Raw genomic sequence first — 115,343 nt, forward strand, 5'->3', positions numbered from 1 at the left:
ATGTCGTTTTAGGTGTGAAATATCAGTTTTAAGTTTATTGCGAAAAAATTTCTAACTTTGCCTAAAAACCATCTTGATGCCGACTTCAAAATACCAAATTAGTAAACCAAACGCATTTTTAAGCAAATACATAGACTATTTTTGGGCTGCAGAGACCGACGAATATTTTCGATATATTTCGCCTGCCTCCACACTTACCGATTGGGTTTTCTTTTGCGAAGGGACGATGAAAAACACGCAAAATCGGGAAGAATTATCCGAAAGTGGAATGATTTTCGGTCAAAAAACGATATTTAACAATTACGAAGCTGTTCTCCCAAAAGCCAAACTTTTTGGAGTTCGAGTGCGTCCGTCTGTTTTTTTGCTGACTTGTAAAATTCCTGCAATGGCATTAGATGGGCAATGCATCTCTTTGCAGGATTTGTTTGGTTACGAGGGCGAACGACTTACAGAGAAAATACTCAAATCCGACACCTTGCCCGAATTTGTGTATATTTTATCGAATTTTCTGATGCAAAAAGCGACTGATTTGCCCCTGAAATACCAATCTGTCGAAAAATGGTTATCACAAACCAATTTCCTAAGTCGCGATGTTTCTATCAAAGAGATTTGCCTTTCTCAGCGACAGTTTGAGCGAAATTTTAAAGAATTTACGGGTTTTTCTCTGCGAAAATACACCAAAATTAAACGATTCGAACGCGTATTTCAATACTTGCAAAACACCAAAAATCAAGAAAACCTTACCGAAATCGCTTACCGATTTGGCTACTACGACCAAGCTCATTTTAATCGTGATTTTAAGGCGTTTACGGGAAAAAATCCGAAATTTTTGTTAAAAGACTTAAAAATGTAAAGGCTTTTCGTATAGAAAAAGTAAATAATTGTACTTTTACAGCCTAAAATGTGTATCTAACCAATGAAAAATATTGATAAAGAAAGTTTGCACAAGGCTTATCAACTTTTTGAAAGTGGAGCTATTGATAAAATGGAAGTCGGAACTACCAAGGGATTGCAACAAATTCACGAATATTTGTTTGGTGGATTGTATGATTTTGCAGGAAAAATAAGGACGAGTAATATCTCAAAAGGCGGATTTCGATTTGCCACAGCACTTTATCTAAACGAAATTTTGGTAAAAATAGAGCAAATGCCTGAAAATTCGTTTGAAGAAATCATTCAGAAGTATGTGGAAATGAACATCGCTCATCCATTTATGGAAGGCAACGGCAGAAGTATGCGTATTTGGTTGGATATGATGCTGAAAAAGAACCTTAAAAAAGTAGTGAATTGGCAATTTGTGGATAAAACACTTTATCTGCAAGCTATGGAGCGAAGCCCAATAAACGATTTAGAAATCCGATTTTTATTAAAAGAAAACCTGACCAATGAGGTTGAAAATAGAGAAATCATTTTCAAAGGCATCGAACAATCATATTATTACGAGGGGTATGAGGGGAATGGTTGAACCTCCAATTTTCGTCGTTTCGGTACAATTTCAGCACACAAATTCGGGGTAGCTTTGCCTCAATTTTTAATTTGTAGAAAAATGACTGAAAAAGTAAATGTTCCCAAAGGAAGCCACATCGTAAACGCCCTCATCGCCACACAAGATGCCCGTGCTTTAATTTCGTTTTTGGAGAAAGTTTTTGATGCTCAAGAAGATAAAAACGCTTTGGCAATCAGCCAATCCGACGGAAAGATTTTTAATAGCAGTGTAACCATTGGCGATACTACGATGATTATTTTTGACCGAAAACAAGGTTGGAAACACACGCCCTCACTCTTGCAAGTCTATGTAAATCATATAGATAAAAAACTTGCAACCGCCGAATCACTCGGAGCGACTGTTGCTACCCAGCCTACCGATTTTTATGGAGGGAAATTAGCCCGCTTCATCGACCCGCAAGGCAATTTATGGTGGCTTTTTGAACTGTCGGAGTACGATGAATCCGATTGGGTTTCAGAAGAGACCACCGAAGAAACCGATACTGTGTGGACATTAGACCCCAATTCGGATATGACCTACATACACGATTCACTTATAGAAGCAATGAAAAAACTCAATGATTTTCAATAACCTAAAATCACATCCTCACTTTCATCTACACCTTTAAAGAGAGAATTGTAGCAACAAACTACTTTACATTAGTATTAAAACACTTATTGTTTTTCAATAATAGCTTTCATAAGAAAAATAAAACGATTGATTCACATCAATCGTTTTTTAAAATAATAAAAAAGAAAACTTAAAAATAAAAATTATGAAAAAAACTTTGTTATTTACTTATTTTGATAAATATTCTGTAATTCCTAATTTCTCCAATTTTGAGTAAATTTCTTGCAACTGACTTGCAGTTAACGTCACGTGAGGATATCTGGCACTTCCGCAATCTACCCCCAGCAAACGCATAAAACTCTTTCCACCACCGTTAAACCCTCCGTAAGAAGCCACAATGTTCACAAATTCTATAGCTTTTTGTTGTAAATCAGCAGCGAACTCATTATTCCCTTTCTCAAAATTTTCTTTGATTGTCAAATAAAGCTTCGCTAAATGATTGTAAGTACTTCCTACCCAACCTGTTGCTCCTAAAGGTAAACTTGGTAAAAAAGCCTCATCTACACCAAAAAGAATATTAAATCCCTGATTATCGTAAAATCTTGATTGGGTAAAATGAATCATATTGTTTTGTGTGAACTTCAACCCTGCAAAGGTGGGAATTTCTTCCTTAGCTTTTTGCATAAATTGAGTTATATCAAAATTAGCCCCCGTCAAATCAGGAATATGGTAATAGTAAAAAGGTATGTTTGGAGCTGCTTCGGCAATAGTTTTGCAATAATCTATTAATTTTTCAAGATTAGGTTTGAAGTAAAAAGGTGCTAATGTAGAGATTGCATCAACCTTATCTGCAGAATGTTTTGCCAATTCCACAGCGTGATTTAAGTTGATGTCTCCCACGTGATTGGTAATGAAAAAGTCTGGAGATTTTTGCTCTGCCCACGCTTCAATAATTTCCTTTCTTTCTTCAACAGAAAGCGAAGCAAAATCACCCGTAGAACCATTTGCAAAAATGCCTTTAACACCATTTCTTCTCAAAAAATCGGCATATTGAGGAACTACCTTGGTTGAAACCACTCCTTTTGAATCCATCGGAGCGTAAGTTGCAGCGATTAAACTTTTCATCTTACTGTATTATGTATTACATAGTGCAAAGATAATTCTTTTTTCAAAAACACCAAAAAAATATTTCAGTATTTTTAATATAATTTTCACTCCTTGTTAAAAAAATTCACAAACAATTTTTTCTATCGCTTATAATGACTTGCAATTACGTTTCTAACTGATGTAAATCCTATTTCATTTAAATCAATTCGTTCTATGGAAATCCATTTTAAAGCCTGAATTTCATCTTCTGCATTGACCTTTAGTTCAGCTTCTTCGAGAGAACATTCAAAGAAAATATCCATCGTACGATAAGGAACATTTTTGTACAAATAGTTATTCGGAAAAGTTGTAACGTACTTCAAATGTGAAGGTTGTATATCCAACCCCAGTTCCTCCTTAACTTCACGGCAAGCCGCTTGCTCTGCATTTTCATTCGGGTCAATGAATCCTCCGGGCAAGTCTAATTTTCCTTTGTCAGGTTCTACATTTCTGACCGTGAAGAGAATTTTATCCTGATGCCTAAACACAACAACAACCGCAGCTGCTATGTTATGATAGTAAACAAAACCACAATCGTGGCAGAGAAAACGCACATTATTCGGAAATTCAACATCGGTTGAAGTACAATTAGGACAATGTTCAAAAATCATTTTTTCCATTTATTATGTTTTATTTCTACAAACAAAAAGGGAAAATTTCTCTCCCCTTTTATTATTTAAAATTTATCTGTATAATGTAAAATTACCATAGAATTTTCGGTTATCTTTTGCTTTATTAAGCTCTAAAATATACCAATAATCACCCGATGGCATATGTTTGCCTTCGTACATTCCGTCCCAAGAATCAACAGGTGTTAATATTGTCATTATTCTACCATTTCTATCAAAAATGTAAGTCCTTGATTTTGGGTAGTTTTCAATATTTTTCGGTTTCCATCTGTCATTTATTCCATCACCATCCGGAGTAAAGAAATTCGGCATTACAATATTATAGAAAACTTTTCTTATTGTAAAGGTATAAGTACAGCCTAAATCATCCATTACCTCAACTGAAATTTCCCTGCTAACCTCATTTGTTATCGGGTCAATGTATTTCGGATCGCTTTCTTTTACAATATATACCGGATTATCTCCTTGGTCTTCATTATTGAATGAATATCGGTACGGAGCTACTCCTCCTTCAGCTTTTACCTCAATAGTGTTCAAACCATTGTTGATGACTTCTGTCGCTGTTAAAGCCTTGATTTCTTCAACGGTTAATGTAGAGACAGCACTTGTACATTTTCCTAATTGTTGCCCGTCAGAATGTGATTTTACATACTCTATCGTTAAGGTTTGAGTTGCTACCATTCTGTCATAATTATCTATAAATCCGTAATTTCCTTCTACTCTTGAGAATGAGCCTCGAGTGCCATTCAAAATATAAAACGTATTATTTGCATCCACAGGGCTTGCAAACCTTATCGCAATTGGGTCATAAAGTCCGTTTGAATTACAAGTTTTATCTTGATAAACTTCCTTGGGCTGAATATCAGGAAATTCCTCAATTGTGAATTCACTTGTAACTACCGAACAACCAGTAGCATCTGTTACTTTTGCATAGTAAACACCTGATTGCAAAATCGGGTCTGTTGTAATTTCTACTTCTGAGGCTAATGCCGGATTTGGAGGAGTTGGAGTCACGTATGAAACAGGCGTAACCCTGCTATTTGATTCCTTCGTATAGATATCAATCGAATAAGGTTGAGTTCCTCCTTTAGCTTTAATTTTAACATAACCGTCTGAATCTCCATAACAAACAATTCTGTCAGAAGCTGTTACATCTATTTTCGTTTCTATTAAAGTAGGTTCTGTTATCGTGGTGTTTGTTACGGTTTTACACCCCATATTATCCACAACCGTCACCACATAAGCACCTGCCTTCAAGTTTTCAAAAATATTTGATGCTTGCGTTATTTTCGGTTCTGTTCCGCTTTCCAATTCATATGTAAATATATTTGAGCCGGAACCTCCGCTAACATTCGTAACGACTATCCTTCCGTCGTTTTGCCCATTACAGCTTACATTTGTTGTTGTTACGCTGGCAACTACTGCCTCAGGAGCTTTCAATTCAACTGTTTGTGTACCTGTGTAGGTTGAACATCCCCATCCGTCTGTTAGAGCGATTGTGTAAATACCTGCTGATAACCCTTGGAATACGATTGAATTATCTTGAATTGTTTGTGTTACATTTTCCGTAGCAGAAGACAAAGTTACCACGTAAGGAGCTTTTCCTCCACTTACAATCTCAACAGAAATATCTCCTTTATTAGTTTCGCAACTTACTTGCGGAGTTACCGGAGTCGCTTTAACAACAATTTCTGAAGCTGCCTGAGGTATCGTAAATAAAGTACCTACCGAACAACCATTTGCTTTTGAAATTGCATCAATACGATAATCTCCACCAGCCAAGTTCAAAACCTCTAAAACTGATTCTCCAACAGGAACAACTCCTGTTACTACCTGATTTGTAGTCTGATGCGTAATTGTATAAGTAAATCCTTCGGTAGCTTTATTTCCTCCAACATTTGGCTTTTTATCTACAAAAGTAAGTGTTATTCTCCCATCATTTCCCTGATAACAAGAAGGTTGCCTTTCATTTGATTTGCTAATTTCAAACTTATCTGTTAAATCTCCTACTTGATGAGTGCCTTTTACGCTGCAATTCGTAGCCAAATTTTCAACCGTTATTTCATAATCACCTGTCGGCAACAAACTTGTAAAAGTGTAATTTACAGAGTTTGTAGCTGTTGTTGATGAATACGTTTCGCTTACTGTGAAGTTATCACTTAATCTTTTTGCAGTGAACCGAAGTTCTGTTCCTGAAACGTAATTCGGGGTGGCTGTAACATTTACCGAAATTCGTTCATTCACCAAACAAGTTACCGGATTGGCAACAGTTGCTACAACATTCGATAAACTGAAAGAAGGATTAATCGTTACTTCATTTGTATTTGTGGCACATCCCGCAGAATCTCTTACTTCTACATAAAAAGTTCCTCCATTAATATCTGTAACGGAAATAGTTGATTGATTATTTCCTCCTATGGAAGTTCCTGTTGTTTTGTTGAAAAATTCCCAAGTGTATGGAGGTACTCCCCCACTTATTTGATTCACATCGAAGGAAATTACTGCTTCTAAATTAGAATTTGTAGCACACGACAGTTGCGTAGTACTCAAAGCGTTATTTGCCAAAACAGACGGATTCGACTTAACAACTTCTCGTATTTGCTGTTTACATCCGTTATTTCCCGTTAGCTCTATTGTGTACTCAATTCCTGTAATTGTTCCCGATAAATTTGTAAATTTTGCTGTATTCGCTGAAGATGACGCCGGTGTAATCACTGTAGGGGTTACTATTCCTGTTGTCAAATCCTTCATCTGAATTATTTTAAAATCAATCGGCTCCAAAGTTGCTGATATTGCCACCAATTCGATACTTCCTTCGGATTGTTTGTAACAAGATTCAGAAGTTATCTTAGTTTGCTGTGCATCTATTTCCGGCAATTTGGCTGCTTCCACAATAACAGGATTACTGATTTTTGGAGTGGTACAAGAAGCCATTTGCGAATCTCTTACTCGGAATTCATACTCGCCAACCGATGAAACATCTACTGTTACAGAAGTTGATGTATTTGAAGGAATCGTTACTGTTGATGTGGACACAGTTACGTATGAATTATTTGCTCTGTCTATCACCTGAACAAGCTCATAGGTATAGATACCTGTTCCTCCTGAAATATCTGCCAAAGTAATTTGTGCTGCCGTTGGGTTTTTACAAGAAAGCTCCCTCGTAACACTTGCCACTCCCAACGTAACCGGTGCATTTACAGTAATTGTACGTGTATCTCCACAATTATCTGAATCAAGGACAGTTATAGTATGAATACCCGGTGATAATTCCGGAATGGTGAATGGCGTTACGTTTATCTGTACCGGATTTGCTCCGTCCAACACGTAATAATGAGTAAGTGTAGGTTCCCCGAAAGTGATATTAACATTCACATTATTTTTCCCGTTTGAAGGATTGCATACATCAACCTCAATATTATCTATCGATGGCTGAAGTGCCTGACTAATTGTAAATGTTCTTTGTGTGTATTCTTTGATACAGCCTTTGCTATCCAGCACATAAACTTTGTAAGTCCCTACCGGTAAATCCAAAATATTGTCTCCAAAATTTGTTACTACATCTGTTGAACTTGGCGTGGTAAAATCTGCTTCGGTAGGGAATGGTTCTGTACTTAATCGAGCCATATATCGGTAAGGAGCCAAACCTTCTACCGTTGTATCGATTCTCAATTGTCCTTTATCTACACAATTTACCTTATCTCTTATTACTGTTATATCCCTGATTTCCACAGGAGTTTTAAAATCAAAAATTTCAAAACTTGTTACTGTTTTTGTTCCACAAAGAATATATTTTTCTACTGTGTAAGTATCAGACGCGTTGGGCGTGTACGTTCTTTTAGTTTTACCTACAAGTTTTGTATTTCCTCTAAACCACTGATAACCTGTAAATCCTGCTTGTGCCTCAAGAGGAGTTTCCGTACAGAAAATCGCTTCTTTTCTATATTCTGAAGTATTAATTTCAATGGTCGAAGAAACTGTTCTCGTATCATTTCGCAAACAAGCTACTCCTCCTCCTTCGTATTTTATTACAGAAGTAAACTCAAGAAGATTCATACAAGGTTTACCCGCTTCTTCCTGACCTCCTGTAAGTTGCAAAGGAATCCTAACTTTTCCTCCCATTGCCGGATAATTCGGAATTGTGAAAGTATATGACTTATTAGCCGAATCGTATACAAAAGTAGTTCCCGTTCCGGCTACCGAAACATCAACAGAATGTGCTGTCGATGGCTCCACATTTGAATTGTTTGGCAACTGTACGGTTAATTCGGCTTTTGATATGATTTCTTGCCCTATGTTTTGGTAACTCACTTCATAGTAGAACAACTGATCGGCTGTTAATTCTGTCAATTCATTTGCTCCTCCATCGGTATATTTATCTGTCAGAGAAGATTCTAACTCAGGTTCATTAATTGTGATAACCAATGTCCTCGAAGCTGTATTTCCTAAAGCATCTGTAAAAGTATAAACTACGGAATGTACCCCCACAGTAAGCTCCAACGGCTGTGTATGTGTTGAAGCAACTGTTACTGTATTAGGGCAAATATCTGTATAGGTAGGCTCCTGCCAAGTAATGTTACTTACTGCACAAAGTCCTGCCGGTATGATATGAGTCTGATTATCCGGAAATGTAACGATTTGGGGAGCGTCTCTATCATCTATTATTGTAATTGTTGCTGTTTGTGTACTTCCTGAATTTGAGTTACATCCAAAATGATTTTTAAGTTTTACCGTTACCTCATAGGTTGTCTGGGTATGTACAGCCTCTGTAAGTATTTTTTGTCCGATTCCCAAAGGACCTTCTTTCGCTCCCGTATTAGGATTTATTCTAAACCATTCAATATCAAATAACGCTGGAGAAACATTTACTTCCATAGTAGCCATATCTCCCGGACAAATATTTTGAGAAGCATCAACTCCAAGTTGGAATACAGCGTCAGAATCAACCTCCACCAACTGCGATGTATAATCAAAACAGCTATTCTTAATCTCTACAATGTACTTGCCGTTATTTAAGTTTTGGAAAGAATGAGTTTTCACTGTTGGTGAAAGCGTTTCAGATTTGATAGAAGTCTTAGTACCGTTTGTTTCTTCTTTATACAAAGTATAAGTAATATCTTCATCAGCCAAATCACTCAGCGATAAATCTATGAGAACCATTCCCGAACCATCAGTAGTTCCACAAGAAATAGTAGATACATAAGGCTGAAAACTACGTGGTTCTATTTCAATATTAGGAGAATAACCTCTTGCCTCCTGAAGTATATACGGATTATTTGGTGTTTTGAGTCCCGTCAAAGGAAAATTTGCAAAAGGTGGTAATAGTGTCCACATATATTCCAAAGGAGTAACTGGTGTGGTTATTGTTGGATAATAATAATTCCGCGTTTCCAATCTGTATGTTCCAGCTTCCACATTGTTAAAAGTTCCATTAGAGCTGAAATTTTGAATATCAACAGTATCCCAGTTTCCTCGTGCATTTTTGCGTTGTAGATACACGTGTATCCATCTTCTGTTAGGAGCTACATTTCCTAAAGTGTATGTAATTTCATTGGTATCGCATTGTTTTATCACTTTATAAGAAGGACGATTATTTCCTGAACCAAAAGACATTACTTCCGTAAACTCAATTTCTTTTTGATCACTGCCACAAGCATCTTCCAATTTGAAAATGTATTTTCCCAGTGGAAAATCTCCAAGCCCTACGAAATTTACACCATTGGAATTAATTGTTTCCGAAATCAAAGGTATTTCTATCGGAAAATTAATTGTTTTATTTACAGGCTCTTCAAAAAACAACGATGTTGGGAAAGACATAGAAGTCTGCCCATCAACTCGTGTGATTGTTAATTTAGCCTTACTTGCAGTTCCGGGAGGGTCGGAAGGATGTACGTAATAGAAATCACTTGGAATAGGCATTCTGAAAGAAGCAGTTCCTTCATATATCCCTCGATTTTTTTGAATGCTATTAAACGCCTTTTCAAAACGATTGGTAGAAAGGTAATTGACATTACGAATAATTTGCTCCCGAACAGGGCAACCTGCTCCAGAAACAACACGAACTAGGTATGTACCTGTTCCGTGTCGAGTTACATCGATGAGATTATAATCAATTTCCGTATGAGTAACCTTAGAAAAAGTTCCTGCGGATATTTCTTTCTCAACTTCATATTTGAATTTCCCTAAAATCCAATTTGATTTTGTATAAGCATTTGCCCACTGGTATCCTGTTATTGGTACAGTTCCGCCATCAGGTAATAAACTTGGTAATTTTTTTATTTCGGAATTGCTAAATGAGGTTTTTATTCTTAGGTGGGGACTACAAGAATTAGGTTCAGATGAGGAATTGGATAAAGCAAATCCTCCCACCGGAGTAACATCTAATGTAAAATGTCGTTGTAAAACTGTTCCAAAACCATCATCAACAGTAATCTTCAGTTCATCTCCACTCAAATAAACTGGAAGCGTTCGGTATCCCCAACCATTAAATCCTCTGGGAGGATTTATGCTATAATAGTCAAGATTATCAACCTTCCCAACTCTACTTGGGTCAGATGAGTTTATTACTTCAATTTTGGCTCTTCCTGTGGCTCTGAAATGGTTTAATATTTCGTTTGTGTGGCAACCTCCATTATGATGAACTGTTTCTCCATCAGCTCTTCGAATATTTATACCAAAACTGTATTTACAATCTTCTTCCGCACGTAAAGCTAAAGCTCCCCAAACTATGTTGTATGAGCCCGGCATATATACAGCAGGAGGCATCGTTATTTCTACTTTTTTAATGTCTTCTTCACAATTTCTGATATTACTTGGAACTATATTCTTTACTACCAAAAATGCTTTTATGCCTGAAGGTATCCTATCTGTAGGCGATTCCTTTGTTAATGTGTACGTAAAATTAGTCGATGCATTAGGGCGTGCTACATTCCTCACCGGCACCAATATATTGCCATTTTCATCTTCCAAACTTACTTGAAAATCTGTCCCTATGCCTGTTCCTCCCACAATTGTGAAATCAATAGTTCCGTTTTCTTGTGAAAAAACAGGTGAGGTTGTACTTGTTCTGGACATTGTGGCTCCACACAACGATAAGTTGTTGATAACCATCTTTGAGTAAGTCCCTGCCACGTTGATTGATTTGGGATTGGAAGAAACTCCGGACAAATCGTGCAGAATAACAGAGTAATCCCCCGCTGCCAAATCGTCAAAAGTAACGGTTTGTCCCAAGGCAATGTTATGTTTTAATCCGCCTGTATTTCCACTGGGCATTTTCAATTCTACCGTAAGCGAAGCAGTACACCCCGCACTTGCTTTAGGAAGCTCCACTGAAACTTGTCCGTTTGCAAGACAAACAGATTCTGAAGAAGTTAGCTTAAAGCTATTAATATCATAACATTGTCCCGCAGCCCATTGGGATACAACAAAAAAAGCTAGTATTAGAAATATTCTCCTCATCATAAATAAAAAAATAAGGTTAAAAAAACACAAAAAATAATATGTCAATTCACAAATCAATTACATACTTATTTCTCATATATTTTTTAACCTTCAACCAGAATTATTTTCGCAAAAATATTTCTTTTTCCACACATAGAAAAAAAAATAACATTTTTAAGTATCACCTTAATACAGATAACTTTTCTTTAACAAAACCTTCAATTTTTGTTACCATTTGTCAAGTTGTTCAATAACGTTGTAAGCCGTTAAATCAAATTTTATCGGAACTACAGACACATAACCATTAGCCAAAGCCCATTCATCGGTATCTTCTCCAATATCTTCATTAATGAACTTACCTGTCATCCAATAATACGTTCTTCCCTGCGGACTAATTCTTCGGTCAAATTTTTCCTGCCAGCGAGCCTGAGCTTGGCGACAGATTCGGATTCCTTTGATTTCTTCTCTTTTCAATTTTGGAATGTTCACATTTAGCACTACTCCTTTTGGAAGTCCGTTTTTCAATACATTCAATGCGATTCTTTTTACAAAATCGCGGGATTCTTCAAAGTCAGCTTCCCAACTGTAATCCAACAATGAAAAACCAATTGCCGGAACGCCCTCAATTCCGGCTTCAACCGCTGCACTCATCGTTCCGGAGTAAATTACATTGATTGAAGAATTGGAACCGTGGTTGATTCCGCTTACGCACAAATCAGGCGTACGTTTTAACACCTCGTGCCGAGCTATTTTCACACAATCCACCGGCGTTCCGCTACAAGTATATTCTCTTTGTATTCCATTATCAATATGTATGGGTTCACAGTGCAAGGTAGAATCCAAAGTAACAGCGTGTCCCATACCACTTTGAGGCGAATCGGGAGCCACCACAACTACTTCGCCTATTTCGTTCATTATGTTTATCAAACAACGAATGCCCGGAGCTGTAATTCCGTCATCGTTGGTTACTAAAATTAAAGGTCTTTTCTGCATATTTCTTTACATTGAATAGATAAAAATTTATTCGTCCCAAACTTCCTCAACTTCCCAATTCGCCCTGAGTTCTATCAGATTAGGAAAATATATTACTTTTTCGGGTTGACGACGTTTTAAAAAATTGCCCGTATCCCAAATTCGGTTACCATTTCTGTCCTCAATGATACGGACTTTATATTTGCTCGGGTTTACATTTTCAAAAACATACTCTTTTTGAGCAGATTCAAAATACAGTTCCTGCTCCACTTTGCTTCCTTTTTCGTTTGTAAGTTGCAAAATTACAGGAAATTGTATTTCTTTATTAACAGTCAGTTTCAATATGGAATAATCTTCCAGTTTTTTAGTTCTCAAATTCACTCGCAAAGTATCGTTAGTGTTACCGAAAAAATCCGTTATGGCTTCCGGCAGAGCTTCGATTCGGTACGAGCTGTTATGTTTCGTGTCAAACAAAAGGGAATATTTTAACTTATCTTTGTCCAATTTTGTTTTGAAAGGAATTTCCAACGAATCTTTTCCGAAAACTCTAATTTTGCTGCTATCCACTTTTGTTATCGGAATATTTGATTTCCAAGCGAAATTTTTACCCATTGGCAATTCTCCCGAAAAGTTATTAGATATTTGTAAACTGTCAGGTTTCATCGTTTTAAGCCGAACTTTGAATGTATCTATCTTTTGGCTTCGCTGCACCGCAAATAACAAAGAATCAGATTGTTTTGGTGAGAACCAAAAGTTCAAAGTATCTTTTTCAGGCTCTTTCGAGATGATGTATTTAAAGTCTCCTTTCGTTGCCGAGATAGTCTTAATTTGCACGCTGTCAGTACTTCCCTCAAAACCAAATACAATTCTGTTATCAGATGCTTGCGAAGGGCGTGCCGCTTTGTAATTTAAAATTTCCTTGAATAAGGTAAGCTCATAAGAGGGTAATGTATCTTTATCTTCCACGGAAATAGGTTCATTCCAAAACGCTATTTTATCTTCCTTCTGGTCAAAACGATAGTTATTATTTTTGTCTTTCAGAGCCACCATAACATATTTGCCTTTTCGCAGATAATTCAACTGAAAAGTTTCAAGACTATCAAGCGTATTTGTAACATAAGTTGGCTTACTTTTATACACTAACGAATCTTTATAATTTTCGTTGTATTCGTACAGCATTACAGTTACAAAATTATCCGGATTGGGTTTAAGTGCATCTTTTATCTTGCCCTTAACCTTCAATGAATCAACAAAATCCCCTGTGGAAAAAACATATTTGAAATCAGGATAAGGATTCCCCTCATTGTAATCCTGAATGCTGCTACCGAAATTGAAAACATACGTTGTGTTAGGCTTTAATGTGTCCGAAATGTTTATATCCAGTTTTTTAGAAGCCGACATTGGCGAAATGATAGGGAAATTTTCCATCGGTGGCGAGATAATGAGTTGCTTGCGTAAATCTTTGATGACTACAAACTCATCAAAAGTCAGGCGTATTTTGTTCCGATTGAATTGTATAGCCCCCGATTTCGGTTCGGCACTGAGCAAAACAGGAGGTTTTTCGTCCTTAGGTCCTCCCGTTGGCGAACCTCTCCTTGCACATTGCCAAAACACTGACATTGTTACTATTAAAACCAAAAAGTATGTATATTTTCCTGATATCTTTTTCATTTCCCGCACACATTTTTCTGATGTACAAACCACAAAAGTACTATTTTTTGTAAATTATAAAAGAATTGCCCCCGAAAAAAAATATTCATTTTGAAACTTTCAAACACTTCCGTACTTTTGCAAAAGAATTTTTTAAACCCCGAAGCACATTGATTTTTTCTTGGATACTGAATAAAATTCCACGACCTTGGCTCATAAAAGCCAGCTATTGCGTGCGTCCTTTTCTTAGTTTATACTTTTGCGGAAACACCTATGAAGACCCCATCGACGGAAAAAAATTCCGCAAATTTTTGCCTTACGGCTATGCCGTGCAACGCCCCAACGTACTTTCCCCTTCCACTTTGTCATTGGAAAGGCATCGGCTGTTGTGGCTTTATCTTACTCGTGAAACCGACTTTTTCACCCGAAAATTAAACGTACTTCACGTAGCTCCCGAACAGGCTTTCTACAAACGATTTAAAAAACAACCGCTATGGACGTACACCACCACCGATTTGCATTCTCCTTTGGCAGATGTCAAAGCCGATTTATGCAACCTGCCCTTTGATGACAATACATTTGATTTGATTCTCTGCAATCACGTTTTGGAACACATTCCCGATGACAAAAAAGCTATGAGTGAACTCTTTAGAGTAATGAAATCCGGAGGAACGGGCATCTTTCAAATTCCGCAGGACTACAATCGTGAGGTTACCTTTGAAGATGACAGCATTACTGACCCCGATGAACGTACCCGAATCTTTGGGCAGTATGACCACGTACGTATTTACGGAATGGATTACTTCGATAAGCTACGAAAAATTGGCTTTGAAGTGGAAGAAGTCCGTTATGCTCAGCAATTTTCCGATGAAGAAATAGAAAAATACCGCATCGTTCGGGAGGAAATCATTCCGGTTTGCCGAAAGCCTTAACCAGAAATGAACTCTTACCTATCTTTTTTCTTCATTGACCTTCAAGTTTTTGTATAAGCCCGTTTGCCAACCGTTTCGGCTGATGAATTTCAGCAATTTTTCAAAACGGGAAATCATCTTGTCGCCTGAATTTCGCATTACATAACCGGGGAAGTTAAATTCTTTTTGGTGTAAATCGGTAAATTCCCACGGGTGAAAATACAACGTTGCGTATCCTCTGCGTTGCATCGTTCTTTTTAAAAGAAAATGATAAAACCATTGCGGAAAATTATGAAAGGAAAGCCAAAAAAGCGGAATGCGAAACAACGGACTCACCGCAGCAGGAATCTGTAACAATTCCTCTTCAATAAATAACCGCTTGGAAACGTGCAATTTGTTATATCTCCCGGGTAACATTGTAGGGTTAACGGACGAATTATATTCGTAACCAGCCTTTTTCACCTCTTGCGAGCAAACTTCCGCCATTCTCGGCATTCGCAATCCTTTTATGACAGTGTTGAACTCCTTTTCCAGCGTTTCTTTCGATTGCTTAAGGTGTGCGTTCTCAAACTCGGAATGGAAAAACGTATGGGAAGCCAATTCGTGTCCTTCTGCCAAAAGCCGTTCTATCAGGTCGGGAACTTCTCTGGCAAAAACCACCGTTGAAAAGAAAGTGGCTTTGGCATCGTAGCGTTTGAGCAAATCCAGAATTGCTGTCAATCCTTCGCGAGAAATGCGTATTTGTCTTTCAAAATCAATGTTGTAGCCATATTCCTTTGGCATATCAAATTCTTCTATGTCGAATGAAAGGTAAACCATTTTTACGAGAATATTTTTCTGTGAGTAACGTTCTTTTTAAAAGAAAATGCAAATATACACCTAATTTATTTCATCAAAAACTAAAACTAACTTGTTTGTCTTGCTTTTTATGCCAATAATTTTGATACATTTCCAAGGATTCTTTTATACTGATATACAGCGGATTGTTCACTTTTTGTATTTCTGACAGATGAAGAAATTCAATCTCAACCTGACGCTCATCAATCCATTCCAGAGACAGCATACAATCGTCCAGAGAATTGAAACTCAACCAAAAATAAGAAGGAAGTCCAAGCATTTCCTGCATTTTTAGCAAAAAACTTCTTTCCGTCTTTACATTTCGCAAGTCGATAACGATTTTTAAATAATCTTTTCTGTAATCAAAGGAATCCATACCTTTATTTTTTTGTAATTAATCCTACTTTTTTGATTTTTTCTCTTCAAGAAATTATTATTTACCGAAAATATCTGTATCATTACCCGTATTTTATAACTTTCTACTTCATTTTTATCGATTAAAACTTAAAATACACTACTTTTTTCCTCACAGAAATGGATTTTTACCGGTAAAAACTCATTTATCATCAGTCGGAATCCATTTATTATCGGTAAAAATTCATTTCTTATCGGTCATACCCCATTTATTGTCGGTTAGAATTGATTAATATCCAGTCGGAATTTATTTCTTATCGGTAAAAATTTATTTCTTATCGGGCGAGATTGATTTTCTATCAGTAAAAATTCATTTGTTACCAATCATAATTCATTTATTGTCGGTAAAAATTGATTTCCTATCGGTCAGGATTGATTTGTTTCCGGTAAAATGTTTATAATCTGCGGGAATGAAAGTAAACCTTATGGAATTTTAAAATTTCTTTTCGGAAATAATGTAATTAGGTCTGGATTTGGTTTGCTTGAATATCTTTCCGACATAAATCCCGATGATTCCCAATATGATAAGTTGCAATCCGCCGAAAAAAACGATAGTCATTATCAGCGATGCCCAGCCCGAAATCTCTGTCCCGCTAACAAACGACCAAATCACATACGGAATATACAAAAGCGAAAGCAACGAAAAGGTAAACCCCAAATAAACAGCGAAATACAAAGGCTTCACACTGAAAGCCGTAACGCCTACCAACGCCAAATGGAGCATTTTTTTGACCGTGTACTTGGTCTCGCCCGAAAACCGACGCTGAGCCACATACGGAATGTAGGTCTGACGAAAGCCAACCCAAGGAACAATTCCCCTAAGGAAAGGCTCGTTTTCTTCCATTGAGCGAATGACCTCCACTACTGATTTGTCCAACAATCTAAAATCAGCCGAACCTTCCTTTATCTTCACATCGGAGATTAAGTTCAACATTTTGTAGAAATATTTGGAGGTTTTCTTCTTTTTCTTAGGTATATCGTTAGGATATGTACGGATTGTTGCCACAACTTGATTGCCTTCCTCCCACTCTCTGATGAGTTTGGGGATAAGTTCCGGAGGATGTTGCAAATCGGCATCCATAGAAATGACCGCATCTGCAAAAGCGTGGTCAAGTCCTGCTTTTACAGCCAATTGATGCCCGAAATTCCTTGAAAAAGAAAGGTATTTTACATTTTCTTTCTGAGAGCTTAGCTTTTTCAAATGTTCGAGCGTATTATCCAAACTTCCGTCATTTACAAAAATGAGCGTATAATCGTATTTTTCGAGGTGTTCCCGAACAAAAACCGCCTGAATAGCGTCATACAAAACAAATATATTTTCATTTTCGTTGTAACAAGGAACGACAATATCGATTTTCTTTTTTTGCATAGTTTGAAGGGTGTTATGTTGCTGTTATCTTCGTTTATAATATGTTATTTTTCGAGGTGTTGTTCAGTCTGTTTTTCCTGATTATAGTCCAAAAAACACATCTCATAAATCATTGTAAGCCAAATCATAGCCGGCGGAATGGCACGTAAGGCATATTTAATGATATATCCCTCTTTTAACGGCTTGAATAAGTCCGTTGGAGAAAGCGAAGCCAAGATTGCCAAAACCAGTAAGGTTATTTTTAATTTTTTGTGCTTATTGGGGCTGACCATAAACCAAATTCCGATGCCAACATACGCAATTATGTAAGTGCTGTTCTCCGTTCCCGTGCTAAATAAACACAAAAACAAACTCACCGAAGCCAAAAACATCAGCCGGAAGTTCGTATGCCTATACTGTGAAATCCGCAAGTAAGGAAGTGAGAACAAAACCAAGCCTATTAGGATAACAATCAAATTGTTATTGTATATTCCTGTGCGTTGTAGGAAACCCAAAAAGGAAAGATTCTGCAAATTATAGCTTATTGTGTTCAAATTGGAGTTGTTTTTCATCGCCAAACGCTCAAACCACTGCTGATATTGCGAAATGACGTATTGCGGAGAGGAATAAATCATCGGGAGGCAGAAGAGTACAATCATCCACACGATTCCCGTCCACACAAAACGGATTTTGTTCTTCGAAAAGAAGAAAAACGCCAAGCCTACGATGCCATAGAGCTTCGTTAAAATCCCAATGACGATAAAAAGCGTTGCCCAATGGTCTTTCCCCTTGTGAATGAACACATAGGCGGCGACAAGTAAGGCAATAATGCTGATGTTAAACTGTTGCATTGCGGCAGCGGTGTACAAATCGTGAGCAGCGATGAGCAAAATCCCGATAATGGCGGTTTTCCCCAAAGGCAGTTGCTTAATTGCCCAGTACAGAAAGAAAGTATTTGCCATAATCCACAACGAAACGCCTAACCAATTGGGCAGAACGGCAAACGGAGCAATCACCGCACTGAACAAAATCCCATAATGATTCACATCAAAGTACTCGGCAGGATACTCCACGTAAAGCGACAGTTTCTCAATCGTATGCCAAAAAACCCCTTTAAAAATCAGGTAATTATTGTACTTTCCACGTATGAAAACATTCTGAATAACGGTGGCAAACGCCAGCCCAAACCATAAAATGGTGATAAAACGATAATCCTTGAATAATTTTTTAAGCATTCTCAATGTGTGATTTCGGCAAAAGTAAGAAAATAAGAACAATGACAAAACCCGAAGTTCAAAAGCTTTTTAACTTTCGAGTTATTTTTTTACTTTTGCAAAAAATCAGTTAGTCCGAAAAGAAATAATTGTGATTTAAACAGAATGAAATATCTATTTTATATACTTTTTTTTGTAATTGCTTCGTACAATGTTGCTTTTTCTCAGAAGAAACCTGTTTTTAAAGTAGTACTGGATGCTGGTCACGGAGGAAAAGACCCCGGAAAGGTGGCTCCCGGCAGAATATACGAAAAAGATGTGGTTTTGAATATCGTTTTGGAAATGGGAAGAATATTAGAACAACACCCTGACATTAAAGTAATTTATACCCGAAAAACAGATGTCTTTGTTGACCTCTATGAACGTGGAGCTATCGCCAATAAAGCCAAAGCGGATATTTTCGTTTCTGTTCACTGTAATGCTGCTGACAAAAAAACGGCACAAGGAGCTGAAACTTTCGTACTGGGACTTCACGCCAACGAGCAAAACTTTGAGGTTGCCAAAGTAGAAAATGAAGTAATTTACTTGGAAGACAACTACGAAAAGAAATACGCCGGCTACAACATCAACTCTCCGGAATCATTCATCGGATTGTCAATAATGCAGGAAGAATTTTTGGAACAAAGCATACAACTTGCCAAATATGTTCAAAACAATTTCATCAACGAAATGAAACGTTTTAACAGAGGCGTGAAACAAGCGGGATTTATCGTACTGCACCAAACCTATATGCCGAGCATTCTCATCGAAACAGCATTTTTATCAAACGCCGAGGAGCAAAAGTTCTTGGCTTCAAAAAAAGGACAGAACGAGTTTGCAAAAAATATTGCGAATGCCATCTTGTCGTATAAAAATTGGGTTCAGGCACGTAGTTCACACATTTCTCCGGACGATTCCGTTTCTGCAGTCAAAGTTTCCAAAACTCCAATCGCCACAAAAAGTGTAAAGAAAGGCAATGTAAAAGCAAAAAAATCGGATATCGTTTACAAAGTTCAAATTTCATCAAGCCCTAAAAAATTGGAAGCAAAACCCTTTAATTTCAAAGGATTATCTCCCGTATCTTCCGAGAAAATCGGGAAGATATATTGTTATTTCTATGGGAATGTGAAAAAACATCACGAAGCCTTGTCTTTACTTTCCAAAGCCAAAAAAAAAGGTTACAAAGATGCCTACATAGTTGCCTATTCCAACGGGAAGAAAATTACTGTTGAGGAAGCAAAAAAGCGAGAAAAATAAATTTAAAACGTTTCTTAGGTGAAAATTACGTTTTTATACTTATTTTTGCCTCTCAAATTCAAAAATAAATTCAATGAAATTAACCAAAGAAATTAAAACGGCGTTCATTGTCATTGCGGGCATTGCCTGTTTTTTTATAGGATTTAACTTTTTGAAATCCAAATCGATTTTCAAAAGAACAAACACCTACTACGCAATTTTTGACCATTCGGGCGGATTGAAATCCGGAACTCAAGTAACAGTTAATGGTGTGCAAGTTGGGGTGGTAGAATCCGTTGAAATAGAAGAGAAAACAGCCAAAATAAAGATTACCATCTCTTGTTCAAAAGATTTTACTTTTTCAAAAAACAGTAAATTGGAACTCTACAACAGTCTTTTAGGAGGTGCGGGGCTGCAAATTATTCCTGTCTTCGATGATGCTCCGCAAGCACAATCGGGCGATATGTTAACAGCATCAGTCCAAATGGATATGTTGGAAGCTTTAAGTACGAAAATAGAACCTACTCAATTGAAATTAAACAACTTATTATTACGCTCAGACACTTTGTTAAGGTCGGTTAATACCTTGTTAGACGACAATACCGTAGCGAACCTGAAAAAATCCGTAAGTGATTTGAGTGCAACAATGAATAATTTGAGTAAAACATCGGTAGCTTTGAACAATATGCTGGTTACCAATCAGGAAAATTTGAAAATTTCCTTACAAAATGCCAATAAAATAACCACTGACTTAGCTAAACTCTCTGATGAATTGGTTCAGGCTGAATTGGGCAAAGTTACTGCAGATGCACAAAAAATGCTTACAAACTTAAATAAAATTTTGGCTGATATTGAAGCCGGTAACGGAAGCGTAGGTAAATTAATGAAAGATGAAGGATTGTACAAAAACGTAGAAAATGCTTCCAAACAATTGGAATTGCTTTTGGAAGATTTACGTTTGAATCCAAAACGATATATGCACTTCTCTGTTTTTGGTAAAAAACATCAACCATATCAGGAAAACGAAAAATAAATTAAAAGAAAGCAGTCGTTAATTGTTAATAATCACAAATAGACTGCTTTTTATTTTTATCTGCATTTAAAAAATCAAATTAATTGTGATACAAAAACAATTATTGACAAAGCACTGACTATGAATCTACTACCCAATATACTATTTTGTTTATTACTAATCATTGCTGTAGGATTTTTTACAACGAACGTTCGTAAATTAATCCGCAACATTCGTTTGGGAAAAAGCGAAGATACGTCCGATAACCGACCGCAACGATGGAAAAATATGTTCCAAATCGCTTTGGGACAAGGAAAAATGACAATACGACCTGTTGCCGGAATTTTGCATATTCTTGTTTATCTTGGTTTTATAATCATTAATCTTGAAATGCTTGAAATTATTTTAGATGGAATTTTCGGCACACATCGTTTGTTTTCTTTTTTAGGAAGTTTCTACAATGTTTTGATTGGTTCTTTTGAAATTTTAGCTTTTTTAGTAATTATTTCAGTAACCGTTTTCTGGATTAGACGCAATATTTTTAAAATCAATAGATTTCAGAAAGAAGAACTTCGAAATTGGGCAAAAAGAGATGGTAATATCATTCTATACATTGAAGCTATTTTGATGTTTCTTTTTCTAACAATGAATGCAGCTGATTTTCGTTTACAACAATTGGAAGTTGAGCCATATTTACAGGCAGGAATCTTTCCTATAAGCCAGTGGATAAGTCAATTAATGTATCACTTTCCACAATCTGCATTGATTGCCATTGAGCGTACTTGTTGGTGGTTGCATATCATAGGAGTGTTATGTTTTCTGAATTATTTGTATTATTCGAAGCACTTACACATCATCTTGGCTTTTCCAAACACGTTTTTTGCTTCAACGCGTCCGCAAGGAGCATTAAAAGTAAATCAAACTGTTTTGAAAGAAGTCAAACTGATGTTAGACCCTACAATTGACCCTTTTGCAACTACCGAAGAAAATGTGAATCCTCCTGAAAAATTCGGAGCTTCAGACGTTTTCGACCTTACTTGGGTTCAGTTGCTCAATGCGTACACTTGTACCGAATGCGGACGATGTACCGATGAATGTCCTGCCAACTTAACGGGTAAAAAGCTTTCACCCCGAAGCATTATGATGAAAACTCGTGACCGATTGGAGGAAGTAAGCAAAAATATTGACTCTAATAAAGGAATTTTCAAGGAAGACAACAAACAGTTATTAAATGATTATATCACTCCCGAAGAACTTTGGGCGTGTACTTCTTGTAATGCTTGTGTAGAGGCTTGTCCGGTAAGTATTAATCCGCTGTCTATCATTATGGATATGCGTCAATATTTAGTTATGGAGCAATCAGCAGCACCTCAGGAACTTAACAGTATGATGTCCAATATTGAAAACAATGGAGCTCCTTGGGCGTATAGCCGTTCTGATAGGATGAATTGGGCAGAAGAATAACATATAATTTTGATTATTCTTTTTAAAGTTTTGTAAGCTTGGTTTGTTTTCTTAATAATCAACAAAAGTAGGAAGAAAAACCTATTGAAAATCTCTAATTTTACACTAAAGTATGAATCAAACACTTAATATTCCTACAATGGCTGAGATGGCCGCACAAGGCAAATCTCCTGAAATTCTTTTTTGGGTAGGTAGTGCAGGAAGTTATGACGATCGTGCCAAGCGTATCGTTAGAGCTTTTGTGCATTTGCTACATCAAGCTAAAGTTGATTTTGCTGTACTCGGAACAGAAGAAAGTGACACGGGAGATCCCGCAAAACGTGCCGGAAACGAGTTTCTTTTTCAAATGCAAGCTATGATGAATATTCAAGTGTTAGAAGCTTATAATATTAAAGAAATAGTTACCACTTGTCCTCACATTTTCAACACTTTAAAGAATGAATATCCTGCTTTGGGAGGAAATTATAAAGTATGGCATCATACACAATATCTGAAAAAACTAATCTCAGAGGGAAAACTTTCAGTAAATCGTGATAAATTAAACGGAAAACGAATCACTTTTCACGACCCTTGCTACTTAGGTCGCGGAAATAACATATACGATGCTCCACGTGAGGTTTTACAAGCGTTAGGAGCAAATCTGACCGAAATGAAGAAAAGTAAAAAACGTTCATTGTGCTGCGGAGCCGGAGGAGCACAAATGTTCAAAGAACCTGAAAAAGGTAATAAGGATATCAATGTTTTACGTACGGAACACGCTTTGGAAACACAACCCAACATTATCGCTACAGCCTGCCCGTTTTGTAATACAATGCTCACAGACGGAATCAAATTTAAAGAAAAAGAAGATTCTGTAGAAGTTTTAGATATCGCTGAATTACTTTATGAAGCTACAAAATAAGTTGGCAATTAAAAAATAAAAATAGGCTGAAACTATAAAGTTTCAGCCTATTTTTCGTCTTCTACATTTTCTAAAACAATGCTTTAACTTCTTGTAATAACTTAATTTGTTGTTGTACGGATACCGAGCTTTTTAATGTATTCTTAACAGAAAGTGCCTTATCCAAAATGTGAATAATGGCTTTATTGCCTTCCGAGCCTTTCTCCGAATACGGAGCAATTTGCTTTAAAGATTCTGCTACGGCTTTCACCAGTTTTGTATTGTCCAACTGCATTGCCCATAGATATCCTCTCTCGAAAATTTTAGCTTTTTCAGGATTGTCTTCCATCAAAAAAGGATAATACACGAAATTGGGCAGCACTTTTTCCAAAAATCTTTCCATTTTGTTATCCACAACCACCGAAGCTAAACTCACCAGTTGGTCGGTTGTAAGGTCTTCAGGGGCAGATTGTTCCAAAAAGCGTTTGGCTCGTTTTGCATCAATGGTAGCAATGCCGTTGAGTGCTGCATTTTTTACCGAAGCCGAATGCACGGATAAAGCTTTCTCAAAAACAGGTAAATATTTCTTACTTTTTGTAGCGGCAAGTGTCCACATTGCGGCGGACTTTACCAGATTTTTAGGGTCGTTTTTGGCAATTTTTTCAATTTCGGAAAGTACTTTTGAAGATAACTTCTGCCCCGCCAATGCGTTAAGTGCTTCCATTCGGATTTGATAGAACGGATCTTTTATCGCCTTCAAAAGCAATTCGTTATGTTGTTCATATTGTGCAAATTCCACCGCTTGAGACCTGCTTTTATAGTCCTTGGCGTGTGTGTACTGAAACAAATACTCTTGTGCGTTTTTATAACTATCCTCACGCATTAAAATCACACCTCGAGGATTGATATTCACTAAATTAGGTGATTTTTCAGCCGAAAAGAAAAATTCATTTTCCTTACGAGCCTTTACCCAAACCTGATGACGTTCATATTTTCCGTTTTGGTAAATATCTACTTCCAAAGGAAATTCAAAAAAGCCTGCTTCCTCCTGATTTTGAATGATTTTCAATCGAATTTGTTTTGCTGCTGCATCATAGTTATTCTCCACACTCACCACAGGATTTCCATTGCCGAAAAACCACTGATTGAAGAACCAATTGAGGTCTTTTCCACTGATTTTTTCAAATGAAAGTCGCAACTGATGTGCCTCGCCCGTGCCAAATTCATACGTCTTCAAGAAATCGGTAATTCCTTGAAAGAAAGCCTCATCACCCAAATAATCGCGAAGCATATTCAAAATTCCTCCGCCTTTGTTGTACGATACCAAATCGAACATATCCTCTTTGTCGTTATACCCAAAACGCACCAAATCCTTTACAAAATCGTTCGGACGGTGATGATACTGATTCACAGATTTAGTAAGATGGTAATCGGCAACATCTTTTCCGTATTTGTATTCGTACCACAAATATTCGGAATAATTTGCAAATGATTCGTTAATGGTTAAATTCGACCAACTTTCAGTCGTTACCAAATTTCCGAACCAATGATGCCCCATTTCGTGAGCGATAACGGCTTCCCAATAATTATTGTCCGCCAGAACGTCAGCAGTTTGATGTGCCGATTCTCCGTGACTTACGGCTGTGGTATTTTCCATCGCTCCGGCAACAAAATCACGAACCACCATTTGGGCGTACTTCTGCCAAGGGAAATCATACCCGAATCTTTTTGAAAAAAACTCAATCATTTCGGCTGTATGACCAAAAATCTGTTTAGCAACCTTTTCGTATTCTTTCTCAACATAATAATCCACAGGAACTTTGCCTCGCCAAGGAGTATCTTTCACCACTGCAAAATCGCCCACTCCCATAAAAAACAAATACGGAGCGTGAGGTTTGTCCATCACCCAATAATCCGTACGCAAGTTATCATTTTGTTTTTCAGAAGATTGCAAGATACCATTGGAAAGCGTAACGAATTTATCAGGAACGGTAATGTAAATTTCCTGTGTGGTTTTCTGATTGGGTTTGTCAAGTGTTGGAAACCAGCACGATGAAGATTCTGTTTCGCCTTGTGTCCAAACCTGAGTAGGAACATTTGGCAGTTCTCCTTTCGGATTGATAAAATACAATCCCTTTGCATCATTAATGGCTTGACTGCCCTTTGCCGTTACCTTTTCGGGTTGAGCTGTGTACTTGATATAAATTGTATAATTTTCTCCTTTTCGGTAGATTTTATCCAATTTTATTCTTAAAAAATCATCTTTGTAAAGATAGGAAAGCGGTTTGTTTTCCATTTTTACTTCGTGAATAATCATCGCTTTGGCATCTAAAATCAGGCTGTCCGACTCATAGAAAAAAGGCGATGCCGTGAGCCATTCCTCTCCGTCAAGGGTTTGATCTTCAAAATTAAACGAGACTTTGAGTTTGGTGTGTTTTAATTTGGTTTTCATCTCGGGAGTTGCTCGATAAACTTCCCTACCCGAGTTTTCGGTTTGTGCAAAACCTTGCGAAAATCCTACTAAAAGCAGGATAATTGTGATATATTTCATTGTTTACTGTTTTTGGCAAAGATAAAATGTTTTTTGTTTTTTTAAATAACAAAGGCATCATAAAATTATGATGCCTCCGAATATTATCTTACATACAGATATCCTTTTTTAGTATGTTCCTTTCCTGTCATATCCTTATATTCCAGTATATAAAAATATGTTCCCGATGGCAGACGTTTACCTTTGCCCACCACACCGTTTACATTGGAATATCCTCGGAAAACTCCGCCTCTGCGTTGATAATCTTTCGCTGCAAATACTTTCTGACCCAATTCATTAAAGATTTCAATGTGCAAATCCGTATAACGTTCAATTGGAGCAACTTTCAGGTAGTTCTCGGAAGTATTTTCAGTAGAAACTCCATTATATATGATAATATCTTCACTTGAAGAATTGTTTCCACCACCTTGTGTATCGTTTCCACCAGATGGAGGATTGCTTCCACCACCTTGTGTATTGTCTTCCCCAGATGTATTTTTAGGTAAAACTGTTATTTTTTGGATATGTTCAGCTCGATTTCCACAAGAATCAGAGGCTTCCCACGTATAAACAACTACTTTTTGTCCGTTTTCAGTAATTTCTTCACTTGTTTTTACTGCTGGAATCACTCCTTGACAATTATCATTGGCTTGCAATTCAATTTGAGAAGGAATTTTATCTTCCTCAACGGAAATATTTTTCGGTAATTCCCCCGAAAAAATAGGAGCTTCATTGTCGCCTGCTATCATAATCGTTTGCATTTGCGAAATGGTCTGCCCACAAGCCGTTGCCGTATAAGTCCGTTGAATGGTTTTACCCGTTTTACAGTTACCTGTTTCTACATCCGTATGTGTTACTTGAATTTCAGTATTTTCCTCACAACCTGAAATTTGCAATCTGCTTACTGCCTGAGGTTTATCTTTTTCGCAAGATACATTCACATCCGCAGGGAAGTTGGCAAAACTCACCTGCGGAGTCGGAGGGGTTGTATCCTCTTGAACATAAATATATTGTACAAAAGTTGCCGTATTGCTACAGCCATCGGTAGCCGTCCAAGTACGAGTGATAAGTGTTGGTGTTTTTTCTTCTTTATAAGTAGGTGTTATGAATTGTGAACCACTGCCACAGGTAGAGGTTGCCATAACATTCGCTTTTTCAGGTACTTCCCCCTCTTTTACCTCAATGGTAGGCTCGGGCGTATTTTGAAAAGTAATTGCCGAAGCTTCTATTTCAAAACCTCCTCCCAAAGGATTATTATTCGTTATATCGTGGGCAATATGGTCAATTACTTCAATTTTAATAATTCCTAAACCAGAAGTGGTACTCCCAAATTGGGTTTTCCTTCCCAACGAAATATGTGGAATGGTTACCTCTGCTGTTCCGTTGTTAGGAGCAGAAGCCAAAAGCGTATATTTATAGGTCTCGCCAAAATCGTCCGACATTAAAATACGTACTTTTGTACCACTAAATATAGTGTTATCTACATCCCACGTAAAAGTAACTTTTTCGCCTGCGGTGTACTTGTTCTTATACCCGCCCTTGATTTTAAAAGGCGTTCCACTGACGATATTTACTTTGGTATACGCTTGGTCGTAATAAACCCCGTGTGAGCTGTTAGCTAAATCGGCATCATTTACCGCCAACCAAAAATGATACGTGCCCGTAGCAGTTGGAGAAGAATTTTCTATTTCGTACAAATCTTTTCGGTAGTAGCTTCTCTCAAAAGAAACTCTACCCGTTTGCGTGGATTTTAAAGCTAAAAACTTTGCCGAACCATCGGTAAAATACGGAAAACCATACCCGCCTACTTGATGAGCGTAGTAGTACAGTTTTTGTTGCTCCGCATCCTGTGCCGGAATATAAAACTGAAAAAACGTGTTTTGTGGCAACGTATATTCTTTTTTAATTTTTGCCGTGTTGATGATTGGAGCCGTATTATTGAGCTTAATCCCGTAAGGAATATTGGTAATGTTTGAATTCCACTCACCCGACACCAACTGCGTACGATTTTTATCGGTATAATACCCTATCTTTGCTAACTTTTCCCGTATAACGGCGATACTTACCAATGAAAAATAATCACGATAAGAACGAGAATTATATCCCATTACCGACATCCCAAAACTGGGTTCGGAATAATACGTCTGGCTTCCCCCATTGGTAAATGTGTGAAGCGTACCGAACAAATGCCCAATCTCGTGAGCAATAACCGCTCCATCAGCCATAGCAAAACACTGGGCTTTACGGAATTTTTCATAAACTCCTGCTGTGCTTCCCAATCCTTGTGTAGTTCCTACCTGCGGGTGAATAACCACCCCAACATCGTAATCATTCTCTGATATTAACTTATTAATTTCAGTAGTTCCGTTATTGTGTATAAAAAGAGCGGTTTGGGCGTAATGAAATGGGTCTGTACTTGCTGTTTTGTAAATAAGTCTTTCATCGTTGACTATCTCAAATCGTACCGATACATCTCTGTGGTATAATTCGTTGAGAAAAGCCTCTGTACTTGCCCAGAATTTTTTCACTTCTTGTACATTACTTTTAAATTTATCTGAAAAATATTTGTTTGTAATGAGTAACGCCAAGCGGTACTCCCGTAAAACACCATCCGAGCGAACGCTGTGAAATTTAAGAATTTCCTTTTCTTTATCTGACAATTGACCTTCTGGACGTGCCATAGGGCGTGCTGTGTGCGAATGTTCTCCGCCACCGCAGCAGGTGCCGCATTTTCCGTCCTTTTCGGTTTTTTCTTCTGCGACAATAACTTTTTTGCCTTCCGAAGTAATGTCATACGACTTGCCCAAGAGTTTCAAATTCCCTGAAACCCCTTGATTATCAGCCGACAAAACGCCTATCATCTCGCCATTTTGATAGCACACAAAGGTTTTTATCCCCTTGATAGAATTGGGACGTTCCTGCCAAAGCAACGTTTGTTTGGGGCTGTTATCAACTGAAATTTCCCACGAAACCTCGCCTCCTTTCGAAAATAGTTGAACAACCTCCGATGTTTTTACCTGTGCAAATAATTGCTGGAAAAACAAAAAGCATAAAATAGTAATTAAATTATATCTCATTGATTTATAGTTTTTCATTAAACAAAATGTGAATTTACCTCACATATAAGTATCCCGATTTTTGACTCATTTTTTTGTCTTGGTCTTTATATTTCAACACGTAAAAATACGTTCCTGATGGCAAACGTTTGCCTTTGCCTACTACGCCTTTCACGTTGGAATATCCCCTGAAAACACCGCCTTTGCGTTGATAGTCTTTGGCTTGGAATACTTTCTGACCCAATTCGTTAAAAATTTCGATATGCAAATCCGTGTAACGGTCAATTGGGGCAACTTTCAGATAGTTTTCGGAAGTATTTTCAGTAGAAACTCCATTATATATGATGATATCTTCACTTGAAGAATTGTTTCCACCACCTTGTGTATCGTTCCCACCAGATGGAGGATTGTTTCCACCACTTTGTGTATCGTTTCCACTACCTTGTGCATCACTTCCACTACCTTGTGCATCACTTCCAATACCTTGTGCATCACTTCCAATACCTTGTGCATCACTTTCACCACCTTGTGTATTGTCTTCCCCAGATGTGTTTTTAGGCAAAATAGTTATTTTTTGAATATGTTCAGCTTGATTTCCGCAAGAATCAGATGCTTTCCAACGATAAACAACTACTTTTTGTCCGTTTTCAGTAATTTCTTCACGTGTTTTTTCTGTTGGAACTGCTCCTTCACAATTATCATTGGCTTTCAAATCAATTTGAGAAGGAATTTTATCTTCCTCAACGGAAATATGCTGTGGAAGCTCGCCCGAAAAAGTAGGAGCCTCATTATCGGAGACCGTGATGAGTTGAGTAAGGACAATCGGAGTGCTTCCGCAGTTATCAGAAGCGGTATAGGTACGTTCAAGTACATACTGATTGATACAAGTGTGATTTCTGACTGTTTCAGTAACTTTCACGGAAGGATTACAACCGCCATCAACCGCTAAAGTTTGTGCAACAGGGATATCATTCACACAAGCAACCGTTTCATTTTGAGGCAACACACCTACGAATTGCAATGGCAACAACGGGTTGTTGGTTCTGGGAATAATTTTAAAGCCACCGTAAGGCACTCTTTTGTTATTCGAAATTTTGTATGGTGTTACATTCGTGATAGCATAAGCAATATGGTCAAGTACTTCCACTTTGAAAACACCCGCCGGAAGATTTACTTTTTTGCTTTCACCGAAAGTAGTTACTCCTATCATCACATTGGGAATAGTAAACTCATACTCACCATCGTTTTCGGTTTGCTCCACAATAGTGTATTTGTAAGTTTTTCCTAAATCGTCTGAAAGTAAGATACGAACCTTACTGTTAGCGTCAAAGAAATTGCTATCAACATTCCATTGAAGAGTTACTTTATCTCCCACTTGATATACTTCTTCTGTAGGAGATGTAATTTCAAAGGTTTTTCCTGCTTTTAAATTTACTTTCGTTTCAAAAACATCATACATTACGGGACGTTTTTTTTGCGGATTTCCATCGCTTACGCCTAACCAAAAAGTATAGGTTCCTTGTCTAACTCTTGCTGCATCAGGGTTAAATCCTCCAAAATCAGTATAAAGAGGTTGAAAAGAAATAACGTTGTGTTTGGTTCCTTTAAGGGTAATAAATTTAGCATTTTTTTCTTTACGTATGTCTGCCTGATGTGCCATATACGTCAATTCGGTATCATCAGGGTCAGTAGCTGGAATTTCAAACTGAAAATAGGTGTACTCGGGCAAATCATAGCTTTTTTTGAGTTTACTACGATCTATCACAGGAGGATTATTGGCTATTTTCTCCCCAAATGGGTGATTAATATGGTCAAAAGAAGAATGCTTAATCAACTTTGTGCGGGCTTTATCTTCATAATAATGCAATTGAGCCAATCGGTTACGAATAAAATGAATACTCACAAGTGAAAAGAAATCACGCGGCTCTCCGTAACTCATTATGGATTGTCCTTTACCGGTTTCGGTATAGTAAGTGGCTTCTCCACCTGTGGTAAATGTGTGTGAAGAATTGAACATATGTCCCATTTCGTGAGCAATAAGGTCTAAAACAGGAACCGCCATTGCCCCTCCTTTTGCATAACCATAAGCTCCATCAAGGTGAGCAAGTCCACCTACCCAAGATCCACGTTCCAATTTCATAATAGGGGTCATCACCACTCCAAAATCATAGTTTTCCCTTCCCAAAATACTATCAAGGTCATTGGTGGCTCTGTTAATCATTTTCTCTCCTGTATCCGCTTTAAAACGATCGGTGTTGGCATCTGTGATAATCAACTTTTCATCATTAATCACTTCAAAACGAACTCCTATTTCACGCATAAATAGGGCATTAAGTTGTACTTCAATATTCGCCCAGAAATTTTTTACATTTTCAATACTCCCTTTGAACACACGTTCACTTTCCGTAAACGATGCGTAAGAAACTGGCAGTGCCAAACGATAGGTAAAAAGCACATCGCGGTTGGCTATTTTATTCTCACTTGTAGTGCTACTTGCCTGAAGTTTAGGTTTACCTGTTTTTGAAGGCTTACAAGAGCCATCTTTGCAAACCCCACATTCGTGTCCGTTTTCCGAAGAAATCACCAAAAATCCTTCCGAATTGGTAGTAAACTGAATACGAGCGTGTTTCCACGTAACTTCACCCGAAACAGCCTTTTTATTTATGGAAAGAATTCCTACCAGTTCACTCTCTTGAAAACTAACAAAAGTGCGGACTCCTTCTTTTTTGGTGAAGGAGGTTTCTTGTTCATTCCATCGCAACGAAAGGGTTTCACTTCGCGATACTGGAACATCCCAAATAACATCATTACTTTTTGAAAACAAATCAATTACGTCAACTGACTTAATTTGTGTTTTAAAAGTTTCCTGTGAATAAAGAATATTCAAAGCCACCATAAAACAACATAAAAAAGTTACTAAACGCCTCATATTTTTATTATTATATTACCTAAAAACAAACAGAAACTACGTTACAGGGTTTCCATATAATTACCTAACATACAAATATCCCTTTTTGGTATGTTTTTTCCCCGTCATATCCTGATAATTGAGTATGTAAAAATATGTACCCGATGGCAGACGTTTACCTTTACCCACCACGCCTTTCACATTGGAATATCCTCGGAAAACTCCGCCTCTGCGTTGATAATCTTTCGCTTCAAATACTTTCTGACCCAATTCATTAAAAATTTCAATATGCAAATCCGTATAACGCTCAATCGGGGCAACTTTCAGATAGTTTTCAGAACCTGCCTCAGCAGAAACTCCGTTGTAAACCACCCACGCCTCGTTATCCAAATTCGGTTTAACTATGTCAGAAGCATTTTTATCATCAGATAAGTCATTTCCACTATCGGGATTGTCTGTTTTTCCATCAGAAGAGCTATTTTCGCTGTCGGAATTATTGGTTTCCTCATCAGAAGAGCCTTTTTCGTTGTCGGAATTATCTGTTCTTCCATCAGAAGAATCATTTTCGTTGTCGGAACTGTCAGTTTCTCCATCAGAAGAACTATTTCCGCTATCGGAATTATCGGTTTCTCCATCAGAAGAGCTATTTCCATTGTCGGAACTGTCTGTTTCTCCATCAGAAGAACCATTTTCGTTGTCGGAATTATTAATTTCCTCATCAGAAAAATCGTCTTCAACTTCTTCTTTAAAAGGTTCTTCCTGTTTCTCTATGTAAATCAACTGTACGAAAGTGGATTCTTTCTGACATTTATCCTTTGCCGTCCATTTGCGTGTGATGATTTTGTCGTATTGTGAAACGTTTTCGTCAATATGTTCCTCAAATGTAATCTCCACTCCTCCTCTTCTTCGACATTGGGTAGTAGCTTTCACTTCGTGTTTTACGGGAACTTCACTTCCGTGAGGCAAAACGACATAGCTTTCCGGTACATCGGTAAAGGTGATTTCCGTAGCAGGGTCTAATTCAAAGCCTCCGGCAAATTGACGTCGTTCATTCAGCGGATTAATTGCCGATAGTGCATACGCAATATGGTCAATTACCTCTACTTTGATAACTCCCGCACGTACGCGACTTATATTATTCTTGTAAGCCACCGAACCGAATTTCGTATGTGGCATCACCAACTCACATTCTCCGTCGTTTTCGGTATTTTCAGCCAGCGTATATTTAAAAGTTTTACCAAAATCATCGGAAAGTGATATGCGTACGCGTGTATTTGCAAAAACCTTCGGGTCAGCCTCCCATCGGAGTGTAAATTTCTCACCTGCGTGGTACAATATCCCTAAAGGCGAAGTAATCCGAAAAGGCTTGGCATCAACCACCTCTACCAACGAATTGCGTGTGTCATAGCGTACCACCTCATCAGAACGTAAATGTGCGTCTTTGCCCGTACTTACGCCCACCAAAAAAGTAAAACGATTGCCCACAGCCGTATGAAAAGATGTTTCCAAGTAGCCCGAACTACCATACACCTCCTCAAAAGCTATACGAGAATGTTCGGAAGGTTTGTGTGTGTAGAATTTGGCACGCGACACCCGATTTATAGCCTTATCAGCGGGATGTGCCATATATAAAAGTCGGTTTTTATCAGGGTAAGAAGCCCTTATGTTGAATGCAAAAAAGGTATTTGGCGGAATTTTATAGTTTTCCTTAACGGAAGACAGATCGAGCTTAGGTGCCGAAGAAGTAGTTTTTATTCCCAAAGGAAAATTATCGTAATTGGGAGTTGCCGTTTTTTTACCCGCAGTTTTATTGCGATGAGCATTGGTATAGTACGGAATTCCGAGTAGGTCAGTTCGCATATCTATCAAACTTACCAACGAAAAAAAATTCTGAGGCGTTCCGTATCCCATTACCGATTGCCCCAAACCGGTTTCCGTTTTGTGCGAATATCCTGAAGTATTGCTTCCTTGTTCGTGTACGTGTGAAGCCCCAAACAAATGCCCCAACTCGTGAGCGATGGCGTGCAAATTGGTACTTGCTGTTGTTGCCGATGCCTTATTTTTATTGAAATATCCGAAAGATTTATACGCCAAACCGTGGGCAGCTGCCGTAGTTCGCGACAAAAATAGTCCCATATCATAATTTTCACTACCGATGAGTTTGTTTATCTCATTGGTTGCCGCACTGATAATGTACTTCGAACCTGCATTCGTAAAGACTTCCTTTTCAGAAGTGTCAAGTATGAGGCGTTCGTCATCAACCAATTCAAAACGAACCCCCACATCACGCATATAGATTTCGTTAAGTCCTGCCTGTGTCGTTGCCCAAAAGGCTTTTACACGTTGTTTATCACTCTGAAAATGTGTCGTAAAGAAATTATAAGCCACGGGCAAAGCCAAACGATACACACGCAACACGTTATCATCAGGAACGGGCTTAACGATGGTTTTGGGCGTCTGTGTACTTTCTTCCGATGCTGAAGGACGTGCCGTATGGTTTGCCTTTTCGGAAGATTGGCAGCAAAGTCCGCATTTCGGGATTGTACTGCTATGAAGAATAAGAAAGCCGTCGTTTGACGTATCAATATGCACCTCCCCTTTTTCGGTAAAAATATTTCCGAAAACCTTTCCGCCAGAAATGGAAATAATCGCCCTAAAATCAGTCAATTCATATCCTACAAAGGTACGAATATTTTCCTTTTGGGTAAAAGAAGATACACGCTCCTGCCATAGTAAAATCCGCTTTTGGTGTTGCGAAACGGGTAATTCCCAACGGAATGTTTTCTCCCCCTGTGAGAAGAATACTGAAACATCGCTCGCACGCACCGAAGTTTTAAAGAATTCCTGAGCAAAAAGCCATTGACATACAATAAAAAGAGTTATAGTAAATTTATATTTCATCAGTTTGTTTAATTTGTTTGTCTTACAATGGGACACAACATTAACACAATTCAGGGGGCAAATTTACACTTTTTTACGCAATCAAGGCACACAATTACATTTATGTTTTAAGATAAACATACGAATTTCACAAAAAATTAATAAAAAAGGGAGAATTTTCATCTCCCTAAATACATATTTCCTTACGTTTTATTCATTATTCGGATTAGGACGATAACCTTGCATCAGTTCGTCATTTTCCATAATGAAAGGTTTGGCGGTCGGTTGTCCCTTTTCAACATCGTAACGATTCATCAAATAGTCATTAAGTTCCGTACGATTGTTAAATTTAATGGCTTGATAAGGTTCTTGAAACGCTAATTTTTCAACAAACAGAAGTTTTCCGTCCTTCATCGGAACCAAAACACCCACGTGTCCCACAAAAAGGAAAACATCGTCGGGTTCGTCGGTAATTGCCGAATGAAAAAAGATGCTGATGAGCGAGGCTTTACTCTTATCCCCTTTATGAAGGAAATGAACCCCACGCTCTTTAAATGCTTGTTTGACCTTTTCCAAATGCTGAGCAACATCTTTGTGATATCCCGTAAGTACACGTGAAAACAAGCACAAAAAACGTTCATTTTCTTCCTGAGAAAACACTTTTTTGGCATTTGTGTCAAGGGCATCTTTATCAAGAAACAAATTACTTGAATTTATCTCTTTCGGATTACCTGTCGAAACCAAATCCCGAAACATATCAAAGGACGTTATACGACAATTGTACCCTATAAACTCAGGATTTTTTTCGTCCCATTTGGTTTGTATCGAAGCCTCATCATACTTGATTATCAAATCATCAGAAGTAGCAAAACCTTCCTTCACCAAGCCAACCTCACCAACAGTTTGGTTAAATGTGTTTACGTTCTCAAAAAACGCATCAACCCGCTGTCGACTAATTCCTGCCTCAATGAGTGCCTCTCCTACTTCTTCCTGCGTAGCTTTATCCACCAAGTTGGAATATTCCATACTTTTCAAAAACGGCTGTTCGGTACTTTCCGAAACAACGTCAAGATTTTCCGATGTTTTTGGTTTTGGGTTTTGGCATCCTAAAAATCCGATTGCCAACAAAACAATAACAAAATTTCTCTTCTTCATTCTAAAATTATTTTTTTGGCAAATTTAAAAAACTATTTGATTTTTAATGCGAAACCTATAAAATTTATAGATAATCATAAAGAACAAAAGCTACAGAAATAATTTACTCCCCAATTAATCACATTATAAACCAATTTTCGGTATAAAAAAGCGACATAATTTTTTCAAATTATGTCGCCAAAAATTTTATTGATTGTTATTATTTACAATGTGTTAGTAACTACCAACCCGGATTTTGTTTGAGTTTATCTTTCATCCGTGCGATTTCTACGGAAGGAATCGGCCAAACCATTCGGTAATCATCCGCAGATTTTTTAAGCATATTGTACTGTTCTGCCGGATTATTTCGGATAAAATTAACATCTTGTGCGGGACGTATTGTACGGTCAACTCCTTCTTTCCATCGTTTTAAATCCATCAAGCGATATCCCTCGTAAGCCAATTCGCGTACACGTTCTTTTTTGATTTCTTCCAACAAATTGGTTCCCATAACGCTTATGTTGCTTGCCTTACGAGCCGTTCTGAGTAGGTTCAGATATTGAGTAGCATTGCCTGCATCATTATTCATATAAGCGGCTTCGGCAGCTATCAAATAGGCTTCTGCTATACGGAAAATTTTCGGGGCGTGTTCTGCTTTTGCTGCCTTTGTTGTACGTAATTTAGGGTTCCCCGGATATTTGTAAACCAAATACAAATCTTTCAAATCGTCCGTATCACCTTTGCGAATTTGCTTTTGTGTGTAATATACTGATTTTCGGATATCAGCATCTTCATACAGGCTCAACACCCATTGATTGGGAAGAAATGAAGGCGTAAAAGTCCGATAATCTGTTCCTTGATATGTATATACATATTCCCCTGTATATGAATCATTTCGAGCATTATCATCAACTCTTTCTACGGCAGAAGCGTACAATTGCACGATGGTTTCCTGTTTTGCATCATCTGCCCATACCTTTCGTAAAGTTTCCTCCGAATTTGCCAACGGATACGTACCCGACTGAATCAGCGAAGCGGCAACCTCATAAGCCTGTTGCCACTCTCCTTTGTAAAGCAACATACGGGCTCTGAGCAATAAAGCAGCATCAGAGGTCATCTGTTGAGCACCTTCTTCATTCTCTCTTTTTTGAAGATACTTTTCCGCTTGAGCTATGTCTTGTAAAATGAAATCATACGTTTCCTCCAAAGTACTTCTACCGGGCAAATCGGTTGGTTTTACCAAAAGTTCTTTCAGTAAAGGTAATCCCAAATCCGTTTTTGAAGTGCTGGGGTCATACGATTTACAAAAAAGGGTAAGCAATCTGGAATAATATAACGCTCTGGTCAAATGCAATTCCCCTTTATAAAGAGTAATTTCTTCTCGTTCCTTTTCTGTTTTAGATTTAATTTGATCGAAACCTTGGATAGAATTGTTTATATTGGCTATATTTTGATAATATTTCCTCCAAATATTTTGTACCTGAGGTTCCGAAGCCGTAAACTCTTCCCAAGTATATATCTTGCCTCCGAAACCTCCCAAACGAATATCTATAAGATCGGCTTGCAATTCGGAAGACGTCATATACACCCCGTGAGTGGATTCCCTCAGATTTTCATACATTCCGTTTATCCAAAAACGTGCATCTTCTATCGTATTAAACGAATCCTCGCTGGCAAGCGAATCGTGCGGATATTGGTCTAAATTGAAGCAACCTGTCAACAAAAGCGATGATGCACTTCCTATTAATATGTTTTTAATATTCATTTTCATTTCGTTTTAATTTAAAATTTGAATTCTACTCCAAAGGTGTACTGACGCGTATTAGGATAACCTCCTAATGAAAGCTGTGGATTAAACTCTGGGTCAGCTCCTTTGTAATTAGTAATTGTCAGCAAATTACGTCCTGTAGCAAAGAAACGCAAATGCGTGAAGAAAGGGATTTTTTCCGTAACCTCTTTAGGAAGCGAATATCCTACATTTATGTTCTTCAAACGAATAAACGATGCATCTTCAAGCAAGCGCGAGTCTAACTGCACAAATTGTAATTCCTTGCGAGGTAGGCTCACATTGTCGCCCGGTTGTTTCCAATAGTTTAACGCTTCTCTGCTCACATTGTACGTAAACGCACTATTGCTTTCCGTGTGATATCTATCCCGATTGGCTTGATATTTCCCGTAAGAAAAAGCAAATCCCACTTGCAGAGAAAGCCCTTTGTAAGAAGCATTCAGCCCGAAACCTCCGTTCCAGGGAGCATAGGCTCTTTTACCTGTGTTTTGGTTGAGTACAACCTCATCGAATCTGGTGGTGAGGTTGGTTTCATCGGTAGTGGTTTTCATCTTATCTTCACCGGGAACATACCACTGCGGGTCTCCGTTATCAGGATTTACTCCTTTGAAAATGGGAGCAAAAATCGTCAATTGGCTTCCTTCTTCGTATCCAACACCATATTCACCTTCAGGAATTTGCTGAGTACCCACAAAAAGCTCTAAAACCCTCATATCATTATAATTAAAATTAACATACGGAGACAGATAGAGTTTGTTTTTGGTATCTTTAAGAATATCTACGGATAATGTTACATCTGCTCCTCTATTTTGTAATTTTGCCAAATTCGTAGGATACTGCCCAAATCCGCTAATCATCGGTAAAGGCAATGTGTAGTACATATCTCGAATAATACGTTGGTATAAATCTACTTCCAATTTAACACGATTAAATAATCCCAAATTCACGCCAATGGTGGTTTTATCCTGCTTTTCCCAACGCAAATCGGGATTTCCCAAATTGCTCAAATGGTAAGAGTTTTGTTGTCCGTATTGTCCAAATTCCAGTCGTGAATAACTACCATAACTTCCTGTGCCTCCTTTACTTCCGCTGGTTCCCTTGCTGATTTTGAAACGAAGTTCGTCAAGCCAAGAAACATCTTTTAAAAACTTTTCGTTCTTTGCACTCCACATCAACCCTGCCGACCAAAAGTTAGCATACCGATTATTTCTCCCAAAAGTGGAAGAACCATCTCTACGTCCGGAAAAGTCTATAAAATAACGCCCGTCATACGAGTAATCTACTCGTGAGAAGAATGAATTATAAGTAGATACATCTCTTCCATCACCCACTCGGAGTTCTTTTTTCCCTTGCGAGAGCGTTGACAATCCGTCTGCAACTTGCCCTGATGAGGAAGCTAAAAAACTCTTAGAATCATTGCTAACCGATTCTTGCCCTACTAATGCGGTGAGAAATCCTTTATCTCCAATTCGTAGCTTGTATTCCAATGTATTGGTAATAGTCTTGTTAATGTATTCTCCAAAGGTACGTCTGACCTCCCCGACTCCTCCTTGTGGGTCATACGAAGGCAGATTTTTGCCCTCTCCAACAGAAACAGAATATTGCAAACCTGCTTGTGTTTTGAAAATCAAATTATCCATCGGCTTTAATGTTGCATAAAAATTCGGAACAATATTAGTAGCAACCGAATTGTTAAGTAACTTTGATGCAGTATATTGAGGAAGATAAAAACGATTTCCTTGTATGGTGGTTACATAATCCAAAAGTTGACCTTCTTCGTCATAGGCTTCGTAAACGGGAAGTGCCATCACCCCGCCAAGATCACCTCTGTCTCCACCGTTACTGGTGCTTATATTATGTCCCAACGACAAACTAACACCTACTGAAAACCAATCTTTTACACGAGAATCAATATTCGCCCTTAAAGAATACCGCTCATAGTCATAACCATATCGATTTCCTCCTTGTCTGAAATTTGAACCCGAAAAATAATAAGATACTTTCTTACCTCCTCCCGTAACAGACACATTATTTTGCGAGGTCAGAGAGTTAGGTTTGAAATAAATTTTATCCCAACGCGTATTACCTTTGTATTGTTGTAGAAACATATCGGCAGTATCCCTGTCAGGCAAATGCCCTAAACCCAGCATATAATCAACATATTCCGACGACGATAAGAGATTATCGTAAAACTCGTAAGAAGCTATTTGTGAAAACCCGATTTGCGAGCTTACCGAAACTTCGGTTGGTTGCTCAAAACCTCCCTTTTTGGTAGTAACGTAAATTACCCCATAAGCCGCACGAGCCCCATAAATGGAGGTTGCCGAAGCATCTTTTAAAACCGTAACACTCTCAAAATCATCAGGATTCAAAGAACCTACCAAATCATCACCTACGGGCAACCCGTCCACCACGTAAAGAGGCGTACTTCCCAGCCCATCTTCACCAGAAGCATTCACATCACTGAGCGTTCCCAATCCGTGCAGCAACACAATGGGTGCTGAGCCTGGTTTGCCCGAAGTAGCATTGATAGTAAGCCCCGCTACCTTTCCTTGCAAAGCGTCCAATACGTTCGGCGTGGGCGATTCCGCCAAGTCTTTTCCCGCTACTTTTGCCACCGAACCTATGGTAGTGCCTATCTTTTTAGCACTTCCGTATCCTACTACCACCACATCGTCCAATGCCTCCGCTTCGTATTGCAAAACGATATGCAAAGCGTTGTTTGATTTGGTTATTTTGTGTTCCTGTGTTTGCGTTCCTATAAAGGAAAAAATTAATGTTTGCCCTGGGTCCACACCAATTGTGTAAACACCGTGAAAATCTGTCGCCACACCGATGCGGGTTCCTTTGACCGCCACAGTAGCTCCGATTAAAGCCACTCCATTTTCGTCCTTTACGGTTCCGCTTACCATTATTTTCTGGGCAAAACTACTATGCAAAGCCCCCAGAAACAACACTAAAATTAAAATTAAACGCAATTTCATCATAATTACTTAATCTAAAAATAAAAGCACAAAGTAAATAAAATTTTTCCAAACAGAAGGCATACAAACGTGTTTTTTTCGATATTTATCATCATAACGCAAAAAACATATGATACCAAAGAGATATTTTAACTAAAAAATATGCGGATATACAAAAAAGTTGTATCTTTGCCACATAACATAATTATACATCACTAAATAATGAAAAAGCTATTTTTAATAATTTCGCTGGTAAGTGCCGTGAGTTTCGCACAAAAATCTAAAAATGGGTGGCAATCAGCAAACCTCAAATGCAAAGTAAAAACTGCTGGACAGGTGGAGTATGTTCCTAATGAAAAAGGTGAATTAATTCAGCAAGGGCAAAACTTTTCAGCCAACTTCAACAAAAAAGGATACATTACCGATATGCAAATGAAACAAGGCGAGGAAGTTACCAAATTGGTCATTGCTTTTGACAAGAACGGCTTTCCCACAAGAACTGAGACGTATGATGAAAAAGGAAAAATGACTTATCACAGCGTTCAGGAAAACGACTCCAAAGGAAAAACCTTGCTTGAAAGAGGGTTTACCGATGATGGGCTGGAAGTAGTTAAAACGATTTTCATTTATGACAAAAAAGGATTCCTAATTGAAAAACAAATGCATCAGTTCGGTAATTATGCTTTAAAAAGCGTTTATACCAACGATAAAAAAGGAAACCCTTTGAACGAAAACAATTACAATGCACAAGATGCCTTAAATTACCGAATTGTAAGTAAATACGACAAAAAAGGAAATCGCACGGAAGCTATCGCATACGACAAACAAGGCAACGTTATGGAGCATTATACGTATCGGTATGACAAGCACAATAACCAAATTCAGGAAGAAGGTTATAACCCCGACGGTTCATTGAGCTACAAAAAAACATTCTCTTATCAATACGACAAAAGAGGAAATTGGAGCAAAAAAATGGAACATACCGACGGAAAACTCTCGAAAGTAACCGAACAATTTGTTGAATATTATTAATCCTGAAACTATAAAATTGACACCAAGTTGAGAATATCTTTTAACTCTTCTAAAATAAAAGATTTCTCAACTTAATTTTTTATTCCAATTAAAAAAATGGCACGTGTTTTGTTTTGCCGAAAATAGTTTTAAAATAGAAAAATAATGAGAATTTTTTTAACATTTGTACTTATTGCACTCTCCTTCAATGGATTTGCACAAAAAATCTTCAAAACTGATTCCAAATATGTAGTAATTACCTTCGATGGAATTAAAACAGAATTAGAACTTTCAGTTGAAGCAAGTCCTCTGGTTTTAGAGTTAGAATGTCTTGAAAATAAGAACAAAGGAACTCTTTCTGATGGTAAAAACACAAGTGAATTTACTCTAAAAAAAGGACAAAAACTATACTTTGACATCCACACAACCGATAAAAAAATAGTTCGCGTTCAGCTTGTGGGGATTGAACCGAATGTTCATTTTTCTAATGAATACATCAAAGCTCATAAAGGGAAAAATTTTGTTGAAATTCCAGAAGTTAGCGAACTGGTAAACATCTTGCTGGTATTACACAAAGATGCCGAGAAAGACCACAATATGTTTGACACCAAAACAACTTATTATCAGAAGGTTAAAAAATATTTTGAGCCATATCGCAATCACCCCGCTTTGGATATTATTCACAAAAATATGCAAGCTCCTGTTTTTAATTCTCAACAAAACGTGCATATTTTCCCCATACCAGCGTACAAATATTACTACGCACTGAAAATGAATGCTTGTGCATATGAATTTGATAATCAAAATCGTATCAAGCACAAAGGCACAGTTCAGCAAATTGGGAAGTACTGGAATGATTTTGACCCAATGAAAGATGTTGCTGTTTTTGAAGATTTTGCCCGAAAATCAAATTTCAGAAAATTTTATAACGACAACAAACCTTACTATAACGAACTTTTGGCTACCTTTCACAGATTAAGCCCTGTGGATAAAATGCAGCAGTGGTTGGATAAAAAATTCGGTTTCGGATACGACTCCTATATGATTTATTTTTCTCCGCTGAACAAAGGGGCGCAAGCAGCCACGCAGTTTGAAAAAGGTGATTTTAAACAAACTTTTATGTTTATTTGCAAAACGACTGAGTATGAGGAACATTCTCCCACTCTAAACGAATTACTGTCTGGTTGGATTGTCTTTACCGAGATTGACCATAATTATGTTAATCCATTATCCGACAAGAATTTACAATACATAAATCGCGTATTTTCAAACAGAAATAAATGGGCAAAAGGCGACGTAGCACAGGCTTACCCCGACCCCTACGCCGTTTTCAACGAATATATGACCTTTGGGCTGTACACTCTTTACGCCATCGACCATTATTCGCAGGAAGATGTAATGAAATTCTTGCCTATGTACGAACCAATGATGGAAAATGTACGCGGATTCATACGTTTTAAAGACTTTAATCGTGCACTTTTAGAGCGATACCAAAAAAATCCCGACATTGATATGAACGCTCTGTTTCAGTATATGATGTATTGGGCATTGCAAATAAACGATAAAGAATAGATTTTTATAGCTGACAGAAATTGGCATTGCTAAAAGGTTTTTTGAGATTTTTCATCTAAAATCGCTTAGCAATGCCAAAATTTTATACCTTTGTGAGGTAAAATCTATATAAAATCAAAATATTATGAAACAACTCAACAAAAGCATACCTTTGCGTCCCCGTTTCTTCATTGAAAGTGAAAAATCTGTGGAAAAGCTACTCCAACGAACCCAAGAAGTGAAAGCCGACTTACAAAATGAGTACAAAATTGTCATCTCAGACCAACAGGTTTGGATTCATATTCACAGAAGCCAAAGAAGGTATTATTCTCCTCATCTGAATTTGGAATTTCAGCCCAAAGAAAAAGGCTGTCGTATTCGGGCTCTTTTTGGTCCTGACCCTGGATTATGGACTTTTTTTATGTTTCTACATTTTGTCGTAGCCGGAATTTTTATGTTTTTTGCAATAGCCGCCTACTCACATCATTTGCTAAAAGAAAGCTGTGTCTTTGACCTTATTATGATGGGGTTGATGGTTGTTCTTTGGTTTTCTCTCTATTTTTTTGCTCGAATAACCAGAACCAAAGGAGTACCTCAAATGTACGAACTAAAAAGCATTCTGGATAAAATAATCCAATAACGAAAAATCAGTCTATTTTCGGAAGTTCCAACGAGCGTTTAATGGCAAACAGTCGAAATACGATTATGAATGCAATTGCCACAAGTGAAGATACATAATCATCAAAAAAGCTAATTTCCCGCAATCCCAAATAAAATAAACTTCCTAATACACAAGGAGTTGCATAAATTTCTTTATGAAAAATTATAGGGATTTCGTTACACAATATATCACGAATCACCCCTCCGAAACAAGCACTCATCGCCGCTATCGAAATTACAATAATCGGATGCAAATCATATGAAAATGAAAGTGCTATCTCCGTTCCGATGATTGAAAAAAAGGCTATACCAATAGTATCAAAAAGCAGGAGAGATTTTCGTAAATAGTGTATTTTCTTACGGAAGATAATGGCAAAAAAAGTTCCACCAAAAATCATTCCCACGTAAATAGGTGCTTGCATCCAGAAAACAGGAGTTCTCCCCATCATCACATCACGAAGTGTCCCCCCGCCAAGCCCTGTAACAAAGGCAATAATGAACACCCCAAATAAATCCAATTTTTTTTCACGAGCTGCCAATGCCCCCGAAATAGCAAAAACAAAAACTCCTGCCAAATCAACAATGTAAAATAAATCCATTTCAAACTAAATTCAGACAACAAAAATATACTTTAATATGAAAAAAGGAAAATAAAACCCAACTATTTTTGAACTTTCACTTTTCCTGAAATCATTTTAAAATCAGCAGATGGCAAATTGTATTAATTCCCGTCCACTAAAATAACAAAACTTTAACACTTTTCATTCTTCCTAATAATGTTGAGGTTAGGTTTTTTATTCAAGTTCCGATACTTTTCAGATTTGTTTTTTGGAAAAATTTCTTCGTATCTTCGCCAAGAAAATAAAGAAATATAATATGGGAATTTTTGATAAACGTGAAAACTACAAGCCTTTTGAGTATCCGGAGGTTATGGAATTTGTAGATGCAATGAATCGGTCGTTTTGGGTACATTCAGAAGTTGAATTTACAGCTGATATTCAAGATTTTAAATCAGACTTATCAACTATAGAAAAGGAAGCTGTTAAGCGTGCTTTACTCGGTATTGCTCAGGTGGAAGTATCGGTAAAAACTTTCTGGGGAGACCTTTATGACCTTTTTCCAAAACCCGAATTTAACGGTTTGGGAGCCACTTTTGCCGAATGCGAATTTCGCCATAGCGAAGCCTACTCACGCCTTTTGGAAGTACTTGGTTACAATAATGAATTTGAAAACCTGCTTGAAGTTCCTATTTTTAAGGAGAGAAACAACATTTTGAAAGAATATTTAGCGAAAAACAAAGAAAACGCTATGGAACGTATTTTGTTCTTTACGTTGATTATTGAAAACGCATCTCTTTTTAGTCAATTCGCTACAATTCTGTCGTTTACACGATTCAAAGGATATATGAAAAACGTTGCCAATATCATTGCCTGGACATCTATTGATGAACAATTGCACGCCAATGCAGGCATCTATATTCTTAAGAAAATTTTTGAAGAAAATCCTGAAATGAAAGAAAGAGCCAAAGAAGAAGCTACAGATTTCATTAGAAATTACATCGCTTTGGAAGACAAAATGTTAGACTGGATTTTTGAAGAAGGAGAAATTGATTTTTTCACTAAAAAAGATTTAGCAAACTATATGCGTTATCGCCTTGATGACTCGCTTACACAGTTAGGATTAGATAAACCATTCGGCATAACAAGCGACGAAGCAAAACCTATGTTATGGTTTGAAGAGGAAGTATTCAGTAATGAATTGGACGATTTCTTTGCCAAAAGACCTACCGCCTACACAAAACACGATAAGAGCATCAGCGAAAACGATTTATTCTAATAGAATAGATATTAAAAAATTAATCACTTTATGAAGTTTTATCAAAAAGAAATTCTCATTGGTTTTCTTGTTGGACTTATAGCCAACGGATTAGGAATTCTGATATATATTCTTATTTTCTCAAAATATGGGATTGAAGCCACGCTGCAAGATGCTTATTACAAAGGATATTTAGGCTCTCTGATTGCTTTGGGAGGTCTTCTTGACCTGCTTTCTTTCTTCCTTTTTCTGCGTTTAGGACGTGATGAAAGAGCAAAGGGAGTTTTGATGGCTTCGTTTGTGTTAGCGTTAGTTATTTTAGGATTGCAATTCACATAAAATCAATCCTTTTAAATAAAAAAAGCAGAGCTATTAATTAGTTAGCTCTGCTTTTTTATTGTTCTTTCTTCTGTCCAAAAATGATGTCAATAAGTACCCCTATGATAATCAGAATCACACCTATTATTAGCGTGGTAGTGAGTTCTTCTGAAAATAATCCTACACTAATTCCTACTGCAATAACAGGCTCAATAGCTCCCATAATTGCCGTTGGTGTAGAACCTATATAACGAATAGCATAAATCAACGTTGTAACAGAAAGTACTGTAGTAATTAATGAAAAAATTGTAAGATGCAAAAACATTGTCCCTTCCGGAACAGGAATTTTTGATTCCAAAATAAGCGATTTTACTAAAAAATAAGCACTTGAGAAAAGCATCGAATAAAAAGCAATTTTGATTCCGGAAGCCGAAAGATGCGTTTGATTAACCACAACCATATAAACTCCATAAACAAATGCTCCCATAAAAGCTACAAAAAGTCCGAAATAATCAATTGAAAAAGAGGAAATATCTTTCACACTCAAGATAAATATTCCTATCAGAACTATCAATAAAGAAAGAATTGTAGGTAATGAAATCTTCCCTTTAAAAAAAGTTCCCAAAATAACCGCAACAACCACAGGATACATAAAAAAGATGGTAGAAGCTATTCCCGGACTCAAATAATCATAAGCTGCAAATAAAAACTCGGACGAAAGAGCGTACAAAAGTCCTAAAAAAGCGAATGTGTATATTTCTCTCAAAGTTAGCTTTAAACTTTCTTTGGTGTACAACAAATACCCTAAAATAAAGACACTTGCTATCAAAAAACGATAAAGCAAAGCCCCGTCTAATGAAAAATCACTTTTCTTTATCGGTATCATAAACAGCGGAATCATTCCGTAAGTAGCTGCCGATATAAACGCAAGTATGTATCCTTTTAATTTTAACTTCATAAATTACAAAAAAGGCTACCTTTTGAGTAGCCTTAAGATTGATATTTTAAAAACGATTCCTATTAAACAAAGCTATCTGCTTCTCGATTAGTAATCAACCGGAAACCTTCTCCGTGTATGTTAAGAATTTCAACTTTTTCATCCTTTTTAAGATATTTTCTTAATTTGGCTATATAAACGTCCATACTCCTGGAAGTGAAGTAATTATCATCTTTCCATATTTTAGACAATGCTAACTCCCTAGGCATCAAATCATTTTCGTGCAGAGCCAACAAACGAAGTAATTCGTTTTCTTTAGGAGAGAGTTTTACCGGTTCTTCATCTTTATATTTCAAGAATCTCAATTTTGAATTCAAGAAAAAATCACCAATTTCAAACTCAAATTTTTTGCTATCAGCCACTGTTTCAATTGATTTTCTTTGTAACATTGATCTGATTTTCATCAAAAGGATTTCAGAGTCAAACGGCTTATTCAAATAATCATCAGCTCCTACTTTGTATCCTTTCAATACATCTTCACGCATTGTTCGTGCTGTTAAAAAGATAATTGGTATTTTTTCATTTTTTTCACGAATTTCTTTTGCTAATGTAAATCCATCTTTGTAAGGCATCATAACATCCAGTATGCAAAGGTCAAAAGGTTCTTTTCTGAATCTGTCAAAACCTTCCATTCCGTTTTTGGCAAGAGCTACATCAAAGCCGCTCATTACCAAATAATCTCTCAAGACGGTTCCAAAATTGGGGTCGTCTTCAACCAAAAGGATTTTTTTGCTAGTTGTTGTTGTTTTCATATCATACGAATTTTCACCTACACTCATCATTTTATTTATTTTTTAAAGTTACGCTCTATTTTTCAAGAAGCCAGTAGTAAAGTTAGTAAATATTTATAGTTATTATTTGCATTTTTAAATAACAGAAAGCTGAATAAAGAATGTACTTCCTTTTCCTTTTTCGCTTTCTACATAAATTGTTCCGTTGTGGTCTTCCACGATGCTTTTCACATAAGCAAGCCCCAATCCGTGTCCCTTAACATTATGTAAATCACCCGTATGCTCACGATAGAACTTATGAAAAACCTGCCTCACGGCTTGTTTGCTCATCCCCTGCCCTCGGTCTTTTATACGAATGAGAATTTTATTATTCTTAATATTTTCGGTATAAATATCAATCTCAGGAGCTTCCGGCGAATATTTTATTGCATTTTCGATTATATTTATCAAAACATTCGTAAAATGCGATTCATTTGCTGATATATCTGCATTTTCTGCCATCAAATGCGTGCGAATCACTCCTTTTCTGTCATTCAACATCATTTGTACGTGTCCGATAGCCATTTCTATCAATATATGAACGTCCAGAGGTTCTTTTTCAATATTTAGTTCCCCTTTTTCAAGTCGAGAGATTTGCAAAATATTCTCAACTTGTGAGTGCATTCGCTTATTTTCATCTTTTAACATATTAACATACGTTAAAATTTTCTCAGGATTATTTATCGTCACAGGATTTCTGATAGCATCAAGCACCAAACTCGTGGTTGCAATTGGCGTTTTGAACTCGTGCGTGATGTTATTGATAAAATCCGTTTTAATTTGAGATATCCGCCTGTGAGTTACCATTTGGTTCATCGTAATTGTGAAAACCCCAATAATGATAATCATAAAAATAACTGACAATGAAGCTATTCCGATTACCGACGAAAAAACAAATCGCTCACGTTGAGGAAAAATCAATGCCAATTCGTACATCAAATCCCCGGAACTGTTTGCAAACAAAGGAGCTCTGTATCCTTTCATTTCGTTCGAGTCAAAGTACTTTGAACGGATATTGGTCAGTATATTCCGATTGTAAATTGCAAACTCAAAATCAATATCCAACCCCCTGCTTTTCATTTCTCTTTTTACAAGATATTCAATCTGCTCGGGAGAAACTCTGTCAATAATAGGCAATTTTTCAATAATATTTTTGAAAGATTCCTGAATCATTAATCGCTCTATTTCAGGCAAACGGCTGAATTTTTCATACGTTTCAATACTCGGAGCAACTTGATTATCAATCTCTTTTCCGAAAGTAATTCTCTGCTCGGATTGCCTGCTGATGTAGTTTTTAATTGATAGTGAATCTGCTATTCCCAAACTGGTTGGCAAGCTATAATCTTCCTCTAAAATACCGTGTTTGTAAATGAACGTTTCTTTTGTATTTTTATTCTCTTGGACATACATAAATTCCCGAAGAGAAGACTCCTTCAGCACCAATGTAGTATCCCTTTCTTTTAAATCGATAATTTGAGCAACATATTTACTTATCTCACTCTCTTCCAATCCATTAGTCACGGAGTTTAACACCTGCTGAACGGAATGCATAAAAGCCTCTTCCCTATCATCAATGGCAGATTTAATCCAATACCCCTGAATGATGATTATTCCCAGCAAGGAAATACTCATCAAAATAATGGTTATTGTATTCAACTTACCTTTCATCGTACAAAACTAATACAAAAATTTTCTTAATTTTATTTTTTAACAAAATTTTAACTTAAATAAAAATCAAATTATTGTTTTCTCAATTTTTTTAATTAATTTAGAATGTATTTCTTGCACTTTTAACGAAGAACTTTCAATATCTATATTATTTATAACTTCATCCGACATATTCATCTTTTTCTCGTCATTCCATTGATTTTTTATTCTTTCTCGTACAGAATTTTCCGTAACTCCATCTCTTTCAACCACTCTACGAATCCGCTCTTGCTCATCAGCCGTAACCGTTATAATATAGTCACAATCGTGGTAAGCTCCACTTTCAAATAAAATCGCACTTTCTTTAATCACATAAGGTGAATTTTGCTTTGCTTTCCACTGAGAAAAATGCTTTGCTACTTCAGGATGAACTATCTCATTGATTAAACGCAACTTATCTCTATCACTAAAAACAATTTCTGCAATGTATTTTCGGTTATATTTCCCATCAACATAAGCCAATTCCCCAAAAGAAGACTTTATTTTACGCTTGATATTTTCATCAGTTTCTATTAATTTTTGAGCCTCTGTATCTGATATGTAAACGGAAATCCCCAATTCCTCAAACATTTTGGCTATTGTAGTTTTTCCACTACCAATCCCACCTGTTAAGCCTACTACCATCATATCTTCCGAATTAAAAAATCGACCTTATTTTCATTCAAAAATGACAATTTCACACGTTTTAACTTTGTCCGGATAGTCAAAGGCAAATACGTATTATTCTGAGCATCATTATAATCTGCTATTACGGCAATTTCATCTGAAGTTATTTTTTTCAATATATTCAAATCACCTGAACATAAAATAGTTACCTCAGCAGGAAAAATTTTAATTTGACTTCCTTCAGGTATGTTAAGCACTTGTACAGGCACTTTAACAAGCTGTTCGCTCATTTTATCAACAATTGCTTTAACAGTTATTTTATTTTTATCGAATTTCACACAATCTGTATTCTTTAAATTGTAAGACTTTTCAAATGAAGACTTTATCTTTTTTTGAGGAGAAAAAGATATGGAAATAATTTTCAAAGTATCTACAACGGATTTAATCCCCGAAACTACTACCGAGTCAGGCTGTACAATCATTTCTGTAAGTTGATATTCTTTCTGAAAATCAGCATTTAAATTCACTTCCACAGGAATTTTCCTGGTATATTTTTTCTCCAAATCTACGACAATAGTATCCGAATACGTGTTTTGTATCTTCAATTCCGATGAGTGAGAAGAATTTAACTTATTTGCGATGTTTGTAGAAAGTTTGTATTTTTTTCCTTCGATATGCTCCAAATCATTAAAATCTACATTTAAAGGCTGAACACCAGAATAATACTTGAATAATGCATATCCTTTTCCTTCTGCAACAACTTTAATTTGATGTGTTTGAGAAGATTTCAAGAACATATTTTCGGGAACATTCGTAATTGAAATATCAACAGAAAATTCTCTTCGCAAATTTTTTGACAGCCGAATGAGTGTCCACAAAAACATAGATAAAAACAGGCAAATTAATACATTAAATGTCCTTCTATCTATCAAAAGTACTCGTATTTTCCTTTTTATTGAACGTATCACAAATCAAAAATTTTTAATTTTCTCCAAATCTACCACTTATTTTATAAAATAAAAAATTTTTGTTAATATTTTTCATATCGCAAAAAATATTCCTATAAATTTCCTGAAAATATCCTCTTTGAGAAATTATCGTTTTATATCAACTTAAATTAAAAAAATAAAAAATCTCCTCTTTTACAAAAGGAGATTTTTTACATATCTTACTTATATTTAATTGGTTATCCCTTCCAAATCCAACATAAAGGCATATTCTTTGGCTACTTCTTTCAAGGCTTCAAAACGTCCGGAAGCACCGCCGTGTCCTGCATCCATATTCGTGTCAAGGAACAACAGATTTTTATCGGTTTTCATATCACGTAGCTTGGCTACCCATTTAGCTGGTTCCCAGTATTGTACCTGCGAATCGTGCAATCCGGTAGAAACATACATATTCGGATAGTTTTGGGCTTTGACTTGGTCGTAAGGTGAATAAGATAACATATAATCATAATATACTTTCTCGTTCGGATTACCCCATTCGTCGTATTCGCCCGTAGTAAGCGGAATGCTGTCATCGAGCATTGTAGTTACCACATCTACAAACGGAACCGATGCAATCACACCCTTATAAAGCTCAGGAGCCATATTCACGATAGCTCCCATCAAAAGTCCGCCGGCTGACCCTCCCGAAGCGTATAAATGCTCGTTGGAAGTATATTTTTCAGCTATTAAATGCTTAGAACAATCGATAAAATCGGTAAATGTATTCTTTTTTTGTAGCATTTTTCCGTTTTCGTACCATTTTCTGCCTAAATATTGCCCTCCGCGAATGTGAGCAATCACGTAAATGAATCCACGGTCAAGCAAACTGAGGCGAGAAGATGAAAAATACGGATTTATAGTATGCCCATACGAACCGTAAGCATAGAGTAACAACGGATTTTTGCCATCTTTTTTCATTCCTTTGCGATAAACCATCGACATCGGAACTTTTGTTCCGTCTTGTGCCGTAGCCCAAATGCGTTCTTCTACATAGTTATTTTTATCGAATTTTCCACCCAAAACCTGTTGTTCTTTTAACACCGTTTTTTCTTTGGTAACCATATTGAAATCAATTACCGAAGCCGGAGTGGTCATTGATTGGTAGCCGTAACGTAACACATCTGTATCAAAATCAACATTTTGTGTAGTATATGCTGTATAAGTTTCACTTTCGAAAGGCAAATAATACGATTCCCCTCCGTTCCAAGGACGAATTTCGATTCTGTCCAAGCCATTGAAAGTTTCTTCTACCACCAAAAAGTTTTTGAAAATTTCGATGCCTTCCAAAAATACGTCCTCACGATGCGGAATAAGTTCTTTCCAATTTTCAGCAGAAGTCGCATTTTCAGATGTTTTCATCAGTTTGAAGTTGGTCGCTCCGTCTTTGTTGGTTACGATATAGAACGAATCGCCATAGTGAGCAATGTCGTACTCCAATCCTCTGACACGTTTTTGAAATACTTTAAAATCACCTTTGGGATTATCCGCTTTTAGGATTTGATATTCCGAAGTAAGCGTACTTCCCGAACCGATAACGATGTATTTTTTTGATTTTTCGCGATATACGTAGGTGTAGAAAGTATCGTCTTTTTCGTGAAAAATAAGAGCGTCTTTTTTAGTATCTGTACCCAATTCGTGACGGTAAACTTTGTCCGAGCGAAGGGTTTGAGAATCTTTTTTCGTATAGAATAACGTTTTGTTATCGCTTGCCCAAGCCGCTGAACCTGTGGTATTTTCGATTTTTTCAGGAAGAATTTCACCGGTTTCTAAGTTCTTGATTTGCAACATATACTGACGGCGAGAAACCGTATCCACCCCGAAAGATGCGTACTTATTATCATCACTTACCGAAATTCCGCTTAGTTGAAAATAAGCGTATCCTTTTGCCATTTCGTTGCAGTCGAACATAATTTCCTCCGGAGCGTCCAAAGTTCCTTTTTTGCGTGAATAAATTGGGTAATCCTTTCCGATTTCGTAACGGGTAATGTACCAATATCCGTTGCGGAAATACGGCACAGACGAGTCGTCTTCTTTAATTCGGGATTTCATTTCCTCGAAAAGCGAGTTTTGAAAATCCTTAGTGTGAGCCGTCATTTTTTGGTAATACTCATTTTCGGCATTGAGGTAATCGATTACTTCTTGGTTTTCCCGCTGGTTGAGCCAGAAGTAGTTATCGGTACGTACATCGCCAAATTTTTCCAACTCGTGCGGAACTTTCTTCGCCATAGGAGGCTGAATATCGGGATATTGTGTTTTTTTCATTTGCTGTTCGGTATTATTTTTACAAGAAGTTGCAAAAATAAGCGAAACTGTAGCAATTGCGAACTTTTTTAGTGTTATTTTTTTCTGCATAATCAATAAAATTGTTGGTTTACGTCCCAAAGGTATAAAAAAAATAGAAAGCTGAAAATATTTCTTCAACTTTCTATTTTTTTTATCTGCTTTTAAAGAGTTTATCTGTACAAAGTAAAGTTCCCGTGGAATTTACGTGAATCGATATTGCTATTCAAATCGATAATGTACCAATAATCACCACTTGGAAGTTCTCTCTTTTCATACGTTCCGTCCCACGCTTCACCTTGGGAAAGGGTTTTGAGTTTTCTTCCGTATCTATCATAAATATAGATTCTGATATAAGGATAACTTTCAGCATATTTAGGCTTCCAAGTATCGTTTATGCCATCTCCATCAGGAGTGAAGAAATTCGGAATAGTAATATCGAAATATTCTTCTTTTATGACTTTTGTACTTGAACAACCAGCCGAGTCATATACAACCACATTAATCACTTTATATCGTTTTCCGTTGATGATTTCTTCCGGATCGGTAAATTTCAATTGGTAAACCCCGTTTTCTCCTTGATTTTGACCGTTAAACACATAAGTGTATGGCTGAACTCCATCTTTCCCTTTAACCTCAATTGTATTTATTGCCGTATTTGGAACTACTTGTACCTCACCTAATTGCAATGTTTTCTCAATGAGAATAGGTTCTGTTAATGCATATACACACTCTACCGGAAGTCTGGTTTCTACATCAACATCATTATAGTAGATTGTTAATGTTTGTGTACCCGTTAAGTTCTCAAATACATTTTCATCAATATATCCAATGTTATCGGTGTGTCTGGAGAATGTTCTCTTAGCTCCCGTACCTAATTGATAGCTTAACTTGTCGAAATTCATATTACTTCTGAACTTCACTTCAATCCAAGTTTTGAACACGTTCGATTCACAAGTTCCTTCTTGAGTTGCCTTTGATGTAAGGTCAGGTACTTCCTTCACTTCAAATTTATATGTTGGCGATAAAGTACATCCTCTGGCATCTGTGATTCTTATTTCGTATTCACCAACTCCTAACATTGCCGGCACTCGGAAATTAGGGTCTGCCGCTGTAACATTCTGTGTATGTATGCTCACAACAGCATCAGTTCTCAGAAGTTCTGCTACATAAGGAGCTGTTCCTCCTTGTATTTCCACATTAATCCAAGCTGTTTTCTCAGCATAACAAACCGTTAATTCTGCTCCTGTTCTTGTTACAGACATCGGAGTTGCATCGACAATGGTTAATGTTCCTACCGTGAAGTCACAATCCCAAGCATCTGTTACAATTACCGTATATGTATCCGGAGGAAGATTTGTAAACACCGTTGATGATTGTGTAATTGATGTGTTCGTACCTTGCAGAACATAATTATAAGTTCCTGCACCTGAACCTCCTGACACGTCACTTATTGTAATAACCGCATCGTTTGCTCCCGGACAAGTTATTTCTTGTGTAATGGTAGCCGTAGCCGTAACAGGAGTAGGATGCGTAAGCGTTACCGTCGTTATATTCGGTTGCACACAGCCCGAATCATCTGTAACTGAAACATTGTATGCCAATGAACCTGAAACCGGATCGGATTTTAATCCTATAAATAGGAACTGTCCGCTATTATTTGTAATATCTCCTCCTGTTTTGGTTTGATTTACCGTACCATCGGCAGAGGTTAAAACTACCTGATACGGAGCTTTTCCACCATTGACCGTAACCATAACTTCTCCTTTGTTATTCAAGCAAGTAACTCCGAAAGTTTCATTTGCCATAGCAGAAATAGGATGTTCATTTTGTGTAATTTCAAATGAAGTCACCGCTCTACAACCATTTCTGATAGAAACTGCCTCTACTTGATACTTACCTGCCAACAATCCTGTAACAGTTTCTGTTGTTCTGTTATTTACCGTTCCGTTTTTAGTTGAGCCTGCAGATGGAGCAATCGGGCTTATCACGTACGTAAATCCGTCAGTTGCTTGGTCGCCATCTGTAAGTCTCGTATCAGTAAATGTCAATGTAATTTCTCCATCCGAACCATTGTGACACTTCACGTTTACCGAATTTGTTGCAGTAAGTATAAAGGTTTCCGGAGAATGAACATCGTATGATGTTTTTACTTCACAATCCGTATCCCTATTAACCGCCACAATAGTATAATTTCCTACCGGCAAACTAAATGTTTCTCTCAATGAATTTGACGTTTTTGTTGTATGTACTGCTTCACTACCGTTTTGATTACGTTTTATTACGGTATAAACAATCGACTCGTTATTGTAAGGTGTTCCTGTAACCAACTCTACTGTAATATCTTGCAGATTTGTGTTACAATCTATTGTTTTATTTGTTGTTACTGTTACCTTGTTTAGTATCAATGCAGGAGCAACATTTTCATTAGAAGAAACTACTGAACATCCGTTTGCATCATACACTTTTACATTGTATGCCTTTTGAGCAGTTAGATGTTGTGGCAACTGATACGTGTAAATCGTTTTGCCCGTTGTTACTATCTGCGTACTTAAAGCTGCTGCCACACCCACTTCATAAAATTCTATACGAGTATAAGTTTGTGTTCCACCACTCACTTTACCCAAATCAAAACTTAAAATAGGTAATGTTGGTAAATTTGTGTTAGCCACACATTGATACTTATCAAATTTCAGAGCGTCTGGTGCAATAGCCAATTCGCTTGGTGATGTAATTGTAGCCGTTGTTGTCGCAACACAATTTTTGACAGATGTAGCCTCTATCGTGTAAACAATTCCCGCATCGCTACTCGGCAGATTATCGAATACAGCATAATCGTTTCCTGAAGTTGCAGGAATGATGTTTACAGTTGTTCCATTTGATGCTATTATTTTGAATGTAAACGGAGCCTCAGTATTTGGTTTAGCTTGAACACGTAGTGAACCTGTTCCACCAAAACAACTTGGGTTAGTAACACTTACTACTTCTATTTGAGGCTGTACCGGAGCATCAACTTCAATTTCTTTTGTTATATAACATTTTTTGTTCGTTGTATCATACAGACGTACTCTGTACTTGCCTGCTCCATTAGCTGTTGTTATGGTATGCGTTCCTGCCGCAACCGCCGCAGATGGAACTATTGGTACTACGTACTCATTTCCTTGCTCATCTATATCGTATATTTTATCTAACTTGTATTCATAGCCACCAGAACCTCCTTTTATATCAGAAAGAACTATTTTTACCTCATTTGTTCCACAAGTCATTGGCAATGAACTTATCTTGTAACTCATTGGCAGCGGCACATCTACTGTTCCAGTTACTTTGCAATCATTTCCATCTTTCAGTTCAATTGTGTAAGTGTTTCCTGCTGCTAAACGTATTGGCAAAGCAAACGAAATAATTCCTTGAGCTATAGAAATATCAGTCCAAGTAGATACAACTGTTGTTCCCATAAGTACACGATAACTATGTTGCCCCGTTCCTACTTTTGAAAGATTCAATCGTACTGCAAAGCTGGTGTTATCAGCACAAGGGTCTTCAATTTCAATTGAATTTATGGCAGGCTGACTATCCATACCAACTGTAATCGGCGAGGTAGCTTTGATACATCCTGAAGCATCTCTCACCAATACAATCCACTGTCCTGCAGCAACTTTCTTAGATGAGGTATCAGTTGAAGTATCTAATAAAGTTTCTAAAGCAGAAGAACCGATAATTGGAGTCGGAGTTGCTAAATTATGATAGTAATACTTATACGGAGCCACACCATCACGTACATCTACTGAAATTTTTCCGTTACCTCCTTTACAATTGTCATTGCTTGCTGTTGGATTCTCGACAATTAATTCTGTCAACGACTTATTGATAACAAACGGTTTTGAGGCTTTTTTACAACCTGTTTCTTTCTCCGTAAACACGACATAATACTTATTAGCTGGCAAGCCCGTAATTTCTATATTCATAGGTGTTGCCACAGGCACAGAGCCTTTGAACGTAGTAGGTTTGTTATCTGAATATGTATATACCTCATAATCAATAATTGTAGTTGAATTATCCCAATCTGTCAGCGTAAAGTTTACTTTTCCATCATTAGCGTCGTGACAAGTAGTTGATTTAGGAGTAGGTTCAGAAATTTTTAATTTCGACTGAGCTGGAGGAACTTCGCCAGCTTCTTCTATGATATAACATTTTGTTGTATTATCATATACTATAAACTTATATGTCGCTCCCGGAATCAAATCACGCAATGTAGCAGTTACTCCTTCTACTTGAACTCCTAAATGGTTTGTTAAGTTTCCTTTAGTTCCTTTATACCAAATTGTTCCACCTACGTTCCAAGTATCTCCAGTAGCAGGAGGCGTTCCCGTAGGAGGCATCAATCCAAGTGTGTACACTGCAAACCAGTGAGAACCAGCCGCGATAGACTCTCCTCCTGCATTATATGCAGATACTGTAATCGAAGCCGTTGCACAACCCGCAGTAATTCCTGTTACAGAAGCAATAAGCCTATCAGATGTCGCTGCTATGTTAAATTCGCCTTTGGTTTTACATCCGTTAGCGTCTGTAATTACATAGGTATAATCGTGCGGAATTAATCCTTCTTTTCTTACAATTTTTCCAATTGATATGTTGGATTCCGTGTGTATAGCGTTTGCGTGAACTACATCTTTGTATCTTATCTCAATACTAAACGGAGCTGTTCCGCCATTATCAAACTGTATCGCCACGGAACCTAAATCCATTCCCTGTCCGGCATTACAATGTACTTCTTTTGGTGTAACAGTTACATTCAATGCAGGATTCTCTGTAATAGTTACAGAAATCGGCTCAGAGAAACATCCTCCTGCATCCTTAATAGTAAGAGTGTAAGTACCTGCTTTTAACCCTGTAATATTTCCTACGGAATGTGTAGTTGTAGCTGTCCCGTCAAACAATAGCAATTCATAAGGGCTTTGTCCTCCTTCAATATTATCTGCTGAAATATTTATTTTTCCTGATGCAACACCTCCACAAGTTATGTTTGTAGAAGTTACCTCTCCTTTGAATTTCGGTTTTATTATTTTAACATCTCGTTTCAAGCTGGTTGCCAAACAGTACTCACCTGCTTCATATTCGTATCTTACTCTAAAATAATAAGTTCCTTCTTCAGTAGTTGAAAAAACTGCAGAACCGGCTGTTGTTGTGATGGTAATTCCAGGTGCATTTCCGCTGTTGAACGTGGTTCCGTCGTTGCTCCACAAGAATTCTTTCACTTTATTTGGATCGCCACCCGTAGCTTTCAAATTATAAACAGATTTACTTGCTTGATGACAAGTTAAGTGCTCAGTTGGTCCTTCCACATTCAATCGTAATGGTTCATAAACCTCTGCAGAAATCTGTTGCCTACAATTCAAGTCATCTACCACCGTAAAGGTGTGAACTCCTACCGGCAGATTTTCAAACACAAAGTAAGCTCCATTAGTAAACGGACTTGGATAGAAATCTCTGCCATTTTGGCTAAATCTATAATTTCCGTTACCGTTTGTTACAGTTACTTGAATCCTTCCTGTATCTCCTCCAATAGAACAAGCCTCAAGGTTTTCAGTTTCCAATGTTAAAGGCAATTTATCTGCCACTTCCAATGTTGAAGTAGCGATACATCCGTTAGCATCAGTTACTTCTACTTCATACGTTCCCGCTGATATTGTGCTAAATATTGCCTCATTATTTACCGCCGGCTGAGTAGTTGCTCCTATTTTAAAACTTTGATAAGGTTTTGTACCTCCGGTTGCTGTTACTTTCACTTCGGCATTAGCATTATCACAACTTACCCTTCTGAGCAATGTTGTTGTAATTGAAATCGTTTCAGGAGCATTAATAATATAGTTAACTTCTGCAACACAACTATGGTCGGTATCTTTTCTGACATAAACCACACCATTGGTTGTCGCAGGCAAATCATTAATAACAGCTGAATCTTCTGAAGTAGAAACTGGCGTAACAGTCAAAGCCGTCCAATTTACATTATCACTTGAATATGAAAGATTTGCTCCATTTCGGTTTTCTATTCTCAAGTTGAGTTTTCCTAAATTACCGCATTTTGCATCTTCAGGGGTTCCCGTAATTTTGAAAGCTTTGTTTTCCTCAACCGAAACTGATTGACTTTCAAGTCTTACATCACAAAGTTTGGTGTCTTGCCAAATTACGATATCATCAACTGCCAAATCACTTCCAGCCTGAGCCGATGTGCTTTCTTTACTGCGAATTTCAAAAATCAACTGGCTTGATGTGATAGATGCCGCATTGAAGGTTACTGATTTTGACTCCCAAGTTCCCGTTGCCAGAATTTGTCCCAAACCGATTCTTTGGATTTCAGTTCCTCCCATTGCATTTAAGATTACCAAATCAATATTTGGATTTTTTCCTCCTGAATAAGTAGGAGACAATAAATTATGTAATTTCAAACTTACTTTAAGGTCAGTACCTTGAACTACATCTTTTATCTCTTTTCTGTAGATAATTCCTAAATTTCCTTGATTAGAATTCGCATTTACAGCCAAATAACGACCATTTGCCACTGCAGAGGCATCTGTTGGCGTAGGGCTTATCCACTCGGTTCTTCCTTGTACTTGTTTTGTGATTACGTACTGATTGCTCTCAAGAACTTCATTTGGCTTGCAAGTCATATAAGTTACCGAATTATCGCAAGTATCATCTCCCTGACCAAAGTCTTCCTTAAACAGATAATTAGGCATGGTCGCTAACGAACTTCCTGGTCTGTAATGAACAAAAACTGAGTAATTTCCGATAGGAAGAGTGAAAACATTTGTTTTCTTTCTTTCACTAATTGTATTTCCTACTACTTCATACTCATAATCACCTGCCGGGGTTGCTGTTATGGTAAACGTTCCTTGTCCACTACAGTTATATTCTACATTGCTTACAGAAACTGTTGGTGGCACTAAAGGAGCAATATTGACATCTATTTCAAGCGGACAACCATTACTATCTTTCACATACACTTTGCCAGAACCACTCAAATACAACACATTCGATGTTCCATAATCAACTCCATTAGAACTATATACATATCCTGTTCCAGAACCTCCACTTACGTTATTAACGTGTACTTTGTATTTTCTTGGAGTATTCATATCACAAGATTCATCCTCAACAACTCCTGCAAATGCTTTTAACGTATTCTCATTTTCATATATTTGAATTGGATTGATGTACTGACATATCTTTATTCCGCTTTTCTTGATACTTATTTCCAACTCATATTTTCCTGCCGTTAGTCCGTCATAGAAGCCGGTTGCATTTGGCGTGTAAGTTTCTACTCGATTTCCCGCTGCATCCAACTTATGAAGTTCCGTAATAATGTTTTGTAATCTTGAATTAAAATTAACAGAAATTTGTCCTGAATTAGGAGCGAAACCACAAACAATATCCTTAGTATTAATTGTATAGCCATCTATTCCTTCCGGATAAATATCTATTTTTGGCGTTTCAGCATAAGCTCCATTAGCGTCTTTAGTTACAAAAATATACTCTCCTGGTTGCGTGATGTTTATCTCTTTCTCAATAAAACTTTGTCCATCAGGGATTGTAGCTATATTGAATTCTGAAGCAGGAATAGAGGCATAATCTGCATATTTCTGTACTCCATTGATTTTCCATATAGCAAATTCATACGGAGATCTTCCTCCTTGAACTTCAAAAAGAACATTTAATTTGTTACAATCCGTCCACGCCTTTGGAGTTGCCGTAGCGGTCAGTTCGGTTTGTTTTTCTATTTTCGCCGTAAGAATTGTTGAACAATTCGCTAAATTCGGAGAGGTAACCTCAACTGTATAAGTACCTGGTTCTGAAATTCCTGTAATTCTGTAATCGTGCGAACCTGTGGCTTTGTTAATTCCGTTGACTATCTGCCCGGCAGCATCTCTCAAAGTATATTGATAAGTGATGCCTTCTGTTACCATTCTGACAGTGAAATTACCTGGTTGATAATTTGTTATATGCCCCACCGGCTGAACGATTTCCCCCGCCAAAGTATTGATATATACATCAAAATAATAGTAAGCCTCACAACCATTGCTCGAAGTTACTTTCAATCGGTATTTTCCTTGTGTATTGGCAGTGAATGTATTACCTACTCCGTTTGCATCAATACGCCAATCACCTCCGTAATCAGGACATTTACTATTGGTACTTGTTCCGTTATAGCGTTGCCATTCTAATTTTGTGTCGATGAAATTTACTTTGATGGTTCTTGACGGTTCGTTACACAATATGAAGTGGCTTGTCCATCTTCCGTCTGCTCCACAAATTGCACCTCCATTGGCTTGAGCTTTGATTAAATCCGCATCAGATGCATCGTGTTCTCTGAATTTGATTATTTCCTTGCTAACCAACGTAGTACCATCACAGTTTTTAATTTTTTCAACGGTATAAACCCCAGGACTTGTTGCCAAATGTTTGTGAAATGTTGATGTTGGTATTAACGCTCCATCAAGATACCATTTGTACGAATCAAATCCTTCTGTAGCAGTTAATTCCAAAGAAGAACCGGCACAGAAAAGCTCTGAACGCTCGTTGTTCTCTGTGGAAATAATTATCGTGCTTGTAGCTGTTTTTATTTGTTTGGGAATCAAACAGTCTTTATTACCTCCCTCATATTCAAACACATAATTAGTGGATAGGAAATTCATACAGGGTTTTCCTATTTCTGAATAGTCACCATTGACAGTCAGTGGAATATAAATTTTACGTTCCTCGCTGTTTCCTCTCAAAGTTTCTTTAGGTAACACAAAAGTATATGTCCTATCTTGTTTAGTGTACGTAGGTACATAGTTACCCACCGAAGCTTCTGTCAAAACAGGCTCGCCTATCATCACATAAGGATTATCTGAAAATTTAATTGTCAGTGTAGAGGTTGTAATATTCTCTTGACCAATATTTTTATATTCTATCCTATATTGAAACTGTTGATTTAAAGCTAAATCTCGAGTAAGAACATTACCTGTTCCATCAATATATGAAGCATCCACGTTCAAATTCAATGCGTTAGATTTCACTATAACATTAAATGTACAAGTACTTGTATTACCCGAAGCATCTGTGAAAACATAAGTTACTGTGTGCGTTCCAATATCGAAACGGTCACCGCTTTTATGTGTTTGCGTATGTGTCCAAGTACAATTATCTGTGGCTGTGATTGTTTCCCAATTAACAATAGCAGAGCAAGTCCCCTCAGCAGCATTGACTACAATGGGAGTTGCAGGACAACCAATAATTTCCGGTGCTGTCTTGTCTGGTTCTATGGTAATTGTGTTTTCTAAAACTCCTTCTAATTTGGTTCCCGGACATATCCCTTCCAACGATTTGATTTTATATTTAGCTCGGAATGTGGTTGTTGACGAAATAGTTTGTTTAACCGTTTTTCCTGTACCTATACTTGGAAGAATTTCGTTACCATCAGCATTTACCATAAACCACTCAATATCAAACAACTGTTCAGAACCTCCAAAAATAAGCGTAACTTCTCCTCCCAAACACGGATCAAAATCTCCTAAAGTATATCTCATTCTTGGATTTGCATAATTACTTGCTTTTACGGTTACGTTGTTGTACCATTTCCCACAAGTATGCTCTGTTTCAACAACATAGTCCCCATCTGAAACATTAGAAAAGACGTGTGATGTTGCCCCAGAACCTTTCTCGTAAGTTTTCGAAATCACTTTACCCGTAGCATCTTTCAGCCTGAAAGTAAGTGGATATCGAATATCTTCAGGATTTTTTATTCCTATGGCTACCAATCCATTACCATTGGTTCTATCGCAATATGTTGCTGAAACATCGGTTTGTAACGGATTGGTTTCTCTGATTTTAAACTCGTGATAATTAGTAATAAAACGTGCCATTCCTCGTTGCCAAGGCTGAGCATTACCTCTAATAACATTTATAAAATCTGGCATTTTGGTAAAACCATCCACTCCATATTGATCAAGAGAACCTCCTGCATTATCTTTATCTATTACATAATAGCCCTGAGCACCCCACTTTAATATTTCAGCTTTCGCATAAATCATATTGGTTACAAACAATCGATATTCACCCGGTGGCAAATTATTGAATGTTCCTGTTCTTGATCTGAAACCTGGCTGTCCTCCTACCGAGCTCCAAGTACCATTAGAATTTTTTCTTTGTATTCCAACAGACAAATAAGGCATTGCTCCTTTATGAATCATTGCCAGATCAAAAGAAACATTACCAAATCTGCATTCTTGGTCTACTTCAATAAAGTCTCCATCATATTTCACAGGATATCTGAAATTTATAAGTCTTGTTCTGCTATCACCACAAGCATCGCTAAATGTAACATTATATTCGCCAGCTGGAAAATCTCCTATAATAACGTAATTTTTAGGATTTATTGCAGGATTTGTAGGATCATTAATTACCTCTTCTATTGGGAAATTAATAGTTCGCTCGTATGTTCCCGTTCCATCCAAAGGCAAAGAAGTACTAAACGTTTTTGAAGTACTACCATCTGCAGGCATAATTGTCATTTTGGCAGGAAAAACAAACTTATTACTTGAAAGATAAAGACGAAGTGAAACTGTATTCTCATACACACCTCGATTCATTTCAAATCCATCAAAAATATAATCCAAGTAATGCTTATTTGGATCTTTTACAACATAAGTCATCCTTGAAATTTCGTGACAAGAATTAGGTGGGGTTCCAACAGAAGAATTATTCTTATATGTTACTTTGTACCAACCATTTCCAGAGTTTATTTCTATATTAGTTCTGTCCTTAATATTAACACCCCCTGAAGCTTGTGTAATCCTTGTCCAGTGAGCTGGGTTATTGATATCAGGAGTTCCTGTTACGGATGCTTTATACACCTCATAATAATATCCTACCTCACCAGCATTTGCCTGATCTTCTGTTAACCATTCTCCCAAATTCTGATACCATTCATATTTGGCATAAACAGCTGGATTATTAGTATCTGCTTCATTTTCAAACTGACGCCACATCCAATTTACCCCCGTATTGATTTTTAGTTGATTACCACAAGCTACTTGCGATTGGTTAATCAACCATACAGGCACTTGATTACGAACCACTGGCGGACTTTTAGGATGTTGAAAATAAGGATTCATACTTTGAGCATCCAATGTAAACTTCTCTCTGATGGTATTCAAAGCTCCTTCTATAACTAATTCTACCTTATCTCCAATATTAAAATTCCAACCACTATAGAAAGACATCCCTTCACTGATTTTACCATCAGCAAAAGTATGTGATATATCCTCTTCGTGCCCAGTGGTTAAATTTCGAATAATGGCTCTGCCCGTCTGTCTTAAAAAATTAATATTCTGACTATCATACGGCTTTCCGTCTTTTCTTCGTACCTGTATCCAAAATTGATACTTACACTGATCATTTATTCGAATGCGAGAGCTGGCTCCTTCTTTGTATATCTCAAATCTTAATTCTGTATCTACCGGTGAGGGAATTCTAATAGGTTCTTTACGCACTTCCCCACAGTCAGGCCTGTTGTTTGCTAAATCCTCAACAACAATTACTACATTTCCTGTTTTTATCGGTGTTGTTGCATTCCCTTGAAAAATAACAGCCGCATTCGATGTAGATTTTGCTATTTGTTGTGGAGGTATTGGTGGATTCAAAGGTGAACCATCAGGATTTACGATACTAACTTTAAAAGGACCTATTCCTCCATTAGGTCTGATTTCAAACTGTATTTTCCCGTCATTTCCAGCAAGAGAAGGAGCTGTAATTTTCGGAGAAGTTATGTTTATATTTTTGTACGTAGAAGTAACCTGAACTGCTTTGGAAGTTGAACGAGTTGAGTTACTTTGATTTATAAGAGTAACCGTATAAGTACCCGCCTTTAGGTTTGTAAATGTGTAACTTCCGTTTGCATCCAAAAGAGGAACACTTGGCAACCCAATTTGGTTAGGCTCTATTAATTCCACGGCAAATGTACCCTTACAACCATCAGGAACTTTTACAGTTAGCGTTGCATCTGAAAGACACAATCCTGACTTTGTTGTTGTGGTAAAATTCTCGAAACATTGTTGCCCTTTAACTACCAATGTGGTAATCAAAAATGTGAAAACAAATAAAAACTTTTTCATCCTTTGATTGTTTATTATAGAATTAGTATAGTAATCTCCAACGTACAAAAGTATTTAATAATTTATTATTCACAAAATATAACATTTTTCTCTCAAAAAAGAAATCACAAATATCCACCATTAATACAACTATTCAAACAAAAACATAAATCATTAATTATCAACAACATTCATAAAAAAAGTATTATTAAATTCATACTTTTCTAAATATTATATATCGTTTTTTCAGGAAATGTTTTAACTAAATTATCTATTTTATTTAACAAAACAACCTTCCTTTTTAACATCATAGAATAATGAAACAGCTATAATCTTTTTGCTTTTATAAATTCTTTTCATATCTTTGCTTTATGTTTAACATTCTTTATTAGAACACTATGTCACACGAAAATCAGCGAATTTTTAATTCCATTTTAGATAATGATTTTTATAAGTTTACGATGCAATGTGCTGTTTTGAAATTATTTCCTAACACAAAAGGTCGTTACAAATTTATAAATCGAGGAAAACACGAGTTTCCCGAAGGTTTTGCCCAAGCGATGCAGCAGGCGGTGAATGATATGGCTCATTTAAAACTCACAAAGGATGAAAAAGAATTTTTAACGGTTAATTGCCCCTACTTAAATCCGGCTTATATTGACTTTTTGGGAGGATATCGTTACGACCCTAATGAAGTAAAAATCAAACAAAATGGAAGTGATATAGAAGTTGAAGTTGAAGGTCTTTGGTATCGTACTATTTTGTGGGAAGTGCCTCTGCTTGCGATGATTAGCGAACTTTATTACAAACTAACCAAAGCTAAGCAATGGACGGACGAGCAAATTATGGAAAACACCATTGAAAAGGTAAGACTTTACGAAGAATTTGGTGTTGTTTTTGCTGAATTTGGCACTCGACGAAGACATTCTTACCACGTACACGACATCGTAATGCGAACACTGACAAAATCAAAAAAATATATTTTTTCGGGCTCAAGCAACGTACATATGGCGATGAAATATCAAGTAAAGCCCATCGGAACACACGCCCACGAATGGTTTATGTTCCACGCTGCCGAGTACGGTTACAAAATGTCCAACGCTATGTCATTAGAACATTGGGTTGATGTATATCGAGGAGACTTAGGGATCGCTCTTTCAGACACTTACACAACAGATGTTTTCTTCAAGCAATTTGATAAAAAATTCAGCAAACTTTTCGATGGTGTTCGTCACGATAGTGGTGACCCGATTGTTTTTGCAGAAAAAACAATAAATCATTATAAAAAATTAGGAATCAATCCATTATCAAAATACATCATCTTTTCAGACGGATTAAACACCGAAAAAGTGAAGTTAATCACAGAAGCGTGTAAAGGCAAAATAGGAATTTCATTTGGTATCGGAACCAATTTAACTAATGATGTAGGTTTGCGACCAATGAATATTGTTATGAAATTAACGGAAGTTTTAACCAGTGACAATGAGTGGGTTCCGACTGTAAAATTATCTGACGAACCTAACAAACACACTGGCGAACCACGAATGATTGAACTTGCAAAAGAAATTTTAAGAATTAGTAACTAAAAAGTATGAAACCTGCCTACATTTACATAATTCTCGGAGTTTTAGTAGCTTCACTTCGTTTTTGGTTCAAACAGTATGACCAATTTTTACTAATTGGAGGAATGATGTTGCTGATGATTGGTATTTATTCCATTTCAAAATCATTACCTCCAAAAAGAGAAGAAGATTTTCAAGAGAGAATCTTTCCAAAAGAAGAGGAGAATAACACAGAGGAGAAAGAAAAAACAGAGAATTAATTATTTTTCATCTAAGATTTTTGCATCAAAAAAATGGAAATTGATGATTTAGTAGAAGTTATAGACGACACCATTCAGGGCAAAATAGTTAAAATCAACAAAGACAAAATAACTATTTTAACTCGGGAAGGGTTCGAACTTTCATTTGACAAATCGGAAGTAGTAAAAATCGAAAAGGAAAATAACCTGAAAATTAACTTCTTTGATTTGGATAATGATTCTCTTCTTAAAAACGCCGAAAAAAAGAAAAAAGTCATTTCCAAAAAAGAGAAAAAAATCCCTCCGATGGAAGTTGATTTGCATATTCATCAATTGGTAGCTTCTACCAAAAATATGACTAATCACGAAATGCTTACACTTCAAATTGAAACCGCCCGAAAGCAATTAGAGTTTGCCATCGAAAAACGAATACAACGCGTCGTTTTTATTCACGGTGTGGGCGAAGGCGTTCTGCGTACCGAATTGGAATATCTCTTAGGGCGATATAATGTAAAATTCTACGATGCCGAATACAGCAAGTATGGGGTTGGTGCAACAGAAGTTTATATTTTTCAAAATAATAAAGAATAATTGAAATAAATTCATAAAAAAGAAATAAGCCACCTTTTTACGATGGCTTATTTCTCATTAAATATAAAATAGTTATGGATTTATTGCTGCACTTCTCCTCTAATTCTCAATGCTTTAACAGGATTTTGTTTTGCATTAGAGGTAACCGTTACTGTTTTACTGATAGGTCCAACACGTTTTGTATCGTATTTCACCTCAATTTTTCCTTTTGCTCCAGGAGCGATTGGTTCTTTCGTCCAAGAAGGCACTGTACAACCACAACTTGACGCAACATTTGTAATTACAAGCGGAGCTTTTCCGGTATTTGTAAATTCAAAAACTCGAACTCCATCACTTCCTACTTTTATTTTTCCGTAATCAATTTCTTCAGTTTTGAAAGTGATCTCGGCAGTTTCTTGTGCGTAAGAAATCAACCCGAATGTAGCTACAAATAAAAATGTTAAAAACTTTTTCATGGTATAAAAATTAAATTAGTTTTATATTCTTTTTCATATACTCTCAACAATTATGCCAACTTTAGGTTTTCATCGTTAAGATTTTTCTAAATCCTACTTAAAGATTTTCAAATGTATATATCAGATAAAAAATCAGGGTGCAAAATTAATTTTTTTCTTCAAAATAAACAAATATCTTATATTTGCACAATAAATTAAGAAACAAAAATCAAGCCAAACTATGGAAATTCCGTCAAAATATTTACCTACTTCGGTAGAAAGCAAGTGGTACGAGTATTGGATGAAATACAATTTCTTCCACTCAACTCCCGATGAAAGAACACCTTACACCATTGTAATCCCCCCGCCAAACGTTACGGGAATTTTGCATATGGGGCATATGCTCAATAACACAATTCAAGATGTACTTATCCGCCGTGCAAGGCTAAAAGGTTTCAATGCTTGTTGGGTGCCGGGTACCGACCACGCTTCTATTGCCACCGAAGCCAAAGTAGTGGCAAAGCTCAAAGAACAAGGCATTGACAAAGCCGACCTTTCCCGTGAAGAATTCTTAAAACACGCGTGGGATTGGACGCACCAATACGGCGGCGTCATCCTTGAGCAACTCAAAAAATTGGGTTGTTCGTGCGATTGGGACAGAACCAAATTTACCCTCGATGAGGATATGTACGCCTCTGTTATTAAGGTATTTGTCGATTTATATAACAAAGGATATATCTACCGCGGATACCGAATGGTCAATTGGGACCCACAAGCGAAAACCACCCTTTCCGATGAAGAAGTAATTTATAAGGAACAAAACGGAAAACTTTTTTACCTTAAATATTATATCGTTGATGAAAACGCTTCAACATCGCAGAACGGAGATTTTTTGATGGTAGCCACCACGCGTCCTGAAACGATTTTCGGCGATGTAGCGGTTTGTATCAACCCCAACGATGAGCGTTACAAACATCTGAAAGGCAAAAAAGTAATCGTGCCGATTGTAAATCGTGTTGTGCCAATTATTGAAGACGAGTATGTGGATATTGAGTTCGGAACGGGTGCTTTGAAAATCACTCCTGCTCACGACAAAAACGACTACGAAATCGGTGAAAAACACAAGTTGGAAATCATTGATGCCTTCACCGATGAGGGAAAACTCAACGCCTACGGATTGCATTATGAGGGGAAAGACCGATTTGCGGTGCGTAAGGAAATCGCCAAAGAATTGGAAGAGAAAAATCTGTTGGAAAAAGTAGAAAATTACCTGAACAAAGTCGGTACTTCGGAGCGTACGGGGGCGGTAATTGAACAACGCCCGCTCGACCAATGGTTTTTAAAGATGGAAGAACTCGTAAAACCTGCCATCAGTAGTGTTTTGGAGAATGAAGAAATCCATTTCTTCCCAAAAAGATATGAAAATACCTATCGCCATTGGATGGAAAACATCCGCGATTGGAATATTTCGCGTCAGCTTTGGTGGGGACAACAAATTCCGGCATACTATATATCCTCCCCCAACCCCTCCGAAGGAGGGGAGTTCCCAAAAGAATTGGAAAGGCAGTTTGTTGTGGCAGAAAATGAGGAAGAAGCACGAAAATTAGCTATTGAAAAGTTCCCGATATTAGCAGAGGTTAAAGGAGGATTTTACCTTCGTCAAGACGAAGACGCTTTGGATACTTGGTTCTCTTCGTGGTTGTGGCCAATGAGCGTTTTCGGTGGCATTTTAAACCCTGATAACGAAGAATACAAATACTATTATCCTACAAACGATTTGGTTACAGGCCCTGATATTATTTTCTTCTGGGTGGCGAGAATGATTATGGCAGGGTACGAATTCAAAGGGAAAAAACCTTTTACCAATGTCTATTTCACGGGGATTGTTCGCGATAAGCAAGGGCGAAAAATGTCCAAATCGCTTGGAAATTCACCCGATGCGTTGAAACTCATTGACGATTTTGGGGCGGACGGCGTTCGTGTGGGGCTTTTATTGTCGTCCGCAGCAGGAAATGACTTACTTTTCGATGAGGCACTTTGTCAGCAAGGTAGCGGATTTGCCAACAAGATTTGGAATGCCTTCCGACTCGTAAAAGGTTGGGAAATTTCGGAAGCTAATCAGTCTGAAAACAAGCGAATTGCCATAGAATGGTACCGAAATAAATTCCAAAAAGTACTTGCCGAAACCGAAGACGATTTTGCAAAATACAGAATCTCCGATGCCTTGATGAAAATCTACAAATTGGTGTGGGACGACTTCTGTTCGTGGCTCTTGGAGATGGTAAAACCTGCTTACGGACAGCCGATTGACCAAAAAACGTTTGCAGAAATTATTGCCATTTTTGAAGATAACCTCAAATTGTTGCATCCGTTTATGCCTTTCATCACGGAGGAAATCTGGCAACATATCACCGAACGAAAACCTCAGGAGGCTCTGGTAGTGGCAAAATATCCTGAAATAACTTCGTTCGATGAGCAGATTTTAGCCGAATTTGATACCGCCGCCGAAGTAATTTCGGGCATCAGAACCGTGCGAAAAGAGAAAAATATTCCGTTTAAGGAGGAAATGCCCCTTTCGGTACTCAACAACGAACAAACGGCAACAACTTTCGATGTGATTATCGCTAAGCTGGGCAACTTGTCCGAACTGAAATATGTTATCCAAAAGGTAGAGGGAGCGATTTCGTTCCGAGTGAAGTCCAACGAGTACTTCATTCCGCTGTCGGGAAGCGTGAATGTGGAAGAGGAAATCAAAAAACTCGAAGAGGAACTCAAATATACGCAAGGCTTTTTGGCTTCGGTGGAGAAAAAACTTTCCAACGAGAAATTTGTCAGCTCCGCCCCCGAAAAAGTGGTGGAGATGGAACGCAAAAAGCAAGCCGATGCACTGGCGAAGATTGAAACCATTCAGGAGAGCCTTAAAAACCTAAGAGGGTAAGGAAAAAAGAAAAGTGTAAAGGATAAAGTTAAAAGAAAGGGCGTATCGCATACGCTCTTTTTTTATAGCCTATGCGTAAGAGCGTAAAGATTTTTCGACTGTTATGTGAAAAATTATATATAAGCAAAAAATATTTTGCCCCTACATTAAAAACATATGTTTTAGATGAATTGCGATGTACCCTTGTATTAAAAACAAATATCCTTGCCAAAAAACCACCATCAAAAGAACCTAAACCACAATGTTTTAAGCTTCTATTTAAAAAAAGTCTAAATAAATTTTATGTTTTCTATGGAAAGTAATACTTTTGCCCCGTCAAAACTTTTAATGTAAACAATTACTTATGAATCGTAAATCAATTAGCACAAAAATACTACTTGGTATTCTTACAGCAAGTAGTTTCATAATGGGGTTTGCCTCGACAGGGAATCGCTTATCTGTTGCAAACAAAATGAATATCCGCATACAATCTGATGAAATTCGCGTTAACGGTAAGGTAACCGATGAAAACGGAAATCCGATGGTGGGTGTTGCCGTGATACTCAAAGGAAAGACTCATAAAGGCACACAAACTGACTTGCAAGGGCATTTTTCTATTGAAATACCCGCTGAATCTGTATTAATTTTTAAATATTTAGGATATAAAACCCGTGAAATTTCAGTGCAGAGGCAAGAAAGCATTTCCGTTACGATGATGCCTAACACGGAAGAGCTTGACGAGGTAACCATCACCTCTACTGGTGCTAAGCGAGAAGTGAAAAACTTTGCCGGAACGGTCAATATTGTTTCTTCCTCTCAAATTAAAGAACTTGCTCTGCCTACCGTTGGCGATGCCATTCGTCTTATTCCCGGAGCTAATTATACCGATGAAGACGGACGCGGATTGCGCCCCGGCATCGGGCTTCGCGGGCTGGAACCCAACCGAAACGGCAATACCCTTGTAGTTATCGACGGAAAAATACCCATTGGGCAAAGTTATTCCGATATGGCTGGATATTATATGATGCCCATCGGAGCTATTGAAAGCGTTGAAGTTATCAAAGGAGCTTCACCCGCACTTTATGGAAGCGGAAGCATCGGCGGGGTAGTCAATATCATTACCAAAAAAGGAAGCCTTACCCCATATACCAATCTTTCACTTCGATATGGAAGTCACAACCAATTAAATTTAGGCATAGAAACCTCAGGTACTAATGCCAACGGAAATTTTAACTATTATGTGGGGCTACATCGCCGGCAAGGTGATGGATTTAGAAGTTCACGCAGTAAGTTTTACACCAATGACCTCACACTTAACTTAGGTGGAAAACTCTCTGAAAAAGATGAACTTACTTTCTTCTTTAATGCCTTTGAAGAAGACTCGCAAACCCCTGGTGGTCTCTCACAAGCACAATGGGATGCCGACCCTACACAATCGGTAAATCCGCACGATTTTATGCAAATAATGCGATTCAGCGGTTCAGTTTCATACAAAAGAAGTTTAAATGAAACAAATAGCCTTACCACAGCACTTTACGGTGGATACTTCAAACGTGACTGGTGGTTTGATAATCGCAATGCAGATGCTTCAAAACGTGTTTTTCAGGGAGTGCTTCGCGATGTCCCCGTTATTGGGCTTTTCTCTGATTATGAACGAACAAATTCCTTATTCGGAAAGAAAAACAAATTGCTGGTCGGTATTCGCTTGCACGGTGATATGACAATGAATAATACTGTAAATATTAAAGACCCAGCTCTATTTGGAACAAAAGGCGGAAGCACTGCCTCAAACATCACCAACTCAATCAATGTGATGGAAGCCTACGTCTTTGACGAATTTCACATCTCTGACAAATTTTACATCAATCCGGCTTTGCGGTACACCCAAGCTGGCTATTCGCAAAAGAATTACGTAAACGGAAATTGGACAGATAATAAAAAAGAAAACGCTTTCATTTACTCACTTGGCTTATTCTACAAGTTTTCAGACAAGTACCGAATCTATGCCGTTTATTCCAAAGGATACCAAATGCCCCGTTATCGCGATGCACTTGAAACCAAAGGTGATTTAGATACTGAAAAATCGAATAATTATGAAATTGGCGTTCGGATACAACCCGCACATTGGTTTGAGATGGAAGCCACAGCTTACTTACTGAATTTCAATAATAAAATTTTTAGAGAAGGCGGACTTTTAAACAACGGAGGAAAAACCTTGCATCGTGGTATTGAACTTAACGGAAGTCTCTACCCGATTGAAGGATTAAAACTCTATGCAAGCGGAGCCATTCAACGAGCCACCATCGAAGAAGGGGAAAATAAAGGCAATCGTGTGCCATATGCACCTCGGTACGTGGCGATGGCAGGTGTGAAATATCAATTCCCATTGGGTAACGGAACGTTAGTAACCAATGCGTACGCTAATTTTATTAGCACGCAATTCTCTGATGCTAAAAATACAGAAATTGCTTCGGCAAATGGCAATGTGGGAAGTATTCCACGTTATCAAGTCTTCAACGCCACGCTAAACTATCAATTAAACAATTGGAATTTTAACCTCAACGGACTGAATTTATTTGACCACAAGTACTTTACCTTCCGTCACGCTTCGTGGGGAGGCATTATGCCTGCTGCAACCCGAAGCATCTCAGCAGGAGTTGGTTACAAATTTTAATAAAACAATATAACTATTTCTTCTTACCTAAAAAGAAAAATCAAAAAGGCAGCAAACAGGTATTTGCTGCCTTTTTTTGAGTCAAAATAAAATACCTGCTGGCATATCCTCTTTGGCTTAGTGTCAAAAAAGAAAAATCCATTATGGGAGAAAGGTGTTTTTTCAATCATTATATAATGATATACTATTTCAGGAAAATTGTAATTTGCCCCTACATCAGCAACAACAGTTTTAAATATGCAGTCAAATGCCCAAAGTGAGAAAACAAGCGTTCTGAAGCTTTGGGCAATTGCCTAAAGCCAAAAAACACGCGTAAGAAGGTTTGGGGCAAATGCTCAAAAGCAGAAAACAAGTGTTCTGAAGCTTTGGACAATTGCCTAAAGCCAAAAAACACACGTCTCCAAGCCTTGGGCATTTGCATTAAGTGTTATTTATCAAAGAACAATGACACACAAAAAACTTCCTGAAACAAGTTAATAAGTGAAATTATTTCTTACCTTTGTAAAAAATAAATTATTAACTTTAACACATTTACGCGCTATGAAGAGATTACATTCACACGTTCGCACCACCGAAATCGATGATGTTTCCGAACGACTTTTGGTGCTGTACCGAAAAGAAACTGCCTTGCAAGAAGAGGCTTTTCTGAAAGCTACTTTTACCGAAATCGAAACGCTTTCACAACAAATTACCGAAGCCATCAAACGCGACATAGCGTTCTCCAAACAGGAAGATGCCGACCTGCACAGAGATAATTTGGTGCGTTCGCTCAACACGGCATTGCTCGGTTATCGCGTCTTGCCTGTGGCTCAGCTGAAAGAAAATGCCGAAAAGCTCTATGCTGTTTTCTCCAAATATGGGGTGAAAATCACGAAAGAGGCGTACGCTATTGAGTCATCGCTCATTGAATCATTGTTGCAGGATTTGTCTGCCCCCGAATTGGAGCAGGCAATCACGTCGCTTCAGGGTATAAAAGAAATCATTTCGCAACTTCGTACCGCACAAACTTCCTTTACTCAAATCCGTGCCGAGTATGAAAAAACACTTTCGGAACAGAAAGACGCCCCTTCTGCCTCATCGCTGAAAAGACCATTGCTCAATGCCATCAACGGGAAGCTCATTCCGTATCTTATCGCAATGAAAATCGCCAATCCTGCCCAATATAGTTCGCTTGCCAATGCGGTGGCTCAAGCCATTGATGCTACCAACATTGCCATAAAACGCAGAAACAATAATAAAAACCAAACGCCTAACGAATAATTTACAAAATCACGTAGGGGCAAAACATTTTTTGACTAAAATAAACATCGAATACTAAAGGACGGAATATTTTTCGCCCCTACAATTTAAAAAAATGTCTGAAAAATTCCTTCACGCACATCCGTATCCACCGTTTATTCCTGAGGGAACTACCAAACTGATTGTAGGTACGTTGCCTCCACCTCGTTTTTCGGGATACGGACTTCTAAAACCCGATGATGTGGATTTTTGCTACGGAAGCAGAGACGGGCAGTTGTGGAAAATTTTGGGAATTATCTTTCAAACCGATTTTCTTTTTGAAAATACGCAAGAAGCTGTACATCAACGTAAAAAATTTCTTTCGGAAAATAAAATCGGGATTTGTGATATTATAGAAAGTTGTCGAAGAACCAAGATTGATGCTTCTGATTTGGGAATGCAAGATGTTGTTCTGAGGGATTTTTTCAGATATTTGGAAGCTTTTCCGTCGATAGAAATGCTTCTTTTCACGGGCGGAAGTAGTCAAAACTCGCCTGAATATTTCTTCCGTAAATACCTAAAATGCAAAGGCATAACGATGAAATTACTCTCGGAGGAAACTCCTCGCATTCACGAATTTTCTTTTCACAAACGGATTATAAAAACTGTATCGCTCACCGCTCCGTCGGGGTCGGCAAACAGAGCTGTGGGGAGCATTCCGTTATATAAAAAGTTAAAAAAACAACACCCAAATTTCTCTACAATCGACTTTCGGGTGATGCAGTACGAGGCTTTTTTCAAGTAAGAAAAAGAAAAACGAGATTATCGCATTTTCTTGATTCTGTCCAAATTACGTTTATTGTCTCGTTCCTTGATGGTTTCGCGTTTGTCGTATAGTTTTTTACCTCTTACCAAAGCTATTTCCACCTTTGCCAAGCCTTTTTCATTGATGAAAAGCCGTAGCGGAACTATCGTTAATCCCGTAGTTTTTACCTCTTTATGAAGTTTTTTAAGTTCTCGCTTTTGAAGCAAAAGTTTGCGTTCGCTTTTGGGTTTGTGATTGTAATGAGTGCCGTGAGCGTATTCTTCAATATTCATATTGATGACAAATAGCTCGCCCTTTTCATTGAACTCACAGAAACTTTCCGCAATTGAGGCTTTTCCCAACCGTATGGATTTAATTTCTGTTCCAACAAGCACAATCCCAGCAAGATACTTATCCAATATCTCGTATTCAAACTTAGCTCTTTTATTAAGGATATTAATGTTTTTCTGCATCATAGGGCAAAAGTAATGAAAAGGGCGAACAATGAAAAATGAAAACTCAAAAAATTAAATTTCGTAAAAAATTAAATCTTTACAAAAGAAAACAAACTACTGTTTTTCAATATCATAAAAGATAAAACATAAATATATTTTGATTATATTCCTCAAAAAAATATGAAATTCAATAATTATATGTATTTTTGTGATTTAATTTTACATACGATATAAAAATATATTCATAAGAAATGAGAACGATACAATTCAGAGAAGCTATCTGCGAGGCTATGAGCGAGGAAATGCGTCGCGATGAATCAATTTACCTAATGGGAGAAGAAGTTGCCGAATACAACGGAGCCTACAAAGCCTCCAAAGGTATGTTAGATGAATTTGGACCTAAACGTGTGATTGACACCCCTATCGCTGAGTTGGGCTTTGCAGGAATTTCGGTTGGTGCCGCAATGAACGGAAATCGCCCAATTGTTGAATTTATGACATTCAACTTTTCTTTGGTTGGGATTGACCAAATTATCAATAATGCAGCCAAAATTCGTCAAATGTCAGGTGGACAAATCAACATCCCGATTGTTTTCCGTGGTCCTACTGCTTCTGCAGGGCAATTGGCAGCTACACACTCTCAAGCTTTCGAAAATTGGTTTGCAAACTGTCCCGGACTTAAAGTAGTTGTTCCTTCAAATCCGTACGACGCTAAAGGTTTATTAAAATCGGCAATTCGTGATAACGACCCTGTTATTTTTATGGAATCTGAGCAAATGTATGGCGATAAAGGAGAAGTTCCTGAAGGAGAATACACTTTGCCATTAGGGGTTGCTGACGTAAAACGCGAAGGAAAAGACGTTACTATCGTTTCTTTCGGAAAAATCATCAAAGAAGCGTTCTCTGCCGCTGAAGCTTTGGCTAAAGAAGGAATTGAATGTGAAATCATCGATTTGCGTACTGTTCGCCCAATGGATACCAAAACTATCTTCGAATCTGTTAAGAAAACAAATCGTTTGGTTATTTTAGAAGAAGCTTGGCCTTTTGCAAGTGTTTCTTCAGAGATTACGTACCAAGTTCAAGAAAATATTTTTGACTACTTAGATGCTCCAATTCAGCGAATTACAACAGCTGACGTTCCTGCTCCTTACTCTCCTGCTTTGTTAGAAGAATGGTTGCCTAACGCTAACGATGTGGTTAAAGCAGTGAAAAAAGTGATGTACAAGTAATATAAACTTATTAAAGTAACTAAATATCTTAAAATCTTTGTAAGAAAAACACCATTCTTACAAAGATTTTTTTGATTTCTTTTCTTTTGACAGAAAAAATCTTCTTCCATAAATCATAAAAATTTCTATCATTTGTGTTAATTTTCACTTCAAAACTTAGGCTTTCCGCTCTACCTGCAATCCACAAAAATTAACTATTTTTAACCTCATTAACAAGTCTATTTTATTAAAAACAAATAATTCTTAGCCTTTTTAACCTTGTATCTTAACAATATTATTTTGTTAATTTTTATCTTTTCAATATGATTTCACAAAGTAGAAATGATAATATGCTATTGTTTTCAACAAAAAAATTGAGTAATTTTGCGTCCGTTAAAAAAGAGATGATTAATTATGCCGTTATTTGAGACTATTAATGTAGATGAGAAAACTCGTCTTTATGTTTGGAAAGTGACAGAGTCGCTTAGTGATTTAATCGAAAGGGCTGATTTGACGGGGATTCATCAAGTGAGATACGATTCCATCAAATTTGAAACAGGGAAGAAGAATTTCTTAGTTGTTCGTGAAATTTTAAGCTCTTTAGGATACACACCAGAAGATTTATTCTATGATGAAAAAGGAAAACCTTTCTTGAAAGACGGAAAAAATATTTCTATCAGTCATTCATTTGATATGGTTGCTCTTATCATTGGAGAACGCCAAGTTGGGGTGGACATTGAAAAAAAGAGAGAGAAAATCATCAATGTTGCGGATAAATTCACGCAATGGAATTACCGTAATGCATCATTTTCTGCTCACAATGTTCTTCAAAAACTAACTATGATTTGGTCTGCTAAAGAAGCTGGTTACAAAATGCACGGAAAACCCGGAATTACAGCAAATCACATTTTAGTTAAGGACTTCTTTCCAAATGACACTAAAACAAAAATCAAAATTGAAGATTCTGTTTACAACGTTTCATTTTTGAACGTTCAGGAAGAATTTGTTTTAGCGTACTGTTTAACTTAAAAGAGAGGGCTTAAAAAGCTCTCTCTTTTTTTATTTATAACCTTCTTAATAAGAGAAAACCCCACTATATAGTGGGGTTTATATTTTAAGCTATTATGCATCAATTTTTGCATATTTAGCATTTTTTTCAATAAATTCTCTTCGTGGTGGAACTTCATCTCCCATCAACATTGAAAATATTCTATCAGCTTCACTGGCATTTTCAATGGTTACCTGACGAAGTGTGCGATGTTCAGGATTCATTGTAGTTTCCCAAAGCTGGTCGGCATTCATCTCTCCCAAACCTTTATAACGCTGAACATTTGTTCCTCCGCCAAATTCCTCGCTTAGTTTATCACGCTGTTTATCATTCCACGCATATTCTTTTCTATTTCCTTTCTTCACCAAATAAAGCGGTGGCGTTGCAATATAAACGTATCCATTTTCTATCAATTCACGCATATAACGGAAGAAGAAAGTCAGAATTAGCGTCGTGATATGCGAACCATCAACATCGGCATCACACATAATCACAACTTTATGATAACGTAATTTCTCCAAATTCAAGGCTTTTATCTCAGGGTCATAATAAACCCCTAAAGCACTATAAATATTATTAATCTCTTCGTTATCAAGAACTTTAACAAAAGTTGTTTTTTCAACATTCAAAATCTTACCTTTAAGCGGAAGAATTGCCTGATAGTTTTTATCACGTCCGCTTTTTGCAGTTCCGCCCGCAGAGTCTCCCTCCACAAGGAACAATTCGCATTTTTCAGGGTCTTGCTCTGAACAATCCGAAAGTTTTCCCGGTAACCCGCCACTGCTCATCACCGTTTTGCGTTGTACCATTTCACGAGCTTTCTTCGCAGCCTGACGGGCTTGTGCAGCCAAAATAACCTTTTCTACAATAGTTTTCGCGTCATTGGGGTTTTCCTCCAAATAAGCTTCAAGCATATCCGCCACAGCCTGCGAAACAGCCGCCGTAACCTCTCGGTTACCAAGTTTTGTTTTGGTTTGTCCTTCAAACTGAGGTTCAGCTACTTTCACGGAAATAATCGCTGTAAGTCCCTCGCGGAAATCATCACCAACTATCTCAATCGGATTCTTTTTATCTTTACTGGCTTTTTCCAATAATCCTGACTTATCGGCATATGATTTCAAAGTTCTTGTAAGTCCCATACGGAAACCTTGCAAATGCGTTCCTCCTTCCGAAGTGTTGATATTATTCACATACGAATACAAATTCTCGTTGTATGAATCATTATAAATCATTGCTACTTCCACAGGAATTCCCGCTTTCTCACCTTCCATAGAGATTACGTGAGAAATGATTGAAGGTCTGCTTGCATCCAAATACTTAACAAATTCCGTAAGCCCATTTTCTGAATAAAATTTTTCACAAATGTACTCGCCTTTTTCATCTTTATTACGTAAATCTGTTAACGTGATGGTTATTCCTTTATTCAAAAAAGCTAATTCACGAATACGTGCAGCTAAAGTATCATATTTATATTCAGTAGTTTGCTGAAATATTTCTTCATCCGGATGGAAAGTAACCGTAGTTCCTCTCTTATCAGTATCTCCAATTTGCTTTACCGGATATAAAGCCTTCCCTCGTTGATATTCTTGCTGATACACCTTTCCTTCACGACAAACAGTCGCCGTTAGATGTTGTGAAAGTGCGTTCACACACGATACTCCCACTCCGTGCAATCCTCCCGAAACTTTATAAGAACCTTTATCAAATTTACCTCCAGCTCCTATTTTAGTCATAACTACCTCTAAAGCTGAAACTCCTTCTTTTTTGTGAATATCTACTGGAATTCCACGTCCATTATCTTCAACTGTAATTGAATTATCTGCATTAATGGTTACGGAAATAGTGTCACAATACCCAGCTAACGCCTCATCAATGGAATTATCCAACACCTCATACACCAAGTGATGCAAACCACGTGGTCCCACATCTCCAATGTACATTGACGGACGCATCCGCACGTGTTCCATTCCTTCTAATGATTGAATATTATCCGCTGAATATTGATTTTTGTTTAACTCTTCACTCATAATTTTTCCTTATGCTGTTCTAAAAAATAATAGTTTACAAAGATACAACTTTTCTCTGAACTACAAAGCCACAAATATCAAAAAAACCAATCAATATACACAAAATAAAATCTCTCAGCATAAAAAAGATATTTACTTTTAGCTGAGAGATTTCTGTAATGTATGAGATTTTTCTAACTTTTACATATAACTTTCAATGGGTGCACAAGAGCAAATTAGGTTTCGGTCACCGTGAGCATCGTTTACCCTACGGACAGTTGGCCAAAATTTATTTTCAGCGATAGATTCTAACGGAAAAGCTGCCTTTTGTCGGCTATATGGCAAGTTCCACGTATCGGCAGTGAGCATCGCTTGGGTATGCGGAGCCTCTTTCAGCACGTTAGTTTCATCAGTTGGTGTGGCTTCCTCAATTTCTCTACGGATAGAAATCATCGCATCAATGAACAAATCCAATTGAGCTTTACTCTCACTTTCAGTAGGTTCCACCATCAGCGTTCCTGCCACCGGGAAAGAAAGCGTTGGTGCGTGGAAGCCGTAGTCCATCAAACGTTTGGCAATATCGATAGCCTCAATCCCATTTTGTTTAAACGGACGGCAATCCAATATCATTTCGTGAGCAGCTCTGCCTTGTTCTCCCGTATAAAGAATTTCGTAATGTTTTTTCAAACTTTCTTTCAGATAGTTTGCGTTCAAAATGGCAAATCTCGTTGCATTTGTTAAGCCTTCGCTTCCTAACATTTTGATGTATGCATAAGAAATTAAGCAGACATACGCACTTCCGAAAGGAGCCGAAGAAATCGCCGTAATGGCTTCGCTTCCGCCTGTGGCTACAATCGGGTTAGTTGGCAGGAACGGAGCCAAATGCTTGGCAACGCAGATAGGTCCCACACCCGGTCCGCCTCCTCCGTGCGGAATGGCAAAGGTTTTGTGCAAGTTTAAGTGGCAAACGTCCGCCCCAATAGTTCCCGGATTGGTAAGCCCCACCTGAGCGTTCATATTTGCCCCATCCATATATACTTGTCCGCCGTTTTTATGGATAATATCAATAATTTCAACGATAGACGACTCAAACACACCGTGCGTTGATGGATAAGTAATCATCACCGCAGCCAAGTTATCTTTATGTTTTTCAGCTTTTTCCTTCAAGTCTGCAACGTCGATGTTTCCTTTTTCGTCCGTTTTGGTAACCACCACTTGCATTCCTGCCATTGCAGCCGAAGCCGGATTCGTTCCGTGAGCCGATGAAGGAATCAAGCAAATATTCCGATGACCTTCGCCGTTAGAAATATGATACTGACGGATAACCATCAAGCCGGCATACTCTCCGTTAGCTCCCGAATTAGGTTGAAGCGATGTGGCTGCAAATCCGGTAATTACAGAAAGTGATTTTTCAAGTTCGGTAAGCATTTGGTGATAGCCTTCTGCTTGATTTTTAGGTACAAACGGGTGAATATTTGCCCACTGAGCCATACTCAAAGGAAGCATTTCGGTTGCGGCGTTGAGTTTCATCGTACAAGAACCGAGCGAAATCATCGAGTGATTCAAAGAAAGGTCTTTTCTTTCTAACTTCTTGATATAACGCATCATATCTGTTTCGCTGTGATACGAATTGAACACCGGAGCAGTTAAAAATTCGGTTTGACGACGCAATTCTGCCGGAATAGCGTTCTTTTCTTCCAAAGAAATTAAAACCACTTTTTGCTTACCTGCCACCTCAGCAAATATTGCTAAAATAGCATTAACCTCCTCTACCCCAACGGTTTCGTTAAGTGAAATATTCACCGTTTCCGCATTCGGATAATAGAAATTAATTTTGTTTGCTTCGGCTACTGCTTTGATTTTCTCAGCATTTGCCTTTACTGAAAGCGTATCGAAGAAATTTTTATTATTTATTTGGAAACCTAATTTTTCCAAATTATTTTTCAAAGTTACAGTTGCATTATGTACTTTACCGGCGATAAATTCCAAACCTTTTGGTCCGTGATAAACGGCGTACATTCCCGCCATTACTGCCAGCAGCACCTGAGCCGTACAGATGTTGGACGTTGCTTTATCGCGTTTGATGTGTTGTTCACGGGTTTGAAGTGCCATTCGTAAAGCCGGATTTCCGTCCGCATCAATAGTTACCCCGATAATACGCCCCGGAATGGAACGTTTGTACTCATCGCGTGTGGCAAAATAACCAGCGTGCGGACCTCCGTAGCCCAACGGAATACCAAAACGTTGCGAAGTTCCCACCACCACATCGGCACCGAATTTTGCAGGAGCTTCCAACAGAACCAAACTCAACAAATCAGCTGCCACAACCACTTTTATATCCAAATCGTGAGCTTTGGCTACAAAATCGGCGTAATTGTGAACCTCCCCGTCCGTTCCCGAAGGATATTGAACGATAGCCCCAAAATAGCTTTCGTCTAAATTGATAGTCTGGTGATTACCAACCACTAACTCAATACCGAAGGGAGTGGCTCGGGTTTGTAATACGGAAAGCGTTTGTGGCAGAATGGTTTCAGAAACAAAGAATTTATTAACGTTATTTTTTTTCTGTTCGCGAGAGCGTAAATCAAGTAGCATTGCCATAGCTTCGGCAGCGGCAGTTCCTTCATCTAAAAGAGAAGCGTTGGCAATTTCCATTCCTGTAAGGTCGAGGATAACGGTTTGATAATTAAGGAGAGCTTCCAATCGCCCTTGTGCAATTTCAGCCTGATATGGCGTGTAGGCTGTGTACCAACCCGGATTCTCAAAAATGTTTCGTTTGATTACCGAAGGCGTAATTGCTTCATTGTACCCCAACCCGATGTAAGATTTGAAAACTTTATTCTTAGCTGCCAATTCGCCTACGTGTTGCAGGAATTGATATTCGCTAATGCCTTTTGGCAAATTTAGGGGCGATTGCAGACGAATATGTTTAGGAATGGTTTGGTCAATTAATTGGTCTAAACTATCAGCACCAATTACGCTGAGCATCTGCGGAACGTCATTTTGAGCAATCCCGATATGACGCAGTTCAAATTTTTCTGTATTCATAATTGTATGTAAATCAATTTTGATTATTAAATGTACAAATTTAGAATTAAATTTGAAAAATAGCAAGTTTTTTCCGTCGGATTTCGGAATTTTCAAGAAAAAATACACACCAGATTAAGGATAAATTTCCGTGAGTGAAACCACACTCAGGCAACCATTATGCCAAGACAAATTTTATTGGAAGTTAAAGCCGATATGAATATACATTTATCCAAAAAAATCTGTTTGTGAAATAAAAAACAATATAACTTTTACAAACACAAAGAATATATACAATTTTTACTTTAAAAAATTTACAAATACATATTTATACACATAAAAAATAAACAGAAACAAATTTTTATCGATTAAAATAATTTTCTGACTATTAGAAAATATAAAATATACTCAAAACATAGTTTTCTAACTTTCAGAAAATAATAAAAGCAGTTATATTATGTATTAAAAACAAAAAAACTTTATCAAAGCAATAACCTTGATAAAGTTTTTTATTATAGAAATAAAGAATTTACTTCCGAGCTAAAATTAAAATAGTATATATTCAATTTTTAAGCCTAATGTCGGAGCTATAGGGCTGTAATAATTATTACTATCTGTTCTTACATCCGATTTTCTGTAATAATGTCCCAAACCTACGTGAAAACTGAAAAGTAAATTTTTAGCAATTTCGGTTTGTATCCCCCAATGTAACTCATTTATCATTGTTACAGCGTTTAAAGCATCATTGCCGTATAAAATTTTGTTTTGTATTCCAACAAAATTACCCCTGTTATAGGAAATATCTTTCCCTTTTCGCACTCGGTTATCTCTGTTGTAATAACGTCTTAGCCCAATTTTGGTATAAGGTGTGTATTCTCCGAAATTTACTCCCATTGAAAGCCCGTAGTCCTTTATATTTGCAGCTCCCATTCCTGCAGAAAACTCTGCTAAAATATTGGTAGAAACAGGTAATTCATATGATGCTCCCAAAGAAAGAATAGAAGCCTCTATACCAAACTGTTTCTTCAACTCAGTTGATTGACTATGCCCCAAAAACGGCAAACAAAAAATGATAGTGTAAAATATTTTCTTCATTATATTTTGAATTTATTTTAAAAATCTAATTCTTACTTCTTTCCGAATGTTAGGAAACTTTCACTTGCTCCTCCAAACAGCCTTTTTTCATCTTTAAAATACATCAAATTTTCAGGGGCAAAAATAGAATAAATTTTCATATAACAAACTTATATTTAATTTTAACATTTGCATAAAAAAATTATCATATTAATAGTAATTCCATAAACATTAATCTTAAAAATAAGGAATAAATCATCTTTAGGCAGTAAAATTTTTAATTTTTCAGTATAAATACAAAAATAGACTTCGAAAAATACTTTATAATGTATTCATTTATTTGCTTTTTCAAAAAAAATATCATACATTGCACACGTAAATCTTATAAAAATATGTAATTATGATTCCGAAAACAAATTTAGCCCAATTGCGTCTGATGGATTTCTTTCAAGTAGCCAGCAACATTGCCCATTATGCACGCAAAGAAAATTTAGAAACACTGAAATTAGCAGCTTCTTTCACAGATTATGAAACCGCTTTGGACAATCTGGATAAAGCCCTTAAAAGAGATTCTACCAAATTTGAGACTCAGAAACTCAATAAGATTAGTGGCAAACGCAGAAAAACCATTTCGGCTCTAACCACCGCAGTACGTGCTTTTTGTCATTCTCCTGAAGAAGGACAGGCTCAAAAAGCTCAAAAACTTCTTTCTGTAATTGAAAAATACGGCAAAAAAATCAGCGGATTGCCTTTAAGAGAGGAAACCGCTGCCATTACCAATCTGTTACAAGATTTTAAAACACCCGAAATCAAGGCTTTAATTGATTCGATAGGGCTGTCTTTATGGGTTACCTCGTTAGAAACCTATAATACAGAGTTTGATACACTCTATAAGGAACGTTCGATAGAACAGGCAAGCCACACAATGGGACTTACCAAAGACGCACGCGAAAAAATGCAGAAAACGCTCAACAATTTTGCCAAAACAATGAATTCATTGGCTTTCTTGGAAGGTGAAACACCTTACAAAAATTTAGCCGACTGTATTAACAACGAAATTAACAAAGCCCTCAGTGAAGTAAAACGCCGAAAAAACTCGGGTAAGGACAAAGATAATTCAGCAGAATAGTAACTCGGTAACAAGAGACTATATTTCAGACTCTTTAATACAAAGAACACTGTTGTAATTCACGATTATAACAGTGTTCTTTTTACATTTAGCTGTTATTTATATTCTTTTTTTTGCATAAAAAAGAATACTATTGCTCTTTTTCTTTCTGTTTTGCTATTTTTTTAGAATCTTTGCAATATCGGGCGGGAAATAATTTGCTCCTTTCATTACCTTTCCGTCCTCACGGTAGATAGGTTTTCCGTTTTCATCAAGTTTACTCATATTGCTGCGATGAATTTCGTTGAAAACTTCTTCTATTTTATGTTGCATTCCGTGTTCGATAATTGTTCCGCAGAGGATGTACAACATATCGCCCAAAGCATCGGCTACCTCTACCATATTTTTACTTTTAACAGCTTCCAGATACTCTTCATTTTCTTCCGCCATTAAGCGAAAACGTAAATTTGTTGTTTCTTCTTTTAAATTGATGGTCGGTTCCTGGCTCATTCCCAATCCGAAAGCCTTATGAAACTCAGCTACTGATTTTAATTTATTTTGCATTTTAATTGTTTTTTCTTTTTATAAAATGAAAAAACACCTGCAAAAAGCAAGTGTTTTTATTTTTATTATTAATTAATTTTGTCGTTTTTTGTATGTGCTTACAAGCTTTCTGTTTCCTATGACAAAAGTTAGCGTTAAAGTTTCGTCATTAAAAACGAAAGGAATTTCAGCTACAAGCCCTTCATCACTCTTTCCGAATATTTTGTTATCCGAAACTGTGTATGTCCAATCTATTGGCTTTTCGGTACAAACACCCGCAACTGACATACTGATATGCGTTTTAAGTGTAGTTTCCTGAAAAACAGCGTAACTTTTCTTTTCACAATCAGTAAGAACACGTTCCCTACCATTGATATTCATCGACATTATTTCCCACGTACCTACAAAAGGATTTTGTTTGGGAGTTTCATTTTGCTCATTCTCTTTCGTATCAGAACTATCAACCGTAGGAGCTTCATTTTGCTTATCTCCTTTCGTGTCAGAAATATCAACTGATGGTTTATCAACTTCATTTACATCATCTTTCCCGCAAGAAATCACTGACAAACTAAAAGCAAGCACTACAAATGCTAAGATTTTTTTCATAATATTTAATTCTGTAAAATTCGGGTGCAAAGGAACGAAATATTCGCAAGCGAACAAAACACGAACAATATTAAATTTGGTTAATCTTTTACAAGCATATACTGAAAAAAGACATTTTTCACTTTATTTTCAAACCTCTATACTTACCGCACGATTATGAATGTTTCTTCCTTCCTCAAAATAAAAATCAATTCTTCCTAAATTAATTCCATAACATCCCACTTGATTGACTAAAGTTATATTCCCTTTTTTGTTAGTAACTAAAGTAGGTTCCGGTAAAAAAGTATGTGTGTGTCCTCCTATAATCAGATCTATTTCAGAGGTTTGTTCAGCAATTGTCAAATCACATATAATTTCATTAGTGTCGTATTTATAGCCCAAATGTGACAAACAAATCACTAAGTCACATTTTTCTTCATTTCGTAGTTTACGTTCCATATCTTGTGCTATTTCAAGCGGATTCAAATAAACCGTCTCCTTGTAATTAGCTTTGTTTACCAAATTCTCCAACCTGATTCCCAGACCAAAAACCCCTATACGAATTCCGTCCACAACGTAAACTTTGTAAGGCTTTGTGTGTCCGTCCATTATTGTATTTTTGAAATCGTAATTTGCTGTCAGAAAATCAAACTTCGCGTGAGGAAGCTGAGCAAATAATCCTTCAAGTCCGTTATCAAAATCGTGATTCCCGAGCGTTGCTGCGTCATATTTTAACATCGACATCAATTTGAACTCCAATTCGCCCCCATAAAAATTGAAGTAAGGTGTCCCCTGAAAAATATCTCCCGCATCAAATAAAAGTGTGTTTGGATTTTCCTGACGTATTTTTTCAATCAGATAAGCACGTCGAGCCACTCCTCCTTTATTCGGATTTCTTGGGTCATTTTCAGAAATAGGTTCTATGTGACTGTGTGTGTCATTGGTATGCAAAATGGTTATTTTTTTTGTATTTTGAGATTTCATCGAAAGAGATAAACCTCCCAAACCCACAAATAATGATGTTGCTCCTATATTTTTTATAAATCTTCGCCTTTCCATAACCTTATGTTTAGTTTTAAATTACTTATCTTCAACAAAAATAAATCTGTCATCTCTTTCTACCTTTATAGAATCTATCTTTTTAAAATAGTCAATAAGCACATTTCGTATTAAATAGTCTGTTTCGTAAGCACTTATTGAGTTTTGGAAAAATATCATTCCGTCACCTCCGTGCATCAAATAATCAGAGGTCGCAACCACGTATGTTTCATCAGGATTAACAGTTTTTCCATTAATTGTAAATACCTTTATATCACCTTTTTGCGTAATATGAAGTTTTACTTGATTTGATAAAGGATGTGCTTTTTTCGCCTTGATTAAATATCGTGTCATTTCATAAAGCTTTTCTCCTTTCATCTCTAATACCACCAATTTATTCTCAAAAGGCATCAGATTATAAACCGTACCTACTGTTACGTCTCCCTTTGGTAAATCGGAACGAATCCCTCCCCAATTCAGCAAAACAAAATCAATATTTTTTCCTGTTTTTTGAAAATAAATAGGATTTATTATTTCAAAAGAAGCATCTGCTATCAAATTTCCGATAGGAACATTTAACTGATTGGTTTCCTTAACCAAAGCCTCAGGATTATACGTCAAAAACGTTGCTATTTCCTTGCTAACGTGCTTCTGATAAGGAAGTATAAACTTCTCTATTTCAACATCTTTCTCTTCGTTATTAGCTGCAATTTCTATATTTTTCCCTTGAATTAGGGTCAAATTATTTTTCGCAGGTTTACACGAAATAAAACAACAAACTGTTACAAGTACAACAAAAAAATAGTTCATTCCTAAATACAACTTTTTCATAAATGATTCTTATTTATAAATTTTATCTTTATCTTTGCGAACAGACCGTAAAAGTAGTAAATTTTGGAATTTCTAAAAAATTATTTTCTAAAAAAACAAATTCAGAAGAATTTAAAAGCCTTAGAAAAATACTCTACAAGGCTCGGAAACTCTATTTCAAAGGTAGGTTGCATCATTGATATGGATGTCATAAAAGATATTGAACCTCTTTTGGAATTGGTAAAATATTACAATTTGCGTCCTGAAAACTATATTTTTTTAGGATACAAACAAAAATCCGAAGAAACTCATACAAACGGAGTTCCCTTTTTGATAGATAAAGAAATTAACTGGCAGGGAAAAATTCGTAACTATCACGCTGACAGACTTTCGGAGCAAGAGTACGATATTTTAATAAACTATTTTAAAACTCCAAAATTACCTTTATTATTGCTTTCCTCTTCCATAAAAGCTAAATTACGAATTGGCTTTGAAGGAATTGATAATCAATATAATGATGTAACTATCAACTGCAAACTGGAAGACGAAGCCATTTTCACTACCGAAGTTAAAAAGGTACTATCAACAATGCTGAAATAAAAATAAAAAATAATATCATTATGGAACAACTAAAAGGAACAGGAGTTGCATTAATAACTCCATTTACATCTGATAATAAAGTAGATACAGAGGCTTTAACCAAGATAGTAAACTATGTAATTGATGGCGGAGTGAAATATCTTGTGGTTTTAGGAACTACAAGTGAAGCTCCCACTCTGACTAAAGATGAGAAAAAATTAGTTTGTGAAACTGTTATAGAAGCTAATAACAAACGTTTGCCTTTGGTTATCGGAATCGGAGGAAATAATACTCAAACAATTATTGATGAAATAAATAGTTTTGATTTATCCGAGTTTACTGCAATTTTATCAGTTACACCATATTATAATAAACCCTCACAAAACGGATTATATGCACATTTTTCCGAAATTGCAAAAAATTCTCCGCTTCCTGTCATTTTATACAATGTACCGGGACGTACAGGGGTTTCAATGAATGCCGATACGATAAATCGTTTAGCCAAAAACTTTGAAAATATAATCGCTGTAAAAGAGGCTTCTGGTGATTTATCTTTAGATATGGCAATAATAAAGGACAAACCTGAAGATTTTCTCTTTATCTCGGGAGATGATTTTTCCACGCTTCCTTCCGTATTTATGGGCGGTTCGGGAGTGATTTCCGTAATAGGAATTGCTTTTCCGAAAGAATTTTCTGAAATGGTAAGACTTGGTTTACAAGGAGAAGTAGAAAAAGCCAGAGTTATTCATTATCAGCTGATGAAACAAACACATTTTGCTTTCAAAGAAGGTAATCCTGTGGGAATCAAAGCTATACTTGCAGAAAAAGGATTATGCAGCCCATTTGTTCGCTTACCTTTGGTAGAGGCATCTAACGCTTTAAAAGCTGAAATTAAAGCAGATATACAAATAATTAGCAAGTTGTAAGGACTTGAAATTTTTTAGCCGAGATTTGAAAATTATTTAAATTTTTCAAATCTCGGCTTTTTATTAATTTTTCTTTTTTCGTAATTCTATTACGGTAATTTCTGGCCAAATTCCAACTCTTCCGGGGAAAGCGTGATATCCAAATCCACGATTAACATTTAGTTTTTTACCTCCTTCATCGTACATTCCTCCCCAATATTTGTACTTCCATTCCGATGGACTCCATTTAATAAAACCCTCTATTTCAATTCCTAATTGCATTCCGTGTGTATGCCCGCTAAGCGTTAATTGAATATTTTTGTTTTTCGGTAAAACCTCGTATTCCCAATGTGTCGGGTCGTGACTTAAAAGAATTTTAAAATCCTTATCATCAACATTTTGCATTGCCTTTTCTAAATCTCCGTATTTTGAAAATCGTCCATATCCCCAATTTTCAACTCCTATAATTGCAATTCTTTGTCCGTTTTTTTCAATATAACGATGGTCATTCAAAATTAAATCAAAACCCATTTCTTGCTGTATATCTTTCAGATTTTCAAAGTTTTCTGCCTTTGCTTCAGGAGTTTCCCAAGCAGAATAATCGCCGTAATCGTGATTTCCCAAAACCGAAAAAACTCCATCTTTGGCTTTCAGTTGTTTAAGAATGTCTTTCCAAGGAAGCAACTCATTTGCCAGATTATTCACAATATCACCCGTTATCATAATAACGTCACTCTTTTGCTGATTAATCAAATCAATTCCGTACTGGATTTTAGCTCTGTTGTCAAAACTTCCTGCGTGAATATCAGATATTTGCGTTATGGTATATCCGTCAAATGCTTCTGGCAAATCATCGTAATAAAGTGTATATTTCCAAATTTTATAATCGTATTTTCCTCTCGTAACTCCGTAAATAACAGACATAAACGGAATAGAAGCTATCCCCAGCCCCAGTAAGCTCACAAATTTTCTCCTCGAAGGAAAATGCTGATTTTCAATTGTTTTCTTACGGAATAAAAACTTAGCAAAACGCTGTATATCTTCCAAAAATAAAACCGAAGAAACTACAACCAAAATAATAAGCCAAGTTACCAACGCACCCACCGAATATTGCTGAAAGATTGTCCAAACTGCTTTGGTACGCAAGAACCATTGTAATATCACATTTGCAACAATCAAAATTGAAATCGCCCAAAAAACATATCTTCCTGTTTTAGAAACATTTAGTGTTTTCAGAACTTGATTTGAATAAAGTATAAGTAAAAAATATACTACTGCAAATGATAATAAAATTAAATAAATCATTTTTATTAAGTAATTGATTTTTAAGGATTAGTAATTATTTTTAGCCATTCATCGCATTGATTATCAGTTTAATTTGTTCTATTCCTGAAATCGGACGTACTGACTCATCTAAGAAACTCGCCGTGTTGAAAGAAAAAGGCAACTGACTTTCTGACTTCTCAAAAATCGTTCCGGAAAAATGCACTTCGTTAAATCCGGCTTCTTTGATTTTCAAAATTGTTTGCGGATTAATTCCTCCGCCCGGCATAATTGTAATTTTTCCTTCGGCAAGGGCATTTAATTCCTTCAATAAAGGCAATCCTTCCACTGCTGATTTTTTTCCGCCAGAAATCAAAATACGCTTCACTCCAAGTTTTTTCAATAATTTAATCGCCTCCGTTGGATTTGGAACGCAATCAAAAGCTCTGTGATAAATAAAATCCATTGTTCCTGAAGCCTCCATAAGCCGTTTTGTACGTTCTTCATCAATAGTATTATCCGGATTTAAAACGCCTGTAACCACACCTTTACAACCCAATTCTTTACAAAGAACAATATCTCGAAGCATCACGTCAAATTCCTCATCCGTATATGTAAAATCTCCGCTTCGTGGACGAATCAGCACGCAGTTTTCAATAGAAAGCTCATCCATAACTTTCTTGATAAGCCCAAAACTTGGAGTAACTCCTCCTACTCCTAATTCGCTACACAATTCAATACGATTTGCACCTGCTAATTGAGCGTTTCTTGCTGATTCAAAAGAACTTGCACATATTTCAAATACCATAATCCAAAAAATTTATGTGGTTAATAAAATGTATTGTTTCCAAGTTTGATTGATTTTATCAAAATTTCAATCTCTTTTTTTAATTTAACGGCACAAAAATACGCCTTTTTAATGATTATTTTCCTATATTTGTTGCGACAAGAATGAAACTTAATATTCTTTTAACAAAATGGAGCATTGTTTGACCATAAAGTACACCATTTTTAATGACTTTGATGAATTACCCGAATCTGTGCAAAAATTGATGAAGGAAGCCATCAAAGCAAGAGAGAATGCCTATGCTGCATATTCAGGTTTTAAAGTGGGTGCGGCTGTTCTTTTAAAAAATGGAGAAATTTGCATTGGTTCCAATCAGGAAAATGCTGCTTATCCTTCGGGATTATGTGCTGAGCGTGTGGCTGTATATCAGGCTTCTGCCCGATTTCCAGAAGAAACTATTGAGGCGATAGCTCTCACAGGAACTGCTAAGGAACCTACACAACATCCGGTTTCTCCTTGCGGTGCTTGTCGGCAATCGCTTTCTGAGTATGAAATCCGTCAGAAGCAACCCATTAGCGTTTATTTTATGGGAGCTTCAGGAAAAATTATCAAAGTAGAATCCATCAAAGACCTTCTTCCTTTTTTATTTGACGGAAGTCTTTTGTGATATTAAAAAAACAAAAATGAGATAACTAAACATTATCTCATTTTTGTTCTCATTTATGATTAATTTCGTAAAGGTTTTCCGTTTTGTAACATATATTGAATGCGTTCCAAAGTTTTGCGTTCTGTACAAAGTGATAAGAAAGCCTCTCGTTCCAGTTCTAAAAGATATTGTTCAGAAACTAAGGTAGGTTCGGAAAGGTCACCTCCTGACATCACATAAGCCAATTTATCTGCAATTTTTTTGTCATACTCTGAGATATAATTTGCTGCATTCATCGAATTCGTACCGACTAAGAAAGCCCCAAGTGATTGTTTTCCAAGAACTTTAATATCGGTTCTTTCTATTGGTTTGGTATATCCTGCTTCAGCAAGAAGCAATGCGTGTTTTTTAGCTTCGGCAATTTGCCTCATTTTATTGACAACCACCACATCTTTCCCTTTTTGGAAAATATCCAAATCAAATGCTTCATACGCCGAGGTCGAAACTTTTGCCATTGCGATAGTTAAAAAGTATTCCTGCAAACGATTGAGTTCAACATCATTTTTTCGTAAAGAATCTGAAAATCTGATAGTTAATTCTTTTGTACCTCCACCTCCGGGAATAACTCCCACTCCAAATTCCACTAAACCAATATATGTTTCGGCAGCTGCTACAACTTTGTCGGCGTGTAAACATAATTCACATCCACCTCCTAACGTCATTCCGTGAGGAGCTGCCACTGTTGGTATAGATGAGTATCGCATACGCATCATTGTATCTTGGAAATACTTGATAGTCATATACAATTCATCATATTCCTGCTCCACTGCCATCATAAAAATCATCGCAATATTTGCTCCTACCGAAAAGTTAGATCCCTGATTTCCAACAACTAATCCTTGAAAGTCTTTTTCTGCCAAGTCAATAGCTTTATTAATCCCTTGAAGTACACCACCTCCAATAGTATTCATTTTTGAGTGAAATTCTAAATTCAAAATACCATCACCCAAATCCAAAATGCTGGCTTCGGCATTTTTCCAAACAGTTTTTGTCGGGCGAATATTATCTAAAATAACAAATCCTTCCTGACCTGGTTTTTTCAGATATTTTTTATTCGGAATATCATAATAATATGTAAATTCGTCTTTTATCACATAAAAAGATTTACTGCCTGAGGCTATCATATCTGTAATCCACGAGGCTGGTTCATACCCTTCGGATTGCATCAAAGCTACTCCTTCTTGAATGCCAATGGCGTCCCAAATTTCAAAAGGACCATTAAGCCAACCGAAGCCTGCTTTCATTGCATCATCAATTCGATATAACTCATCTGAAATTTCAGGAATACGATTTTGCACATAGGCGAATAACGCTGCAAAAGTTTTTCGGTAAAATTCTCCTGCCTTATCCGTACCTTTTATCAAGATTGGAAAACGTTCAAGCACATTTTCAACAGATTTTGTGAGCTCCAACGTAGCAAAGGAAGCCTTTTTTAAAGGTTCGTACTGCATTGTATCTAAATTCAACTCCAAAATCTCACTTTTTCCTCTTTCAGAAGCCACTTTTTTGTAGAAACCTTGCTTGGTTTTCTCTCCCAAACTATTATTTTCAATCATTTTTTGAATAAAATTGGGAAGAACAAACAAACTTCTGGCCTCATCGTTTGGGCAATTTTGGGCTAATCCATTGGCTACGTGTACTAATGTGTCCAATCCTACCAAATCTGCCGTTCGGAAAGTTGCTGATTTAGGACGACCAATAACCGTTCCGGTTAATTTATCCACTTCCGATACCCTTAATCCTAAATCTTTTATAGTATGAAAAATATTCATTATGCCAAAAATTCCAATGCGATTACCGATAAATGCTGGTGTGTCTTTGGCTAAAACGGCTGTTTTTCCTAAAAATTTTTCTCCGTAAGATATCAGAAAATCAACTACTTCAGGTTTGCAATTTGCACTTGGTATTACTTCAAAAAGCTGAAGGTAGCGAGGCGGGTTAAAAAAATGCGTTATGGCAAAATGCTTCCTAAAATCCTCGCTTCGTCCTTCACTCATAAAGGAAATAGGAATTCCTGAAGTATTGGAAGTTACAAGCGTACCTTCTGTTCTGTGTTTTTCAATTTTCTCAAAAACTGCTTTTTTGATATCCAATCGTTCTACAACAACTTCAATTATCCAATCGGCATCTTTTATTTGTGCAATATCATCTTCTAAGTTTCCCGTTTCTATTCGTTTAGCAAAATTTGTGTGATAAATTGGAGATGGTTTTGACTTTAAAGTTTTCGCTAAATTATCATTAACAACCCGATTTCTTACTTGTTTATCCGTAAGTGAAAGTCCTTTTTTAAGCTCATTTTCATTTAGTTGCTTCGGAAGAATATCCAACAACAGAACTTTTACACCTATATTCGCAAAATGACAAGCAATACTACTACCCATAATTCCCGAACCAATAACGGCAACTTTTTTTATTCTTCGTTTCATAATTTACATATTTATATTCAAATAAAAAACTGTAATTCAATATATTAAATATTTACAGACAAAAAAATATTCTATACTTCCACCAAAGGTAGGAAATATTTCAAAAAGTTAGAAAAATATTGCTATAAAAAAACAGATGCTTCAAATTAAGTTTGAAGCATCTGTTAGAAATGTATTAATTAAAATGAATGCTATGAGAACAATTTCTCAAAAAAACTTTTACGCTTCAAATTCATTTGGTCATTCACGTGGTAAATGTCATCTGAAATTATCGTCGCATTATTACTTGTCATTGACATTGATGAACTAGCCTCAGCAAATGATGATTCTTCTTGTGTTTCGGACATAATGCTAATCACGAAATCCATATAATCTTTTCCCTGCTTTGCCAAGTAATTTTTAAAAAAACGACTACTCAGCTCAATTCCTCCAATTTTTTCGAGTCTTAATAATGTTTCATAGAAAGGAGCTATGTGATTATCTATAGCACTTTGAGGGACAGCCTTCCTTCTTCCTATGTAATGGGTAATATTTCCCATTATATCTCTTCTTATTTCAAAATCCGTAACTACCCAGTAATATTCTCCAAACTTTGTCATATTTTTAATTATACCAACAAAGTTATTTCCCTTTTTCAAATTATCCCATAACATTTTAAATACCACTTTTGGCATATCGGGGTGCCGAATTATATTGTGAGGCTGACCAATAAGCTCAGCTGGAGTATATCCGGAGACTTCTGAAAATACATCATTTACATTAGTAATAGTTCCGAAACTATCCGTTTCACTAATAATGGTCTTGGTTTTGTCCCAAGTTACCTCTCTGTTTACTGGTGTTGGTCTGGCTGTCATTATATAATTTTTTAGTTAGAAAAATATTGCTATTAATTTTATGAATATAATCTTTCAAGAAAACTTTTACGTTTTTCTTCAATTTCGTCATTTAATGTGTAGGTGTTACCTAAAATATTTGTGCTTATTCCCGAGGATGTAGCAGGAACTTCTTCAAAAGAAAGATGTTGTTTGTTTTTTGTTACAATATCAAAAATAAAACCTATATAGTCTTTCCCTTCTTTGTCAAGATAATTTTTTAAGAAACGACTACTCAGCTCCATTCCTCCTATTTTTTCCAACTTCAGTAAGGTTTCATACAAAGGAGCTATGCGATTATCAACAATGTCTCTGGAAACAGACTTTCTTCTTGCTATGTAATTGGTAACATTCCCTAAAATGTCCTTCTGAATTATAAAATCTGTAATTACCCAATAATATTCTCCAGATTTTGCTAAATTCTTGATTACACCAACGAAATTATTTTCATTTTTTAGATTGTCCCACAACATTTTAAAAATAAGTTGAGGCATATCGGGGTGACGAACGAGACTATGAGGTTGCCCAATCATTTCAACAATAGAATAACCACTCACATCGCAAAACGCATCGTTAACCTCCACAATCCTTCCATAAATATCGGTTTCACTAACGATGATTTTCGACTTATCCCAAACAACTTCCCTGTCAATCGGGAGTGGCTTTTTTGTTGTTAGTTTAATATCTTGATAGTCTGTAATCATAACTCATATTCGTCAAGGACAAAGTTAAGGAAAAAGAGAAGAAAAAACCTTTTTCAATATCTTATTTTTTTGCTAAAATCCAAACCGAGTTTTAACATAATTTAAAGAAATTATTTTCGAATAATGCCTTTTTATTTAACTTTATTTTATGGTTTTATAGTTATAGAATTAAGATTTGTTGTTATTATCACAAATTTCAATAAAAAAACTTTGCTTGATGTCTCCAACCAGCAAAGTTCCCATATTACTATACTTACAAAAATATTTATTCTAAACTTACCTAAAGCTTTTTCTGATATATCATCACATCTTTAAATTTTCCTTGAGAAAAAATCCAATCTTTTTTAACTCCGTAAGAAATAAAACCAAACTTTTCAAAAAGCTTTATACTAACTACGTTATCTTCTGGAATATAAGCTACTAACTGATACAAGTCAAGATATCTTTTAGCATAATCGATTAAATTTTCCAAAGATTTTTGCCCAATCCCTTTGCCTTGATATTTTTCAAAAATAGCAATTCCTACACAAGCTCGTCTATTCTTGGGGTCAAAATCATACAAATCTATGCAACCAAATAACTGATTATCAAGTGAAGAAATTACATATCTGAATTGCTTTGCTTCATAAATATCTTGCTTTGCATTTTGTATGTATTCCTTTAGTAAAAATCTTGAAAAAGGAATTTGAGTCTGGCTTACCTCCCACAAACTTTCCTGATTTTCAAGCTCGTATAAAAAATCAACATCTTCAGGTTCTAAAGCCCGAAGTTTTATTTTTTCTCTTTCCAAAGAATTCATTTTCAATATATTTGCTATATTTTCACCTCACAATTTCCTTCAAAAACAAAGGTAGCCGCACCGCATAAATAAACATTCTCATAACCCTTTTCTTTCCTTTCAAAAAGAACTTTAAGATTTCCTCCTAAAGTTCGTAAATATACCTCTTTACTATTAGTTTTTCCAAGATGATACATAGAAATTGCCACGGCTGTTGCTCCCGTTCCGCAAGAATAGGTTTCTTCCTCCACTCCTCGCTCATAAGTACGAATATTGAAGGTGTTTTCGTTTTGCTGACTTACAAAGTTTATGTTACTTCCTCCTTTGTCTTTATAAAGCTCTCCGTATCGAATTTTTGCTCCCTCAGCGTTCACATTCATCTGATTCACATTATCAACCATTTGAACGTGATGCGGAGAACCCGTGTTTAGAAAAACATAATTCTCCTCAACTTGAATGGTTTCTACATTTTTCATCTGTAACTGCACTTCATTTTGAAGATTGATTTGTGCCGAATGTTCCCCGTCCGTAGCAATAAAATGTGTTTTATCAGAAATAATTCCAAGTTGTTTTGCAAAAGCTACCGTACATCTTCCGCCATTACCACACATTGAGCTTTCTTTCCCATCAGAATTGTAATAAACCATTCTAAAATCATAATTATCAGTATTTTCCAAAAGGATTAAACCATCTGCACCGATACCAAATCTGCGATGACATAAAAAAGCAACTAACTTCTGATTATTTTTAGGAAAGCTTTCATCACGATTGTCTATCATTACAAAATCATTTCCCGTCCCTTGATATTTATAAAAATGTATATTCATTTTCAACTATTTATCAATTAAAATAATCTAAAATTTGTAATACTAAATATGCAAAAGGAGATGCAAAAACAAGGCTATCAAGGCGGTCAAGTAATCCTCCGTGTCCAGGCAAAATAGTTCCGCTATCTTTCACATTTGCCACACGCTTAAAACTTGATTCCACAAGGTCGCCAATAGTTCCTGTAACAACCAAAACCACTGCCAAAACAATCCATTCCCAAGTTTCCCTACTACTGTAAAAAGCTATAATAGAAGATGTTATAGTCGCCCCTACAAGTCCGCCTACAAAGCCTTCTATCGTTTTTTTAGGAGAAATACGCTCAAAAAGTTTATGTTTACCAAAAGATTTCCCTGTTAAATATGCAAAGCTATCACTTGCCCAAATAATGCACAGAATCCCAATCATTGTGAGCTGAGCATCAAACTGCGAGTAAACTACATCACATTCTTTTTTGTATATTAACGGAATGAAAACACATCCGCCACCAATGTACAACAAACTGATTAGCAGCTTATATCCATTATCCCGAAGCCGTAATGGCGTTTTTCCATAGAACAAAAGCAGCGTTAAATACACATTTGCCAAAATGGTAAACAACAAAAATATATAAACAGAGAAAACACTCACCTTCAGGTGAATAAATAGCCACCAAACAAACAAAAAGATTATAAAAACAGACAAACCTTTGAGCCTGACAAGTCTCTTAAATTCAAAAAGACAAATTATCCCGAAGGACAAAAATAAAAAATCAAATGCACTGGCGTCCAGCATTATAGCCGAAAGCAAAAGGAAAATATAAATAAATCCTGTTATCGCTCGTTTAAACAGTTCGTTCACAAGTTATTGATTTTCAATTTATAAATCTTCTAACAGAATGAGATAGGTCTTTTTGTAAGTCCCTCCATAATTCATAATATCATTCTGATTTCTATCCTCCTTGAAGCTACGAAGCGTTACCAAACCAGTAGGTTTTCGTTTGGTATATTTAAAGTTAATTCCTCGCATTCCTTCTGTGATGTCCTTTACCATTTGGCTTGTTTTGGCAAAAACTACAAAAATTTCAGGAAGTTCCTCTGTTTTCTTTTGTTTTAACTGATTTGATGAAAGCATAATTCCCCCAAGTGTAGTTATTAAATACTCGCAATCAGTCAAATAAACATTAGAATTTTGTATATTGGAAGTAAAAAGAGAGTCGTATTCCTCGAACATATTTTTTAAAGATTCATTGGAATAACTTATTTTTACATCTACGCCTATTTCTTTTAAAATATTACGAAAAACCCCTTGTACTTCAAAATCAGAAGTACAGTAAATGAACTTCCCTCCATTTTCGTTAAATTTAATTGCAAACTGCTCATCTGCAGGTAAATCATCATTAAAAATAGAATTAACTTGAGGGACTTCTTTTTTGGATTCGCTATTTCGTGTGCTAAATATTTTCTTAAATAAATTCATTAACTTTACTACATTTTTAGTAGTTATACGCAATTGGCGGGTTAAAGATACAAAAAAACTTGATTGAATTTTGAAAAACAATCAAGTTTTTATAAACTTTATTTTCTACAATTTCCTGTTATTCACTCTGAAAACTTGCTTCTTTAGGCTTATTTTCTTCATTTTCAGAAATTTGCTCAATTGCATCTTTAAATTTTCGAACTCCAAAAATATTTTCTAAATCTTCTTTGAATATTACTTCTCTTTCCAAAAGCAGATTTGCCAAAGCAATTAGCTTTTCCTTGTTATCGGTCAGAATTTTAATTGCTCTTTCATACTGATTTTCAATTATTTTTGAAATTTCTTCATCAATCAAATGAGCTGTTTTCTCACTGTATGGCTTAACAAAACCATACTCAGATTGCCCCGATGAATCGTAATAAGTTAGATTTCCAACCTTATCATTCAAACCGTAAATTGTAACCATTGCACGAGCCTGTTTGGTTACCTTTTCCAAATCACTCAAAGCTCCTGTGGAAATCTTATCAAACATTACTTTTTCCGCAGCACGCCCTCCTAAAGCAGCACACATTTCATCTAAAATTTGCTCAGTTCGGACAATTTGTCGCTCCTCAGGCAAGTACCAAGCTGCCCCTAAGGACTGCCCACGCGGAACTATCGTTACCTTTACAAGTGGAGCGGCGTGTTCCAGCAGCCAACTTACCGTAGCGTGCCCCGCCTCGTGGAAAGCAATCGCCTCACGTTCCTCCGGAGTTATTATTTTGGTCTTTTTCTCAAGTCCTCCGATAATTCTATCTACAGCATCCAGAAAATCTTGTTTATTAACTGCCGTTTTCCCTTTACGTGCTGCAATTAATGCCGCCTCGTTACAAACGTTAGCTATGTCCGCCCCTGAAAAACCAGGTGTTTGTTTGGCAAGAAAATCAATATCAAGAGTTTCAGCAGTTTTAATAGGTCGAAGGTGAACTTGAAAAATTTGTTTACGCTCATTCAAATTTGGAAGTTCCACGTAAATTTGTCGGTCAAAACGCCCTGCACGCATCAAAGCCTTATCAAGAATATCAGCACGGTTAGTGGCAGCTAAAACAATTACATTGGTATGCGTTCCAAATCCGTCCATCTCCGTAAGCAGCTGATTTAATGTATTTTCTCTTTCGTCATTTGCTCCCGTAAAATTATTTTTACCTCTGGCTCTTCCAATGGCATCTATCTCATCAATGAAGATAATTGCTGGTGATTTTTCTTTTGCTTGCTTGAATAAATCACGAACTCGTGAGGCTCCCACTCCTACAAACATCTCTACAAAATCAGAACCCGAAAGAGAGAAAAAAGGAACTTGAGCTTCACCTGCCACAGCTTTAGCCAGCAAAGTTTTTCCTGTTCCCGGAGGACCTACAAGCAAAGCTCCTTTCGGGATTTTTCCACCTAAGGAAGTATATTTATCCGGATTTTTAAGAAAATCTACAATTTCCTGAACCTCTTCTTTAGCTCCTTCCAAACCTGCTACATCTTGAAAGCTAACACGAACTTCTTTCTTTTCGTCAAAAAGGCGAGCTTTTGATTTTCCGATACTGAAAATTTGTCCGCCTCCTGCTCCACCGCCTCCTGCCATTCTTCGCATAAGAAAAATCCAAAGACCGATGAACAATACAAAAGGTAAAATGGAAAACAACAAATCTGATAGGAAATTTTGTTTCGTTTTGTTTTCACGTGTTGTTGTCAAATTATTTTCTTGCACAATTTGGTCAAAACGATTTTCAAAATTGCTCAAATCCCCCAACTCAAAATAATATTGCGGAACATCACTCTGGATATTTGTGCTTTGGAGTACGCCTTTACCCGGCTTCACATCTTTATGTTCTTCCTTATTCAGAGCATCTTGTGTTAAATACACATTCGCTTCCTTTCTATTGATAATCAATATTTTGACCACATCTCCATTACGTAAAAATTCCTCAAATTTTGATTGAGAAATTTCCTTTGGTTGGTTCCATAGGCTTCCTTCTGAAAAAAGATTAAATCCTAATATAATAGCTATCAGTATGGCATAAATCCAATAAGCTGAAAATCGAGGTCTATTCGTTTTATTCTCTGACATAAGTCTAATAGTTAGTTTCTATATTTATGAATTTAGCATCTCCCCACAACCCTTCGATGTCATAGTGTTCACGAATATGTTTCTGGAAAATATGAACCACAACATCTACATAATCAATCAAAATCCATTCTGCATTGCTTTCTCCCTCTACGTGCCAAGGCTTTATATGACCTTCAGCCTGACTTACAGTCTTTTGTACAGCTCCCGAAATAGCATTTACCTGAGTATTAGATGAACCACTACATAAAATGAAATAATCACATACTGCGTTTTCAATGCCTCGCAAATCCATAATGGTTATGTCACTGCCTTTTACTTTTTCGATACCTTTAATAATATCGCTAATCAACTGATTTGAAGTAATTTCTTTATTAAATGTCATTAATTTCTGTTTGAAAAATTTGTTTACTTATAAAAGTTTTTGTTTGTTAATTATAAAACTGCAAATGTATAGCTTTAAACTGATATCTGCTAATAAATCAGTAAAAAAACGCAAAAATTATTCCACAATCACAATAAGGAATTATTCAATCGATATTCAAGACAATATTTCCGTTAAAAACAACTCATTACGACAATCTGTCAGAAAAATATTCTTTTTTAGCAAAAATTTCTGCTATTCGTTTTTCTGGAAAATCTTTTCAATCTGATTGATAAGGTTTTGAGCGTGGATATGAGCTTGTGCTTTCGCCTCTTGGTTTTCAGGGATGTAATTACACGAAAAAATAGGTTTGAGCCATTCTCCACCAATTATGGTAAAAGTTTCTTGCAGAGGAAGTAAATAAGATTCAACAGACTGATTTGGTGCTTCATACATCTCTTGTGGAGCTCCTGTGGTAAGCGATACGATAACCTTTTTCCCTTTGAATTTTCCTGCCATATCTCCGTCAAAAAAGCCTGAAAGTACATCGTCAATCCATTTTTTGAGCAGTGCGGGCGTGCCATACCAATAGAACGGAAACTGTAGCACCACCACATCGGCGTTGAGCAGTGATTTTTCTTCCGTCTTGATATTTATTTTATAATCAGGATACATTTCATCTAAACGGCGTACACTGATTTTACTTCCGAAATGCTTTTCCAAATCCGAAAGAATAACGCTATTGGCAGTAGATTTACTCAAATCAGGGTGTCCTGAAATTACCAATATTTTGGTTTCACTAACTTTAGTCATAGGTTTTAGATTTTCTGTTATTGCTTTCTTATTTTCCGAATTCGGATTTGCACAGGAAGCCAAAATCATACAAAAAAGTAATAGACTTAACTTTAAATTTTTCATCTGAATTATTTTTTGGGATAAAGATATTATTTTTAAATCGTTACTCGCTTATTCTTTCAACCATTTTTTAAATTTCTTTTATAAGACATTTATTTTGAATCAGATACAAAAAAAGAGGATTTTACTCCCCTTTTATAAAAGCAATTAGCTCCTTGCCGTTGATGTCATAAAATATCAAATTAGTTTCGTTGAGTTTGTAAGTGGCGACCTTAACCATAGCTTCGTTATATCGGTGGGCAGTTTCCATTTCGGAACATAATTTAGCGGTTGTTGCTATGTCTCCAAAAAGGATTTTTTCTTGCGTAAATTCCTCAATAGAAGCAAAATAACCATTACAACTATCATTCCCATCGATGTTCATTTCCTCAAGATTGATTCTCAATGATGGAGTATTTTCTTTCTTTTCTATGGATTTTCCACCAATACGCACCGCTTTCCAAACATTTTGCAAACGTTCATCTATCAATATTTTAGAGCTAAAAATGAGTTTTTCGTTCCCCGAAGCATCTAATAAAATCAATTTTCCGTCGTTTACTTTAAAAGCACGAACCTCGGACAATGCAGTAAAATACGCCATTTCGATATTGTCCTCCGTACATAGTTTTTTGGTGGCTCCGATTTTACCAAACTGAATCGTATTTTGGCTAAGCTCGGTAATAGCTCCAAAATAATTGTTACAACCTCCAATTCCGTTTATTTTTTTCTCCTGAAGATGAATGTTCAAATTGGGCTTTAATGATTGTGTAACTTGGCTTCCGTCGAGTTTTTCCAAAGTCCAATTTCCGTGAAGGTCAAAAGTCATATCTTTTTGTTTTTCAATTTCTTTTATCATTGTATATTTTACCGAAGGGACATCAGCAGCAATATTTTTGCTATCCAATTGTGTTTCTTTGACTTGTATTTTCTTAAAAAATCCTTCTTCAAAATTGAAATTCTCAATTGGGATGTAGAGCAATTCCCATTCTGCATTGTTTAAATCCTCATTTTTAGAGACTTGTAAACATTGCATTTTTTCTGTTTCTGCATTGCAATCCGCTTTTGTAGAATTTACCCAATAAATCTGCTCTTTTGGAGTGGAACAAGCTAAAATAGTTCCTCCAATTGCCAAAAAAAGAATATATTTTAATTTCATCTTACTAATTATTTAAAATTATCTTTGACATATCAACAAAAAGCATTCCATTTTTATCCGAAGTTTGAATTTTTTATTTCTTTGGGAAAACGTCAAAACATCTCCCGCTTTAACTCAATCCGTGGGTTACAATGCCATTCTTTGATTGTTTGTGAGAAAAATAAATCGTAGGAATAAAAAATCTTGCTATTAGAACAGTATTTATCTACAAGAAAAATAGGTTCTTTTCTATTAGTTCTTTAAATTTTTCATTATCATCAAGTTGTAAAGTAAGGATTTTGTAATTTCTTTTAAATCCATACATACCATTTATTTGATGTTCATTTTTTAAATATATCACTATATTGTATCCGTCCGTATTTGAAAAAGGAGAGAGACTTTTATTGGATTTTTCCTCTTGATTAATACCTTTTGATATTAACTCAATTCTATCAATTTCTTTAATATTGATTTTTGCTTCTGATAAAAGACCAAAATATAGTGTAATTTCTTGATTTTCTACTACTGAATGTCTATAAATAATGGATTTAATGATTCCAAAAATCATTATCGCTGAATAAATAGAAAATCCTGTTAGAACCCAAGCAATAATTTCATTCCATTGATATACAAGTATATGAACAGAAACAGATTCAATTAGTATAATAAAAATAAATGCTCCTAAGGTTGAAACAGCACTACTTTTTTTGTGGGTTGTAAATTGATAAGTCGCTCTTTTTTTGTGTTTCCAAACGAAGAAAGCATAATACATAAGGGCAATTTCGGTAGCTAAGAAATTGCCAATTTTATTGGGTGCAATACGGCAAAAAATCTTTTTAGAAAAGGTGTAAAAATCTAATTGTGAGGTTTTTTCAGCTTTATGTTTTTTAATCGTTTGAAAAATTTTTATAAAAACAAAAGCCATCACAGACAATTCTATAATCGGAACTCCCCATCTTTTCGCAATCTCTATAAAAAATTGATTTTCAGCAGGAATGATATGACTTGCTAAGACAATCCCAATGATAAAAACCAACACACTTGATTTATTAGAAAGTCTTGTATTTCTTATTAAAAAGAAATAAATTACAGGAGTAAAAATAATCAAATCAAAGATAATGAGATTTGAAAAAATATTTTTATTTTGCTGAAATACTGTTTGATGGGATAAAATATAGCAAAATGTATAAATTAAAATAGGTATGCCAAAAGCCAAAAAAAATCTATTAACACGAATGACTTTATTCATAATTTGTTCGCTTTACAAATTGAATTTCACAAAAATACATTTTTTTTGCATAAAAAAATCATTAGAACAAATAAATTGTAAAAGTATGCCTTACATTACGATGTTGTTCTTTGATTGTGCCATTTTTATGATTATTAATAACTTTACTTTTTCTTGATTTTTTCATTGAAATCCAAGCACAGGTTAAGCCAAAAAGCAAAATCTTTCGGTGATTTATAGCCTATTTCCTCCACATAGCAATAGCCTTTCAGGTCTTTATTTTTCATTATGCAAGGTAAATAACCCTGTCTTTCGGCAAGCTCTTCAGTATATTGGGAATCGAAACGACACATTAAGCGGTCATTGCTAATATTGATACACATTTTATCGTTTACCAAAAATGCTAACCCTCCAAACATTTTCTTTTCTTCAATGTTGATATTTGGGATTTCTGCCAGATATTCTCTCACCCGGTTTGCTAAAGTTTCACTATATGCCATTTTTATAATGCATTGATTTCAATATCAAGACTATTTTTCTACTGATGAAAATAGATTTTTAGCTCTTTCAAAAGCCCGTTTTCAGCTTTCCAAATTTCGGCAACACTACCACTTTGTGTACTTCCGTCAGGTAAAATCCAATCGTAGTTTCCCAATACAAACGCATTATCTCCTTCTATTATTGTTTGGGCTACCCGCATTGTTTGGTAGCTTTTGCAAAACCTCTTACACATTTCTATATAAGCCTGTTTTCCCAAAAGAGGCTCTCCATCATTCATTATAAAAACAATCCTACAGCAGCCAATAGTAAATCCCAAGAAATCCAATGCCAGCCACATCGTGCCATTGTCCATTTTTCTATTTTTATGAGATAAGATTTGTCGGATTTATCAGGTTCATTAACTTTTAACTCTTTATCCCCCATAAATGTATGAATAACAAATGCCAAAAACACAAGAATATTGGCAATCAAGATAAATATATTCATTTTTTATCAAATTTATTAGATAACAGTGGCAAAAGTAACGTCTTTAAAATAAAAAAATGTTGCCTTATGACAACATTTTCAACTTATAGTGAAACTTCCTTTCTAATCCGACTTAAGGAAGTATGTGTAATCCCTAAATAACTGGCAATCTGCCTTAAAGGTACATTTTTGATTACTTGCGGTTTATCTTTTAGAAATTGTAAATAACGTTCTTTGGCAGGAAGTGTAATCATTTCGAGTGAGCGTTTTTTTATTTGAAATAACTTTTGGGTCATAAAAAGTCGTCCCCACTCAGCATAGCCCGGAAGAGAATGATACAATTTCTGAAACTCCTCAAAATCAATTTTCCAAGCCACACAATCGGTTAAAGCGACAATACTTTCAGCACTTGGCAGATGGTTGAATAACGATAGTTCTTGCACTATAATCTCATTTGCACAAAAGAAATCTGTTGTAATTTTATTTCCGTTATAATCATAGACAAAACTCCGAACAATGCCGCTTTCCAAAATCATATAATCCCGAGCTGTTTGTCCTTCCCGTAAGATGTACTCTCCCTTTTTGATTTCAATTCTATAATGAGCCTGTGTAATCTTTTTAAGGTCATTCCCAAAAATCAATGGATGTGCATATATTTTAGAAAAATCAAGAATATTTGACATTATCAATATTTTTCACAAAAGTACAATGTTTTTTATATTTAAAAAATTAATGAAAGTAAATCAGTTATAAAGATATATTTATAGATTATGATATTATTTTTGGATTTTAAATGATTATTTAGTTACTAATTTTCATCTAAAATCTACCCCTTTCGCTACGGGTTTAAAACGGAAAATATAATACGGAGGCTTTGCAAGGTTTTTTCCATTATTAAAAACCGCTCCTAAGTGAACTTGTGCCGCTGAAACATACATATAACCATCTGCGTGATTGTAACTTACGCCATCTGCCCATAACAAACGCTCGTCTTGAAACACCGTTTTTACGCTTCGGTCTTGGGCTGAAATCATCGCTACACTATTGCTTTCCATTGCGGTAAGATACAGATTTCCTGCAACATCAATGCTAAGTCCGCCGTTATTCGGCTTATCAGAATAAGTTTCTATACGATTATCCAATTCATTTTCAGAAAGTTGTTCATTGAGCAAATCCGAAATTTTCACTCGATACATTTTAGTGCCATTCAAAGGAGCAAAATAGAGCCACTCAAAGTCTTTGTCTGCCGTAATGCCATCACAACCTACATACAGTTCTTTACCATTGATAGACAAGTGTTTACCTTTCACTACAATTGGTTTTTTCTCTGGAAGCGTACAGCGAGTGCCTTCGAGCAATCGGCGTGTACGTCCTGTTTTCATATCCACCACAATAAGAGCGGCAGTGGAGCCATCACCTCCGTTTCCGATACCTTCATCGGCAATAATGATGACTTTGTTTTTCGTATCTATCAGCATATCATTAGGTTGCGAGGTTTTCACAACTGCCGTTTCGGGCAGATAATAAATGCGTTCAAGGTGGTTTGTTTTTGTATTCCAACCTACAATTTTAGGCGTTATCGGATTGCGGTTTCCCATATCAAGCATCCAAACGATATCGTTTTCGTCGTTTCTGATTCCCAATACATTACTTAAATAATGGTCGTCTGTGGCACGAGGGGTATTCCATTCAAGATTTGGAAAAGGTTCGGACGTTTTCGTCTGAGCGTTGTATTTTGTCACTCTGATTTTCGGCTCAAAAAACGGATGATAGCTATAAACCAATTCCCCCGAATGGGTAAAAGCGATATTGCCCACCGCTCCGTCTGTCGTAGCAAAAACTTCGGGTTTTGAAATGGTATATTGCTGTTTTTTAGCTTTTTGACTAAATAATAATTGAGATAAAAGAATTGCAAGTGTAAAAGTTATGTTTTTCATTTTGTTATCTATTTTTAATTATTATAAGGTCGTATTATAAAAAGTATGATGATAGTATCGTTTGTCAGGCTGAGCGAAGTCGAAGCCTTGTAATAATAAGGCTTCGACTTCGCTCAGCCTGACAGGAGTATCTTCTTTTTTAAGGCATCATACTTTTTACATCACTTCCTATTATAAATCTCTAAAACTTTTTCCTTTACTAACGGGAAACTGCCTAACATTCAGGAGCAAATGAGTCTGCTGGGCTATACTACTGAAAAACTTGACGGGCTTTTAGCCAAAGTAGAACGTTTGCAAGAATTACATCAAACTCAAAAAACGGAATATGCCGAGCAATACGCCGAAACGCAGAAGTTCGACCAAAAGTTTACGGAAATCAACGATTTGTACACCAAACATTTAGCTTTCTGTAAAATTCTTTTCAAAGGTGATACGCTGGCAAGTGCTTCGCTCGACTTTGCAGGCAAACGCAAAACGGCGTACAGCGATTGGTTGGTGCAAGTGGGGAATTTCTATTCGCAATTGCTCAAAAACCCGAGCTTTATGACCAAATTGCAGAGTATCAACATCAAGGAAGAAGACCTTAAAGCGGTGCAAAATCAGCTTTCGGAAATCATCGCCTTGAAAGAAAGTCAGAAAAAAGAAACTGCCGAAGCCCAAAAAGCCACCGAAACGCGTGATAAGTTCTTTGATGAGCTTTACCCGCAGTACAGCGAGTTTGTCGCCTATGCCAAAGTTGCTCTCCCGCAAAGCCAAGACCTTGAAGCCTTGGGCATTGTTACCAAAAGAGGCTAAAGAATTGAAAAATTATCGGTAAGGACGTCTGTCAGGGCGTCTTTACTTTTTAATAGTATTTTATAAGTAATTTTATGTATTTTTGTGGCTTGGTATAATGATGTTTCCAAAAGGGGGTTGTGTTATAAAAAGTATGATGGCAGTTCTGATTGTCAGGCTGAGCGTAGTCGAAGCCTTGTAATTACAGGGCTTCGACTACGCTCAGCCTGACAAAAAACTTCTTTTTTAAAAGGTATCTTTTTATATCACCACCCAAAAGGGAATCAAAAATTCTGAGAAAGACAACTTGCAAACCTCTAACAGTTCGCCTTTTTTTATAAGGTAATTTCCGGAGTAGTATCATCTTCTAAACTTGATTTTATTTGTAGATGATGACAAAAGGTTTATAGGTCTGATTTCTTGTATATTTCTTTATTCGGTTGTGCTATAAAAGTATGATGGCAATTCTGATTGTCAGGCTGAGCGTAGTCGAAGCCCTGTAATTACGAGGCTTCGTTACACATTCCGTTTTCACGGACTTTGCTCAGCCTGACAAAAACATTTCTCTTTTTAAGGTATCATACTTTTTATATCACCTACTTTTATTCTTTGGAGGAGAAAATAAATTCTTTTATAAGCAATATTTTAAAAAATAAAACACATATATGATGGAAAAAACGAAATTTTTTGATTTAACCGGTAAAACAGCGATTGTTACCGGTGGCGGTAATGGCATAGGAAAGAGCTGTTGCCTTACTCTTGCCAACTTTGGGGCTAATGTGGTTGTTTCGGACTTGAAGTTGAATGATGCTGAAAAAGTAGCTCAAGAAATCACTGAAAAAGGCGGACAGGCTATTGCCGTTGCTTGTAATGTAACCAAAGAAGAGGATTTGGTACACTTGGTAGAAGAAACCAAAAAGGTCTTTGGCAGTATAGAGATTTTGGTCAATAATGCCGGTGGAGGTGGAGGCGGTCGTGAAAATCCGTTTAGCATTTCGGTAACCGATTTTGAATGGGTATTCAAACTCAATGTGGCAAGTGCGTGGCGATTGACACAACTTTGTGCCCCTGAAATGAAAAAAAGCGGATATGGGTCGGTTATTAATATTACCTCTATGGGGTCTGTTAATAAAAGTCCTAATATGAGTGCTTATGCAGCCTCAAAGGCGGCTCTTAATCATATGACGGCAAATTTAGCGTTTGATTATGGAGCGTTTGGCATTCGTTTAAATTGCGTGGGACCCGGTGCTACACGAACCAATGCTTTGGCGAGTGTACTCACTCCTGAAATAGAACAAAAAATGTTAGCAAATACCCCTATCAAACGTTTGGGAGAAGTAGAAGATATTGCAGGAGCCGTGTTGTATTTTGCTTCGCCTATTTCGTCGTGGGTAAGTGGTCAGGTGCTTTTTGTGAACGGTGGCGGAGTACAAACATTGGATTAGAAATATATCTATTAGGTATAGAAATCAAGTTGATAAGGTAGTTTTTTTCTTTAAAAAGACATTAATTCACAGATAAAGAAGGTGTCGTAAGAATTAAAAAATTATTGGTAAGGACGTCTGTCGTGGCGTCTTTACTTTTTTTGTGTCGGTAATGGATTGAAATATGTTTGAGTTTTTATCTTTTTGTTCTTTTGATTTGAATCAAAAGTGCTGATTTTACTCAATCTAACAGGCACTTTGTCAAACTGAGCGAAGTCGAAGTTTTTATCCTAATATTCTTTCAAAAAAAGTCATAAAATTTATATCTTTGAGCGGTAATATTATCTTTGAAAAATAAGTCGTGGAAGAGAAGAAAACGTTTAGTTTGTTGGTTTATAGATTAAATAGAGCACTTATAAGTATTTTTATTTTCCCTTTATCAATATTATTTGCTATTATCTTAGCTGTAAATATTAAAATTCCGTATCTAAAATGGATAATTCCTTCGCTCGTTTTCATTGGGCTGATTTTATTACTAATATATTGTATAGTCAGCCGACTTATAGTAACTGTTGAAAACAACAAACTTGTATTTCATTGGAACAAGAAGTTGATATTTAACTACAAAGAGATTCCTACGATTGATATTTCGGAAATAACAGCACTTGTTTTTGATGATGAAGGAAGAAATGTGCTTCATAAGATTGTAACCCGGAATAAAACTATTGCTTTTGTATGTAAAAATTCCTACCCACTGTTTAAAAGCGATACAAAACAATTCGTTGATTTTCTCAAAAGTGAAATAACTGACTTGAAAATCAAAGATGAATTGGACCTTTGGGCAGAAAAGGGGTATTTAATTTGGGCGTGTCGCGTCAATACGGTATTGTTAGTATTGATTCCACTTGTAACCATTATTATTAGCATTATGAAAGGGGGAAAGCCAAAACAATTATTGCTATTTTTTGTTATTCTCCCAAAATTGATAATATATCAATTTGTAATGAAAGAAAAAATAAAGAAAAATAGGAAAGGATAGTGTATAATTATGGTAAGAATAAAGCTATTTTCGGTTAGTTTAAAATTCTGAAAGAGTGGAAGGAGTATCATTTTAGTATTTGTTGATTCAAAGCAAGTGAATATGGAAATACCAACGGATTTGATTTACGAACATTTTTCAGAGATTCATTTTTCAAAAGGAGATTATCTGCTGAGGTCGGGCGAAATTGAAAAACATCTTTACTATATTTTCCTTATTCAAAACGAAAACCTCTCGAAGAGGTAATCAAAAAGTAGATTGCAGGCTTTATTAACATCTTGATTAAAAACACGATGAACATATCAGTAAAGAAGGAAATATCATTGAAAAACATCGCATTATAACGCTTTTCCAAAGAAATAATAAAAATTCGGTTAAAAATCCACTGTTGTAAATCTGAAATTCATTGCATCTACAAGTAGGAGTTGATTGGTTTGTACGGGCAATTGCAGACTTATTTTCAGTACTTGCATCGCCATAAGGCTGCCCACGATGCCCGTCAAGGCTCCCAGCACACCAAATTTGTCGCAGGTTTGGGCGTTGTCGGGTTGTGTGGGGAAAAGGTCGCGGAGTTGTTTGCTTCCTTGGTAATTAAAAACCGCTATTTGCCCCTCAAACGAAAATACACTGCCATATACCAGCGGTTTGCCGTGTCGTACGCAGGCATCGTTTACGAGGTAGCGGGTAGCAAAATTGTCCGAGCCGTCCACCACGATATCGTATTGAGGTAAAAGCTCATCTGCGGTTTGCTCGTCGATACACAAATCCAGCGGAACAAACTTGATATGCGGATTGAAATGGTGTATAAATTCCTCAGCACTTTCCACCTTTTTTTTGCCGATGTTTTTTTCGACGTGAATGATTTGTCGGTTGAGGTTGTGCAACTCCAGCGTATCAAAATCGGCAACGGCAATCGTTCCGATGCCAGCCGCTGCGAGGTATTGCAAAACAGGGCTACCCAAGCCGCCCGCTCCGATGACCAAAACTTTGGTGTTGTTTAATTTTCGTTGTCCTTCCGTCCCGATTTCCTCCATAAAAATCTGACGGCTGTACCTGCTGAAAAGTTTATCGTTCATAGGTTAAATTCCTTTTTAATACTAAGCGTGTAATACAAGGCTTTTTCTTTCTAAATCGAATAACTCCTATCCCAATCTTTCATCACGGGGTCGTAGCCTTTGCTTCTGATAAGTGCACGAATTTCCTCCATAGAACGACTGTCGTCAATCTCAAACTGCTCCAAAGATTCCGTATCAATGGAATAACCTCCAGGGTTTGTTTTGCTCCCTGCACTCATTGTTGTGGCTCCGATTTGGATAATATTGTCTCTGAAATAGAGATTTTCACGGGTAGAAATGGATATTTCCAAATCGAAATTCCAAATGCGGTACGCACAGATAAGCTGCAACAAATCGCGGTCGCTCATTACAAAGTTGGGTTCGATGATGCCTTGTGCCGGTCGCAAACGCGGAAAGGATACGGAATACTTACTTTTCCAGTATTTTTTTTGGAGGTAATCAATATGCAGTGCGGTAAAAAAACTATCCACACGCCAATCTTCCAACCCGAGCAAAACGCCTAATCCTATCTTGTGAATGTTTGCCTGTCCGATGCGGTCGGGAGTATCCAATCGGTAGTTGAAATTTGATTTTTTTCCTTTTGGGTGGTAGGTTTTATACACCTCTTTGTGGTAAGTTTCCTGGTAGACCATTACGGCGTGTGTACCCGCTTGTTGCAACTCGGTATATTGCTCGGTAGAAAGTGGCTGCACTTCTATCGAAATATTGGCAAAGTGAGGTTTCAACACTTTGAGGGCGTTGAGAAAATAAACCTGCCCCACAATGTGATTTGCCTCGCCGCTTACCAAAAGCACGTGTTCTACACCCATTTTTTTAAGTATATCTGCCTCCTGAAGTAGTTCGGCATCGGTGAGGGTTCGGCGTCGTATTTTATTATCGAAACTGAATCCACAGTAGGTACAGATATTATTGCACTCATTACTCACATAGAGCGGTGCATACAGCTGAATCGTTTTTCCAAAACGCTGCTGCGTAAGTCGCTGGGTGAGTTGTGCCATTGGCTCTAAAAAAGGAGCCGCTGCAGGAGAAACCAATACCAAAAAATCTTCTATTGTTCGTTTCTTTTTGGCAAGTGTGGAGCGTACATCTTCAGCAGTTGTACGATAAATTCGTTCTTTTATATCCTCCCAAGAATAGGTTTCAAATAATTCGATGAAAGACATTGTAGGTTTTTTTTATTTCTTTTAAATATTTTTTTTTGGAGAAAACAATGAGTTTGAAAAATTTCATTGTACCTCACTTTTATTCTACATCAAAAATCCCGTCAAAGGGCTCGATGCTTCGGCGTGTTTTTGCACACTTCCCAGTCCGCTTTCGTAGGCGCGTCTGCCGGCGATTACGGCTTCCCTAAAGGCGATCGCCATTTGCACAGGGTCTTGTGCCACAGCGATGGCGGTGTTTACCAGCACAGCATCGGCTCCGAGTTCCATTGCTTTGGCAGCGTCAGAGGGGGCTCCGATACCCGCATCGACCACCACCGGCACATTGGATTGCTCAATGATGATTTCCAAAAAGTCGATTGTTTTCAGTCCTTTGTTTGTCCCGATAGGCGAGCCCAAAGGCATCACAGCAGCAGTGCCTACTTCTTCCAATCGCTTGCACAGCACGGGATCGGCGTGAATGTAAGGCAAGACCACAAAGCCCAATTTGGCAAGTTCTTCCGTAGCTTTGAGCGTTTCGATAGGGTCGGGCAAAAGGTATCGCGGGTCTGGGTGAATTTCTAACTTTACCCAATGGGTTTGCAGAGCTTCGCGTGCCAATTGTGCTGCCAATACAGCTTCTTTGGCGTTGCGAGCTCCCGAAGTATTGGGCAATAAATTTACGCCGGGCAACTGTAAGTGTTTGAGCAAATCGTCGTTTTGGTTTTGGTAATCCACGCGTTTTAGTGCCATAGTTACCAATTCGCTCCCCGAGGCTTCTACGCTTTTCGACATCAAATCGAGTGAGCCAAATTTGCCCGTTCCGAGAAACAATCGCGATTGAAATTCTTTATCTGCTATTTTCATTTTCTGTAAAAGTTGATTCTATTTGTTTTAAAAGTTGTGGTTTTTCGGTAAGTAGTCCCGAGATTGCTACCCCGTAAAGTCCATTGGTATTCAAGAGCGAAACATCCTCTAATTCAATTCCCCCAATGGCATAAATAGGCGGATATGATAGCTTGTTTTCTTTCAGATAAGTGATAATGTTTCGGTAGCCCTCCACACCCAAAATAGGACTTAATTTTTCTTTGGTGGTGGTAAAACGAAAAGGCCCTAAGCCAATGTAATCACAACCTTCGTTGATTCGTTTCAGTACATCTTCCAAAGTATTTGCCGTACCTCCGATGATTTTTTTTGCCCCCAACAAAGCCCGAGCCGAAGCCACCGAACCGTCCTGCAAGCCCAAATGCACACCATCGGCATCTACCTTTTGGGTAAGGGTAG

General features: G+C 36.7%; 87 protein-coding genes (1 of these 87 running past the window's edge). 30 read left to right on the forward strand and 57 right to left on the reverse strand.

The window, feature by feature from the left end; translation table 11 throughout:
- Positions 1-76: 76 nt before the first annotated feature.
- The 3 genes from GN105_RS08655 to GN105_RS08665 all read left to right on the forward strand — a co-directional run bounded on the left by GN105_RS08655 (position 77) and on the right by GN105_RS08665 (position 2,077).
- Positions 77-853: a helix-turn-helix domain-containing protein gene (locus tag GN105_RS08655; protein WP_155285009.1), complete on the forward strand. Its 777-nt coding sequence runs from the start codon at positions 77-79 to the stop codon at positions 851-853.
- A 63-nt stretch (positions 854-916) separates the two neighbouring features.
- Positions 917-1,465 carry a protein adenylyltransferase Fic gene (fic, locus tag GN105_RS08660; RefSeq protein WP_155285010.1) on the forward strand — a complete coding sequence of 183 codons (549 nt, stop codon included), beginning with the start codon at positions 917-919 and terminating at the stop codon, positions 1,463-1,465.
- An 81-nt stretch (positions 1,466-1,546) separates the two neighbouring features.
- Complete coding sequence (locus GN105_RS08665) at positions 1,547-2,077, forward strand: VOC family protein (RefSeq protein ID WP_155285011.1); 531 nt, start codon at positions 1,547-1,549, stop codon at positions 2,075-2,077.
- Between the two features lie 207 nt (positions 2,078-2,284).
- Here GN105_RS08665 and GN105_RS08670 read toward each other — a convergent pair whose 3' ends face one another.
- The 5 genes from GN105_RS08670 to GN105_RS08690 form a co-directional block, all read right to left on the reverse strand.
- A complete protein-coding gene (locus GN105_RS08670; protein ID WP_155285012.1) occupies positions 2,285-3,181 on the reverse strand; it encodes a dihydrodipicolinate synthase family protein in 897 nt (298 codons plus the stop codon).
- Between the two features lie 122 nt (positions 3,182-3,303).
- Entirely contained in the window at positions 3,304-3,822 is a 519-nt protein-coding gene (locus GN105_RS08675) for an NUDIX hydrolase (protein WP_155285013.1), read from the reverse strand.
- Between the two features lie 63 nt (positions 3,823-3,885).
- Positions 3,886-11,292: a T9SS type B sorting domain-containing protein gene (locus GN105_RS08680; protein WP_155285014.1), complete on the reverse strand. Its 7,407-nt coding sequence runs from the start codon at positions 11,290-11,292 to the stop codon at positions 3,886-3,888.
- Between the two features lie 207 nt (positions 11,293-11,499).
- A complete protein-coding gene (surE, locus tag GN105_RS08685; protein WP_155285015.1) occupies positions 11,500-12,264 on the reverse strand; it encodes a 5'/3'-nucleotidase SurE in 765 nt (254 codons plus the stop codon).
- A gap of 27 nt (positions 12,265-12,291) precedes the next feature.
- A complete protein-coding gene (locus GN105_RS08690; RefSeq protein ID WP_155285016.1) occupies positions 12,292-13,914 on the reverse strand; it encodes an Ig-like domain-containing domain in 1,623 nt (540 codons plus the stop codon).
- A gap of 149 nt (positions 13,915-14,063) precedes the next feature.
- On the opposite strand from GN105_RS08690, the gene GN105_RS08695 reads away from it, so the two are divergent.
- On the forward strand, positions 14,064-14,825 hold the full coding sequence (locus GN105_RS08695; protein ID WP_155285152.1) for a class I SAM-dependent methyltransferase: 762 nt from the start codon (positions 14,064-14,066) through the stop codon (positions 14,823-14,825).
- Between the two features lie 18 nt (positions 14,826-14,843).
- On the opposite strand, the gene GN105_RS08700 is transcribed toward GN105_RS08695, so the two are convergent.
- The 4 genes from GN105_RS08700 to GN105_RS08715 form a co-directional block, all read right to left on the reverse strand.
- Entirely contained in the window at positions 14,844-15,623 is a 780-nt protein-coding gene (locus GN105_RS08700) for a polysaccharide deacetylase family protein (RefSeq protein WP_155285017.1), read from the reverse strand.
- Between the two features lie 73 nt (positions 15,624-15,696).
- The gene (locus GN105_RS08705) at positions 15,697-16,017 is read right to left on the reverse strand and encodes a barstar family protein (protein WP_155285018.1); all 321 of its coding nucleotides are present in this window, start codon (positions 16,015-16,017) and stop codon (positions 15,697-15,699) included.
- 471 nt (positions 16,018-16,488) lie between these two features.
- A complete protein-coding gene (locus GN105_RS08710; RefSeq protein WP_155285019.1) occupies positions 16,489-17,424 on the reverse strand; it encodes a glycosyltransferase family 2 protein in 936 nt (311 codons plus the stop codon).
- Positions 17,425-17,468: 44 nt separating this feature from the next.
- Positions 17,469-18,638 (reverse strand): glycosyltransferase family 87 protein, encoded by a 1,170-nt coding sequence (locus GN105_RS08715; RefSeq protein WP_155285020.1) that lies wholly within the window; start codon positions 18,636-18,638, stop codon positions 17,469-17,471.
- Positions 18,639-18,782: 144 nt separating this feature from the next.
- On the opposite strand from GN105_RS08715, the gene GN105_RS08720 reads away from it, so the two are divergent.
- The 4 genes from GN105_RS08720 to GN105_RS08735 all read left to right on the forward strand — a co-directional run bounded on the left by GN105_RS08720 (position 18,783) and on the right by GN105_RS08735 (position 23,269).
- Complete coding sequence (locus GN105_RS08720; RefSeq protein ID WP_155285021.1) at positions 18,783-19,913, forward strand: N-acetylmuramoyl-L-alanine amidase family protein; 1,131 nt, start codon at positions 18,783-18,785, stop codon at positions 19,911-19,913.
- 73 nt (positions 19,914-19,986) lie between these two features.
- Positions 19,987-20,925, forward strand: a complete 939-nt coding sequence (locus GN105_RS08725; protein WP_155285022.1) for an MlaD family protein — start codon at positions 19,987-19,989, stop codon at positions 20,923-20,925.
- 120 nt (positions 20,926-21,045) lie between these two features.
- Positions 21,046-22,368: a 4Fe-4S dicluster domain-containing protein gene (locus GN105_RS08730; RefSeq protein WP_155285023.1), complete on the forward strand. Its 1,323-nt coding sequence runs from the start codon at positions 21,046-21,048 to the stop codon at positions 22,366-22,368.
- Between the two features lie 112 nt (positions 22,369-22,480).
- Positions 22,481-23,269, forward strand: coding sequence for a (Fe-S)-binding protein (locus tag GN105_RS08735; protein ID WP_155285024.1), 789 nt, complete (start codon positions 22,481-22,483; stop codon positions 23,267-23,269).
- A 70-nt stretch (positions 23,270-23,339) separates the two neighbouring features.
- Here the strand turns inward: GN105_RS08735 and GN105_RS08740 are convergent, their stop codons facing one another.
- The 7 genes from GN105_RS08740 to GN105_RS08770 all read right to left on the reverse strand — a co-directional run bounded on the left by GN105_RS08740 (position 23,340) and on the right by GN105_RS08770 (position 40,529).
- Positions 23,340-25,799: a M1 family aminopeptidase gene (locus GN105_RS08740; RefSeq protein ID WP_155285025.1), complete on the reverse strand. Its 2,460-nt coding sequence runs from the start codon at positions 25,797-25,799 to the stop codon at positions 23,340-23,342.
- 83 nt (positions 25,800-25,882) lie between these two features.
- Positions 25,883-28,855 (reverse strand): T9SS type B sorting domain-containing protein, encoded by a 2,973-nt coding sequence (locus GN105_RS08745; protein ID WP_173014986.1) that lies wholly within the window; start codon positions 28,853-28,855, stop codon positions 25,883-25,885.
- Between the two features lie 34 nt (positions 28,856-28,889).
- Complete coding sequence (locus GN105_RS08750) at positions 28,890-31,763, reverse strand: T9SS type B sorting domain-containing protein (RefSeq protein WP_227977351.1); 2,874 nt, start codon at positions 31,761-31,763, stop codon at positions 28,890-28,892.
- Positions 31,764-31,823: 60 nt separating this feature from the next.
- Positions 31,824-34,643 carry a T9SS type B sorting domain-containing protein gene (locus GN105_RS08755; protein WP_155285027.1) on the reverse strand — a complete coding sequence of 940 codons (2,820 nt, stop codon included), beginning with the start codon at positions 34,641-34,643 and terminating at the stop codon, positions 31,824-31,826.
- Between the two features lie 189 nt (positions 34,644-34,832).
- Positions 34,833-35,777, reverse strand: a complete 945-nt coding sequence (locus GN105_RS08760) for a DUF4300 family protein (protein WP_155285028.1) — start codon at positions 35,775-35,777, stop codon at positions 34,833-34,835.
- A gap of 220 nt (positions 35,778-35,997) precedes the next feature.
- Entirely contained in the window at positions 35,998-37,521 is a 1,524-nt protein-coding gene (locus GN105_RS08765; RefSeq protein WP_173014987.1) for a RagB/SusD family nutrient uptake outer membrane protein, read from the reverse strand.
- A gap of 17 nt (positions 37,522-37,538) precedes the next feature.
- Entirely contained in the window at positions 37,539-40,529 is a 2,991-nt protein-coding gene (locus GN105_RS08770) for a SusC/RagA family TonB-linked outer membrane protein (RefSeq protein ID WP_155285030.1), read from the reverse strand.
- 198 nt (positions 40,530-40,727) lie between these two features.
- On the opposite strand from GN105_RS08770, the gene GN105_RS08775 reads away from it, so the two are divergent.
- The 3 genes from GN105_RS08775 (at position 40,728) to GN105_RS08785 (ending at position 43,707) form a co-directional block, all read left to right on the forward strand.
- Positions 40,728-41,537, forward strand: coding sequence for a hypothetical protein (locus GN105_RS08775; RefSeq protein ID WP_155285031.1), 810 nt, complete (start codon positions 40,728-40,730; stop codon positions 41,535-41,537).
- A 144-nt stretch (positions 41,538-41,681) separates the two neighbouring features.
- Complete coding sequence (locus GN105_RS08780) at positions 41,682-43,088, forward strand: DUF4932 domain-containing protein (RefSeq protein ID WP_155285032.1); 1,407 nt, start codon at positions 41,682-41,684, stop codon at positions 43,086-43,088.
- A gap of 124 nt (positions 43,089-43,212) precedes the next feature.
- Positions 43,213-43,707 carry a hypothetical protein gene (locus GN105_RS08785; RefSeq protein ID WP_155285033.1) on the forward strand — a complete coding sequence of 165 codons (495 nt, stop codon included), beginning with the start codon at positions 43,213-43,215 and terminating at the stop codon, positions 43,705-43,707.
- Positions 43,708-43,714: 7 nt separating this feature from the next.
- Here the strand turns inward: GN105_RS08785 and GN105_RS08790 are convergent, their stop codons facing one another.
- On the reverse strand, positions 43,715-44,326 hold the full coding sequence (locus tag GN105_RS08790; RefSeq protein ID WP_155285034.1) for a trimeric intracellular cation channel family protein: 612 nt from the start codon (positions 44,324-44,326) through the stop codon (positions 43,715-43,717).
- 277 nt (positions 44,327-44,603) lie between these two features.
- On the opposite strand from GN105_RS08790, the gene GN105_RS08795 reads away from it, so the two are divergent.
- Positions 44,604-45,563, forward strand: a complete 960-nt coding sequence (locus tag GN105_RS08795) for a ribonucleotide-diphosphate reductase subunit beta (RefSeq protein WP_155285035.1) — start codon at positions 44,604-44,606, stop codon at positions 45,561-45,563.
- Positions 45,564-45,593: 30 nt separating this feature from the next.
- The gene (locus tag GN105_RS08800; RefSeq protein ID WP_155285036.1) at positions 45,594-45,881 is read left to right on the forward strand and encodes a hypothetical protein; all 288 of its coding nucleotides are present in this window, start codon (positions 45,594-45,596) and stop codon (positions 45,879-45,881) included.
- Positions 45,882-45,936: 55 nt separating this feature from the next.
- Here the strand turns inward: GN105_RS08800 and GN105_RS08805 are convergent, their stop codons facing one another.
- The 7 genes from GN105_RS08805 to GN105_RS08835 all read right to left on the reverse strand — a co-directional run bounded on the left by GN105_RS08805 (position 45,937) and on the right by GN105_RS08835 (position 65,364).
- Positions 45,937-46,818: a DMT family transporter gene (locus tag GN105_RS08805; RefSeq protein WP_155285037.1), complete on the reverse strand. Its 882-nt coding sequence runs from the start codon at positions 46,816-46,818 to the stop codon at positions 45,937-45,939.
- Between the two features lie 62 nt (positions 46,819-46,880).
- Entirely contained in the window at positions 46,881-47,639 is a 759-nt protein-coding gene (locus GN105_RS08810) for a response regulator transcription factor (RefSeq protein WP_173014988.1), read from the reverse strand.
- Between the two features lie 84 nt (positions 47,640-47,723).
- Positions 47,724-49,295, reverse strand: a complete 1,572-nt coding sequence (locus GN105_RS08815; protein WP_155285038.1) for a sensor histidine kinase — start codon at positions 49,293-49,295, stop codon at positions 47,724-47,726.
- 66 nt (positions 49,296-49,361) lie between these two features.
- A complete protein-coding gene (gene coaE, locus GN105_RS08820; RefSeq protein WP_155285039.1) occupies positions 49,362-49,961 on the reverse strand; it encodes a dephospho-CoA kinase in 600 nt (199 codons plus the stop codon).
- The gene (locus tag GN105_RS08825) at positions 49,958-50,788 is read right to left on the reverse strand and encodes a YbbR-like domain-containing protein (RefSeq protein WP_155285040.1); all 831 of its coding nucleotides are present in this window, start codon (positions 50,786-50,788) and stop codon (positions 49,958-49,960) included. Before GN105_RS08825 ends, coaE begins: the two co-directional genes overlap by 4 nt.
- Positions 50,789-51,118: 330 nt before the next feature.
- Complete coding sequence (locus GN105_RS08830; RefSeq protein ID WP_155285041.1) at positions 51,119-53,281, reverse strand: S9 family peptidase; 2,163 nt, start codon at positions 53,279-53,281, stop codon at positions 51,119-51,121.
- Positions 53,282-53,382: 101 nt separating this feature from the next.
- Positions 53,383-65,364 carry a T9SS type B sorting domain-containing protein gene (locus GN105_RS08835; RefSeq protein ID WP_155285042.1) on the reverse strand — a complete coding sequence of 3,994 codons (11,982 nt, stop codon included), beginning with the start codon at positions 65,362-65,364 and terminating at the stop codon, positions 53,383-53,385.
- A gap of 377 nt (positions 65,365-65,741) precedes the next feature.
- Between GN105_RS08835 and pncB the strand changes: the two genes are divergently transcribed.
- Genes pncB through GN105_RS08850 form a run of 3 tightly spaced genes read left to right on the forward strand, consistent with a single transcriptional unit; the run spans position 65,742 to position 67,735 of the window.
- The gene (gene pncB / locus GN105_RS08840; RefSeq protein ID WP_155285043.1) at positions 65,742-66,929 is read left to right on the forward strand and encodes a nicotinate phosphoribosyltransferase; all 1,188 of its coding nucleotides are present in this window, start codon (positions 65,742-65,744) and stop codon (positions 66,927-66,929) included.
- A 5-nt stretch (positions 66,930-66,934) separates the two neighbouring features.
- Entirely contained in the window at positions 66,935-67,165 is a 231-nt protein-coding gene (locus GN105_RS08845) for a hypothetical protein (protein ID WP_155285044.1), read from the forward strand.
- Positions 67,166-67,198: 33 nt separating this feature from the next.
- Positions 67,199-67,735 (forward strand): DUF8465 domain-containing protein, encoded by a 537-nt coding sequence (locus tag GN105_RS08850; RefSeq protein ID WP_155285045.1) that lies wholly within the window; start codon positions 67,199-67,201, stop codon positions 67,733-67,735.
- Between the two features lie 80 nt (positions 67,736-67,815).
- Here GN105_RS08850 and GN105_RS08855 read toward each other — a convergent pair whose 3' ends face one another.
- A complete protein-coding gene (locus GN105_RS08855; protein ID WP_095896629.1) occupies positions 67,816-68,190 on the reverse strand; it encodes a DUF1573 domain-containing protein in 375 nt (124 codons plus the stop codon).
- A gap of 220 nt (positions 68,191-68,410) precedes the next feature.
- On the opposite strand from GN105_RS08855, the gene GN105_RS08860 reads away from it, so the two are divergent.
- Together GN105_RS08860 and GN105_RS08865 are read left to right on the forward strand one after the other, a co-directional pair.
- Positions 68,411-71,107 (forward strand): valine--tRNA ligase, encoded by a 2,697-nt coding sequence (locus tag GN105_RS08860; RefSeq protein WP_155285046.1) that lies wholly within the window; start codon positions 68,411-68,413, stop codon positions 71,105-71,107.
- Between the two features lie 343 nt (positions 71,108-71,450).
- Positions 71,451-73,760, forward strand: coding sequence for a TonB-dependent receptor (locus GN105_RS08865; protein ID WP_227977352.1), 2,310 nt, complete (start codon positions 71,451-71,453; stop codon positions 73,758-73,760).
- Positions 73,761-73,971: 211 nt separating this feature from the next.
- On the opposite strand, the gene GN105_RS08870 is transcribed toward GN105_RS08865, so the two are convergent.
- The gene (locus GN105_RS08870; protein ID WP_155285047.1) at positions 73,972-74,175 is read right to left on the reverse strand and encodes a hypothetical protein; all 204 of its coding nucleotides are present in this window, start codon (positions 74,173-74,175) and stop codon (positions 73,972-73,974) included.
- 125 nt (positions 74,176-74,300) lie between these two features.
- On the opposite strand from GN105_RS08870, the gene GN105_RS08875 reads away from it, so the two are divergent.
- Together GN105_RS08875 and GN105_RS08880 are read left to right on the forward strand one after the other, a co-directional pair.
- Complete coding sequence (locus GN105_RS08875; RefSeq protein WP_155285048.1) at positions 74,301-75,020, forward strand: DUF6261 family protein; 720 nt, start codon at positions 74,301-74,303, stop codon at positions 75,018-75,020.
- A gap of 94 nt (positions 75,021-75,114) precedes the next feature.
- On the forward strand, positions 75,115-75,783 hold the full coding sequence (locus GN105_RS08880; RefSeq protein WP_155285049.1) for a uracil-DNA glycosylase family protein: 669 nt from the start codon (positions 75,115-75,117) through the stop codon (positions 75,781-75,783).
- 17 nt (positions 75,784-75,800) lie between these two features.
- Here GN105_RS08880 and smpB read toward each other — a convergent pair whose 3' ends face one another.
- Complete coding sequence (gene smpB, locus GN105_RS08885; RefSeq protein WP_173014989.1) at positions 75,801-76,259, reverse strand: SsrA-binding protein SmpB; 459 nt, start codon at positions 76,257-76,259, stop codon at positions 75,801-75,803.
- A gap of 230 nt (positions 76,260-76,489) precedes the next feature.
- Here smpB and GN105_RS08890 point away from each other — a divergent pair, with 230 nt between their 5' ends.
- Positions 76,490-77,467: a pyruvate dehydrogenase complex E1 component subunit beta gene (locus GN105_RS08890; RefSeq protein WP_155285050.1), complete on the forward strand. Its 978-nt coding sequence runs from the start codon at positions 76,490-76,492 to the stop codon at positions 77,465-77,467.
- Positions 77,468-77,860: 393 nt separating this feature from the next.
- Positions 77,861-78,475, forward strand: a complete 615-nt coding sequence (locus GN105_RS08895; RefSeq protein WP_155285051.1) for a 4'-phosphopantetheinyl transferase family protein — start codon at positions 77,861-77,863, stop codon at positions 78,473-78,475.
- Between the two features lie 93 nt (positions 78,476-78,568).
- Here GN105_RS08895 and gyrB read toward each other — a convergent pair whose 3' ends face one another.
- The 3 genes from gyrB to GN105_RS08910 all read right to left on the reverse strand — a co-directional run bounded on the left by gyrB (position 78,569) and on the right by GN105_RS08910 (position 84,622).
- Positions 78,569-80,521 (reverse strand): DNA topoisomerase (ATP-hydrolyzing) subunit B, encoded by a 1,953-nt coding sequence (gyrB, locus tag GN105_RS08900; protein WP_155285052.1) that lies wholly within the window; start codon positions 80,519-80,521, stop codon positions 78,569-78,571.
- Between the two features lie 180 nt (positions 80,522-80,701).
- On the reverse strand, positions 80,702-83,548 hold the full coding sequence (gene gcvP, locus GN105_RS08905; RefSeq protein WP_155285053.1) for an aminomethyl-transferring glycine dehydrogenase: 2,847 nt from the start codon (positions 83,546-83,548) through the stop codon (positions 80,702-80,704).
- A gap of 525 nt (positions 83,549-84,073) precedes the next feature.
- Positions 84,074-84,622: a hypothetical protein gene (locus GN105_RS08910; protein ID WP_155285054.1), complete on the reverse strand. Its 549-nt coding sequence runs from the start codon at positions 84,620-84,622 to the stop codon at positions 84,074-84,076.
- Positions 84,623-85,001: 379 nt separating this feature from the next.
- Between GN105_RS08910 and GN105_RS08915 the strand changes: the two genes are divergently transcribed.
- The gene (locus GN105_RS08915; RefSeq protein WP_155285055.1) at positions 85,002-85,730 is read left to right on the forward strand and encodes a DUF6261 family protein; all 729 of its coding nucleotides are present in this window, start codon (positions 85,002-85,004) and stop codon (positions 85,728-85,730) included.
- Positions 85,731-85,886: 156 nt separating this feature from the next.
- Here the strand turns inward: GN105_RS08915 and GN105_RS08920 are convergent, their stop codons facing one another.
- The 4 genes from GN105_RS08920 to GN105_RS08935 form a co-directional block, all read right to left on the reverse strand.
- A complete protein-coding gene (locus GN105_RS08920) occupies positions 85,887-86,273 on the reverse strand; it encodes a pyrophosphohydrolase domain-containing protein (protein WP_155285056.1) in 387 nt (128 codons plus the stop codon).
- Positions 86,274-86,345: 72 nt separating this feature from the next.
- The gene (locus tag GN105_RS08925) at positions 86,346-86,858 is read right to left on the reverse strand and encodes a lipocalin-like domain-containing protein (RefSeq protein ID WP_155285057.1); all 513 of its coding nucleotides are present in this window, start codon (positions 86,856-86,858) and stop codon (positions 86,346-86,348) included.
- Positions 86,859-86,987: 129 nt separating this feature from the next.
- Positions 86,988-87,896, reverse strand: coding sequence for a bifunctional metallophosphatase/5'-nucleotidase (locus GN105_RS08930; protein WP_155285058.1), 909 nt, complete (start codon positions 87,894-87,896; stop codon positions 86,988-86,990).
- Between the two features lie 21 nt (positions 87,897-87,917).
- Entirely contained in the window at positions 87,918-88,706 is a 789-nt protein-coding gene (locus GN105_RS08935; protein WP_155285059.1) for a 5'-nucleotidase C-terminal domain-containing protein, read from the reverse strand.
- 63 nt (positions 88,707-88,769) lie between these two features.
- On the opposite strand from GN105_RS08935, the gene GN105_RS08940 reads away from it, so the two are divergent.
- Together GN105_RS08940 and dapA are read left to right on the forward strand one after the other, a co-directional pair.
- The gene (locus GN105_RS08940) at positions 88,770-89,285 is read left to right on the forward strand and encodes a DUF6913 domain-containing protein (protein WP_155285060.1); all 516 of its coding nucleotides are present in this window, start codon (positions 88,770-88,772) and stop codon (positions 89,283-89,285) included.
- Positions 89,286-89,302: 17 nt separating this feature from the next.
- Positions 89,303-90,190, forward strand: coding sequence for a 4-hydroxy-tetrahydrodipicolinate synthase (dapA, locus tag GN105_RS08945; protein WP_173014993.1), 888 nt, complete (start codon positions 89,303-89,305; stop codon positions 90,188-90,190).
- 63 nt (positions 90,191-90,253) lie between these two features.
- Here the strand turns inward: dapA and GN105_RS08950 are convergent, their stop codons facing one another.
- Both GN105_RS08950 and GN105_RS08955 read right to left on the reverse strand, forming a co-directional pair.
- On the reverse strand, positions 90,254-91,474 hold the full coding sequence (locus GN105_RS08950) for a metallophosphoesterase (protein WP_155285062.1): 1,221 nt from the start codon (positions 91,472-91,474) through the stop codon (positions 90,254-90,256).
- A 40-nt stretch (positions 91,475-91,514) separates the two neighbouring features.
- Positions 91,515-92,240 carry a copper homeostasis protein CutC gene (locus GN105_RS08955; RefSeq protein ID WP_155285063.1) on the reverse strand — a complete coding sequence of 242 codons (726 nt, stop codon included), beginning with the start codon at positions 92,238-92,240 and terminating at the stop codon, positions 91,515-91,517.
- 169 nt (positions 92,241-92,409) lie between these two features.
- Between GN105_RS08955 and cdd the strand changes: the two genes are divergently transcribed.
- A complete protein-coding gene (gene cdd, locus GN105_RS08960; protein ID WP_155285064.1) occupies positions 92,410-92,886 on the forward strand; it encodes a cytidine deaminase in 477 nt (158 codons plus the stop codon).
- A gap of 59 nt (positions 92,887-92,945) precedes the next feature.
- On the opposite strand, the gene GN105_RS08965 is transcribed toward cdd, so the two are convergent.
- The 17 genes from GN105_RS08965 to GN105_RS09045 form a co-directional block, all read right to left on the reverse strand.
- Positions 92,946-95,351, reverse strand: coding sequence for a 3-hydroxyacyl-CoA dehydrogenase/enoyl-CoA hydratase family protein (locus GN105_RS08965; RefSeq protein WP_155285065.1), 2,406 nt, complete (start codon positions 95,349-95,351; stop codon positions 92,946-92,948).
- A gap of 191 nt (positions 95,352-95,542) precedes the next feature.
- Positions 95,543-96,205, reverse strand: coding sequence for a PAS domain-containing protein (locus tag GN105_RS08970; protein WP_155285066.1), 663 nt, complete (start codon positions 96,203-96,205; stop codon positions 95,543-95,545).
- Positions 96,206-96,243: 38 nt separating this feature from the next.
- Positions 96,244-96,927, reverse strand: coding sequence for a PAS domain-containing protein (locus tag GN105_RS08975; protein ID WP_155285067.1), 684 nt, complete (start codon positions 96,925-96,927; stop codon positions 96,244-96,246).
- A 280-nt stretch (positions 96,928-97,207) separates the two neighbouring features.
- Positions 97,208-97,726 carry a GNAT family N-acetyltransferase gene (locus GN105_RS08980; RefSeq protein ID WP_155285068.1) on the reverse strand — a complete coding sequence of 173 codons (519 nt, stop codon included), beginning with the start codon at positions 97,724-97,726 and terminating at the stop codon, positions 97,208-97,210.
- Between the two features lie 14 nt (positions 97,727-97,740).
- The gene (gene dapF, locus GN105_RS08985) at positions 97,741-98,532 is read right to left on the reverse strand and encodes a diaminopimelate epimerase (RefSeq protein WP_155285069.1); all 792 of its coding nucleotides are present in this window, start codon (positions 98,530-98,532) and stop codon (positions 97,741-97,743) included.
- Between the two features lie 13 nt (positions 98,533-98,545).
- On the reverse strand, positions 98,546-99,370 hold the full coding sequence (locus GN105_RS08990; protein WP_155285070.1) for a phosphatidate cytidylyltransferase: 825 nt from the start codon (positions 99,368-99,370) through the stop codon (positions 98,546-98,548).
- Between the two features lie 18 nt (positions 99,371-99,388).
- A complete protein-coding gene (locus GN105_RS08995) occupies positions 99,389-99,988 on the reverse strand; it encodes an LUD domain-containing protein (protein WP_155285071.1) in 600 nt (199 codons plus the stop codon).
- A 118-nt stretch (positions 99,989-100,106) separates the two neighbouring features.
- The gene (gene ftsH / locus GN105_RS09000) at positions 100,107-102,086 is read right to left on the reverse strand and encodes an ATP-dependent zinc metalloprotease FtsH (protein ID WP_155285072.1); all 1,980 of its coding nucleotides are present in this window, start codon (positions 102,084-102,086) and stop codon (positions 100,107-100,109) included.
- 4 nt (positions 102,087-102,090) lie between these two features.
- Positions 102,091-102,468, reverse strand: coding sequence for a ribosome silencing factor (gene rsfS, locus GN105_RS09005; RefSeq protein ID WP_155285073.1), 378 nt, complete (start codon positions 102,466-102,468; stop codon positions 102,091-102,093).
- A gap of 234 nt (positions 102,469-102,702) precedes the next feature.
- On the reverse strand, positions 102,703-103,365 hold the full coding sequence (locus GN105_RS09010) for an NAD(P)H-dependent oxidoreductase (RefSeq protein WP_155285074.1): 663 nt from the start codon (positions 103,363-103,365) through the stop codon (positions 102,703-102,705).
- A 121-nt stretch (positions 103,366-103,486) separates the two neighbouring features.
- Entirely contained in the window at positions 103,487-104,497 is a 1,011-nt protein-coding gene (locus tag GN105_RS09015) for an META domain-containing protein (protein ID WP_155285075.1), read from the reverse strand.
- 205 nt (positions 104,498-104,702) lie between these two features.
- On the reverse strand, positions 104,703-105,725 hold the full coding sequence (locus GN105_RS09020) for a hypothetical protein (protein ID WP_155285076.1): 1,023 nt from the start codon (positions 105,723-105,725) through the stop codon (positions 104,703-104,705).
- 143 nt (positions 105,726-105,868) lie between these two features.
- The gene (locus GN105_RS09025; protein WP_155285077.1) at positions 105,869-106,204 is read right to left on the reverse strand and encodes a TfoX/Sxy family protein; all 336 of its coding nucleotides are present in this window, start codon (positions 106,202-106,204) and stop codon (positions 105,869-105,871) included.
- 38 nt (positions 106,205-106,242) lie between these two features.
- The gene (locus GN105_RS09030; protein WP_173014990.1) at positions 106,243-106,482 is read right to left on the reverse strand and encodes a nuclear transport factor 2 family protein; all 240 of its coding nucleotides are present in this window, start codon (positions 106,480-106,482) and stop codon (positions 106,243-106,245) included.
- Entirely contained in the window at positions 106,482-106,691 is a 210-nt protein-coding gene (locus GN105_RS09035) for a hypothetical protein (RefSeq protein ID WP_175577631.1), read from the reverse strand. The genes GN105_RS09030 and GN105_RS09035 overlap by 1 nt, the downstream gene beginning before the upstream one ends.
- A gap of 83 nt (positions 106,692-106,774) precedes the next feature.
- The gene (locus GN105_RS09040) at positions 106,775-107,353 is read right to left on the reverse strand and encodes a Crp/Fnr family transcriptional regulator (RefSeq protein WP_155285079.1); all 579 of its coding nucleotides are present in this window, start codon (positions 107,351-107,353) and stop codon (positions 106,775-106,777) included.
- 132 nt (positions 107,354-107,485) lie between these two features.
- Positions 107,486-108,607 (reverse strand): L-dopachrome tautomerase-related protein, encoded by a 1,122-nt coding sequence (locus GN105_RS09045; RefSeq protein WP_155285080.1) that lies wholly within the window; start codon positions 108,605-108,607, stop codon positions 107,486-107,488.
- 177 nt (positions 108,608-108,784) lie between these two features.
- On the opposite strand from GN105_RS09045, the gene GN105_RS09050 reads away from it, so the two are divergent.
- The 4 genes from GN105_RS09050 to GN105_RS09065 all read left to right on the forward strand — a co-directional run bounded on the left by GN105_RS09050 (position 108,785) and on the right by GN105_RS09065 (position 112,090).
- Entirely contained in the window at positions 108,785-109,402 is a 618-nt protein-coding gene (locus tag GN105_RS09050) for a PQLLE family protein (protein ID WP_505622469.1), read from the forward strand.
- Positions 109,403-110,046: 644 nt separating this feature from the next.
- On the forward strand, positions 110,047-110,826 hold the full coding sequence (locus GN105_RS09055; protein ID WP_227977355.1) for a glucose 1-dehydrogenase: 780 nt from the start codon (positions 110,047-110,049) through the stop codon (positions 110,824-110,826).
- Between the two features lie 340 nt (positions 110,827-111,166).
- Complete coding sequence (locus GN105_RS09060; protein WP_155285081.1) at positions 111,167-111,844, forward strand: hypothetical protein; 678 nt, start codon at positions 111,167-111,169, stop codon at positions 111,842-111,844.
- Positions 111,845-111,946: 102 nt separating this feature from the next.
- Positions 111,947-112,090, forward strand: coding sequence for a hypothetical protein (locus tag GN105_RS09065; protein WP_155285082.1), 144 nt, complete (start codon positions 111,947-111,949; stop codon positions 112,088-112,090).
- A 128-nt stretch (positions 112,091-112,218) separates the two neighbouring features.
- Here the strand turns inward: GN105_RS09065 and GN105_RS09070 are convergent, their stop codons facing one another.
- The 4 genes from GN105_RS09070 to GN105_RS09085 all read right to left on the reverse strand — a co-directional run.
- Positions 112,219-112,920 (reverse strand): HesA/MoeB/ThiF family protein, encoded by a 702-nt coding sequence (locus tag GN105_RS09070; RefSeq protein WP_155285083.1) that lies wholly within the window; start codon positions 112,918-112,920, stop codon positions 112,219-112,221.
- A 50-nt stretch (positions 112,921-112,970) separates the two neighbouring features.
- Positions 112,971-114,083 (reverse strand): 2-iminoacetate synthase ThiH, encoded by a 1,113-nt coding sequence (thiH, locus tag GN105_RS09075; RefSeq protein WP_155285084.1) that lies wholly within the window; start codon positions 114,081-114,083, stop codon positions 112,971-112,973.
- An 84-nt stretch (positions 114,084-114,167) separates the two neighbouring features.
- On the reverse strand, positions 114,168-114,926 hold the full coding sequence (locus GN105_RS09080) for a thiazole synthase (RefSeq protein WP_155285085.1): 759 nt from the start codon (positions 114,924-114,926) through the stop codon (positions 114,168-114,170).
- Positions 114,910-115,343 carry the 3' portion of a thiamine phosphate synthase gene (locus tag GN105_RS09085; RefSeq protein WP_155285086.1) on the reverse strand. Its footprint extends 199 nt past the window's final position, so 434 of the gene's 633 nt are visible here — the last part of the coding sequence; its start codon lies beyond the right edge, outside the window; its stop codon occupies positions 114,910-114,912. The genes GN105_RS09080 and GN105_RS09085 overlap by 17 nt, the downstream gene beginning before the upstream one ends.

Source organism: Capnocytophaga felis (assembly GCF_009684755.1).
Taxonomy (GTDB): domain Bacteria; phylum Bacteroidota; class Bacteroidia; order Flavobacteriales; family Flavobacteriaceae; genus Capnocytophaga; species Capnocytophaga felis.

What these genes read in the sequence shown, in the direction of transcription:
- rsfS (WP_155285073.1), bottom strand. Translation starts at nt 102,468, where the DNA reads ATGACATTTAATAAAGAAATTACTTCAAATCAGTTGATTAGCGATATT.
- GN105_RS08950 (WP_155285062.1), bottom strand. Translation starts at nt 91,474, where the DNA reads ATGATTTATTTAATTTTATTATCATTTGCAGTAGTATATTTTTTACTT.
- gyrB (WP_155285052.1), bottom strand. Translation starts at nt 80,521, where the DNA reads ATGAGTGAAGAGTTAAACAAAAATCAATATTCAGCGGATAATATTCAA.
- GN105_RS08775 (WP_155285031.1), top strand. Translation starts at nt 40,728, where the DNA reads ATGAAAAAGCTATTTTTAATAATTTCGCTGGTAAGTGCCGTGAGTTTC.
- GN105_RS08770 (WP_155285030.1), bottom strand. Translation starts at nt 40,529, where the DNA reads ATGATGAAATTGCGTTTAATTTTAATTTTAGTGTTGTTTCTGGGGGCT.
- GN105_RS09035 (WP_175577631.1), bottom strand. Translation starts at nt 106,691, where the DNA reads ATGAATATATTTATCTTGATTGCCAATATTCTTGTGTTTTTGGCATTT.
- GN105_RS08965 (WP_155285065.1), bottom strand. Translation starts at nt 95,351, where the DNA reads ATGAAACGAAGAATAAAAAAAGTTGCCGTTATTGGTTCGGGAATTATG.
- GN105_RS08845 (WP_155285044.1), top strand. Translation starts at nt 66,935, where the DNA reads ATGAAACCTGCCTACATTTACATAATTCTCGGAGTTTTAGTAGCTTCA.
- GN105_RS08830 (WP_155285041.1), bottom strand. Translation starts at nt 53,281, where the DNA reads ATGCAGAAAAAAATAACACTAAAAAAGTTCGCAATTGCTACAGTTTCG.
- GN105_RS08970 (WP_155285066.1), bottom strand. Translation starts at nt 96,205, where the DNA reads ATGACAGCCAGACCAACACCAGTAAACAGAGAGGTAACTTGGGACAAA.
- GN105_RS08715 (WP_155285020.1), bottom strand. Translation starts at nt 18,638, where the DNA reads ATGCTTAAAAAATTATTCAAGGATTATCGTTTTATCACCATTTTATGG.
- GN105_RS08995 (WP_155285071.1), bottom strand. Translation starts at nt 99,988, where the DNA reads ATGAATTTATTTAAGAAAATATTTAGCACACGAAATAGCGAATCCAAA.
- GN105_RS08735 (WP_155285024.1), top strand. Translation starts at nt 22,481, where the DNA reads ATGAATCAAACACTTAATATTCCTACAATGGCTGAGATGGCCGCACAA.
- GN105_RS08955 (WP_155285063.1), bottom strand. Translation starts at nt 92,240, where the DNA reads ATGGTATTTGAAATATGTGCAAGTTCTTTTGAATCAGCAAGAAACGCT.
- GN105_RS08760 (WP_155285028.1), bottom strand. Translation starts at nt 35,777, where the DNA reads ATGAAGAAGAGAAATTTTGTTATTGTTTTGTTGGCAATCGGATTTTTA.
- thiH (WP_155285084.1), bottom strand. Translation starts at nt 114,083, where the DNA reads ATGTCTTTCATCGAATTATTTGAAACCTATTCTTGGGAGGATATAAAA.
- GN105_RS08700 (WP_155285017.1), bottom strand. Translation starts at nt 15,623, where the DNA reads ATGGTTTACCTTTCATTCGACATAGAAGAATTTGATATGCCAAAGGAA.
- GN105_RS08780 (WP_155285032.1), top strand. Translation starts at nt 41,682, where the DNA reads ATGAGAATTTTTTTAACATTTGTACTTATTGCACTCTCCTTCAATGGA.
- GN105_RS08855 (WP_095896629.1), bottom strand. Translation starts at nt 68,190, where the DNA reads ATGAAAAAGTTTTTAACATTTTTATTTGTAGCTACATTCGGGTTGATT.
- pncB (WP_155285043.1), top strand. Translation starts at nt 65,742, where the DNA reads ATGTCACACGAAAATCAGCGAATTTTTAATTCCATTTTAGATAATGAT.
- gcvP (WP_155285053.1), bottom strand. Translation starts at nt 83,548, where the DNA reads ATGAATACAGAAAAATTTGAACTGCGTCATATCGGGATTGCTCAAAAT.
- GN105_RS09040 (WP_155285079.1), bottom strand. Translation starts at nt 107,353, where the DNA reads ATGTCAAATATTCTTGATTTTTCTAAAATATATGCACATCCATTGATT.
- cdd (WP_155285064.1), top strand. Translation starts at nt 92,410, where the DNA reads ATGGAGCATTGTTTGACCATAAAGTACACCATTTTTAATGACTTTGAT.
- GN105_RS08670 (WP_155285012.1), bottom strand. Translation starts at nt 3,181, where the DNA reads ATGAAAAGTTTAATCGCTGCAACTTACGCTCCGATGGATTCAAAAGGA.
- GN105_RS08655 (WP_155285009.1), top strand. Translation starts at nt 77, where the DNA reads ATGCCGACTTCAAAATACCAAATTAGTAAACCAAACGCATTTTTAAGC.
- GN105_RS08740 (WP_155285025.1), bottom strand. Translation starts at nt 25,799, where the DNA reads ATGAAATATATCACAATTATCCTGCTTTTAGTAGGATTTTCGCAAGGT.
- GN105_RS09055 (WP_227977355.1), top strand. Translation starts at nt 110,047, where the DNA reads ATGATGGAAAAAACGAAATTTTTTGATTTAACCGGTAAAACAGCGATT.
- GN105_RS08930 (WP_155285058.1), bottom strand. Translation starts at nt 87,896, where the DNA reads ATGGAAAGGCGAAGATTTATAAAAAATATAGGAGCAACATCATTATTT.
- GN105_RS08860 (WP_155285046.1), top strand. Translation starts at nt 68,411, where the DNA reads ATGGAAATTCCGTCAAAATATTTACCTACTTCGGTAGAAAGCAAGTGG.
- GN105_RS08755 (WP_155285027.1), bottom strand. Translation starts at nt 34,643, where the DNA reads ATGAAATATAAATTTACTATAACTCTTTTTATTGTATGTCAATGGCTT.
- GN105_RS08810 (WP_173014988.1), bottom strand. Translation starts at nt 47,639, where the DNA reads ATGATGAGTGTAGGTGAAAATTCGTATGATATGAAAACAACAACAACT.
- GN105_RS08895 (WP_155285051.1), top strand. Translation starts at nt 77,861, where the DNA reads ATGCCGTTATTTGAGACTATTAATGTAGATGAGAAAACTCGTCTTTAT.
- GN105_RS08925 (WP_155285057.1), bottom strand. Translation starts at nt 86,858, where the DNA reads ATGAAAAAAATCTTAGCATTTGTAGTGCTTGCTTTTAGTTTGTCAGTG.
- GN105_RS08795 (WP_155285035.1), top strand. Translation starts at nt 44,604, where the DNA reads ATGGGAATTTTTGATAAACGTGAAAACTACAAGCCTTTTGAGTATCCG.
- GN105_RS08790 (WP_155285034.1), bottom strand. Translation starts at nt 44,326, where the DNA reads ATGGATTTATTTTACATTGTTGATTTGGCAGGAGTTTTTGTTTTTGCT.
- GN105_RS08690 (WP_155285016.1), bottom strand. Translation starts at nt 13,914, where the DNA reads ATGAAAAAGATATCAGGAAAATATACATACTTTTTGGTTTTAATAGTA.
- GN105_RS09020 (WP_155285076.1), bottom strand. Translation starts at nt 105,725, where the DNA reads ATGAATAAAGTCATTCGTGTTAATAGATTTTTTTTGGCTTTTGGCATA.
- GN105_RS08785 (WP_155285033.1), top strand. Translation starts at nt 43,213, where the DNA reads ATGAAACAACTCAACAAAAGCATACCTTTGCGTCCCCGTTTCTTCATT.
- GN105_RS08745 (WP_173014986.1), bottom strand. Translation starts at nt 28,855, where the DNA reads ATGAGATATAATTTAATTACTATTTTATGCTTTTTGTTTTTCCAGCAA.
- GN105_RS09030 (WP_173014990.1), bottom strand. Translation starts at nt 106,482, where the DNA reads ATGAATGATGGAGAGCCTCTTTTGGGAAAACAGGCTTATATAGAAATG.
- GN105_RS08765 (WP_173014987.1), bottom strand. Translation starts at nt 37,521, where the DNA reads ATGAATATTAAAAACATATTAATAGGAAGTGCATCATCGCTTTTGTTG.
- GN105_RS09045 (WP_155285080.1), bottom strand. Translation starts at nt 108,607, where the DNA reads ATGAAAAACATAACTTTTACACTTGCAATTCTTTTATCTCAATTATTA.
- GN105_RS09015 (WP_155285075.1), bottom strand. Translation starts at nt 104,497, where the DNA reads ATGAAATTAAAATATATTCTTTTTTTGGCAATTGGAGGAACTATTTTA.
- GN105_RS09070 (WP_155285083.1), bottom strand. Translation starts at nt 112,920, where the DNA reads ATGAACGATAAACTTTTCAGCAGGTACAGCCGTCAGATTTTTATGGAG.
- GN105_RS08980 (WP_155285068.1), bottom strand. Translation starts at nt 97,726, where the DNA reads ATGAATTCTTTGGAAAGAGAAAAAATAAAACTTCGGGCTTTAGAACCT.
- GN105_RS08975 (WP_155285067.1), bottom strand. Translation starts at nt 96,927, where the DNA reads ATGATTACAGACTATCAAGATATTAAACTAACAACAAAAAAGCCACTC.
- fic (WP_155285010.1), top strand. Translation starts at nt 917, where the DNA reads ATGAAAAATATTGATAAAGAAAGTTTGCACAAGGCTTATCAACTTTTT.
- GN105_RS08730 (WP_155285023.1), top strand. Translation starts at nt 21,046, where the DNA reads ATGAATCTACTACCCAATATACTATTTTGTTTATTACTAATCATTGCT.
- GN105_RS08935 (WP_155285059.1), bottom strand. Translation starts at nt 88,706, where the DNA reads ATGAAAAAGTTGTATTTAGGAATGAACTATTTTTTTGTTGTACTTGTA.
- GN105_RS08835 (WP_155285042.1), bottom strand. Translation starts at nt 65,364, where the DNA reads ATGAAAAAGTTTTTATTTGTTTTCACATTTTTGATTACCACATTGGTA.
- GN105_RS08675 (WP_155285013.1), bottom strand. Translation starts at nt 3,822, where the DNA reads ATGGAAAAAATGATTTTTGAACATTGTCCTAATTGTACTTCAACCGAT.
- GN105_RS08890 (WP_155285050.1), top strand. Translation starts at nt 76,490, where the DNA reads ATGAGAACGATACAATTCAGAGAAGCTATCTGCGAGGCTATGAGCGAG.
- GN105_RS08725 (WP_155285022.1), top strand. Translation starts at nt 19,987, where the DNA reads ATGAAATTAACCAAAGAAATTAAAACGGCGTTCATTGTCATTGCGGGC.
- GN105_RS08870 (WP_155285047.1), bottom strand. Translation starts at nt 74,175, where the DNA reads ATGCCCAAGGCTTGGAGACGTGTGTTTTTTGGCTTTAGGCAATTGTCC.
- GN105_RS08800 (WP_155285036.1), top strand. Translation starts at nt 45,594, where the DNA reads ATGAAGTTTTATCAAAAAGAAATTCTCATTGGTTTTCTTGTTGGACTT.
- GN105_RS08680 (WP_155285014.1), bottom strand. Translation starts at nt 11,292, where the DNA reads ATGATGAGGAGAATATTTCTAATACTAGCTTTTTTTGTTGTATCCCAA.
- GN105_RS09080 (WP_155285085.1), bottom strand. Translation starts at nt 114,926, where the DNA reads ATGAAAATAGCAGATAAAGAATTTCAATCGCGATTGTTTCTCGGAACG.
- GN105_RS08910 (WP_155285054.1), bottom strand. Translation starts at nt 84,622, where the DNA reads ATGAAGAAAATATTTTACACTATCATTTTTTGTTTGCCGTTTTTGGGG.
- GN105_RS09065 (WP_155285082.1), top strand. Translation starts at nt 111,947, where the DNA reads ATGGAAATACCAACGGATTTGATTTACGAACATTTTTCAGAGATTCAT.
- GN105_RS08710 (WP_155285019.1), bottom strand. Translation starts at nt 17,424, where the DNA reads ATGCAAAAAAAGAAAATCGATATTGTCGTTCCTTGTTACAACGAAAAT.
- GN105_RS08705 (WP_155285018.1), bottom strand. Translation starts at nt 16,017, where the DNA reads ATGGATTCCTTTGATTACAGAAAAGATTATTTAAAAATCGTTATCGAC.
- GN105_RS08750 (WP_227977351.1), bottom strand. Translation starts at nt 31,763, where the DNA reads ATGAGGCGTTTAGTAACTTTTTTATGTTGTTTTATGGTGGCTTTGAAT.
- smpB (WP_173014989.1), bottom strand. Translation starts at nt 76,259, where the DNA reads ATGATGCAGAAAAACATTAATATCCTTAATAAAAGAGCTAAGTTTGAA.
- dapF (WP_155285069.1), bottom strand. Translation starts at nt 98,532, where the DNA reads ATGAATATACATTTTTATAAATATCAAGGGACGGGAAATGATTTTGTA.
- GN105_RS08915 (WP_155285055.1), top strand. Translation starts at nt 85,002, where the DNA reads ATGATTCCGAAAACAAATTTAGCCCAATTGCGTCTGATGGATTTCTTT.
- GN105_RS08815 (WP_155285038.1), bottom strand. Translation starts at nt 49,295, where the DNA reads ATGAAAGGTAAGTTGAATACAATAACCATTATTTTGATGAGTATTTCC.
- GN105_RS08920 (WP_155285056.1), bottom strand. Translation starts at nt 86,273, where the DNA reads ATGCAAAATAAATTAAAATCAGTAGCTGAGTTTCATAAGGCTTTCGGA.
- GN105_RS09010 (WP_155285074.1), bottom strand. Translation starts at nt 103,365, where the DNA reads ATGAAAAATTTAAAGTTAAGTCTATTACTTTTTTGTATGATTTTGGCT.
- GN105_RS08875 (WP_155285048.1), top strand. Translation starts at nt 74,301, where the DNA reads ATGAAGAGATTACATTCACACGTTCGCACCACCGAAATCGATGATGTT.
- coaE (WP_155285039.1), bottom strand. Translation starts at nt 49,961, where the DNA reads ATGATGGTAGTAGGCTTAACAGGTGGGATTGGTAGTGGAAAAACTACA.
- GN105_RS08720 (WP_155285021.1), top strand. Translation starts at nt 18,783, where the DNA reads ATGAAATATCTATTTTATATACTTTTTTTTGTAATTGCTTCGTACAAT.
- GN105_RS08665 (WP_155285011.1), top strand. Translation starts at nt 1,547, where the DNA reads ATGACTGAAAAAGTAAATGTTCCCAAAGGAAGCCACATCGTAAACGCC.
- GN105_RS08805 (WP_155285037.1), bottom strand. Translation starts at nt 46,818, where the DNA reads ATGAAGTTAAAATTAAAAGGATACATACTTGCGTTTATATCGGCAGCT.
- ftsH (WP_155285072.1), bottom strand. Translation starts at nt 102,086, where the DNA reads ATGTCAGAGAATAAAACGAATAGACCTCGATTTTCAGCTTATTGGATT.
- GN105_RS08865 (WP_227977352.1), top strand. Translation starts at nt 71,451, where the DNA reads ATGAATCGTAAATCAATTAGCACAAAAATACTACTTGGTATTCTTACA.
- GN105_RS09025 (WP_155285077.1), bottom strand. Translation starts at nt 106,204, where the DNA reads ATGGCATATAGTGAAACTTTAGCAAACCGGGTGAGAGAATATCTGGCA.
- GN105_RS08880 (WP_155285049.1), top strand. Translation starts at nt 75,115, where the DNA reads ATGTCTGAAAAATTCCTTCACGCACATCCGTATCCACCGTTTATTCCT.
- surE (WP_155285015.1), bottom strand. Translation starts at nt 12,264, where the DNA reads ATGCAGAAAAGACCTTTAATTTTAGTAACCAACGATGACGGAATTACA.
- GN105_RS08850 (WP_155285045.1), top strand. Translation starts at nt 67,199, where the DNA reads ATGGAAATTGATGATTTAGTAGAAGTTATAGACGACACCATTCAGGGC.